General features: G+C 40.6%; 105 protein-coding genes, 6 tRNA genes, 3 rRNA genes and 3 pseudogenes (1 of these 117 running past the window's edge). 50 read left to right on the top strand and 67 right to left on the bottom strand.

The features are described 5' to 3' along the window. Positions 1–57 precede the first annotated feature (57 nt). From C9E88_RS03830 to acnD, 7 genes are all read right to left on the bottom strand, one after another. Positions 58–315 (bottom strand): hypothetical protein, encoded by a 258-nt coding sequence (locus C9E88_RS03830; protein WP_106986546.1) that lies wholly within the window; start codon positions 313–315, stop codon positions 58–60. Positions 316–678: 363 nt separating this feature from the next. After that, positions 679–882, bottom strand: coding sequence for a hypothetical protein (locus C9E88_RS03825; RefSeq protein WP_106986545.1), 204 nt, complete (start codon positions 880–882; stop codon positions 679–681). A gap of 187 nt (positions 883–1069) precedes the next feature. Continuing rightward, positions 1070–1645, bottom strand: coding sequence for a DUF4126 domain-containing protein (locus C9E88_RS03820; RefSeq protein WP_106986544.1), 576 nt, complete (start codon positions 1643–1645; stop codon positions 1070–1072). A gap of 122 nt (positions 1646–1767) precedes the next feature. Beyond that, the gene (locus C9E88_RS03815) at positions 1768–1911 is read right to left on the bottom strand and encodes a zinc ribbon-containing protein (protein ID WP_120375839.1); all 144 of its coding nucleotides are present in this window, start codon (positions 1909–1911) and stop codon (positions 1768–1770) included. A 145-nt stretch (positions 1912–2056) separates the two neighbouring features. Next, complete coding sequence (locus tag C9E88_RS03810; protein ID WP_106986542.1) at positions 2057–3907, bottom strand: NACHT domain-containing protein; 1851 nt, start codon at positions 3905–3907, stop codon at positions 2057–2059. A gap of 211 nt (positions 3908–4118) precedes the next feature. Then, complete coding sequence (locus C9E88_RS03805; RefSeq protein ID WP_106986541.1) at positions 4119–4670, bottom strand: hypothetical protein; 552 nt, start codon at positions 4668–4670, stop codon at positions 4119–4121. 74 nt (positions 4671–4744) lie between these two features. Continuing rightward, positions 4745–7363, bottom strand: coding sequence for a Fe/S-dependent 2-methylisocitrate dehydratase AcnD (gene acnD / locus C9E88_RS03800; RefSeq protein WP_106986540.1), 2619 nt, complete (start codon positions 7361–7363; stop codon positions 4745–4747). Between the two features lie 620 nt (positions 7364–7983). Between acnD and ygfZ the strand changes: the two genes are divergently transcribed. Further along, the gene (gene ygfZ, locus C9E88_RS03795) at positions 7984–8718 is read left to right on the top strand and encodes a CAF17-like 4Fe-4S cluster assembly/insertion protein YgfZ (RefSeq protein WP_106986539.1); all 735 of its coding nucleotides are present in this window, start codon (positions 7984–7986) and stop codon (positions 8716–8718) included. A gap of 502 nt (positions 8719–9220) precedes the next feature. Here the strand turns inward: ygfZ and C9E88_RS03790 are convergent. The 3 genes from C9E88_RS03790 to C9E88_RS03780 form a co-directional block, all read right to left on the bottom strand. Next, a protein-coding gene (locus C9E88_RS03790; protein WP_223155595.1) for an IS3-like element ISAba14 family transposase occupies positions 9221–10353 on the bottom strand; the annotation gives its coding sequence in 2 pieces (ribosomal slippage) (positions 9221–10101 and positions 10101–10353; 1134 coding nt in all). 361 nt (positions 10354–10714) lie between these two features. Next, positions 10715–11896 (bottom strand): PQQ-dependent sugar dehydrogenase, encoded by a 1182-nt coding sequence (locus C9E88_RS03785; RefSeq protein WP_106985969.1) that lies wholly within the window; start codon positions 11894–11896, stop codon positions 10715–10717. A gap of 208 nt (positions 11897–12104) precedes the next feature. Further along, positions 12105–12350, bottom strand: a complete 246-nt coding sequence (locus C9E88_RS03780; protein ID WP_106985968.1) for a hypothetical protein — start codon at positions 12348–12350, stop codon at positions 12105–12107. A gap of 232 nt (positions 12351–12582) precedes the next feature. Between C9E88_RS03780 and C9E88_RS03775 the strand changes: the two genes are divergently transcribed. Then, positions 12583–13392: a tetratricopeptide repeat protein gene (locus tag C9E88_RS03775; RefSeq protein WP_106985975.1), complete on the top strand. Its 810-nt coding sequence runs from the start codon at positions 12583–12585 to the stop codon at positions 13390–13392. A 162-nt stretch (positions 13393–13554) separates the two neighbouring features. On the opposite strand, the pseudogene C9E88_RS03770 reads toward C9E88_RS03775, so the two are convergent. The 3 genes and pseudogenes from C9E88_RS03770 to C9E88_RS03760 form a co-directional block, all read right to left on the bottom strand. After that, positions 13555–14480, bottom strand: a pseudogene (locus C9E88_RS03770) (AEC family transporter). Between the two features lie 131 nt (positions 14481–14611). Continuing rightward, a complete protein-coding gene (locus C9E88_RS03765) occupies positions 14612–15733 on the bottom strand; it encodes an NADH:flavin oxidoreductase/NADH oxidase (protein WP_106985974.1) in 1122 nt (373 codons plus the stop codon). Between the two features lie 432 nt (positions 15734–16165). Continuing rightward, positions 16166–17428: a carbohydrate porin gene (locus C9E88_RS03760; protein ID WP_106985967.1), complete on the bottom strand. Its 1263-nt coding sequence runs from the start codon at positions 17426–17428 to the stop codon at positions 16166–16168. A 452-nt stretch (positions 17429–17880) separates the two neighbouring features. Between C9E88_RS03760 and mutM the strand changes: the two genes are divergently transcribed. From mutM to C9E88_RS03740, 4 genes are all read left to right on the top strand, one after another. Then, complete coding sequence (gene mutM, locus C9E88_RS03755) at positions 17881–18720, top strand: bifunctional DNA-formamidopyrimidine glycosylase/DNA-(apurinic or apyrimidinic site) lyase (RefSeq protein ID WP_106985966.1); 840 nt, start codon at positions 17881–17883, stop codon at positions 18718–18720. Next, positions 18717–19001, top strand: a complete 285-nt coding sequence (locus C9E88_RS03750) for a peptidylprolyl isomerase (RefSeq protein WP_106985965.1) — start codon at positions 18717–18719, stop codon at positions 18999–19001. The genes mutM and C9E88_RS03750 overlap by 4 nt, the downstream gene beginning before the upstream one ends. Before the next feature lie 349 nt (positions 19002–19350). Continuing rightward, the gene (gene metG, locus C9E88_RS03745; protein WP_106985964.1) at positions 19351–21408 is read left to right on the top strand and encodes a methionine--tRNA ligase; all 2058 of its coding nucleotides are present in this window, start codon (positions 19351–19353) and stop codon (positions 21406–21408) included. Between the two features lie 331 nt (positions 21409–21739). After that, positions 21740–22480, top strand: a complete 741-nt coding sequence (locus C9E88_RS03740) for a DUF4145 domain-containing protein (RefSeq protein ID WP_106985963.1) — start codon at positions 21740–21742, stop codon at positions 22478–22480. Positions 22481–22820: 340 nt separating this feature from the next. On the opposite strand, the gene C9E88_RS03735 is transcribed toward C9E88_RS03740, so the two are convergent. The 7 genes from C9E88_RS03735 to C9E88_RS03710 form a co-directional block, all read right to left on the bottom strand. After that, positions 22821–23501: a DUF799 domain-containing protein gene (locus tag C9E88_RS03735; RefSeq protein ID WP_106985962.1), complete on the bottom strand. Its 681-nt coding sequence runs from the start codon at positions 23499–23501 to the stop codon at positions 22821–22823. Beyond that, positions 23498–23854, bottom strand: a complete 357-nt coding sequence (locus C9E88_RS03730) for a DUF4810 domain-containing protein (protein WP_171356289.1) — start codon at positions 23852–23854, stop codon at positions 23498–23500. Before C9E88_RS03730 ends, C9E88_RS03735 begins: the two co-directional genes overlap by 4 nt. Positions 23855–23887: 33 nt before the next feature. Then, positions 23888–24562: a CsgG/HfaB family protein gene (locus tag C9E88_RS03725; RefSeq protein ID WP_171356280.1), complete on the bottom strand. Its 675-nt coding sequence runs from the start codon at positions 24560–24562 to the stop codon at positions 23888–23890. Between the two features lie 285 nt (positions 24563–24847). Continuing rightward, positions 24848–24961 carry a hypothetical protein gene (locus C9E88_RS17965; protein WP_372658793.1) on the bottom strand — a complete coding sequence of 38 codons (114 nt, stop codon included), beginning with the start codon at positions 24959–24961 and terminating at the stop codon, positions 24848–24850. Positions 24962–25141: 180 nt separating this feature from the next. Next, the gene (locus C9E88_RS03720) at positions 25142–26236 is read right to left on the bottom strand and encodes a DUF6670 family protein (protein WP_106985959.1); all 1095 of its coding nucleotides are present in this window, start codon (positions 26234–26236) and stop codon (positions 25142–25144) included. Positions 26237–26374: 138 nt separating this feature from the next. Continuing rightward, positions 26375–26998, bottom strand: a complete 624-nt coding sequence (locus C9E88_RS03715) for a LysE family translocator (RefSeq protein ID WP_106985958.1) — start codon at positions 26996–26998, stop codon at positions 26375–26377. 244 nt (positions 26999–27242) lie between these two features. After that, positions 27243–27470 (bottom strand): NF038215 family lipoprotein, encoded by a 228-nt coding sequence (locus tag C9E88_RS03710; protein WP_227865858.1) that lies wholly within the window; start codon positions 27468–27470, stop codon positions 27243–27245. A gap of 392 nt (positions 27471–27862) precedes the next feature. Between C9E88_RS03710 and C9E88_RS03705 the strand changes: the two genes are divergently transcribed. From C9E88_RS03705 to C9E88_RS03685, 5 genes are all read left to right on the top strand, one after another. Next, positions 27863–28411, top strand: coding sequence for a TetR/AcrR family transcriptional regulator (locus C9E88_RS03705; RefSeq protein ID WP_106985957.1), 549 nt, complete (start codon positions 27863–27865; stop codon positions 28409–28411). A gap of 11 nt (positions 28412–28422) precedes the next feature. After that, the gene (locus tag C9E88_RS03700; protein WP_106985956.1) at positions 28423–30081 is read left to right on the top strand and encodes an MFS transporter; all 1659 of its coding nucleotides are present in this window, start codon (positions 28423–28425) and stop codon (positions 30079–30081) included. A 72-nt stretch (positions 30082–30153) separates the two neighbouring features. Beyond that, positions 30154–31275, top strand: a complete 1122-nt coding sequence (locus C9E88_RS03695) for an HlyD family secretion protein (protein WP_106985955.1) — start codon at positions 30154–30156, stop codon at positions 31273–31275. A gap of 83 nt (positions 31276–31358) precedes the next feature. Next, complete coding sequence (locus C9E88_RS03690; protein WP_106985972.1) at positions 31359–32249, top strand: 1-aminocyclopropane-1-carboxylate deaminase/D-cysteine desulfhydrase; 891 nt, start codon at positions 31359–31361, stop codon at positions 32247–32249. A gap of 235 nt (positions 32250–32484) precedes the next feature. After that, entirely contained in the window at positions 32485–33684 is a 1200-nt protein-coding gene (locus tag C9E88_RS03685; RefSeq protein WP_106985971.1) for a BaiN/RdsA family NAD(P)/FAD-dependent oxidoreductase, read from the top strand. An 89-nt stretch (positions 33685–33773) separates the two neighbouring features. Here C9E88_RS03685 and C9E88_RS03680 read toward each other — a convergent pair whose 3' ends face one another. The 6 genes and pseudogenes from C9E88_RS03680 to eat all read right to left on the bottom strand — a co-directional run bounded on the left by C9E88_RS03680 (position 33774) and on the right by eat (position 40338). Next, positions 33774–33923, bottom strand: coding sequence for a hypothetical protein (locus C9E88_RS03680; RefSeq protein WP_155687855.1), 150 nt, complete (start codon positions 33921–33923; stop codon positions 33774–33776). 149 nt (positions 33924–34072) lie between these two features. Further along, positions 34073–34240 carry a hypothetical protein gene (locus C9E88_RS17580; RefSeq protein ID WP_167514207.1) on the bottom strand — a complete coding sequence of 56 codons (168 nt, stop codon included), beginning with the start codon at positions 34238–34240 and terminating at the stop codon, positions 34073–34075. A gap of 106 nt (positions 34241–34346) precedes the next feature. Continuing rightward, positions 34347–35888: pseudogene (locus tag C9E88_RS03675) on the bottom strand (mechanosensitive ion channel); the annotation flags it as partial. Between the two features lie 765 nt (positions 35889–36653). Next, positions 36654–37472 carry an ethanolamine ammonia-lyase subunit EutC gene (eutC, locus tag C9E88_RS03670; protein WP_106985953.1) on the bottom strand — a complete coding sequence of 273 codons (819 nt, stop codon included), beginning with the start codon at positions 37470–37472 and terminating at the stop codon, positions 36654–36656. A 15-nt stretch (positions 37473–37487) separates the two neighbouring features. Next, the gene (locus C9E88_RS03665) at positions 37488–38873 is read right to left on the bottom strand and encodes an ethanolamine ammonia-lyase subunit EutB (RefSeq protein ID WP_106985952.1); all 1386 of its coding nucleotides are present in this window, start codon (positions 38871–38873) and stop codon (positions 37488–37490) included. A 25-nt stretch (positions 38874–38898) separates the two neighbouring features. Next, the gene (gene eat, locus C9E88_RS03660; RefSeq protein ID WP_106985951.1) at positions 38899–40338 is read right to left on the bottom strand and encodes an ethanolamine permease; all 1440 of its coding nucleotides are present in this window, start codon (positions 40336–40338) and stop codon (positions 38899–38901) included. Between the two features lie 222 nt (positions 40339–40560). Here eat and C9E88_RS03655 point away from each other — a divergent pair, with 222 nt between their 5' ends. Next, positions 40561–40983, top strand: a complete 423-nt coding sequence (locus C9E88_RS03655) for a hypothetical protein (RefSeq protein ID WP_106985950.1) — start codon at positions 40561–40563, stop codon at positions 40981–40983. Positions 40984–41079: 96 nt separating this feature from the next. Here the strand turns inward: C9E88_RS03655 and mscL are convergent, their stop codons facing one another. Continuing rightward, entirely contained in the window at positions 41080–41508 is a 429-nt protein-coding gene (mscL, locus tag C9E88_RS03650; protein WP_106985949.1) for a large conductance mechanosensitive channel protein MscL, read from the bottom strand. A gap of 273 nt (positions 41509–41781) precedes the next feature. Further along, positions 41782–43611, bottom strand: coding sequence for a translational GTPase TypA (typA, locus tag C9E88_RS03645; RefSeq protein ID WP_106985948.1), 1830 nt, complete (start codon positions 43609–43611; stop codon positions 41782–41784). 173 nt (positions 43612–43784) lie between these two features. On the opposite strand from typA, the gene C9E88_RS03640 reads away from it, so the two are divergent. From C9E88_RS03640 to C9E88_RS03630, 3 genes are all read left to right on the top strand, one after another. After that, positions 43785–45155, top strand: coding sequence for a uracil-xanthine permease family protein (locus C9E88_RS03640; protein WP_106985947.1), 1371 nt, complete (start codon positions 43785–43787; stop codon positions 45153–45155). Between the two features lie 64 nt (positions 45156–45219). Beyond that, positions 45220–46245, top strand: a complete 1026-nt coding sequence (locus C9E88_RS03635; protein ID WP_106985946.1) for a methyltransferase — start codon at positions 45220–45222, stop codon at positions 46243–46245. A 9-nt stretch (positions 46246–46254) separates the two neighbouring features. Beyond that, entirely contained in the window at positions 46255–47721 is a 1467-nt protein-coding gene (locus C9E88_RS03630; protein WP_106985945.1) for an amino acid permease, read from the top strand. A gap of 142 nt (positions 47722–47863) precedes the next feature. On the opposite strand, the gene C9E88_RS03625 is transcribed toward C9E88_RS03630, so the two are convergent. Together C9E88_RS03625 and omp38 are read right to left on the bottom strand one after the other, a co-directional pair. Beyond that, the gene (locus tag C9E88_RS03625; protein WP_106985944.1) at positions 47864–48394 is read right to left on the bottom strand and encodes a cysteine peptidase family C39 domain-containing protein; all 531 of its coding nucleotides are present in this window, start codon (positions 48392–48394) and stop codon (positions 47864–47866) included. A gap of 136 nt (positions 48395–48530) precedes the next feature. Further along, positions 48531–49544 (bottom strand): outer membrane protein Omp38, encoded by a 1014-nt coding sequence (gene omp38 / locus C9E88_RS03620; RefSeq protein ID WP_106985943.1) that lies wholly within the window; start codon positions 49542–49544, stop codon positions 48531–48533. 376 nt (positions 49545–49920) lie between these two features. Here omp38 and C9E88_RS03615 point away from each other — a divergent pair, with 376 nt between their 5' ends. The 3 genes from C9E88_RS03615 to C9E88_RS03605 all read left to right on the top strand — a co-directional run bounded on the left by C9E88_RS03615 (position 49921) and on the right by C9E88_RS03605 (position 52469). After that, positions 49921–50442 carry a GspH/FimT family pseudopilin gene (locus C9E88_RS03615; RefSeq protein WP_106985942.1) on the top strand — a complete coding sequence of 174 codons (522 nt, stop codon included), beginning with the start codon at positions 49921–49923 and terminating at the stop codon, positions 50440–50442. A 109-nt stretch (positions 50443–50551) separates the two neighbouring features. Continuing rightward, entirely contained in the window at positions 50552–51727 is a 1176-nt protein-coding gene (locus tag C9E88_RS03610) for a thiolase family protein (protein ID WP_106985941.1), read from the top strand. Between the two features lie 289 nt (positions 51728–52016). Further along, a complete protein-coding gene (locus C9E88_RS03605; RefSeq protein ID WP_106985940.1) occupies positions 52017–52469 on the top strand; it encodes a VOC family protein in 453 nt (150 codons plus the stop codon). 82 nt (positions 52470–52551) lie between these two features. Here C9E88_RS03605 and ygiD read toward each other — a convergent pair whose 3' ends face one another. The 4 genes from ygiD to C9E88_RS03585 all read right to left on the bottom strand — a co-directional run bounded on the left by ygiD (position 52552) and on the right by C9E88_RS03585 (position 57187). Continuing rightward, entirely contained in the window at positions 52552–53406 is an 855-nt protein-coding gene (ygiD, locus tag C9E88_RS03600; protein WP_106985939.1) for a 4,5-DOPA-extradiol-dioxygenase, read from the bottom strand. Positions 53407–53638: 232 nt separating this feature from the next. Next, entirely contained in the window at positions 53639–54124 is a 486-nt protein-coding gene (locus tag C9E88_RS03595; RefSeq protein ID WP_106985938.1) for a DUF934 domain-containing protein, read from the bottom strand. After that, positions 54117–55760, bottom strand: a complete 1644-nt coding sequence (locus C9E88_RS03590; RefSeq protein ID WP_106985937.1) for a nitrite/sulfite reductase — start codon at positions 55758–55760, stop codon at positions 54117–54119. The genes C9E88_RS03595 and C9E88_RS03590 overlap by 8 nt, the downstream gene beginning before the upstream one ends. 287 nt (positions 55761–56047) lie before the next feature. After that, positions 56048–57187, bottom strand: coding sequence for a CaiB/BaiF CoA transferase family protein (locus C9E88_RS03585; RefSeq protein WP_106985936.1), 1140 nt, complete (start codon positions 57185–57187; stop codon positions 56048–56050). A 210-nt stretch (positions 57188–57397) separates the two neighbouring features. On the opposite strand from C9E88_RS03585, the gene C9E88_RS03580 reads away from it, so the two are divergent. Next, complete coding sequence (locus tag C9E88_RS03580) at positions 57398–58408, top strand: AraC family transcriptional regulator (RefSeq protein ID WP_106985970.1); 1011 nt, start codon at positions 57398–57400, stop codon at positions 58406–58408. 117 nt (positions 58409–58525) lie between these two features. Here the strand turns inward: C9E88_RS03580 and C9E88_RS03575 are convergent, their stop codons facing one another. Beyond that, complete coding sequence (locus tag C9E88_RS03575) at positions 58526–58957, bottom strand: NUDIX hydrolase (RefSeq protein ID WP_106985935.1); 432 nt, start codon at positions 58955–58957, stop codon at positions 58526–58528. A 218-nt stretch (positions 58958–59175) separates the two neighbouring features. On the opposite strand from C9E88_RS03575, the gene C9E88_RS03570 reads away from it, so the two are divergent. The 4 genes from C9E88_RS03570 to C9E88_RS03555 all read left to right on the top strand — a co-directional run bounded on the left by C9E88_RS03570 (position 59176) and on the right by C9E88_RS03555 (position 64590). Beyond that, on the top strand, positions 59176–60381 hold the full coding sequence (locus C9E88_RS03570) for an acetyl-CoA C-acetyltransferase (protein ID WP_106985934.1): 1206 nt from the start codon (positions 59176–59178) through the stop codon (positions 60379–60381). 320 nt (positions 60382–60701) lie between these two features. Next, positions 60702–62834 carry a 3-hydroxyacyl-CoA dehydrogenase NAD-binding domain-containing protein gene (locus C9E88_RS03565; protein ID WP_106985933.1) on the top strand — a complete coding sequence of 711 codons (2133 nt, stop codon included), beginning with the start codon at positions 60702–60704 and terminating at the stop codon, positions 62832–62834. A gap of 322 nt (positions 62835–63156) precedes the next feature. After that, entirely contained in the window at positions 63157–63498 is a 342-nt protein-coding gene (locus C9E88_RS03560; protein WP_106985932.1) for a hypothetical protein, read from the top strand. Between the two features lie 144 nt (positions 63499–63642). Continuing rightward, entirely contained in the window at positions 63643–64590 is a 948-nt protein-coding gene (locus tag C9E88_RS03555) for an IS30 family transposase (RefSeq protein ID WP_162368824.1), read from the top strand. 14 nt (positions 64591–64604) lie between these two features. Here C9E88_RS03555 and C9E88_RS03550 read toward each other — a convergent pair whose 3' ends face one another. The 3 genes from C9E88_RS03550 to C9E88_RS03540 are packed head-to-tail and all read right to left on the bottom strand — an operon-like array spanning position 64605 to position 66982. Continuing rightward, the gene (locus tag C9E88_RS03550; protein WP_106986589.1) at positions 64605–65324 is read right to left on the bottom strand and encodes an endonuclease/exonuclease/phosphatase family protein; all 720 of its coding nucleotides are present in this window, start codon (positions 65322–65324) and stop codon (positions 64605–64607) included. A gap of 2 nt (positions 65325–65326) precedes the next feature. Continuing rightward, positions 65327–65752 (bottom strand): GNAT family N-acetyltransferase, encoded by a 426-nt coding sequence (locus tag C9E88_RS03545; protein WP_106986588.1) that lies wholly within the window; start codon positions 65750–65752, stop codon positions 65327–65329. Positions 65753–65761: 9 nt separating this feature from the next. Then, positions 65762–66982 carry a class I SAM-dependent methyltransferase gene (locus C9E88_RS03540; RefSeq protein WP_106986587.1) on the bottom strand — a complete coding sequence of 407 codons (1221 nt, stop codon included), beginning with the start codon at positions 66980–66982 and terminating at the stop codon, positions 65762–65764. Positions 66983–67090: 108 nt separating this feature from the next. Between C9E88_RS03540 and trhA the strand changes: the two genes are divergently transcribed. After that, a complete protein-coding gene (gene trhA / locus C9E88_RS03535; protein WP_171356287.1) occupies positions 67091–67735 on the top strand; it encodes a PAQR family membrane homeostasis protein TrhA in 645 nt (214 codons plus the stop codon). Between the two features lie 143 nt (positions 67736–67878). Further along, positions 67879–69189, top strand: a complete 1311-nt coding sequence (locus C9E88_RS03530; RefSeq protein ID WP_106986585.1) for an MFS transporter — start codon at positions 67879–67881, stop codon at positions 69187–69189. Positions 69190–69282: 93 nt separating this feature from the next. Here C9E88_RS03530 and C9E88_RS03525 read toward each other — a convergent pair whose 3' ends face one another. Beyond that, positions 69283–69636, bottom strand: a complete 354-nt coding sequence (locus C9E88_RS03525) for a hypothetical protein (protein WP_106986584.1) — start codon at positions 69634–69636, stop codon at positions 69283–69285. A 158-nt stretch (positions 69637–69794) separates the two neighbouring features. Then, complete coding sequence (locus C9E88_RS03520) at positions 69795–70805, bottom strand: metallophosphoesterase (protein ID WP_106986583.1); 1011 nt, start codon at positions 70803–70805, stop codon at positions 69795–69797. Positions 70806–70908: 103 nt separating this feature from the next. On the opposite strand from C9E88_RS03520, the gene C9E88_RS03515 reads away from it, so the two are divergent. Continuing rightward, positions 70909–72540: a phospholipase D-like domain-containing protein gene (locus C9E88_RS03515; RefSeq protein WP_106986582.1), complete on the top strand. Its 1632-nt coding sequence runs from the start codon at positions 70909–70911 to the stop codon at positions 72538–72540. Positions 72541–72567: 27 nt separating this feature from the next. Here C9E88_RS03515 and C9E88_RS03510 read toward each other — a convergent pair whose 3' ends face one another. Next, a complete protein-coding gene (locus C9E88_RS03510; protein ID WP_106986581.1) occupies positions 72568–73386 on the bottom strand; it encodes a lysophospholipid acyltransferase family protein in 819 nt (272 codons plus the stop codon). A 445-nt stretch (positions 73387–73831) separates the two neighbouring features. Here C9E88_RS03510 and hflX point away from each other — a divergent pair, with 445 nt between their 5' ends. From hflX to C9E88_RS03475, 7 genes are all read left to right on the top strand, one after another. Continuing rightward, positions 73832–75109 (top strand): ribosome rescue GTPase HflX, encoded by a 1278-nt coding sequence (gene hflX / locus C9E88_RS03505; RefSeq protein ID WP_264766854.1) that lies wholly within the window; start codon positions 73832–73834, stop codon positions 75107–75109. A gap of 35 nt (positions 75110–75144) precedes the next feature. Beyond that, on the top strand, positions 75145–75516 hold the full coding sequence (locus C9E88_RS03500; protein WP_106986579.1) for a hypothetical protein: 372 nt from the start codon (positions 75145–75147) through the stop codon (positions 75514–75516). A gap of 9 nt (positions 75517–75525) precedes the next feature. Beyond that, positions 75526–76200 (top strand): LrgB family protein, encoded by a 675-nt coding sequence (locus C9E88_RS03495; RefSeq protein ID WP_106986578.1) that lies wholly within the window; start codon positions 75526–75528, stop codon positions 76198–76200. Between the two features lie 94 nt (positions 76201–76294). Further along, the gene (locus tag C9E88_RS03490) at positions 76295–76735 is read left to right on the top strand and encodes a DUF2147 domain-containing protein (protein WP_106986577.1); all 441 of its coding nucleotides are present in this window, start codon (positions 76295–76297) and stop codon (positions 76733–76735) included. 160 nt (positions 76736–76895) lie between these two features. Next, on the top strand, positions 76896–77345 hold the full coding sequence (locus C9E88_RS03485) for a DUF2147 domain-containing protein (protein WP_106986576.1): 450 nt from the start codon (positions 76896–76898) through the stop codon (positions 77343–77345). Between the two features lie 48 nt (positions 77346–77393). Then, on the top strand, positions 77394–77846 hold the full coding sequence (locus C9E88_RS03480; protein ID WP_410159315.1) for a DUF2147 domain-containing protein: 453 nt from the start codon (positions 77394–77396) through the stop codon (positions 77844–77846). A gap of 143 nt (positions 77847–77989) precedes the next feature. Next, positions 77990–78436, top strand: coding sequence for a DUF2147 domain-containing protein (locus C9E88_RS03475; RefSeq protein ID WP_106986574.1), 447 nt, complete (start codon positions 77990–77992; stop codon positions 78434–78436). A gap of 55 nt (positions 78437–78491) precedes the next feature. Here the strand turns inward: C9E88_RS03475 and C9E88_RS03470 are convergent, their stop codons facing one another. From C9E88_RS03470 to pdxA, 3 genes are read right to left on the bottom strand one after another with little or no spacing between them, the layout of a single operon-like run. After that, positions 78492–79340 carry a symmetrical bis(5'-nucleosyl)-tetraphosphatase gene (locus tag C9E88_RS03470; protein ID WP_106986573.1) on the bottom strand — a complete coding sequence of 283 codons (849 nt, stop codon included), beginning with the start codon at positions 79338–79340 and terminating at the stop codon, positions 78492–78494. A 4-nt stretch (positions 79341–79344) separates the two neighbouring features. Then, on the bottom strand, positions 79345–80154 hold the full coding sequence (gene rsmA, locus C9E88_RS03465; RefSeq protein ID WP_106986572.1) for a 16S rRNA (adenine(1518)-N(6)/adenine(1519)-N(6))-dimethyltransferase RsmA: 810 nt from the start codon (positions 80152–80154) through the stop codon (positions 79345–79347). 30 nt (positions 80155–80184) lie between these two features. After that, complete coding sequence (pdxA, locus tag C9E88_RS03460; protein ID WP_106986571.1) at positions 80185–81153, bottom strand: 4-hydroxythreonine-4-phosphate dehydrogenase PdxA; 969 nt, start codon at positions 81151–81153, stop codon at positions 80185–80187. Positions 81154–81685: 532 nt separating this feature from the next. Here pdxA and rplM point away from each other — a divergent pair. Together rplM and rpsI are read left to right on the top strand one after the other, a co-directional pair. Then, positions 81686–82114: a 50S ribosomal protein L13 gene (gene rplM, locus C9E88_RS03455; protein ID WP_002117832.1), complete on the top strand. Its 429-nt coding sequence runs from the start codon at positions 81686–81688 to the stop codon at positions 82112–82114. Between the two features lie 12 nt (positions 82115–82126). Then, positions 82127–82513, top strand: coding sequence for a 30S ribosomal protein S9 (gene rpsI, locus C9E88_RS03450; RefSeq protein ID WP_106986570.1), 387 nt, complete (start codon positions 82127–82129; stop codon positions 82511–82513). A 68-nt stretch (positions 82514–82581) separates the two neighbouring features. On the opposite strand, the gene C9E88_RS03445 is transcribed toward rpsI, so the two are convergent. Next, a complete protein-coding gene (locus C9E88_RS03445) occupies positions 82582–82791 on the bottom strand; it encodes a hypothetical protein (RefSeq protein WP_106986569.1) in 210 nt (69 codons plus the stop codon). 85 nt (positions 82792–82876) lie between these two features. Further along, a complete protein-coding gene (locus C9E88_RS03440; protein WP_106986568.1) occupies positions 82877–83113 on the bottom strand; it encodes a hypothetical protein in 237 nt (78 codons plus the stop codon). A gap of 101 nt (positions 83114–83214) precedes the next feature. Between C9E88_RS03440 and C9E88_RS03435 the strand changes: the two genes are divergently transcribed. The 7 genes from C9E88_RS03435 (at position 83215) to C9E88_RS03405 (ending at position 88110) form a co-directional block, all read left to right on the top strand. Beyond that, complete coding sequence (locus C9E88_RS03435; protein ID WP_106986567.1) at positions 83215–83868, top strand: glutathione S-transferase N-terminal domain-containing protein; 654 nt, start codon at positions 83215–83217, stop codon at positions 83866–83868. Between the two features lie 8 nt (positions 83869–83876). Further along, positions 83877–84305 carry a ClpXP protease specificity-enhancing factor gene (locus C9E88_RS03430; protein WP_106986566.1) on the top strand — a complete coding sequence of 143 codons (429 nt, stop codon included), beginning with the start codon at positions 83877–83879 and terminating at the stop codon, positions 84303–84305. 19 nt (positions 84306–84324) lie between these two features. Then, entirely contained in the window at positions 84325–84975 is a 651-nt protein-coding gene (locus C9E88_RS03425) for a hypothetical protein (protein ID WP_106986565.1), read from the top strand. 693 nt (positions 84976–85668) lie between these two features. Then, positions 85669–86028: a roadblock/LC7 domain-containing protein gene (locus C9E88_RS03420; protein ID WP_106986564.1), complete on the top strand. Its 360-nt coding sequence runs from the start codon at positions 85669–85671 to the stop codon at positions 86026–86028. Positions 86029–86123: 95 nt separating this feature from the next. Beyond that, entirely contained in the window at positions 86124–87113 is a 990-nt protein-coding gene (locus C9E88_RS03415) for a helix-turn-helix domain-containing protein (RefSeq protein ID WP_106986563.1), read from the top strand. Positions 87114–87129: 16 nt separating this feature from the next. Then, positions 87130–87675: a GTP-binding protein gene (locus C9E88_RS03410; RefSeq protein WP_106986562.1), complete on the top strand. Its 546-nt coding sequence runs from the start codon at positions 87130–87132 to the stop codon at positions 87673–87675. Between the two features lie 9 nt (positions 87676–87684). Then, positions 87685–88110: a roadblock/LC7 domain-containing protein gene (locus C9E88_RS03405; protein WP_106986561.1), complete on the top strand. Its 426-nt coding sequence runs from the start codon at positions 87685–87687 to the stop codon at positions 88108–88110. 227 nt (positions 88111–88337) lie between these two features. Here the strand turns inward: C9E88_RS03405 and rrf are convergent. The 5 genes from rrf to C9E88_RS03380 all read right to left on the bottom strand — a co-directional run bounded on the left by rrf (position 88338) and on the right by C9E88_RS03380 (position 93817). Beyond that, a 5S ribosomal RNA gene (gene rrf, locus C9E88_RS03400) occupies positions 88338–88452 on the bottom strand. 196 nt (positions 88453–88648) lie between these two features. After that, positions 88649–91541 (bottom strand): 23S ribosomal RNA (locus C9E88_RS03395). A 449-nt stretch (positions 91542–91990) separates the two neighbouring features. Further along, positions 91991–92066 (bottom strand) — tRNA-Ala (locus C9E88_RS03390). A 75-nt stretch (positions 92067–92141) separates the two neighbouring features. Then, positions 92142–92218, bottom strand: a tRNA-Ile gene (locus C9E88_RS03385). A 61-nt stretch (positions 92219–92279) separates the two neighbouring features. Beyond that, a 16S ribosomal RNA gene (locus C9E88_RS03380) occupies positions 92280–93817 on the bottom strand. The 16S, 23S and 5S rRNA genes sit together here with 2 tRNA genes alongside, the layout of an rRNA operon. A 581-nt stretch (positions 93818–94398) precedes the next feature. On the opposite strand from C9E88_RS03380, the gene yfiR reads away from it, so the two are divergent. From yfiR to yfiB, 3 genes are read left to right on the top strand one after another with little or no spacing between them, the layout of a single operon-like run. Continuing rightward, positions 94399–94854, top strand: a complete 456-nt coding sequence (yfiR, locus tag C9E88_RS03375) for a regulatory sequestration protein YfiR (protein ID WP_227865856.1) — start codon at positions 94399–94401, stop codon at positions 94852–94854. Next, positions 94851–96080 (top strand): diguanylate cyclase DgcN/YfiN, encoded by a 1230-nt coding sequence (gene dgcN, locus C9E88_RS03370; protein ID WP_106986242.1) that lies wholly within the window; start codon positions 94851–94853, stop codon positions 96078–96080. The genes yfiR and dgcN overlap by 4 nt, the downstream gene beginning before the upstream one ends. Positions 96081–96082: 2 nt before the next feature. Then, positions 96083–96562, top strand: coding sequence for an outer membrane lipoprotein YfiB (gene yfiB / locus C9E88_RS03365; protein WP_106986243.1), 480 nt, complete (start codon positions 96083–96085; stop codon positions 96560–96562). 120 nt (positions 96563–96682) lie between these two features. On the opposite strand, the gene C9E88_RS03360 is transcribed toward yfiB, so the two are convergent. The 8 genes from C9E88_RS03360 to secA all read right to left on the bottom strand — a co-directional run bounded on the left by C9E88_RS03360 (position 96683) and on the right by secA (position 103052). Next, positions 96683–96759, bottom strand: a tRNA-Pro gene (locus C9E88_RS03360). 17 nt (positions 96760–96776) lie between these two features. Continuing rightward, a tRNA-His gene (locus C9E88_RS03355) sits at positions 96777–96852 on the bottom strand. A 39-nt stretch (positions 96853–96891) separates the two neighbouring features. Further along, positions 96892–96968 (bottom strand) — tRNA-Arg (locus C9E88_RS03350). Positions 96969–97002: 34 nt separating this feature from the next. Further along, positions 97003–97079: transfer RNA gene (locus C9E88_RS03345), tRNA-Pro, on the bottom strand. Positions 97080–97246: 167 nt separating this feature from the next. Next, positions 97247–98314 carry a quinolinate synthase NadA gene (gene nadA / locus C9E88_RS03340; protein ID WP_106986273.1) on the bottom strand — a complete coding sequence of 356 codons (1068 nt, stop codon included), beginning with the start codon at positions 98312–98314 and terminating at the stop codon, positions 97247–97249. 146 nt (positions 98315–98460) lie between these two features. Continuing rightward, positions 98461–99681: a bifunctional glutamate N-acetyltransferase/amino-acid acetyltransferase ArgJ gene (gene argJ, locus C9E88_RS03335; RefSeq protein ID WP_106986244.1), complete on the bottom strand. Its 1221-nt coding sequence runs from the start codon at positions 99679–99681 to the stop codon at positions 98461–98463. A 151-nt stretch (positions 99682–99832) separates the two neighbouring features. Further along, positions 99833–100189: a hypothetical protein gene (locus C9E88_RS03330; protein ID WP_106986245.1), complete on the bottom strand. Its 357-nt coding sequence runs from the start codon at positions 100187–100189 to the stop codon at positions 99833–99835. 139 nt (positions 100190–100328) lie between these two features. Then, the gene (secA, locus tag C9E88_RS03325; RefSeq protein WP_106986246.1) at positions 100329–103052 is read right to left on the bottom strand and encodes a preprotein translocase subunit SecA; all 2724 of its coding nucleotides are present in this window, start codon (positions 103050–103052) and stop codon (positions 100329–100331) included. Between the two features lie 337 nt (positions 103053–103389). On the opposite strand from secA, the gene C9E88_RS03320 reads away from it, so the two are divergent. The 3 genes from C9E88_RS03320 to C9E88_RS03310 all read left to right on the top strand — a co-directional run bounded on the left by C9E88_RS03320 (position 103390) and on the right by C9E88_RS03310 (position 105628). Continuing rightward, positions 103390–104025 (top strand): peroxiredoxin, encoded by a 636-nt coding sequence (locus C9E88_RS03320; RefSeq protein ID WP_106986247.1) that lies wholly within the window; start codon positions 103390–103392, stop codon positions 104023–104025. A gap of 203 nt (positions 104026–104228) precedes the next feature. Beyond that, positions 104229–105047: an MBL fold metallo-hydrolase gene (locus C9E88_RS03315; protein ID WP_106986248.1), complete on the top strand. Its 819-nt coding sequence runs from the start codon at positions 104229–104231 to the stop codon at positions 105045–105047. After that, entirely contained in the window at positions 105044–105628 is a 585-nt protein-coding gene (locus C9E88_RS03310) for a dual specificity protein phosphatase family protein (RefSeq protein WP_106986249.1), read from the top strand. The genes C9E88_RS03315 and C9E88_RS03310 overlap by 4 nt, the downstream gene beginning before the upstream one ends. A gap of 62 nt (positions 105629–105690) precedes the next feature. On the opposite strand, the gene C9E88_RS03305 is transcribed toward C9E88_RS03310, so the two are convergent. The 4 genes from C9E88_RS03305 to trpA are packed head-to-tail and all read right to left on the bottom strand — an operon-like array spanning position 105691 to position 109671. Further along, on the bottom strand, positions 105691–106695 hold the full coding sequence (locus tag C9E88_RS03305) for an SPOR domain-containing protein (RefSeq protein ID WP_106986250.1): 1005 nt from the start codon (positions 106693–106695) through the stop codon (positions 105691–105693). Beyond that, on the bottom strand, positions 106692–107978 hold the full coding sequence (gene folC, locus C9E88_RS03300; protein ID WP_106986251.1) for a bifunctional tetrahydrofolate synthase/dihydrofolate synthase: 1287 nt from the start codon (positions 107976–107978) through the stop codon (positions 106692–106694). Before folC ends, C9E88_RS03305 begins: the two co-directional genes overlap by 4 nt. Next, positions 107975–108871, bottom strand: coding sequence for an acetyl-CoA carboxylase, carboxyltransferase subunit beta (gene accD, locus C9E88_RS03295; protein WP_106986252.1), 897 nt, complete (start codon positions 108869–108871; stop codon positions 107975–107977). The genes folC and accD overlap by 4 nt, the downstream gene beginning before the upstream one ends. Continuing rightward, positions 108868–109671 carry a tryptophan synthase subunit alpha gene (gene trpA / locus C9E88_RS03290; RefSeq protein ID WP_106986253.1) on the bottom strand — a complete coding sequence of 268 codons (804 nt, stop codon included), beginning with the start codon at positions 109669–109671 and terminating at the stop codon, positions 108868–108870. Before trpA ends, accD begins: the two co-directional genes overlap by 4 nt. Before the next feature lie 359 nt (positions 109672–110030). Here trpA and C9E88_RS03285 point away from each other — a divergent pair, with 359 nt between their 5' ends. Next, a complete protein-coding gene (locus tag C9E88_RS03285) occupies positions 110031–111377 on the top strand; it encodes a Na+/H+ antiporter NhaC family protein (protein WP_106986254.1) in 1347 nt (448 codons plus the stop codon). Between the two features lie 42 nt (positions 111378–111419). Here the strand turns inward: C9E88_RS03285 and C9E88_RS03280 are convergent, their stop codons facing one another. Further along, complete coding sequence (locus C9E88_RS03280; protein WP_106986255.1) at positions 111420–112460, bottom strand: AraC family transcriptional regulator; 1041 nt, start codon at positions 112458–112460, stop codon at positions 111420–111422. A 149-nt stretch (positions 112461–112609) separates the two neighbouring features. On the opposite strand from C9E88_RS03280, the gene C9E88_RS03275 reads away from it, so the two are divergent. After that, entirely contained in the window at positions 112610–113479 is an 870-nt protein-coding gene (locus tag C9E88_RS03275; protein ID WP_106986274.1) for a metal-dependent hydrolase, read from the top strand. Positions 113480–113568: 89 nt separating this feature from the next. Here C9E88_RS03275 and C9E88_RS03270 read toward each other — a convergent pair whose 3' ends face one another. The 3 genes and pseudogenes from C9E88_RS03270 to C9E88_RS03260 form a co-directional block, all read right to left on the bottom strand. Beyond that, the gene (locus tag C9E88_RS03270) at positions 113569–114561 is read right to left on the bottom strand and encodes a DUF2804 domain-containing protein (protein WP_106986256.1); all 993 of its coding nucleotides are present in this window, start codon (positions 114559–114561) and stop codon (positions 113569–113571) included. 166 nt (positions 114562–114727) lie between these two features. Continuing rightward, positions 114728–115240 (bottom strand): DUF1543 domain-containing protein, encoded by a 513-nt coding sequence (locus C9E88_RS03265; RefSeq protein ID WP_106986275.1) that lies wholly within the window; start codon positions 115238–115240, stop codon positions 114728–114730. A 17-nt stretch (positions 115241–115257) separates the two neighbouring features. Further along, positions 115258–115343: pseudogene (locus tag C9E88_RS03260) on the bottom strand (CPBP family intramembrane glutamic endopeptidase); it runs 640 nt beyond the window's last position.

Raw genomic sequence — 115343 nt, 5'->3', positions numbered from 1 at the left:
GAGCGAAGAGTTTTCACAATCCAGCCCCCGCGATATAATTGTTAAAAGAGATCATATTTAAAAATAGCTTTGTACCCACTGTGCTGTAAACCACCACGCACTTAATGCCGACATGCCACAGAGCAAATTGGCTAAGATTTTATTTAATTTACTTAACTCAGATCCATATACTTTAATGTTGATTACATAAGCCAAAGCGCCATATAGCAAGCCAATTGCCCCACCAAATATAATGAGGACCAAAGGCCACGCCGCATACGCATGCGCTTTTTTAGGTAGTTTATGGCCAACATCTGTTGCTGCTAGAGTATGCATGCACGCTTTCCTTACATTGAATGGGTTGATATGAAAATTTTGCATGGTGATTGTGCATTTATGGCAAGCACAGTATCTGCATTGCATCATTCATGTGATGCTCAGGTTGATTTAGCAATATTTAGGCCATGTACATAGATGTTTGCGTACGCTCCAACGTTTAACACCATTTACACTACTGCATAATGATAATCACAAGCCTTTTACGCCCCTACTTTGGCTGATCTGCGCCTCACTTGATCATCCAAACTCAAATTACTTTTTAGGCGCGAAAAAAAACTCCACCCGAAGGTAGAGTTTTATATTTAGGCTGCGCAGTGTGGCAACATACACGCGATGAAACAGCCAAAAAGCTTTGATCGGTTAAGGCTTACAGCAGGCACAGCCTTCTACTTTTTCTCTGGGCCAGTTCATTCTGGCACGTTTATAAGCCAGCTCAAAATCGGCAAAATAGCCGATTAATATTTGGTCATCGTATTTTGGTAATGCCTCACAGCCAATATCCCCATTATGTATTAAGTGCACACCTTTTTCTGTAGGTTGCTCATCTACAATAAATTTTATCATTCACAGCTCCCCCTTCATTTTGTTTTAATCGTTCAAGCTCGAATAAAACCATAAAAACTTTATGGTTTTAATTCCATAATAAAATTATGCCTTTTATGGGTAAAAATCAATCGTTTTTAAATGATAAAAATCAATTAAGTTGCTAGATTTAAACTCTACTTTTATTTTTAAGGCTGATGCACAACAGTTAAACCATGTCGGATCTCACTGCATTTTTTTTGGCTTTAATCCAACGTACAAACCAAATCATAGCCACAATGCCCAATACCACCACCAATACAGGCACTAAAAAGGCCAAGATCGACAGTACAAATGCGCCTATCCACTCACCTGTAGATAATACTGGGTTGGCTATACCACCTGTGGTGGCTGTGGATACGCCCCGTGCGGCAACTGTACTCATCTGCACGGCTGTGGCTGTACCGCCTCCAACAATAATGGCTGCTGCCCAGCTGGCAAATTGGGACATTTCACCTGAGCTGACTGCCATTGTGGTAAGTGTGCCTGCGACCATGGCTGCTGGTGTGGCAATGGTGTCGAGCATGTTGTCTACCCACGGAATGTAATACGCACCTATTTCACAGAGTGTGGCAAAACCCAAGGCAATACATACCGATGGCATGGCCAGCCATTCGAAGCCTTTCATGGGCTCAAACCAGCCCATAATGGCAGCTAGGCTCATGACCAGTAATGGTACAAATACGCGAAATCCGCAGGCTGCGCTAAGTCCTATGCCTATGCAAAGGCCGAGTAGTGTTTCCATGCTGTGTGTCCTGTTTTGGCGGTCTGTTTTTTATTTTTACTTTTTTTGAGCGAACAAAAAAGCCCTATGCTGTAATAGGGCTTTTATTTTAAAACAGGATTGGCTGTTTTAATGTGCTGTGCTTAGGCAACCTTATCGTTGTATTCGGTGCCCAGACATTTGGTACAAGGTGGTAGACGATCAGTACCAATTTCTAAGTAGGTGCGGTGGCCGCATTGAACACAAAAATAGAAGCCAGTTCCTGGTTTAGAGCCTGCAATTACCATTTTTGTTCTCCATGTGTTTTTAGAAATGGTGAACAAAGTATAGTCTTTTTTTTGGCGATGTCTATTGTCTATTTTTAAAAATAATGGTGTCATTTTTGCAAGAAATACCAATTATAAAACATTACATACATCATCCTATACGTAACTAAGAGAATAGATCATCAATATTAATATCTTGAAATTTCATAATTTTATTACTCCATTCTTCTAGACGTAAAATATATATTTTTAATGCTTTCTCAATACTTTCAGATCGTTGTGAATAATTTTCAGTGATTGCCTTAAACTCTTCATTTTTTATTCTATTTAAAATTTCTTTTCTAGTCGTTGCGGTTGTTGTTTCTGGTATATTATCCAACCTTTCATGTAAAAAATAATTTTCACTCTGCTCAATTTCATCTATATTTCCAGAAGATTTTCGTCTTGGTGTCCAAAAAAATTGATAATTAGTTTTTTTTCCTCTTTTAAATCTCTTTTTAATATCTTCCCGCATTGATGGTTTAATAAATTCTTTAAAATCAAATGCAATATAAGTATGAATATTTGTATCAAACAAGGTTAAAACCCTTACAACATTACCACTTCTTTTATTTTTATCATAAAACTTTGATGATATATAAATATTATCTAAAACTTTTTTAGATTTAAAATAATCTATATTATCATCCAATAAAGGTTTTAAGAAATTTAATAAAAATAATTTTTCATCAATAACCTCCATATAATCCACTAGATTAATATAATCTTGATAATTATTAATAACCTCATCCATCAAGCCTGATAAATTAATATTTCTTACGATAAATTTTGCACCAAAAAATTCTGGAATACTCGTATGCAAAAATGCATACGTTTGCCCCTCTCTACAAATGAAACATATCCCTGTAGTTAAATCTCGAATTAAATCATTCACAGAACATTTTAATTTTTCAAATTTAATTGCTTTTTCAACAGTTTCTCTAAAATTATATTCACTAAAAAAGAAAGTTTTTTGTTTACAACTTAAAAAACAAATACACTCAAAAACAGATTGTAATTCATTTGGCTTTAATCCTGTTACATAGTCTCTATTGTATATTAACTTAGTGCCATCATGTTTTCTTAATGTTAAATCAAACAATTGATTGTAAAATAAGGTAATGTCTGTACCAGTTATTTGTTCAGTTTTGTATAAATAAAAATAAAAATTAACCATTAAAGGTGTAACTAATACCCCTTGGATATCCTTGTTAGATTTCTTCAAATTAGTTATTAAATTTATTTTTAAAAAATCTTCATTGGTAAGCTTTTCAATTATCTTAACCTGCCCTTCAAGAGTAAGCTTATTAATCATAAATTTACTAAATATTGTACTTTTATCAATTGTTTCTTCAGGTCTTGAGGACACTATAAAATCTAATTTTGGAAATTTCTTCTCAAGTCTTTCAAATTCTTTAACAATCCTTCCCATTTCATTTGTCTTAACTTCATCAAATCCATCAAAAAATAAAATAACCTTACCATTATTAAGTAAATAATTATAAAGTTTATGATTATCCAATCCGATTATATAACTTATATTATTATGTACGAATTTTTCTAAGTTTTCATTTTCTTGTAAATCTCTTAATTCTATAAATATAGGGAATTTTTCACCTTTAAAAGATTCTTGTATCGCCAAATTTCTCATCAGAATGGATTTACCTTGCCCTACAATCCCAGAAATCAATACCTTTTTGGGACTAGCAAAGTCACTTAATTCATCAACCATAAACACATTATTTGATTCTAAATCAGTGACTTGAGGTGGAACATAAAAATCATATAAAGAAACAGATTTATCAAATTCATTAATAGTTCGGACTTGAGCTAAATCAGCCAGCTTATTATGAGCCTCTAAAGATAATGACTGAAAGTTAACCTTATCTAATTGATACTCTGCAAATTGCTTTAATGGATTAAAAATTTTTTCAAAAATATTGATTGCAGGCTCTGCTAAAACTATAGGATCGACCATAAAATTACATATGTTATTAATTATATTAGGTATATTTTATCAATATTTTAAAAACATGTGAAGACAAAGCCCTATTCTAAATAGAGTCTTTTATCAAAATTAAATTCTATAAAACTTAAGCTACATTTATTCCCACATAAGAAATTCTGTGCAAAGCATTGCGATGCCACTTATTTATACATATATATTTAATAAACCATAACAAAATGAACTACAGAATAGTAAAACTAAAATTAGTTCTCTTTATTCGCCTACACAAGAGATGCTTTTGATTAAATTCATATCCTATTTTATGTTCATTTATAATCTTTAAACATTTTTCTTTTTCTATTGCATGATGTACGCCTACACACCAAAATGTACGAATATAATTGTGCTCACTTGGCTTCAAAGAATGAAATTTATTTAAATCTTTCATCATTGCAGTAATACAGCTTTTTGCTGATTTAGCTTGCTTTAGCTCTATTGCTATCATTGTTTCAGTTGATTTATTTCTTTCTTTTAACCAAAAATCAATTATGCCTTTATCTTTTAATTTCTCTACTCGCTTATCTATTGAACAAGGTATTTCCCTAACCCACTCCATCACATTTTCTTGTTTATTAAGAAAAAAAGACAGCTCTATTTGTAGCCATACTTCCCAACCAGTAATGTTTGTTTTTTCAATTAAATTTAAGCGATCTCGGATAATCTTTTGTGTAAAAAACTTATCAAATAAATTAGATAAAAATTCAAAATCACCATTTATAATTCTATTACTCATTTTTTTCTCGAATAAAAACCCCACATAAATGTAGGGTCTTTTTTCAACAAAATCAATTATTTCAGCTCAAAATCTTAAGCCACATTTCCTTCTAAAAAGTCCTGTGCAAAGCGTTGCAACACACCACCCGCTTCATACACAGATACTTCTTCTTCAGTATCCAAACGGCAAGTTACAGGCACTTTAACAATCTCTTCTTTACCATCAGCCGTTGAACGCTCAACCACCAATGTTAAAGTCGAACGAGGCGCAATATTACCAATCACGCTATACAACTCAGTACCATCTAACTTCAAAGTTTTACGGTCTGTACCCGCTTTAAACTCAAGTGGCAGCACGCCCATACCCACAAGGTTAGTACGGTGAATACGCTCAAAACCTTCCGCTACAATCACTTCCACACCTGCAAGGCGCACACCTTTAGCAGCCCAGTCACGGCTAGAACCCTGACCATAGTCTTTACCTGCAATAATGATCAGCGGTTGCTTACGATTCATATAAGTTTCAATCGCTTCCCACATACGCATCACTTCGCCTTCAGGCTCTACACGCGCCTTAGAACCCTGCTTGATCGTACCGTCAGAGCGAACCACCATTTCATTAAACAATTTAGGGTTGGCAAAAGTTGCGCGCTGTGTGGTTAAGTGGTCACCGCGGTGCGTTGCGTATGAGTTAAAGTCTTCCTCAGGTACGCCCATTTTCTTCAAGTATTCACCTGAAGCCGAATCTAGAACGATCGCATTCGATGGAGATAAATGGTCTGTGGTGATGTTATCACCCAAGATTGCAAGCGGACGCATATTCGCTAATGTACGCGGTGCAGCCAGTGCCCCTTCCCAATACGGCGGACGGCGGATATAGGTACTTTGCGGACGCCAGTCATATAACGGGCTAGCTGCTTTCTCATTCACACCCAAATCAAACATTGGAATGTAGATTTTTTTGAACTGCTCAGGCTTAACAGCTTCTTTTACCAATGCATCAATTTCAGCATCTGACGGCCAAATGTCTTTTAAGTAAATTGGGTTACCGTCTTTGTCATTGCCCAATGAATCGGTTTCAATATCAAAACGGATTGTACCTGCAATGGCATACGCCACGACTAAAGGAGGTGAAGCCAAGAACGCTTGTTTTGCGTATGGATGGATACGACCATCGAAATTACGGTTACCTGAGAGTACCGCAGTGGCGTACAAGTCACGGTCAATGATTTCTTGCTGAATCACAGGGTCTAAAGCACCTGACATACCGTTACACGTAGTACATGCATAGGCTACGATACCAAAACCGAGTTTTTCTAAATCACCCAATACACCCGCTTCTTCAAGGTATAAAGCCGCTGCTTTAGAACCCGGTGCGAAAGATGATTTCACCCAAGGTTTACGTACTAGGCCCAGTTCATTCGCCTTACGTGCAAGCAAGCCTGCTGCAACGGTATTACGTGGGTTAGAAGTATTGGTACATGAAGTAATGGCTGCAATAATCACGGCGCCATCTGGAATTAAACCTTCCGCTTCTTGCGCACGCGCTGCTTCTAAGTTGCCTGCAATGCCTTTTGCTTTCAAATCACTTGTTGATACACGTGCATGTGGGTTTGATGGGCCTGCAATATTACGCGTTACAGTTGAAAGGTCGAAACGCAGTACACGCGGGTATTCCGCTTGAGTCATATCAGATGCCCAAAGACCAATTTCTTTGGCATATTTTTCCACAAGTTGAACTTGCTCTGCTTCACGGCCTGTCAGCGTTAAATAATCAATGGTGTTTTGGTCGATATAGAACATGGCAGCCGTTGCGCCATATTCAGGTGTCATGTTCGAGATCGTCGCACGATCGCCTACAGACATGCTGTCCGCGCCTTCACCGAAGAATTCTAAATACGCACCAACTACACGTTCTTTACGTAAGAACTCAGTTAAAGCCAATACGATATCAGTTGCTGTAATACCAGCTTGACGCTGACCGACAAACTCAACACCAATGATGTCTGGCAGACGCATCCAAGATGCACGGCCGAGCATTACGTTTTCAGCTTCTAAACCGCCCACACCAATCGAAATTACGCCAAGCGCATCGGTATGTGGTGTATGTGAATCTGTACCTACGCAAGTATCAGGGAAAGCCAAGCCACCACGGTTTTGAATCACTGGAGACATTTTCTCCAAGTTGATTTGGTGCATGATGCCGTTACCCGCAGGGATCACATCCACATTTTCAAAAGCTGTTTTGGTCCATTCAATAAAGTGGAAACGGTCTTCGTTACGACGGTCTTCAATCGCACGGTTTTTTTCAAACGCGTCTGGGTCAAAACCGCCAAACTCTACAGCTAAAGAGTGATCGACAATCAGCTGTGTTGGCACAACTGGGTTCACTTTAGATGGGTCGCCGCCTTGGTCAGCAATGGCATCACGTAAGCCTGCAAGGTCAACCAGTGCCGTTTGACCTAAAATGTCATGACACACCACACGTGCTGGATACCAAGGAAAATCATGGTCTTGTTTACGGAAAATTAATTCTTTTAAAGACTGCTCTAAAATCGCAGGATCACATTTACGTACCAGCTGCTCTGCCAGTACCTTTGATGTATATGGTAATTTTGCGTATGCGCCTGGCTGAATGTCTTCCACGGCTTGACGCACATCGAAGTATTCTAGCTGGGTACCTTGCAGCGGTTTACGGTAGTTGTTGTTCATGCCTTCCTGCCCTCATACATTTTTTTGCAGCTTATTTTTTGACGTTTTCGTCTTATGTCGCTAGGCATACTACACTGTCAAAACCCCATTTCCCAAATCTTATATTTTTCATAAACTTAACATAAAAAACAGGTGTTTTAGAAACATTTGGTTACATTTGTTTTTGTATATTTACTCTAAATCATGTTTTTGCCCAAAAATCAGGCAATTTCAAACCCCTTCTTTAGTCTTATATCTAGGCGAAAGCAGACGTTCATACTTCAATTTTACTGGAAATATCCATTTTTAATGACCAACTCCAGTTGCTTAGGTTGACTTTTTTTCGCCTAACCTCCTTATTTAGGGATTAAGCCATCGCAGAAAGCGACTTAAACTGCTGAATATTCTCCTCTCCCTTTAGGTATCTTGCTTTTTCCGCCCAATACCAATTGCAACACTACAGTTCAATCCACCATTTTGATGTCGGCCTTGCTCGCTTTGCCATCACACGCTGCCACAGTTTTGAGGTGGCGTTTTCTTCTTTTACTGCATGCATTTTCCCTAGCTGAGGCCATCAGCTCGGTCTGACTATGTGCTATATTTCAGTCCATATATTTTTAGTATTTTGCATAGGCGATCTTATGACTGGCGCTTCCCTCAGCTTCCAAAAATTCACCTTAAATGGTGTAGATGCACAAAAATTTTTACAAGGCCAAGTTACCTTACACGTCGAACGTCTCGAAGAAAATCAAACACGTTATACCGCTATTTGTGACCTAAAAGGCCGTATTCATTTTGGTTTGTGGCTCACTAAATTGAATGCTGAAAGTTTTGAGATTGTGACTACTGCCGATCAAGCAGAAGAATTTGCCAAACATATTAAAAAATTCGGTGCTTTTTCTAAAATGAAACTGGAAGAAGTTAGTGCCGTTTTCCCAACTTTAACTGAAAACACAACCACCTTCGCAACTGAAGCAACAGATATTAGCGCTTGGGAAATTCAAGCCATTCAAGCGGGTCAGGCCTATATAGATCAAGCGATTGAGCATGTTTTTCAACCTCAAGAGCTACGTTTACATCAGCGTGAAGGCGTACACTACGACAAAGGCTGTTATTTGGGCCAAGAAGTGATCGCGCGACTTTGGTTTAAAGCGAAACCAAAAGCTTGGTTACATGCAATTCAAGGTACAGGAACTGTGCCTGCACAAGCTGAACAGCTCCATGCACAAGTACAAGTGGTGAATAGCGCTGCGACTGAAAATGGCTATGTGGCTTTGGTTGTGGCACGTCCAGACGCACTGGCTGAATTAGCTATAACCGTTTTAGATTTGCCTGAAGCTTTAAATGGCGATGTGGCACGTCCGCAGTCAGCTTAAATAAATTCAGAAGATAGCTACATTTAGCTATCTTCTTTTATAATAAATCTAAGTTTTAAATTTTAAAATTCATCATGTTAATTTGACTATTTTTAAACTAAAATGCACTCCGAATTTTAACAATAAACTATATAACGATGCATCAGACACAATTTCAAGACCCAAAGCATAAGTTAATCGCACTCTACTATGGTGGTTTTTCAATATTAGCAGTTTTAATGATATTTTATTTTATTGGTTTTCTTAATCTTTTCTCAATTAACAATATTATTTATCTACTGTTCCTTCTTCAACTTATCATTACAATTTCTGGCAGTTATCTTTACTGGAAACAAAACATTAAAGGTTTAATAACCCTAAAATGGATAAGTTTTAGTTTGATCTTCCTTATATGTACGCCTTATTTTTTATATATTCCAAATATTGCACTTATTTTTGGTTAGAGGTGGTCCCACTTGTTTGAACAACTAAAAGCGTATTTATAAGTGATATTCCGCTCTAGTTAAGCCACCTTGTTTTGTTGGGGTAGCTGATCATAGTAAAACTCATTTGGTGTCATTTTGTCTAGACTCGAATGAGGTCGTTTCAAATTATAAAACTCAAAATATGCACTTAATTGCTTTTTCGCATCTGTGACACTGCTATAAGCTTTGAGATACACCTCTTCATATTTAACGCTCCGCCATAATCGTTCAACCATCACATTATCTACCCATCGACCTTTACCATCCATACTGATTTGAATGCCATTTGATTTCAATACATCAATAAATGCATCACTGGTAAACTGGCTGCCTTGGTCTGTATTAAATATTTCAGGTCGACCATATTTTTCAATCGCTTCATTTAAAGCCGAAATACAAAAATCCACCTCCATACTAATCGATACTCTATGCGCAAGTACCTTGCGGCTATGCCAATCAATCACAGCACATAAATAAACAAAGCCTTTTGCCATAGGGATATACGTTATATCCGTAGACCACACTTGATTACTGCGCTGAATAGCCAATCCTTTGAGCAGATATGGATATTTACGGTGAGCTTGATTAGCCTGGCTTAAATTTGGTTTGCAATATAACGCCTGAATACCCATTTTCTTCATTAAAGTACGTGTATGACGTCGTCCTATATGATGTCCTTGACGATTCAACAAATCACGCATCATACGACTGCCTGCAAAAGGATATTGCATATGTAATTCATCAATACATCGCATCAGCTTCAGATCTGATGCACTCACAGGTTTTGGGCGATAGTAATAACAACCACGGGAGACTTTCAGCAGCTTAGCTTGCTTAGATACTGAAATCTGAAGTGAGTCGTCGATTAACTTTTGTGGTTGAAGCGGCCCAGTTTCTTCAACACACCTTCTAAAAAATCAATTTCTAATGCCTGCTCACCGATTTTTGCATGTAGTTTTTTTAGATCGATGGGTGGTTCTGTTGGAGCTTTTGATTGATCGAAAGCTTGCGAGGAAGCTGAGATCAATTGATTTTTCCAGTCAATAATTTGGTTTTGATGAACATCAAACTCAGCACTCAATTCAGCAAGTGTTTTTTCTGCTTTAATCGCAGCAAGTGCTACCTTAGCTTTAAAATCATTTGAATGATTTCTTCTTGGTCTACGTGCCATAAAATACTCCATATATTGATGTTTATAACATCATTTGAGGAGCAGAATATCACTTATAGGAGTTGTTCAAATTTACGGATCCATCTCTGTTTTTACATAGAAGCAACTCCTGATTCTTTTTTCTATCTACTAAAAGCACATATAGGCTACAACACGTCAATAAAATTCAATACAGCTGGAACATTGCCTTGGGGCTTTGGTTTAAATTTTATTGAGTTAATTATGTTCTTACTTTTTAGAAAAATTTTAAAAGAAATTCTACAGCAAACATAGAAATAGAAGAGTTAGAAACTTCTCTCATTAATGATCATATTTTATAACATCAAACCCACAGCCAAAGCCTAAAGACGTTGGCTTTTTATCACTCATTTTTTTCCCTCACATAATAAATCACCCCTGCCCGATCATCTGAAAAATAAAATGATTTTCCATCGATCTTATAAATATCAGCAGGTCGCCCATACAACTTTTTACCGACTAAAAAACCATCCATAAAGGTTTCAAGTTTTTGTCCTTTACGCATCATTGCAATTTGATAGCCATGACCAATCGCCTCGTCGGTAGAGCCATGCAGGGCCACTAAAAACGCATTTTTAATAGTGGCATCGGCATGAGGGTCATCAAAATAATCAAAACCCAATGCAGAGGAATGTGAAGGGAAATAAGCATAGGGCGATGGAACATTTTTACAGCCAGATGCACGTTTAAATTTAGAATCCGCCAAGACTTTGCCCTGCCATGAATAACATGCAGGCCAGCCATAATCGACATCTCGTTTTAACGCATAAAAAGTTTCATCTGGCTTTTTACTTCCCAAATGATCGGAACCTTGATTGGTTGCAAATAGAAATTTTCCGATCCATTTTAATCCAACTGCGTTACGTAAACCTGTCGCATACATCCGTTGCTCTGAACCATCAGGATTCATCTCGATGACTGAGGCTCGCACTTTTTCTTTTTCTACACAGGCGTTACAACTCGAGCCAACCGACACATAAATTTTTCCATTTCTACCAACTGCAATCGTCCGTGTCAGATGCCAACCACCGTATTTATAACTCAAACCATAATCGGGAAATGTCGCTAAAACTTCAGCCTTATTCGATGGCTGAGTCTCTCCTCTGCTGAATTTTTGCCGGGTCAGTTGGTGCGTTTCCGCCAAATAAAGCCAATCCTGTCCTTGAGCATCGGTATAAAACTGAACTGAATTTGGATTTCTCAACCCCGTCAAATAAGGAATGATTTTGCCAAATTTACCCGTTTCAGCATTCCAATCATCCAATATATACACAGTGCCTTTTTTATTATCTGTTAAATCATACATATCCGTGACAAACATTCTGTGATCAGGTGCTTGTGCAAAAAAGCGTCCCCGTTTGAGACCTTCCGCTGCTGGAATAATTTCATACTGTGCAGGCAAATTTAATGAAAACTGCTTGCCATTTTTTAAATGGATTGGATAAGGTACAAGCTTGGGTTGTTGAGCCCAACTGGTCATTGAACAGACGAAACTTAGGATCAAGATGGCGCTTATTTTTATCATATTTAAATACATCTCAATGAATTATGTATATCTATATTCATCATAGATAGCATATCTCTAATTTATTCAGTTTATATTTTTATAAAATATTATTATTTTGAAATTTAAGGTTTTTTAAACCATATACGCTGTTAAATCACACAACAGTCAAAAAACAAGGAGGAACTTTATCCCCCTAATTTCTTCGTTGTTATAATCATGTTTTTAATTAAAAACCATGAAACAACTTATTCATATCTTTACAAAGATAATCTTTAAAGGAAAAATCACGTGCATGTTTAGCATCAAACTTAACTCTAAGTTCCCCTTTTTCAAAGATATAAACCCGATCTTCTTGACTCACTAAAAACTCAGCGCCAAGCTTCATTAGTAGCGCATCTATTTTATCTTCATGTGCAATGCTTTCATCTTGATTCACTTTGTCATAATTTCGCTTAATGCTTTTAATAAACATTTAAGAACTCACTCGTATATTACAAAAGCGATTAAAACAAACTGAGTAACAAATGCAAAAGATATTTTAAGTTTGTCGATGCAATATAAAGTAACTGAGATATTTTTAAACGCTTAAAATATTTCACAGAAGCACTCTTTACTTTCAAATATTTCTATTTATGATGAATCTGTTAATCTTATTCCTATACACATAGATGGAATTATGTGACTGTTTTTTAAAAGGTTTAAAAATGAAAAAACTACTCTTAGCAGGCCTTATTGCACTTTCTTCTCAATTTGCGGCGGCAGAAACAAATACTCAAAGCATTGATCCTGAGTTTGCAAAAATTGAAAGCATGGTGAAAGCCAACAATATGACAGGTGCTTATCAAGCATTAGATAAATTGGCAAAACAAGGCAATGCTCAGGCGCTGTATAATCTTGCTTATTTAACTCAAACTGGCCAAGGTACGGCCAAGAATGAGAAAAAAGCGATCGAGCTTTATCAACAATCTGCTGATAAAGGCTACCCTGTGGCCAACTATGTGTTGGGTAAAAACTACATCACTGGCTCTTTGGGCTTACCAACAGACATCAACAAAGCCAAACAATACCTAGGTAAAGCATCATCTCAAGGCTTTGACGATGCGTCTATCGATTTAGCGGTGTTGTTATTTTCAGAAAACAAACCTGAATCTGACAAAGCTGGCCTCGCAAAACTTGATCCACTAATCAAAAAAGGCAACTACCAAGCGATTCATGCCAAAGCCTTGTATGACATTAGTTTAGGCTTTAAAAACAAAGACGAAAAATCTGTACAAACTGGCCTAACCAGCATTCAGGATCTTGCGAAAAAAGGCTATATCCCAGCGCTGATGGCTGTAGGTAATATGTTTGTGAATGGCAACATCATTCCGCAAAACTTACCTGAAGCGAAAAAAATCTTTGCAGCTTTAGCCAAAGAGAATATTCCACAAGCAAAAGAATCTTTAGCTGTTGTAGATAAACTTATGGCTGAACAAGCCAAAGGTGGAAGCAAAGCACCAACGAAAAAGAGCTAAACTGCTTGCTATGCATGTGATAAAAAAGCCCTGACTCTTCAGGGCTTTTTTTTGCATTATGAGATGCTATTGCAAGGTGTCGATATATTTCAGACTATAGTTTTAAAACTTAAAAACATAGCTACTCAGCATTAACGTCATTTGCGAGGATCGCTTACATCCTTAGCCATACCACAGCGCAATTAAACAGCTCACCCCAGCAAAGCCAACAATAGTGCTCATGAGTAATGGTGTAAGCGCTTCATCCTTTAAGCCATTCAATTGGCCCAATATGGCAAAAATGGTTGGCATGGGTAGGGCTGCAATAATAGTTCCAGCATAGACCATTTCTTGGCTGGCATTTACACCATAACGTAAACCCGCATATACCAATACAGGCATTAAAATATTATTGCTCAAGACCAAATAAATGGTTTGCAGGTTCATATATTTCAAACTCATACCCACAATACCCCCACCAATCGCAAACAAAGCCAATGGTGATGCGGTATGCCCCAACATATCCAATACAGCATTCAACTGCGTTGGCATTGGTATATGCAATACCGCAAATACAATACCCGCAATGACGCTAACAAAAAGCGGATTTTTAAAAAGCATCAAAAAGGTGTTTCGAAAAACAGCAACCACGCTCGCGCCCTTTTGACTGCCCAATTCTATTAAAATTAACACCGTTGGAATGAGCAACACACTTTCAAAAATTAAAATTGGCATAATGTAGGTCATGGCTTTACTACCCAGCAAAAGACTGAGCACCGCAGTCCCCAGTAGGCCTGTATTAGACATACTAGCGCCTAAGGCCAAGATAGAAGCCTGGCTCATACGCTGTTTAAAATGCCGAATACTAAGATAAAACCCTAAGCCATAACAGAAATAGGCCGCGACTGCGAACACCAAAAAAAATCTGGAAGCCAAATTTCGGAAAAGTCTTTACTGGCCAAGGACTGAAACATCAGTACAGGCAAAGCGATTTTGATGACAAAACTACCAATCACTTCGACCTGAGCTTTAGCCAGCACATTCAATTTGACAGCTAAATACCCCAAAGCCAATAGTATAAATATGGGAATAATGACTTCAAAAACCATTCCTTACACTCCTGTTTTCGATTGTGCACTGAGCAAAAAAACCGCGCACAAAAATAAACTGCAACCGAAGTTGCAGTTTAAAAATTCTTAACTCAATAGCTTCATTTTAGCGTAATGCTCTGCACTTAAACTCAATTCTTGAGTGAAAAGGGTTCAAATTGACTGTTTAAAGCATGTGGCTGACAGCGTAAATACTGCGGTGCAATGGCAATCACTTCACCCAATTCCACAGCTGCATGCCAAGGCCAACGTGGGTCATAAAGTACGGCACGTGCAATGGCAATCGCATCGGCCTGTTCATACTGTAAAATTCCTTCGGCCTGCATGGCTTCAGTAATCAAACCCACGGCAATCACAGGAATGTTTACAGCTTGCTTTACAGCTGCCGCAAAAGGAACTTGATAATTGGCATGTATATCAATTTGTTGCGCCTGATGTAAACCTGCCGAAGATACATGAATATAGGCCGCGCCAAGCTGTTCTAAAGATTGCGCCAATTCTACACTCTGTTCAAGTGTCCAACTGTCTACATGATCCATCCAATCACTGGCAGAAATACGTACGCCAATCGGATAGCCTTCAGGTACAGCATCCTTCATGGCTTGCAATACTTCTAAAGTTAAACGAATACGATTGGCAAAACTGCCTCCATATTCATCCTCTCGGTGATTCGACAGTGGCGACATAAATTGATGCAACAAATAGCCATGTGCTGCGTGTAATTCAATCAGCTCAAAGCCCGCATCGACCGCACGCTTAGCAGAAGCTGCAAAGTCCGCAATGATCTGCTGAATTTCGACTTGGCTTAAAGCATGCGGTGCATGATCTTGTTCCGTAAAAGGAATGCTACTTGCAGAAACCGTTTGCCAGCCCTGCGCATGCGCTGGTGCCATTTGACCTCGGCCCTGCCACGGTTTATCCGTCGAAGCTTTACGCCCTGCATGCGCCAACTGTATTGCAAATGGCATAGGTGACAGTGTTTTCACTTTCGTCAGCAATGCTTTCATCTGTGCTGCTTGCTGCTCATTCCACAGACCTAAATCTGCATAGCTAATTCGGCCTTCAGGCTGTACTGCTGTTGCTTCAACAATACACAGACCCGCCCCAGACAACGCATAATTTGCCCACTGCTGTTCATGCCAAAAACTGAGCTCCCCTTGCTCATTGGCAGAATATTGGCACATGGGTGCAATCAAAATTCGATTTGACAGCGTTAACTGTCCGAACTGCAAAGGCTTAAACAATAAAGTCACGTTCATCCTCGGTTTTATTTTTCAATGATTGTTTATACTTTCACCAGCAGTCTAGTTTAAACCTTTGGCCACTTCAAAATAGCGTTCATCAGGCGGATTGACAACCATAATATTTGTATATTTTTCATCAATTTTAAAGGAATAATGATTGCTTTGATGCATACTTTTTTTTGCAAATCATTCCCTATCACCATGACTTTTTCAGGATGGCTGTTTTCGTTTCGTACGCGTATACATTCATAGCTTAAACGTCAATCATGGCCACACTTTTATCTTCCCCATCAGAGGTCTAACAACAAATTTCCATAAACTACATTCTCAATTACACTTCTAAACTTAAGTGTCTATACCCAAGTCTGAGCAATGCTCGTGCATAAAAAAACAGGCTTTAAGTCGCCTGTTTTTTTATATGCTATACAAGATGTAAAGTGCTTAGAAAGTCACTTTTGAACTTAAGCCAAGTACCAATGCATTATCAACACGGTTGGTAGAACCTGGGTTAATGACATATTGTAAGTTTGGACGTAGCGTTAACCATTTGGTTGGGTTATGGCTATAGTTCAGCTCGATATTATATTCTGCACTTGCATCGTAAGTGGTTTGTGAAAGACGGTCATTCACGTGCACGCGGTTTAAGCCTAAACCAATCATGTCGTTAGGTAAGCGATCTGCCAATCCAATATATTTCAAGCCGACTTGCTGTGAGTTATCTACTTTATTGGTCACACGATCATGCCATGTAAAATTTGCAAAGCTATGTAAACCGCGCTTGCCTTCACCTGTTGAAGTGAGCTGTTGTTCTATCGCCAACCAGCCTGCAAAAGTACGGTTTTTCGCATCTGTGGTATTGGCAATATCTTTTTGGTTTTTCACTTCATTGGCAGTGTTATACAAAGCCCCTAAGCGGTAACTACCAGCCAAGCCATTCACCAATGTTTTTGGTGTCCAAATCACTTCTGCAGGAATGGTGACACCATCTGCATTGTCTGTATCTAAATTCCAACCATGACGTTCTAATGCATTTTCAGGGTTAAATTCATATACACCAACTTGTACTGCCCACTCAGGATTCAACTGCTGTTTTACACGTGCACCCCATTGAGAAACAGGCGTGTTCATCCACATATTGCCCTGCCATTTACCCATTTGCGCAGCACAAAATGCAGTACTTTGGAAATCACAAGCCATCACGTTAAAGTCCATGCCTAAACCTAAACGGCCAGCTTTAATACTTAAACCTTGCTCTTTAAATTTCTTTTCAATCGAAAGCTCAGACAAACGCGTCTTTTGGTTACCACGGCCAAAGTTTGCTTGTACATTGGCCAGTTGTGGTGCACTGCGGTCTTGTAAGTCATCTAATGTTGTACTTTGGCCTTGGCGAGCTGTAACCACAGCACGAACTGTAACCCCATCCCAACCCGCAAGTTTTTCCATATCTAAAGCTGTTCCCAACCAAAGTTGGCTGGCTACTGTAGCAGCGTGATCTTCATTGCGCCCACCGTCAGCCAAATAAGCCACATCGGCTGCAATATTGGCTTCAAATTTCACACCTTGTTGAGCCAATTCGGTACGCTTACCATTCCAATCACCCAGCATATATTGACCTTTGCTATCAAATGCCTGTTCAGCAGCAAAGACATTGCTCATACTCGCCATAAGACAAAGGGGTATGATCGCTAGAGTAAAATTTTTCATCGGAAAAACCTAAATTTTGAGAGAGTTACAAGATGCCCCCACACAAAGGGTTACACCATTTGGTGTAAAAGTTACATAATATTTACAATTAAATCTCAGCATTATTTTTATTATTTAACAAACTTTAATTTATGAAATATTTATTGTTATATAAATTTATTTAAAAACATTTAACTAAGTAGTGATTTATTCATTTTAATGCCTGCACATAGGCTCAAATTTAGACTCCAATATCATGATTTCAATATCTTATAATTAAATACCAACACCAAATCCTGTACGACATTCAGATGACTTCAACCTAAGGACAATCAATCCGAGTTGTTCTGCTTAGGTTGGGCTATTACACAGTACATGGCATGTTTATTCTGTTCGAAGCTTTATACGCTATGCCTTGTAAACCATCGTAAACATCCCAATATTAGCCTCAACTCCAAAGTACACCTGACACAATGCCTGAATTACCAGAAGTTGAAACCACCAAGACCAGTCTTTTACCGTTGCTCGGTCAACGTGTGCAATCCGTTGAAGTCCGTCAAAGTAGCCTGCGCTGGCCTATTCCAAATGACCTAAACAAACTGGTTGGCCAATGCTTGCAGCAACTTTCGCGCCGTTCAAAATATATTTTGGCCAGCTTTGAACAAGACAGCATGCTGTGGCATTTGGGCATGTCAGGCAGTTTTCGGATCTGTGAATCACATGAAGAATACCGCAAGCATGATCATCTGATTATTCAATTTGAAGATATGCAACTGCGCTACCACGACCCGCGTCGTTTTGGCTGTATTTTATGGCTAAATGAAGACTCACAAACCAAGCTCATTGACACCTTAGGGCCTGAACCTTTAAGTGATCACTTTGATGCGCCCTATTTGGCCGACAAGCTTAAAAATAAAAATACCGCCATTAAAGTGGCCATTATGGACAACCATGTGGTCGTAGGTGTGGGCAATATTTACGCCACGGAAAGTTTATTTAATTTGGGGATTCATCCTGCACAACCTGCAAAGGATTTAAGCCAGCAACAGGTTGAAAAATTAGTTATTGAAATCAAACGCATCTTAAAGCAAGCCATTGATCTAGGCGGTTCGACATTACGTGACTACACCAATGCCATGGGCGAAAATGGCTATTTCCAGCAAACCCTATTGGCTTATGGCCGTGCGGGTGAAATGTGCATTAACTGTGAAACGACTTTGGAAAATATTAAACTAGGTCAACGCGCATCCGTGTTTTGTCCAGAATGCCAACCCTTTAAGCAAGTAAAAACAGTTCAACGAGGTAAAAAATGAAATCTGCCATTGTCCGCCACATTTTAGTGAAAGATAAAGAACTTGCTGAACAGCTTAAAAAGAAAATTAAAGACGGCGCAGACTTTGCCAAAATTGCAAAGCAAGATTCGACTTGCCCTTCAAGCAAAAAAGGCGGTGAACTCGGCGACATTAAAAAAGGTCAGCTGGTTGGCCCAATCGACAAAGCGGTGTTTACTTTGCCAGAACGTGAATTACATGGCCCAATCAAAAGCCAATTTGGCTGGCATTTATTAGAAATTAAATTCCGTATGGATTTTTAATATCAGCAGATAGCCACTGTTGCATTTGAATTAGCCATCTAGCACTGCGCAATACCAAGGATCGATGATGTAAAGTATGATCGATCCTTTTTTATTCGCTCGCTTAAAATTCCCATACATTTTCTAATCTAACTTTCTTCAGCACATCCGCCTTCAGTACAGTCCGATCAAAGCATGAGCACAAAAGCCTATTCATTTTATAGATAACTCTTGCGATGCTCACCCTTTCGATATGCGTCTACACGGTCTGCGTGACCGACATTCAGATAAAGCTTTGCTTTGTATTCCTTCTTTGATCAGGTAAAATTATTGCCCATTGCATAATGAATACGACTGAGAGAGTTAATCCGTGCGTAATATTTTAGTTACTAATGCCCTTCCATACGCGAATGGCCCAATTCACATGGGTCATTTACTCGGTTATATCCAAGCAGATATTTGGGTTCGTGCCATGCGTGCAATGGGTCATAACGTGACTTATGTATGTGCGGACGATGCTCACGGCACAGCAATCATGCTACGTGCAGAAGCCAACGGCATTACACCTGAACAGCAAATTGCCAATGTACAAAAAGAACATGAGCGTGACTTTGCTGGCTTTAAAGTTGATTTTGACCATTACGACTCAACCAACAGTGCTGAAAACCAAGCACGTGCTTCTGAGATTTATATTAAAAACCGCGAAGCAAACAACATTGCAGTACGTCCTGTAACGCAATTGTTTGATCCTGAAAAAGCAATGTTCTTGTCGGACCGTTTCATTAAAGGCACATGCCCGAAATGTAAAGCAGAAGACCAATACGGCGATTCATGTGAAGTTTGCGGTACAACATACAACGCAACTGAATTGTTGAATCCAAAATCGACGTTAAGCGGTGCGACACCTGTAGAAAAATCTTCAGATCACTACTTCTTTAAACTGCCGAACTTTGGTGAATACCTACAAAAATGGACACGTGATGAAGGTCGTCTACCTGTGTCGATTGCCAACAAGTTGGATGAATGGTTTGAAGCAGGTTTATCTGATTGGGATATTTCTCGTGATGCGCCTTACTTCGGTTTTGAAATTCCAGATGCGCCAAACAAATATTTCTACGTTTGGGTAGATGCGCCAATCGGCTATATGTCGAGCTTTGAAAACTACATCAAAACTAAACGTCCTGACCTAAGCTTTGACGACTACTGGAAAAAAGATTCGAAAAATGAAGTTTATCACTTCATTGGTAAAGACATCGTTTACTTCCATGCGTTGTTCTGGCCTGCAATGCTTGAAGGTGCAAACTACCGTACCCCAACAAGCTTATTCGTAAACGGTTTCTTGACTGTAAACGGTCAGAAGATGTCTAAATCTCGCGGTACGTTCATTAAAGCGGAAACGTATCTTGAGCATTTAAACCCTGAATACTTACGTTACTACTTCGCGTCTAAACTTTCTGACAAAGTTGAAGATTCTGATTTGAACCTTGATGATTTCGTTCAGAAAGTGAATTCAGACCTTGTTGGTAAAGTGGTCAACATCGCAAGCCGTTGTGCGAAATTCATTAATACAAAATTTGATAACAAACTTTCTGCGACTTGTGCAGAGCCTGAATTGGTTCAAAGCTTTATTGATGCAGGTGCGTCAATCGCTGCTCAATACGAAGCGCGTGAATTCTCTGCGGCAATCCGTGAAATCATGGCGCTTGCTGACAAAGCCAACCAATATATCGACGAGAAAAAGCCTTGGGCTTTAGCGAAAATTGAAGGCGAAGAACAACAAGTTCATGATGTATGTTCTGTCGGTATTAACTTATTCCGTCAATTGGCGGTGTATCTTGCACCTGTATTGCCTACATTGGCAGCAGAAGTTCAGAGCTTCTTAAAATTAGAATCTTTCGACTTTGCTTCTGTACAAACGATTTTGGTTGATCATGAAATTGCTCAATTCCAACCATTGATGCAACGTGTAGACCCGAAAGCAGTTGCTGCGATGGTCGATGCATCTAAAGATTCTTTAGCTGCCCCTGCGGAAGTGCCAAAAGCGGAAAAGAAAAAAGAGAAGAAAGCTGAAAAGAAACCAGAGCCTAAAGTCGGTGAAGCTGAAATTATTGGCATCGAAGACTTTATGAAAGTTGACCTACGTGTAGCTGAAGTTTTAGAAGCTGCAACGGTTGAAGGTTCTGACAAGCTACTTCAATTGACGTTAAATGTCGGTGAAGCTGAGCCACGTAATGTATTTAGCGGTATTCGTGAGTTCTACCAACCTGAGGACCTTAAAGGCAAATTGGTGGTGATGGTGGCTAACCTTGCACCGCGTAAGATGCGTTTTGGTATTTCTAACGGTATGGTACTCGCTGCGGGTAATGGCGAAGGTGTTTGGGTGATTTCACCTGAAACTGGTGCTAAAGCTGGTGATAAAGTGTCTTAAGATTTAAAGTCTTAGATAAAAAGCCTCTACGATGTAGGGGCTTTTTTTATGCCTTTAAGTTCCCTCTCTTTTTAGGAGAGGGTTAGGGAGAGGATTTATTGAATCACTCCCCCATGTTGGCTTTATGAAAAATTAATTGCTTTGCGTAGGCAGTACCTTACTTTTGAAAGATCAAAAGTAACAAAAATCTTTTGTCCACTTGATGATACGTCCATGTACCACAAGTGAACGGCGACATCCATGTCGCTTCCTGATCATTCGATTTCTTCTAGATTAAAGAATAATTCAGTGTATTATTTCTATGATTAAAATCTGTATAAACTGATAAAAAATGAAGTATTTCCTCGTTCATAATTGTAATTTTTGCGGATCTAACAATATTCGCTTTGATGTATTTATTACAACTATTCATAAAAATAGCTATTATCAGCACCAAATCCATTGGGAAGCTTTTTCTCAATGTAGTCATTGTAAAAAAGGATGTATTTTAATCATTCAAAAAGGAAACAACTTTAGAGATCTTTACCCGAACGAATATTCTTCTTTTGACTCGAACCTATGTCTAAATGAAAAAACAAATATAAATGACCATTTTGAAGTTAATAGACTACTTATTCCACCAACTAAAAATCAGAGGTTGTGCCCTCATTCTGTACCGGAAACTATCAAAGATATTTTTGATGAAGCTACAAAATGTCTTTCGATGAGTTGTTTTGTTGCGAGTGGCTCTATGTTTAGATTATGCCTCGACCTTGTCACAAAAGATTTATTAAACAAATTTTTAGAAGAAAATCAAACCTCTGAGCACCAACTAAATAAAGACCAAAGAAATAAATTAGCTAATCGAATTGATTTCCTAATTGAAAAACAAAAAATACCTAAACGATTAGAGGAGCTTGCTCATTGTATTCGTCATGATGGCAATGATTCGGCACATGATGGAAATACTGGTGAGAATGAAGCGTTAGATTGTTTAGATTTCACAGAAGCACTATTAACTGAAATTTATACAGTGCCTGAACAAATTAAAGAATCAAGTAGAAGAAGATTGGAACGTCGAGCAAAATCTTAGAATTCACTATAAATCTAATAACGTGACTAGCGACATGGATGTCGCCCGTTCGTTAGGAGCATACGGACGCACCCTCTAACGAACAAAGGATTTTTGTTACTTTTGATCCGTCAAAAGTAAGGCTCGTATTCCCAATTATTAAAACACCCTCACCCCAACCCTCTCCCATAGGGAGAGGGAGAAACTATTACTATAAATAATTTCGTTATATTTCCTTTCCGTTTAGAAGCAAAGAATCGCAACGTAGTTACGGAACTAAATTTTTAGAAATCTATGAAAACTCAAAAAATATCTGAGAAAATATAAAAACTAAAAAGCCCCTAACTAGAGGGGCTTTTAATTATTTCTGAGGACTTAATCCATTCTGTGCAAAGTTCGGCGAACGAGGCCCATACAACAAGCCCTTCTGCTCACTTAAACGAGGTGAATAAAGTAAATGACTCACCGTACCCGACAACACATAAGCTTTATCGCTTAAATGATTCGAAATTTGATCAACCAAAGCACCCACAAGCATACCCACTAAACCAGCATTATTATTGCTGTTAGACATTACTTGCTTTTCCGTTCCTTCCCAAAGTAGCTCACCCGTTTTAAGGTCAACCAACTTCGCTTCAACAGCAACCGTTGCAACAGTTTGAATAACTTGATACTTAGAACCGTATTCTTTCACTTTCACATAAAGCGCAGCATCGGCACCAAAAATTTCTTGAAGTTTTTGAGGACTAATCGTTGCTGCATCCGCGCCGTTATACACACCGTTTTCTTTAAACATGGTGTCAACAACACTAATTGGATAAACATAATAGCCCGCTTCTGCAACAGGTACGGTCACAGTCGACCAATAACTATTGCTTGCACGCGTATCAGGTGACTCATTCACAGGCGGCATCACCAAAATAGATTTTGGCATATTCGCAGTATAAGTACTTAAATCACGTGTATTTTTAGGTGCAGTTGCACAACCTGTTAATAAGCCAACAACAGCAGTAACTGTAAATAAAGTTTTTAAATTCTTCATTTTTTTGCTCCTGCTGAAGTTTGACCCGTCATTTTTTTCAATAAACGATCCATTAACACAGTCGACTCAGGATAAATCTGACGCTCAAGCTCAAAATATTGAATCGCACGCGGCGCATCATTCATATTTAGGTATTGCAGTCCCAAATGTGCATATAGTCCAGGTGGAACAGCTAAATTTTTCGCCTTAGCTTTTTCAACGTCTTTTTCAAGTTTTAATACTTGATCTTGTGGCATCGCTTTCTCAGGCAAACTTAAAGATAAATAAGTTTGCTGCGGAAATTCACCCCAGCTGTACAATGACTTTGGCGCTGTTGCGCACCCAACTAAACTTAGCGAAATAAGACCGCTCATCAATAAAAAAATATGTCGCACGGAAACATCCTATTACTTGTTAGACCACTTGCCAGTCTGTAAATCAAGCACAAGATTATTCACTGCTTCACGTACGGCTAAATCTAAAACTTTACCATTTAAAGTTGAGTCATAAGATGCAGTAGAACCAAAGCCAAGGACTTCTCTCTCACTTAATGCATACTCACCTGCACCTTGTACAGAGTGCACAATTTCAGCCGTTTTTACATCAACGACATTTAAGTTAACTTTTGCATAAGCAATTTGAGTTTTCCCTCGACCGAGCACACCAAAGAGTTGGTGATCACCAACTTCTTTACGACCAAACTCAGACACGTCACCAGTTAATACAAATCGCGCCCCCTTAATTGATTGCGCTGATTTGCTAAAACCTGATTCTTGCTGAAGTTCAGATAAGTTATCGCGGTTTAAAACAGAGAAATAACCTGTTTGCTGAAGATGCGTTTCTAAAATCGTTTTTGCTTGACCACCTAAACGGTCAACATTGTCTGAAAAGATACCACGCATATAGCTCGAACGGTTATCAAATTTACCAATAGATACTGGTGTTTTAACACCTGTATATTTTACCGTTGCCGTAGCTGCAGTTACTTGTGGTGCTTGAAGCGTTCTTGATGTTTCAGTGGTCGAACATGCACTTAATGTTAAACCCATGAAAACTATGCTTGCTAAAAACTTATATGACATTATATCCCTCTGATTTTTTTATAAAACGCGAATAGATCATAGCAATATTACGTAAAAATAACAGTATTTCTGTATTTCTGCAGATGACTTAAGCTGTACTGTTCATTACCTAAAATGTTGTTGTTTTTCTGAGTGTTGATTTATTTCATTGAGCAAAACAGCCATAAAATTGGATATGTCATTTAAATTTTTGTTTGTATTTGCGCTTCTTGTTTTTTAAAAATGCGGTTGTATGAAGCAATAAAAAGCCCCTATCACTAGAGGCTTTAAAACAACACAACATACTTAGTTCAGAATTACATCCCAAATAATATAACCTAGACCAAAGCCAAGCAGTGAATACGTCACCAGAATAAAAAACACAAAACTTGCGTTATTTTTCTTTCTCCAAAAGCTCATACCATCATCCAAAGCTATACAGATACACACCATCATAAAGGCAATAGCAACAAATTGGAAATATATGTAAGATATTAATTTATAAAACTTTATTAAAAAATAAATTTCAGTTTAATGCCCAAAAATCAATATACAGATTTGCAATATTTTATATATACAGATGAGTCATAAGTGGCAATCTTAACGCCGATCAATAAACTCAACATAGCCACGCCCCTGCGCTTTTAACTGTTGGAACTCTCCCGTCCACTGATAAGAACTCACATACCCCGCCGCCAAGCCATAACACATAGGCGTATCCATAACCGCCACAATATCCAACACTTTTACACCTTCATGATGTGCCGTCCAGCAGAAAGACTGAGGTACTTCCATCGCATGGCCATCGGGTGTAATCATAGGCTCTGTTTTAGATGCAATTACTTCAAAATACGCATGATCATATTGAATAGAAGTTCCGTCGATATGACGGTAATTCACCGAAGTATACGCAGGCTGACCAGCAAATCCGACAAAGGCCAAGACTAACTGTTCTTCGGCATTTAAGTTAATCACCTGATAAGAAAACGACGTTAAAGGCAAACTTATATCCTGTAAGCCTAAAGCCTTGGGCAACATCGAAACCGATGCCGATTTAAAATGTTCTAAGGTGCATAAACCACTGACTTCCACGCTATGTCGCTGTTGGCTAATCGTGCCGTCATAGCGCATAAGCAAACTAAAATGTTGATACCAACGACTATGTGCAAACCATGTCAACGCTGTTGTAGGCGTTAAGCTTAAATCCACTTTTAAATCATCTAAGGCCGACACCAAACGGTAAATGCCCGCCTCTTCATAAAGTGATGCATCCTTAGCAAAATCAACTCGAAATGGAGATTGCTGAAATTTTAAATCTTGTGAAACTGAATACATTCGAAATGCTTCAGCTTGAGTCGAAAGCGCTGTGCTATGTACCAACGTCGCTGTGTCTGTAGGCGAATAGGCCGACAATTTGGCTGAGGCTTGCGTGATCTGCGCACCTGGCTCAGCAATAATCGAGGCAAAGGAAAGATAACGATATGGTTCAGGCAAGTCAGGAATCATCACGCCATAATGACTACTGCCAAACTGAGCATGAAATAAATGTGCATCAAAATTAAAGTCACGCGGGAGGCTTGCTTGCTGTGCAGGACGGACAGCACCTAAAATTGGTGTGAGGCCTTGCCCAAGCTGATAATTGAATAACTGACGGAGCGTATTTTGTTGCGGTTTACTTTTTAATAATGAAAGCATATATCGCTCTAGGGAGAATAAGATGCTTCCAAATTACGGGCTAAATATAGACTTGTTCATAGCCAATAAGGCCTGACAAATGTGTTTTGAGGTCACACAGCATAAATTGTCAGACAATTTTTTAGAGTAAAAATAGCCTTATTTCATACCAAAAATTAGCTTTAAACCAAGTACAGTCATCACCGCACCAGCTGCGCGGTCAAAGCCTGCTTTAAATTTCAGATAGATACGGCGTGGCTTTTCTGCAGAAAGCGCAACTGCCACCAAAGAGCACCAACCTGCATCAATAAAAAAGCACAGCAGAGGCAACACAAAATAAAAATAGGTTGGGATTTCTTTGGGTAAAAGTGCTGTAAAAATACTGGCCAAAACAATAGCAATTTTAGGGTTTGACAGCTGGGTAATTAAGCCCGTGGTAAAAGCTCTGCGCAAAGACATTTGTGCCGTAACATCTTGCCCTGCATCAATCGGTTCTTTGGCATGTTTAATAATTTTAAATGCCATCCAAAGCAAATATAAACCACCACAAATTTTTAAGGCCAAATATGCAGACGGCACTGCCAATAAAAAGGCTTGTAAACCAAGCACGGCCAATAAAGCAAAAATAGCAGCGCCTAGTCCTGTGCCAAGTGCTGTAAATAAGCCATGCTGACGTGAAATCGCAATTGAGTTTTTAGCCACATAGATCGAAGTTGGCCCTGGGCTCATTGCTCCTAATAATAAAGCAGCAGCAATTGAACCTAAAATCCACAATGATTCCACAGCACTTCTCGTCTAAAAAATTCGTCCTAATTTTAGCGGGATCATCACTGAATTTCTCACTATTTATTTCGCTACATACGCAAATTGACCGTATAAATCACTAGAAGATGAAAAAAACAGCGAATCATTCATCAGTTTTAAGCCTTCAGTAGATGGATTAAACGGCACATATAAAAAAAAGCCCTACGTTGATGTATGGCTTTTTTTAATTGCTTATTCTGCTTTGTCGTGTTTGAACATCTATTTAATAACGATCATCATCTTGTGCACTTGCTTCATTTAACGCGAGTTCATCTTTTGGACTTCTATAATCACGTTCATTGACAGGAACTCCGCCAATAATCATGGTTCGCGCTTCAGTTTGAGGTTTACTCAAATCCTCTTTGGACTCGCAGGCAGTGAGGTTCATCACTATGCCGACCAGTATGACTGTGCTGAATTTCTGGCACATCGCCACGGATAATTTTGTCATGTTATCCCCTCTATCATTATTGTTGTTATTTTCAGCATAGCATTATTATTCAAAGATGCATCCCCTTTTTATCGTATATATTTAGGCTGTTTTGAGGAGATCAATGTACTTAGAGCATCTGAGAACTACACGCGACAATCCAATCCCATGCTGAATGAATACAATAAAATAATTTACCTTAAATATATAATTTTATTTATGTTTTATAAAAAATTACTCGCTAAACAACACGTTCCTTAAAAATTTTCATCTGGTTATACGCAGTACACAGCCGATCTTTCGCTGTGGCCACATGATTTACTCTTACAATTTGCAACAATTTAGAATATTTACAACGGACATTTTTGTCCGTTAAATAGCGCTATAAATATACATTTACTTTAGAACTTATTATGTCTTTACGCCAAGAACGCGCCACCCAAAACCGTGAAGAGCTTTTGGCAGCAGCCATTCGTATTTTTCGTATGCATGGCATCAATGCTCCATTACAACTGATCATTGATGATGCTCAAGTAGGACGGGCAACGTTTTATCGTAATTTTGCAGATCGTCGTGAGTTGGTCTTGGCATTGATGGAGCAAGCCCTCAATCGTTTAGAGTATCGAGCGCGTCAGCATGCGCAATATCATGATGGCTTTATTCGGCTCATTTACGACCATATTCATAATATTCCTTATCTTACCGCGCTAATGGAATACTGGCGTGTCATCGACCGCCATGACCCAGCAATGGTACAAATTTACCAACGTCGTGACAGTATTTTACAACCGCTGATTGATACAGCAATTCAACATGGACTTTGTCGTGCTGACTTTAGTCCCCAAGATTATGCCATGGTAACGTCGATTCTTCGCTCTGCACTACAAGGCTACACCCATGCCGAACAAGAACAATTAGCCACCCGTGCAGTTGAATTATTACTCAATGGTATACGTGCTTAGGTCACTTCACTATGAGCCAGCCACCACGTCTTTTAGAACCTGCTCCCGATTGGACTGCCGAAGAGAAACCCACTTTACCTGGGTCTCCCGCAGCCATTGCGCACCCCACTTATAAGCGCTATTTATACTTCTGCATTGGGCTTTTTGTTGCTCTTTCGGGCAGCTTAAGTAATGGTTTTATTACCGCGAATTTACCTCTAATCCAAGGTGAATATGGCCTAACACCTTCTGAAGTGGCATGGATTCCCGCAGCCTATGTCATGGCCAATGTCAGCTCAAACCTGATTTTATTTAAAGCCCGCCAACAATACGGACTAAGGCTATTTTCGGAAATTGGTCTGGTGGCCTTTATTGCAGTTTTAATTTTACACTTGTTTGTTCATACCTTTGAAATGGCAGTATTTGTACGCATTGTCAGTGGTTTGGTGGCAGCCCCGCTTAGCTCATTAGGCATGTATTACATTATGCAGGCCTTTTCGCGAGTCAATTTTGGTCGTGGTCTGTATTTAGCGCTTGGCTTTCAGCAATTGGGCATCCCTTTGGCATGGATCATGTCGCCTTATTTGGTCGATGTAAATGATTGGGCGCTGTTATATACCTTCGAGTTGGGCTTAGCACTGTGCTGTTTGGCCATGGTCGTTTCGCTCAAACTCCCACGTAGCCTACGTATTGCCGTCTTTGAATTTCAAGACATCTTTACCTTTGTGCTTTTGGCAACTGGCTTTGCATGCTTATGTGTCGTGCTAACCCAAGGGCCTATTTTGTGGTGGCAAAATACCGAATGGCTGGCCTATTTACTCATCGCTGCCTTGGTGCTGATCTGTGTCGGCTTGTGCTATGAACATTATCGCGTTAACCCTCTGATTATTACGCGCTGGCTGAGTACCTCGGCTACAGTGCGTTTTATTATTGGCGCATTTGCCATTCGTTTTTTAATGTCAGAACAAAGCTATGCTGCTGTTAATTTCTTAAAAACGATGGGCATGGGCCCAGACCAATTTGTGACTTTTTATGCCGTCATTATGGCGGGCATTGTATTGGGTACCTTATTTAGCGCCCTTACCTTTTCTCGTGAAAAAATGGTGCTCCATTTATTGGCTGCTGTATTGCTCATTCTAATTGCCAGTGCTTTAGACCATCATTTAACCGTAGATGTCCGTCCAGAAAATTTTTACCGTAGTCAGTTTTTGGTCGGTTTTGCCAGCGGCATGTTTATTGGTCCCTTATTGCTCACAGGCATTATTAGTGCTTTGCAAAAAGGCCCTAGCCACATGGTGACCTTTATTGTTTTGTTTTCTGCCAGTCAAACTTTTGGTGGCTTGGTTGGATCGTCATTTTATTCTAGCTATCAGCAAATGCGTACACAGCATTATCAAGCGGAAATTATGAATGATTTACCCCTCACCAGCCCACAAGTTGAACAACGGCTAGAAACTTATAATCGTAGTGCACATATTTACACCCTTGACCCGCAATTACAGCAAAATCAAGCCTTACGTACGCTTAATCAAGCGGTCACCAAGGAAGCCCAAGTACGTGCTTATAATGATGTCATTTTTCTCAATCAAATTTTTGCAGTGATGCTGTTTTTTTGGGGGCTATACGCGATTGGCATCAACCGTTACCGTAATTATCGTGCCCTTAAACATGTGCAAAACAATACCAGCTAAGACAGAGCAAATACGTACCCTCATTAAAACATCACGATACAGATTGAAATTTAGCGCATATAGAGAATTTTCATGTCAGAACAAGAAAAGCCGACTACACCTACTCCAACGACCACACCTGCACCTGTGGCTACACCCAGTAGTAAATTAATACCAACCGATAAACGTGTGTTGGTGCTGATGTTTTTTGTATTGTTAGTCGGGATTAGCTTAATTTTATGGGCATGGAAGCTTGGACCTTTTCATAGCAGTATCGAATCGACTGAAAATAGCTATGTCAAAGGTAAAACCACAGTGCTCTCTTCACAGATTAATGGTTATGTGAAAGATGTATTAGTCACTGACTTTGAAGTGGTCAAAAAGGGCCAACCTTTAATGCATATTGATGCCACAACCTATAATCAAAAAGTCACTCAAGCACAATCAGGCATTGATCAGGCCGAAAATAGTTTGGCCAATCAAAGCCAAGCCATTCAACAACGTAAGGCGGATATTATCGCCGCACAAGCCAAAGCAGATCAGGCTGAAGCCAGCTATATGCTGTCACTCAACCAATTAAAACGCTATCAACAATTAGGTGACTCAGGTGCCACCTCTAAAACAGAACAAGACAAAGCCAATGCCGATGTCAAAAATAACCTGGCGCTACTGCATCAAGCTGAAGCCAATGTATTGGTTGCAGAAGAAGCCCTAAAAACGGCACAAGTTGCGCAAACAGGTTTAAAAGCCCAAGTGAGCAGTGCTCAAGCGCAGTTTGATCAAGCCGTGACCACCAAAGACTACAGCATCATTTCTGCCCCAATGGATGGTCAGCTCGGTGAAGTCAGCCCACGTGTTGGCCAATATGTTGCTGCAGGCACACAGTTGATGTATCTCATTCCTGAGCAGCGCTGGGTTACGGCTAACTTTAAAGAAACACAAATTGCGCACATGAAAATTGGTCAAAAGGCTTGGTTTAGCGTCGATGCACTGAATCATCAACAATTCACAGGCAAAGTCTCACGCATTTCACCGGCAACAGGTTCTGAATTTAGCGTACTAAAACCTGACAATACCACGGGCAATTTTACCAAGGTGGTCAAACGGATTGCGGTGCGTATTGAAATTGATCCCAATCAAACAGACTTCGCCCGTTTACGCCCAGGTATGTCGGTTGTCACCTCTGTCGACACCGCATCTGAAGGCACTCATTAAGAGGTGCGTACCGATGTTAGCAATCGTCGGACTACACAGAATCTATTACAATAGTCATGATTTTTGTTCAGTCCACCTTTGCTATGTTTGATGCCATTGCCCATACCATCCAAGATCAAGTGCTGAATTTGCATGGCGTACAAGTCAGCTTAAGACGATTAGATTTGGTACATCCACAAATCTCAGGCAATAAGTTTTTTAAACTCAAATACAATTTTCTAGAAGCACAGCAGCAAGGCTATCGCAAAATTTTGACCTTTGGTGGCGCCTATTCCAACCATATTGCAGCCACGAGCTATGCTGCCCAGCAATTTGGCTTCCAAAGTATTGGCATCATTCGGGGGGAAGAGCTTAAAACCAAAGCGCTTAATCCTACCTTAGCGAGTGCTACACAGTTTGGTATGCAATTACATTTTGTCAGTCGTGAAGACTATCGACGTAAACAAAACCCAAACTATTTGGCACAGCTACAACAACAATTTCCAGACTGTTATATCATCCCCGAAGGAGGCACAAATGATTTGGCCATTCGGGGCTGCACAGAGATATTAAAACCAAGAGATCAACAGTTTGACCTGATCTGCTGTGCTGTGGGTACAGGTGGCACGATGACAGGGCTCATTGAAGCCAGCCTTCCACAGCAGCAGATTTTGGGCTTTTCAGCCTTAAAAGGCCTGTTTTTAAATGATGATGTCGCCCAACTTACCCATAAACGAAATTGGAAGATTATCGACACCTACTGCTGTGGTGGTTATGCCAAAACTACGCCTGAACTCTTGCAATTTATGCAAGACTTTGAAGCCATGCACGACATTCCTTTAGAACAGGTCTATACAGCGAAAATGATGCTGGGTATAGAGCACATGATTTTGCAAGGCGAAATTAGCCCTGAGCAACGGGTTCTTGCGCTCCATACAGGTGGCTTACAGGGAAAAATCAAAACAGATTCAGGCAAGACATCTGTGGCACCTTAATAAGGCGATCCTTCTATCCTGCCATGCAATGCAAAATTTGCGATTCAAAATTTTCTAGATAGATCCGATGGTCTTGGACTGTCCAATATCTACTAAATTTAAATCACTTAGCCACCTTCTGCTTTAGCATGTTGCATTGCAGCCATTTGAATCTGCCCTTAAAACGCTAAACAACATTCGGCTTCTGCCTAAAATTGTCTATAATGCTGTGCTTTTCTGTTCCATTGAGTTTGCCATGTCTTCAAATCACTATGATGTTTTAGTTTTAGGTGCAGGTGCATCGGGTTTAATGACAGCATATATGGCAGCTCAACGTGGCCGTAAAGTGGTGGTGGTCGAAAAAGCCAATAAAGTCGGCAAAAAAATTCTCATGTCGGGCGGTGGTAAATGTAACTTTACCAACCTGTATGTCGAGCCTGAAAACTTTATTTCACACAATCCACATTTTGTGATTTCTGCTTTAACGCGTTATACCAATTGGGACTTCATTGGCATGGTGTGCGAATACGGCATCGAATATGAAGAGCGCAAACATGGCCAGCTTTTTACCTTAAATGGCGCTAAAGAAATTTTGGCAATGCTATTGGCAGAATGCGAAAAAACAGGCTTGGTCGACATTAAAACCAACTGTGAAGTAAAAGCAGTCAACGCTTTAGAATCACAGGGCTTCCAAGTTGCAACTTCACTGGGCTACTTTGAAGTCGAATCTGTGGTAGTGGCCTCTGGTGGTTTGTCTATTCCTACCCTCGGCGGTTCAGGTATTGGTTATGATATTGCCAAGCAATTTGGTCATCATGTTTATCCTACACGCGCAGGCTTGGTTCCGTTTATGTTTTCGGACAGCTTTAAAGAAGTCACCACGCGCTTAAGTGGTAATGCCGTTGAAGCAACGTTGTCTAACGATTTAAATAGCTTTACTGAAGCCCTGCTCTTTACCCATCGCGGTTTGAGTGGACCAAGCTCGCTACAACTGTCAAATTATTGGGATGCAGGTCAAAGCTTTAAAATCGATTTTTTACCTAGCCTAGATTTACTTGATTTTTTAAAGTCGAAAAAGCAAAACCAAGCCAAAGTTCTACTGCGTACTTTATTGGTTGAGCATTTACCTAAAAGCGTGGTGACTGAATTACAAAACTTAATTTGGTTAGAACAAGCAGACACGGCAATTGGCAATATCAGTGATGATAAGCTAGAACAAATCGCACAGCGCTTATCTGCATTTGAGGTAAAACCATCAGGAACTGAGGGCTACCGCACTGCAGAGGTAACACTAGGTGGTGTAGATACCACTGAAGTTTCATCCAAAACCATGGAAAGTAAAAAACAAAAAGGTCTGTATTTTGTTGGTGAAATTTTAGATGTTACTGGTCACTTGGGTGGCTTTAATTTCCAATGGGCATGGTCATCAGCACATGCAGCCTCAGAGTATGTTTAATGCTCAGCTCATTTCAAGCTTAGAATAAAAAAGAGGCTGTTGATATCAACAGCCTCTTTTTATATATGCATTTTAAATATTGCGAGTACTTATTCTAAGTAATCCGTTTTAAACAATTGTACATGTTGACTGTTGCCCATACGATCAATCGTACGATCCATTTTAGCCACAGCATGTTGAATATGACTTGGTGTTGCAACTGTGTTTGACGTGATGAAATTAAATACTTTATGCATCATTTGGAATACCCCCATTATTTTAACTCCGTTTATATAATTGAAAGCATAATTCATGCCTGTTTCAATCCGATGAAAACCACGGCCTATGTTTTATTATTTATGCTTCAATTCATTTACTAAAATATCAAAATAAGATTAAATTTCAACCATCATTTTTGAACTTCTTGTTCATTTTCAATCTGATCTACCATTGGCTGTTGTTTTTCATTGCGCTTTTTTTGTGCAAATATAAATTGATATGCACTAGCAAGAAAACCAATAGTAATGCCAGCAATCACAATAGGCGCAAAAAATTTATTCGGGGCTTTCTTAGACATTTTTTTACCTTTTTTCGTATATAAATTTAACTTGAGTTCATGAAAATAACCACTCTAAAGTGGTTATTTTCAGTCTGTTTGTACAGGTTATTTTAGGTCATTCAGGTGTATCCGTTGGAGGTGGCGTAATAATTGGCTTTTGTGGTGCGACTAATTGCGCTTTCACATCCGTCGGCTTTTCAGCTTCTTTTTTCGCTTTATCTAACAAATCAGACAATAAGCGCTCTGCAGGTTGACGACCGCCTAAACCAAAGGCCAAAGCAAATGCAACGGCAACGGCGCCCAATGTTAGGCCAAAAGCCAAATTCACAATCGAATCTGCAATGCCCATCGCACGTAGACCCATCGCGACAACCAAGCCCATAATCAATACACGGACTAGATTAGCTAACCAGCGCGAACTATTGTACTCCCCACGTTGTACGACATTTGCCACAACATTTGCCAGCCAAAAACCAATCACTAAGATTACAGCACCGAGCAAGATATTGGCACCAAAGTGAATAAACATGGCAATTAAGTCACTGATTTGTGCAAAGCCCAAACGGTTAGCCGCTTCGGATACTGCAAACAGCATGGTAAAGAATACAATCAGATAACCTACAATATCAGATAGTTTCGTGCTTCCTAAAAAGCGCTGTAAGTCCACTTTTGCTGGTACGTTATCTACACCTGTACCCGCTAGAACTTCAGAAACTAAACGTGCCACCAAACGTGATACGACATAAGCCAAAATTAAAATTAGGCCTGCGGCAATAATATTGGGAATGGCATACATCACTTCGTGCAACATTGCAGTCGCTGGTTGCGAAATCGCATCAATGCCTAAAGCTTCAAATGCCACAATTAATGCAGTGAAGATAATAATGGCAAATACAAATGAGCCCAGTAACCGTGCAACATTGCCATTTTTAAACAAGCCCAGTTTTTCAGCTTGTTGTTGTATGCTCAAACTGCTGACCAGACCTTCGACAATTCCACGCACAATTTTTGCCAAGATGTAACCTACGAAGATAATCACGCCGGCAATAAACAGATTTGGTAAATATGAAACGGCTTCATTCACCATGTTTTGCACAGGATACAGCAAGCCATTCAGACCTAAAATCGACAGCACAATCGGTAAAAATAGCAATAAAATCAGCCAGTATACGATATTACTGATATTTTCACTCAGTGGGCTCACACCAACATCGGAGCTAAGTTTTTCATCCAGTTGTGTTTTATCTAATAGTTTTTGAGAACTGACTTTGACCAAATTGGCCACAATCCAGCCAATAAATCCAACAGCCAATGCCGCTAAAAGCTGAGGAACAAAAAGCAGGAACTGCTGAATCATATTACTAAATGGACCACTAATACTGTTCAAATTCAGCACATTTAATGCACCAATGACAGCAATTACCAAGATAATCCAAAATACAATCCGAGACACAATACTTTCGATATTTGAGCGATGACCTGTTGCATTGGACAATTTGTCATTGGTGCCAATTTTTTGCAAAAGCTTTTTAATTGCCCCTGCAACCAATAAAGCAACAATCCAACCAATTAATAAAATAGCCACTGCACTTAAAATTGGATGGAACTGATCCCAGTAATACATTGCATCGAACTGCCCATTTGGGCGATTAAGATATTGATTCATTTTGTTTGGCCCTCTTTATTGCTAAAAATCATGTCGTAACACGCTTTAATACTTGTTGTACGAGGTCTTTATATCTGTGACACAGTTATCTTTTTATATAACCTTTAAACATTAAGATTTGTTCACTTTCTAAACAATAGTTAAATGCATAACTACAACAAAAGAGCACAGAGCATTGCAAAAGACCCAGCACATGGGCTGGGTCTTGGATTTAAAAATTATGTATATTAGAGACTTAAATCATATACTCATAACATGAGTGATCAGGTTTTATTGAAGTGGATCACGTTGTAATCCACCTTAAACACAGATGCTCAACTTCACTGTAGAAACCTATACTTTTTGATTGCTTCTCACCTAATTCAAGTAATAAAGCTTAAGCAAACTGAATCAAATGGTTTATTTAATATTTAATTTCAACATTTTAAATATTGAAAACATACTGAGGATCGAACGCTTTTTAGCTAGGGTTTCATCCCAGCAAACATATACAATAATAAAGCAAGTAAGAAAAATCCCACTAACATCAAAATATAGACAGGCAATTTTTCTTTATGTTGTATGTCTGCTCGACTCAAACTAAAAGGTGGTTTTTTAAAATCATGCATCATAATCTTTACACCTTGTGTCCTTTGACTCTTTTATTTTAACAAGCCAAACACTACACACTGTATAAATGCATTAACATCTAGTGAAAACCTGTAAAGCATAAATGTATCCGTCGAGCCTAGTCGAATAGACTCAAGGTGATACTTTATCTGAACATTAAAATAAGCGTTTAGGGCGTGTTGTATCTTGTGTATCTATGGTCATTTCATGTTCATCTTTTAAGTGCACACCCGATAAGCCCAGTTGTTTAGATTTGTTCATCAGCCCCAATAAGCGCTGTATGGCAAGCTGTGTAGATAAACCTGCAGGGCGCACATTAGAAATACAATTACGCATCGCATCATGACAGCCACGCCGTGCTTGCCAAGTATAGTAAATCCCCATGCTGTCAGGTGAACTCAGCCCTGGCCGTTCTCCAATTAACATGACCAACATATCTGCTTGTAAAATTTCGGCAATTTCATCGCCCAATGCAACACGACTGCCAGTCGCAATGACAAAAGGTGCTACACGCCATTGCGCCTGCTGACAACTTGCATAAAACTGCTGCATAAAATACGGCGCGTTATCTTCTATGGCTCGTGCAGACAGACCATCTCCCGCCACAATCACCACATCATAAGTATTGGGGTTTGACTGCACATAATCTTTGAGTAACTGACGTGAAGCCTCTGATAGTTCCCGCCCTAAATCAGGCCGTTTTAGGTAAAGATCTTTATCCTGTGCGCAGCTTTCGACTTGCAAAACCTCATTATTCACCACAGTGAGTTGCAATCGTAACCCCTCTATATCTAGGGGTTTTAACACAGCATCCTTTGCTTGGGCATGTGCCAACTGAAATGCTAAAGAAGGCTGTGTAGGTAAACTCCCTCCCACACGTCCTAATGCAATACGTGCATCAGTAAACTGTTTTAGGCGTTCCCACGCGTTGGCCTCAACACGTGTTTGAAACTGAAGATCTGCTGATAATTTCATTCGCTTCAACTCCCTTTAAGAGCGCAACAGTCGTGCAAATTGATCGGGCATTTGGCTTGGCCAATGCAATTGCTGTGCTTGTTGCTTCAATATACCTTGTTGCTCTAACCAGACTGCAAATTCTGGTGCGGGCTCTAAGCCCAACAGCTGTCGAATGTATAAAGCATCATGAAATGATGTGGTTTGATAATTCAGCATTACATCATCTGAACCAGGAATACCCATCATAAAATTAAGGCCTGCATTGGCCAGTAAAGTCAGCAACACATCCATATCATCTTGATCAGCATCGGCATGGTTGGTATAACAAATATCACAGCCCATCGGCACACCCAGTAATTTTCCGCAAAAATGGTCTTCTAAGCCTGCACGTATAATCTGTTTACCATTGTACAAATACTCAGGCCCTATAAAGCCCACCACAGTATTAACCAAAAAGGGTTTGTACTTTCTTGCCACGGCATAAGCACGTGCTTCTAAAGTTTGTTGATCCACCCCAAAATGGTTGTTGCTTGATAAGGCACTGCCTTGCCCAGTTTCAAAATACATTACGTTCTGCCCAACGGTGCCACGTTTCAGGCTCAGTGCCGCCTCATAACCTTCTTGTAACATGGCAAGATCAATACCAAAGCCTGTATTGGCACTTTGCGTCCCTGCAATGGACTGAAACATTAAATCCACAGGTACATTTTGGTTCGCCAGCTGTATGCCTGAGCTTACATGCGTGAGTACGCAAGACTGGGTCGGAATGTCATATTCTTGGATAATATAATCCATCAGCTTGAGTAGCTCTGACAGGTTCTGCACATTATCTGTTGCTGGGTTAATGCCAATAACGGCATCGCCATTGCCATACATCAGCCCATCTAAAATACTGGCAGAAATCCCCAATACATCATCTGTGGGGTGATTGGGTTGTAAGCGCGTCGATAAATGTCCTTCTAAACCGATCGTATTACGAAATTTTGTGATCACTCGGCATTTTTTGGCAACCAAAATAAGATCTTGATTACGCATGATCTTACTGACCGCTGCCACCATCTCAGGAGTCAACCCGTGTTGTAGCGCCTGTAGTTTTTCTGTTGTGGCATCTGCACTTAATAACCAATCGCGAAAATCCCCAACAGTAAAATGTGAAATAGGATAAAACGCGACAGCATCATGCTCATCCATAATTAAACGTGTCACTTCATCACGGTCATAATCGACCAACGCCTCATTTAAAAACTGCTTTAATGGCACATCGGCTAAACACATTTGTGCAGCCACTCGCTCTGTGGCATCCACTGCAGCTATACCCGCCAACTGATCGCCCGAACGTTCTGGCGTCGCCTTAGCCATTAAGGTTTTTAAATCAGCAAAAACATAATGATGATGTGCCACATTCATTTGGTAGAGCATGTTTCCCTCCTAATTACCTTTATCGCTATTTCAGCTCTTGTTCTGCTTGTTGAATATTTGCGAACTCTTCTTCAGGTGTACCTGCAACCAAGTGATGACGGCTATACAGCAAGAAATACAAGATAAATAATACGTAAATGGCAGCCGCCATCAACCAAACTTTAGGGTCTACGACGAAACCAGCCACTACAGCAATAGCCGCCAACACCAAGGCAATACTTGCAGTCACCACACCGCCAGGTGCTTTATAAGGGCGCACCAAGTCAGCTTTTGAAGTTTTTAATTTAATATAAGACAGCATCATCAGCACATAAGAAATGGTTGCACCAAACACAGCCATCAAGATAAGTAAATCACCTTCACCTGACAATGACATACAAAAACCAATCACACCCGGCACTATAATTGCCCAATGGGGTGCATGGTTTTTATTGGTCAAAGACAATTTTTTAGGGAGATAACCTGCACGAGACAAGGCAAAGATCTGACGTGAATAAGCGTAGATAATTGAGAAGAAACTTGCGATTAAACCCGCCAAGCCCACAAAGTTAACAAAACCTGCCAACCAAGTATTGGCGCCATAAACTGCTTTTAATGCATCGACCAACGGTGCGCCAGAGGCTTTTAATGCATCAGCACCGGCGGCACCAGGCCCTAAAAATAAAATACTAAGTGCAAAAAAAGCCAAAATCAGCATTGAGCCAATTAAGCCTCGAGGCAATGATTTTTCAGGCTCTTTGGCTTCTTCTGCTGCCAATGGCACACCTTCAACAGCCAAGAAGAACCAAATGGCATAAGGCACTGCTGCCCAAATCCCTAAATAGCCTAGTGGCAAGAAAGCACTTGCACCTGTAGCCTCTGTATGTACAGCAATATCAAATAAATTCGCGCTGTTAAATGCTGGCAACATAGCGAAAATAAATACCATAAGTGCGACAGCAGCCACTGCTGTAATCACAAACATGATCTTAAGTGCCTCACCCGCGCCCTTTAAATGAATCCCCATAAACAGTAGATAACAGAGCAAATAAATAATCCAACCACCAATACCAAATAAGGATTCGCAATAAGCACCAATAAAGCAGGCAATAGCTGCTGGTGCGATTGCGTATTCAATCAGAATCGCAGTGCCCGTAAGATAGCCCCCCATCGGGCCAAATGCAGTTCGGGCAAAACTATAACCACCACCTGCAGTTGGAAGCATGGTCGACATTTCCGACATACATAAGCACATACACAAATACATCAGCGCAACCACAACTGTGGCTATAAACATGCCACCCCAGCCACCTTGAGCAAGGCCGAAGTTCCATCCTGCAAAATCACCTGAAATGACGTAGGCCACCCCTAAGCCAACTAAAAGCAACCAGCCCACAGCCCCTTTTTTGAGTTGTCGTTGTGCAAAATAATCGGCTGTTTCTGCATGTGCTGTCGATGGTGCAACAGCAGATTTTAATTCAGACATAGGCACCTCTGATCTTATGTTTATTTTTCACTCAGTGATAAGCACAAGCTATACCAATTTTGAATTTTTAGTCAAATTTGCCTTGTTCTAATTTGTTATCTTATTCAAATTTATTGAGTTTTAAGTATTTTAGTACGCCCATCTGTCCATCAGGGAAAGTCTGCATTTCCAAAAGGAAATGAGCTATAATTATGCACTTCATTTTTTATGCACTGATTATTTATGGCGTATAGTCAACAAAGTGTAACGCTTGATCTTGACACTGACGTCACTCATCACTGTACATTACACTACACCCGTGATCAGCATCTGATTGGGATCATGGAATTTAATAAACCGAGCTTTCTGCTGAAATGGGGCGATTTAGAATATTTTCGTCGTCGTACAGAAGAGTTCTCGGTGATGCCTTTTCCGGAATGCATCAATGCGATGGTGATTGATATTCGCAATGTCTCAGCCTTCTTAGACAACGAGGTGCCGATCATTCCTTGGCGTTTATTAGAAGAAGAATGCCCCGTTCGCTTGGTTGTACCGCAAGACCGCTTAGACCATTATGCAGGTTTTTTTGAACCAACTTGGCTAACCACTGATGTGGAAACAGCTATTCAAGAAATTCGCGAATTTATGGATATGTTTGTGCATTAATACCTTGGCCATTTAAGCCTGTATTACATGTCTATAGCTCTTGATTCAAAATCAAAAACGGCGCTCAAAGCGCCGTTTTTATATGTATCATCATGATTAACGTTTTTTCAATTCATCACGAATTTCACGCAACAATTCAATATCTTCTGGTGTTGCTGCTGGAGCTGGCTCTTCCACTTTTTGACGACGAACTTTGTTCATCAATTTCACTAACCAGAACACAACCCATGCAAGCAATAGGAAGTTAATCAAAATGGTGAGGAAGTTACCATAAGCTAAAACATTTAAGCCTGCATCTTGCGCTGCTTTTAAAGTTGTCAGGTTATTTGGATTATCACCCAGTACAACGAACCAGTTTGAATAATCCACGTCACCACCAAGGATCCATGAAATCAATGGCATCACAATGTCTTTTACCATGGAATCGATAATTTTACCGAAAGCACCACCGATAATGACACCGACAGCCAAGTCCATCACGTTGCCTTTCACGGCAAATTCTTTAAATTCTTGAATAATACTCATGTCATCTCCAGAAATTTTTTCACTTTAATTATGTGATGAAGTATACATTAATTTATGTATTTCGATTTCCGCCTAATTTACTTGGTTTTTGTTCATTTCTAAATGCCAAGTATAAAAATACACACAATATTTTTGACCTTATGTGCTATTCGAGCAACTGATCTGGCGCACTTTTATTTTAAATCAGCCTCAAACAAAAGTTAAACGACATCTTTGTACATAAAAAAACCGCTGATTTGCATCAGCGGTTTTTTATCCGAAGATAAGAATAACTTATTTGTTACGCTTACGTTCGTTTTCAGTCAACCAACGCTTACGGATACGGATTGACTTAGGTGTTACTTCAACTAGCTCGTCATCTTCAATGAACTCAAGCGCTTGTTCAAGTGTGTATTCAACTGCAGGAACAAGAGTTAACGCATCGTCAGTACCTGAAGCACGTACGTTTGTTAACTGTTTCGCTTTAGTTGGGTTAACAACCATGTCGTCAGAACGTGAGTTAATACCCACGATCATGCCTTCGTATACTTCAAGCTGTGGTTTAGCAAATAGACGACCACGGTCTTGTAAGCTGAACAATGCATAGCCAAGGCAAGTACCTTGAACCATAGAAATCAACACACCGTTTTGACGCTTCGCAACAGTACCTTGTTTCATTGGACCGTAGTGAGAGAAGCTAGACGTCATGATCCCTGTACCAGAAGTCATCGTCAGGAATTCAGAACGGAAACCGATTAAGCCACGTGAAGGAACAGTTGCTTCAATACGGATACGGCCTTTACCGTCAACTTCCATATTGGTCATTTCGCCTTTACGGTGACCCATTTGTTCCATTACAGCGCCTTGGTGCTGCTCTTCAACGTCAAACGTTACGTTTTCGTAAGGTTCTTGTTTTTCACCGTCGATTTCTTTCAAGATTACTTGTGGACGAGATACGCCCATTTCGAAACCTTCACGACGCATGTTTTCAATAAGTACTGAAAGGTGAAGTTCACCACGACCAGACACTTTGAAACGGTCAGGACTGTCAGTATCTTCAACACGTAATGCTACGTTGTGAATCAATTCGCGGTCTAGACGTTCACGGATGTTACGTGAAGTTACGAATTTACCTTCTTTACCAGCAAACGGTGAGTTGTTTACTTGGAAAGTCATAGACACTGTAGGTTCATCTACAGAAAGCGCTGGAAGTGCTTCAACTGCTTTTGGATCACAGATTGTGTCAGAGATATGAAGTTCATCGATACCAGTTACACAAACGATGTCGCCTGCTTGAGCAGATTCAACGTCGATACGTTCAAGACCATGGTAACCCATGATTTTTAAGATACGACCGTTACGTGTTTTACCGTCTTTGTCGATTACAGTTACAGGTGTATTTAACTTAACAGAACCACGTTGAATACGACCAACACCGATTACACCAACGAAGCTGTTGTAATCAAGTGAAGAGATTTGCATTTGGAATGGACCATCAACGTCAACTGCTGGTGGCTCAACGATGTCTACAATTGTTTCGAACAATGGAGTCATGTCTTCAGCAAGTTCTTCTGGAGAAGGACCCGCTACACCGCGAAGACCAGAAGCATAAACAACTGGGAAGTCTAACTGTTCGTCAGTACCACCAAGGTTGTCAAACAAATCAAATACTTGGTCAATTACCCAATCCGGACGCGCGCTTGGCTTGTCCACTTTGTTAATAATTACGATTGGTTTCAAACCACGTGCGAACGCTTTAGACGTTACGAAACGAGTTTGTGGCATTGGACCTTCTTGTGAGTCTACAAGAAGAAGTACGCAGTCAACCATCGACATTACACGTTCAACTTCACCACCGAAGTCGGCGTGTCCCGGGGTGTCCACGATGTTGATACGGTATTCAGTATCAGTACGTTTGTCTAACCATTTGATTGCAGTGTTTTTTGCAAGAATGGTAATACCACGTTCAGACTCAATAGCGCCAGAATCCATTACACGTTCGATCTCGCCTGCGCGATCGCCAAGAGCACCTGATTGCTGTAAAAGTTTGTCTACAAGAGTCGTTTTACCATGGTCGACGTGCGCGATAATGGCAATGTTACGGAGAGTTTTAATATCTGACATGTGTATTCGATACGCCTAAAGTTTGAGGGCAAATTATACAGAAAAAATATAGATTTTAGTAGTGACAGTTTATTGACATGATCAATTTTTTTCGCCATACGGCCCCTTTTAATTTTGTAAAGGGATGTAAACAGATTAGAATAGCGCCACCTAGCCTTAATTTGCTGTACCTTATGTCTGATTTGAACCAATCTCCTGACCCTAAAGATCAACTCGATTTAGTCTATGGACTCGAAGATCGACCGAAACCATTCGTCGCTTTTTTAGCGGCCTTCCAACATTTATTGGCCATTATTGTCCCTATCGTGACGCCTGGCCTGTTAATTTGTTTGGCTTTAGGTGTCTCTAAAGAAGACACGAATATGATTTTATCGATGTCTCTAGTCATTTCAGGCATCGCAACTTTCCTACAATGTAAAAAAGTTGGCCCTTTTGGTGCTGGTCTTTTAATTGTTCAAGGTACAAGCTTTAACTTTATTGGCCCAATTATTGGTATTGGTTCAGCAATGGTGGCTGCGGGCACGCCTGTAGAAGCAGTGATGGCTTCTATTTTTGGTGTGGTGATTGCAGGTGCATTCATTGAAATGGGCGTATCACAAATTTTACCGTGGATTAAAAAACTAATCACGCCACTGGTTACAGGTATTGTGGTTTTGCTTATTGGCTTGACCTTAATCAAAGAAGGTTTAATTTCAATGGGTGGTGGTTATCAAGCCATGGGCGATAAAACCTTTGCCAATGCAGATAATCTCATCATGTCATGCACGGTATTGGCTTTAATTATTTTACTCAACCGTGTACGTATTACATGGGTAAAAAGCTCAGCGATTTTAATCGCACTTCTGGTGGGTTACATCCTTGCAGGCTTTATGGGGCACTTAAACTTTGATGGTTTAAAAGATGCACCACTGGTACAAATTCCAACACCAATGCACTTTGGCTTAAGCTTCTCTTGGAGCTTATTTATTCCAATGGCATTTATTTACCTTGTAACTTCGTTAGAAGCCATTGGTGATATTACCGCAACTTCAAAATTATCAAACCAACCTGTAAATGGCCCACAGTGGATGCAGCGCATTAAAGGCGGTGTCCTCGTTAACGGTGCTAACTCATTCCTTGCAGGTATTTTCAACACTTTCCCAAGCTCTGTGTTTGCGCAAAATAATGGTGTCATTCAATTGACAGGTGTTGCAAGTCGCTATGTAGGTATTTGGATTGCTGCTTTATTGGTGATTTTAGGCCTACTTCCTGCTGTTGCAGGCGTAATCCAAGCTGTCCCACAGGCCGTACTCGGTGGTGCAGTTATGGTGATGTTTGGTGCTGTTGCTGCTTCAGGGATTAATATCCTCTCTGGGATTCAGTTAGATCGTCGTGCATTATTAATCATCGCGATTTCTTTAGCGCTCGGCTTAGGTGTTGCTCAAGTACCACAAATTCTTGAACACTTGCCTGAACTCATTCGCAACATTTTTAGTTCTGGTGTTGCAACTGGCGGTATTGCTGCCCTTGTATTGAATATTATTCTTCCTGAAGTGAAGAAATAATTCATTTTGCTCAAGCACCGTCAAGCGTTATCCCTTGGCGGTGCTTTTGTTATGGAGAAATAAAATGGTTCCTCAAAGTGAAGTTGTAATTCGTCAGGAAGCGTTTCTTGATGGTCGCGTATTGTTCGTAAATGCACCAACAGATGACTTGCTCAGTAATTTAGCTTCAAACATCAATGCCAGTGTTTGGACTTGGAATTTTAACGATTTTCAATATTTTCAAGCCCGTCAAGCAACTGTACATTTTGGTGTTGAACTCCCTCAAGGCGCGTTTGATCAAGCCATCGTTTTTGTTCCTAAATCTAAAGAATTACTCAATTATATTCTGCATAACCTTGCGAGTCGTTTAAGCCTAGGTGCTTCGATCTTCTTAGTGGGTGAGAAAAAAGGTGGCGTTGAACGTGCATCTAAACAGCTTCTTCCTTATGGTAAAACCCTTAAGCTAGACAGCGCACGCCATTGCCAAATGTGGCAAACGGTACTAGAAAAAAATACCACTGCCAAAGCATTGGAAGATTGGGCACAACGCTATACCGTACCAACACCACAAGGCGATTTAAACATTTGTGCATTACCCGGTGTATTTAGTCAAAATCGTTTAGATGTGGGTACAGCAGTATTCTTACCTTACCTATCTAAAGTAAGCTCTGGCAAAATTGCAGACTTCGGCTGTGGCGCAGGTGTAATTAGCGCTTATTTGGCCAAATTAAATCCAAAAAATCGTATCTTTGCGATGGATGTCGACGCCTTTGCTCTTGCTTCGACTAAAATGACTTTTGAAGAAAATTCTCTTGTTCCAGAACAACTTGAGATCAAGGCGGTTAGTGGCATAGAAGATGCACCACTGTTTTTACACGCAATCGTCAGTAATCCACCCTTTCATCAAGGGATTCAAACCGACTACAATGCCAGTGAAAATTTATGCAAAACTGCACGACGTCATCTCAAGTCGGATGGCGAACTGTGGATTGTTGCCAACCGTTTTTTAAATTATCCCGTTTTAATTGAACAAAGTTTTGGTCAGTGTATTACCAAGGCTGATCAACAAGGCTTTAAAGTGCTCTTCGCTAGCACTCAAAAAAAATCTTAAGGAATAACGATGAGCGAAACGAATCAACAGGCGCAACTCAAGCGTAAGCTTGGCGCCCGCCATCTAAATATGATTGCCATTGGTGGCTCTATTGGTACAGGTTTATTCCTTGCTTCTGGTGCAACCATTGCGAATGCTGGTCCAGGTGGTGCACTACTGGCCTATTGCTTAATTGGGGTAATGATTTATTTCCTCATGACCAGCTTAGGTGAGCTTGCAACACATAACCCAACTTCAGGTGCTTTCTTCACATACGGCACCAAGTATGTAGAAAGTGGTTTCGGCTTTGCTTTGGGCTGGAACTACTGGTACAACTGGGCAATTACCGTTGCATTCGAACTCGTTGCAGTTCAATTCATTATGAAATTTTGGTTCCCAGATATACCAGGATTTTATTGGAGTGCGCTCTTCCTAGCGATCGTCTTCGGTATTAATGCCCTTACAGTCAAAGGTTTTGGTGAGTCTGAGTTTTTCTTCTCCTTAATTAAAGTGCTAGCGATTGTTGTGTTTATCATCATTGGTATTTTCATGATTGGTAAAATCATGTTAACCCCTGGTGTAGAAACATTTGCCAACTGGACTAAAGGTGAAGCACCGTTTGTGGGTGGTTTGTCTGCCCTTATTGGTGTTGCCATGATTGCCGGATTCTCCTTCCAAGGTACAGAAATGGTCGGAGTTGCAGCAGGTGAATCTAAAGATCCAAAGAAAACAATTCCAGTAGCAATCAAGCAAATTTTCTGGCGTATCTTATTGTTTTATGTGGTGTGTATTTTCATTATTGGCACGCTCGTTTCATACGATGACCCATTGCTTTTACAAGCAGCATCTAGTGAAAATATTGCACTTTCACCATTTACGTTGTTGTATGAAAAAGCAGGCTTTGCTTTTGCAGCCTCTGTAATGAATGCTGTGATTTTAACTGCAATCTTATCTGCAGGTAACTCTGGCATGTATTCATCAACACGTATGCTGTTTGATATGGCAAAAAATGGCAGTGCGCCAAAAGCCTTCTCAAAATTGGACCGCCGTGGTGTACCAATGAATGCGCTTTATGCAACCACTGCAATTGCTGCTCTATGCTTCTTGACCACATTTATTGGTGAGCAAGCTGTGTTCAACTGGCTTTTAAATATGTCTGGTATGTGTGGCTTTATTGTCTGGTTAGGCATTGCGATTTCACACTACCGCTTCCGCAAAGGGTACGTACACCAAGGCTATAAGCTTGAAGATCTAGCTTACCGCGCTAAATTCTTCCCGTTTGCACCATGGTTTGCTTTCATTTTGTGTGCAATTGTCGTTCTCGGTCAAAACTACCAAGCAGTACTTGACGGTGACATCTTAGCAGTCATTTCAACGTATATTGGTATTTTCTTATTCCTAGCAATTTGGCTGGGCTATAAGTGGAAATACAAAGCAAAAATGGTTTCATATCAAGACATGGATGTACGTCCAATGAATGTTGATAAAGACGCCTAAAAGTTAACCCCAAAAAAAGCTACACTCCGGTGTAGCTTTTTTTATTTGTAATCACAATCAAAAAGAAAACTGCGGTCCCTACTTATTAAGTATTCCGACACCAAAATCAGTACATTCATGGTTTCGCCAATATACAAGCAACTTAACTCAATTTAATATCAGCTAATTTTGAACCATCAATCACAATCGCCTGACGACAAATTCCTTCTGCTTTACGTCTTTTTTCAAAAGTTCGTGCAGATAAAGTCGTAAAATTATCAAAAAAACAAATTTCACGGCTATTCATTGAATACACCAAAGAATGGTGTCCCACCCCTTCAACAGTATCGTAATACACAATTACAAAGTAACCCTGATCGATCTTTTCTTTAATTTGCTCATAGCTTAAAGCAGCTTGAATTGGAATATTGAGTTGCTTGGCTTCTTGATAGTATTCAATTTCTTTAGGTTGCTTATCTGGATCTGGTGCCGTATGAAAACTGGTTTTACAACCTAACTTTTGCAATGCCAATGCTAAACCGATACTAAATGCCCCTTCGCCATCATAGCCAGTAATTTTAACCAACCGCTGTATGTCTGCCTGTATCCCATAGTGCTGTAGCACCATCCACACAGCATAAACTCCACTATTAGATTTTAGCTTTAATAAAGCCTCTGGTATCTTCAAGCCCATAACAACTCGCAGTCAATTGATTTCTTTATCTTCATACAGGCTTATTCTAACAAACTCAGCAAAATTCGCCCCCATAAAAAAAGCAGCCTTTCGGCTGCTTTTTTTTAAACTCAATTCAATAAATAATTATTGAATCTTATTTAGCTACAACAGTACGGCTACCAGAAATCGTAGCGAATACGCGACGGTTCATAGCACGGCCTTCTTTAGTTTTGTTGTCAGCAATCGGTTGATCCCAAGCGAAACCTTGAGTAGACAAGCGAGCTGCATCTACGTTGTATTCGTTAACAAGTGCTGTTTTAACAGAGTTAGCACGAGCTAAAGAAAGACGTTCGTTAAGTGCACGTGGACCAGTGTTGTCTGTGTGACCTTCGATACGAGCAGTAGCGTTTGGATACTCAGAAAGTTTCTCAGCTACTTTAGCGATTTCTGGTTTGTATTGATCTTTGATGTTTGATTTGTTTGTATCAAAGAACACACGAAGTTCCATGTTAAGGTCTTCAGTCAACTCTTGTGGAGCTGGTTGAACTGGAGCTACAGGAGCTACAGGAGCAACTTCAACTACAGGAGCAGCTGGTTTCAAGTGACCACCAAGAACTACGTTAAGACCAGCTAAAGCTGTGTAGTTCCAGAAATCTTCGTCGATGTTGTAAGTTGCACGAGCTTCTGTACGAAGAGATAGAACGTCATTTAAGCGCCAGAAAGCACCAACACCTGCGTTACCCAAAGTACCTTCGTCTTTAAGACCAGCACCAGTGTATTTGTAGTGACCAGCACCTAACAATACGTATGGCTTAACTTTGCTATCGTAGTCTTTAGTGATCAAATCAGAAGTAGCATAGAAGTTACCGTTGATTTGAGTTTGCTTGTATTCTGCACCAGCAGCAACACCAGCACCTTCAACGTCGCCTTTAACTTGGTTGTATTCAGCTTCGAAACCTAACCATGGAGTCAATTCAACACCAAGCGCTGCACCAACGAACAAATCGTCTTGAAGTTCAGGACCAGAAGTTAAATGGTCTTTACCGTTGTTGTGCTGAGTGTCTTGGAATGTGTAACCAAGCATTAATGGAGTAACAGTTACGCCTGCGTTTGCAGCTGCTAAAGGAGCAGCTACGAGCATTGCTAAAGCAATACGACTCATTTTCATGGATTTATCCTCCAGAGATAACAATTGTTGTTCAAGCCTAAAAATACCGGCATCCTGAGATAGGCTTTCTAATACCCCAGTTTTATTTTTTAAGCTATTCACGCCGAATCATACAAACACTTCAATGGTTTTCCAAGTGCTTGATTAGTCTAATCAAGTAAATTATTGACAAAATTACTTACAATTTCCGTTGTAATTCGGTAATTTTTTACTCAATTTATTCTTGTGAATCGCTTATTTTTCACTTGCTAAATATTTTAGCAGTTTTATTAAAACTTGAGTAATAAAAAATTTTGCTCAACTCAAAAATGTGTCGAAGCACATTATTAATAACATGAATTAATAAAAATAAATACCAAATACAAGGTTCAATCCAATGTTTTTTATAGTAAAAAATGGTTTCACACTATTAGAACTCATCGTGTGCGTGGCAATTATTTGTATCATTTCAAGCTATGCATTACCTGCTTTTCATCGGTATCAGGCGAAGCAAGAAATGCAACTTACAGCAAAAAAAATACAAACCTTTAGTCGTCAAGCTAAAAATTTAGCCACCATTCAAAATTCCAATATTGTGATCTGTCCGAGTGAAAATTTCACTCAATGTCAGCCAAGCAAATGGAGCGCTGGCTTTGTAATGTTTGTCGACAACAATAAAAATCGACAAATTGATAGTACCGAAAGCATTCTGCATCAGGAAAAACTCAACCTTAAATACAGCACTCTCGATTGGCGTGGCACGCTCAGCATTCCGAGCCTAACCTTTCAGGCCACAACAGGAATGCCTATTGGTTCTAACGGAAGTTTTTTTCATTGTTCACTGATCGATTTGCCTCATCAAAAAATCATCATGAGTAAAATGGGCCATGTACGGCTAGAAAATATCAACAGTTGTTAGAACTGGTGGGTCTAAAGTTCTGGCACAAAGGTCATTTTCTCCACGGCTTTTTTTTATATACTGCTGTGGGTTTAACTATTTTAATAAAACAGATTCGGAGAAAATCACAATGACTGACATCGTAATTGTTAATGGTGCACGTACCGCAATGGGTGGCTTTCAAGGAAGCTTAGCAAGTGTAACAGCACCCATTTTAGGTGCAGCTTCAATTAAAGAAGCAATTGCTCGCTCAGGCTTACAAGCAACGGACATCGAAGAAGTCATTATGGGCTGTGTGCTTCCTGCTGGCTTAAAACAAGGCCCTGCGCGTCAAGCGATGCGTTTAGCAGGTTTGCCTGATTCAACAGGCGCAGTCACCATTAATAAATTGTGTGGTTCTGGCATGAAAGCTGTGATGCAAGCAGCAGACATGATTAAAGCTGGTTCTGCACAGTTTGTAGTTGCTGGTGGTATGGAATCCATGACCAATGCACCTTATGTATTGCCTAAAGCTCGTGCTGGCTTCCGTATGGGTCATGGCGAAATCAAAGATCACATGTTCCTTGATGGTCTTGAAGATGCTGAGACTGGTCGTTTAATGGGTTCATTTGCACAAGACATGGCCAACAGCAAAGGCTATACACGTGAACAGATGGATAACTTTGCCATTCGTTCTTTAAAGCGTGCGCAAACAGCGATTACTGAAGGCTATTTTGCAGATGAAATTGTGCCTGTAACTGTGAGTACGCGTAAAGGCGATGTAGTTATTGATAAAGATGAACAACCATTCAATGCCAATATCGACAAAATTCCAACATTACGCCCTGCTTTTGCTAAAGATGGCACCATTACTGCTGCCAATGCGAGCTCTATCTCTGACGGTGCTTCAGCATTAGTTTTAACCTCTGCAGAACAAGCTGTGGCAAAGGGCTTAAACCCTTTAGCTAAAATTGTTGCGTATGCTTCAAATTCACAGCATCCATCTGAATTTACCATTGCTCCTGTGGGCGCGATTCAAAAGGTATTAAATGCTACAGGTTGGGACGCTCAAGACGTTGACCTTTGGGAAATTAATGAAGCCTTTGCTATGGTGACGATGTGCCCAATGGATGAGTTCAAACTGGATGCAGAAAAAGTGAATATTAATGGTGGTGCATGTGCACTTGGCCACCCTGTGGGTTCTACAGGCTCACGCATTATTTTAACTTTAATACATGCCCTTAAGCGTACTGGCGGTAAACGCGGTATTGCTGCGCTGTGTATTGGTGGCGGTGAAGCAACTGCTGTCGCGATTGAAGTACTTTAAGACTTTAAGGCACTCCTTTTAAAAGAATTTAGGTAGATGAATAACATCGCTTTAGTTCCTTATTAATGGATAACTTAAAGTCCTATATCAATCTTCACTCACAAAAAATCTGTATAAAATCCTCCGTAATGGGGGATTTTTTAATCCGATCTTCAAATCAAAATTTCTTATCGTCATTTTAATAAAGCTTGCATGCTAGCAATTACAATTTTGAACACAGCAATCACATTGGCTTAAGAATTTAAGCTTAATCTTAAGTGACCACAACAACAAAAAACGCGGTGCTCACATGCAACTCAATCATTATTTAAACTTTAAAGGTAATACTGAGGCGGCATTTAATTTTTATAAGTCTGTCTTTGGTGGCGAGTTTTTATTTGTTATGCGTTATAGCGATGTGCCCACACAAGAAGGTCAATCCCCTTTATCTGAGGCAGACCGTCAAAAAATTATGCATATTTCTCTTCCGATTAATGAACATACCGTTTTAATGGCCTCAGATATTAGCGAACAATTTTGTGCTCAAACCAATAAAGCATTTAGCATCGGCACCAATCATTATATTTCGATTAATTTAGATGCCAGTGAACAAGATGAGGCAAAACGACTGTTTGATGCACTTGCCGTCAATGGCACAATTGAAATGGCTTTGAGTCCAACATTCTGGGGGGCTTTATATGGTGCACTCACCGATCAATTTGGCATTCAATGGATGATCAATTGCCAATTAGAAACTGCGTAATTGAGGTCAACATCTCAGCTCATTCGACACAAAAAAGCGACCCAATGAAAGGTCGCTTTTTTTGTACGGTGACCATGTCATTTTATGCAGATTGATCTAACCGAAAAGATGTCATTGTCAGTGATCCACCCACTGCTTTGGCATTAAATAAACTCAACTCGTCTTTGTCTTCTTGTAAAGCCAGTGCATAGATCATTGGATAATAATGATCAGGTGTTGGAATGGCGAGTTTAAAAGCCGTGCCTTGTTTATCCCAATCAATGAGTACTTGGTGATTACGCGCTAACAAAAAATTCTGCATTTTTTGGTCTGCTTCGAGCGCCCAATCAAAACCATATTCATGGTTGATTTTATCAAAGGCAACTCGACCCAAGTTATGAACCAAATTACCACTCGCAACAATCAACACCCCTTTACGGCGCAGACCCGCAAGCTGTTTTGCCAAATCATAATGATATTGTGCACCTTGGCTATAATCGATGCTCAACTGCACCACAGGAATATTGGCGTCAGGAAAAACGTGACATAACACAGCCCAAGTCCCGTGATCTAAACCCCACTCATGGTCATGATGAATATCAATGCTTTGGATTGCATCGACAGTTGCATCGACCAAAGCTTGATTACCTGACGCGGGGTATTGCATATCAAATAAAGCTTGTGGAAAGCCACCAAAATCATGAATGGTACGTGGCATTTGCATCGCAGTGACCGCTGTACCACCTTGAGTCAACCAATGCGCTGAAATACATAATATGGCCGTTGGTGGGGTTTCTAAAGTCGCCCCTACTTTATTCCATTCACGCGTGAATTCATTGTCTTGAATGGCATTCATGGGTGAACCATGCCCTAGAAACAAAACAGGCATAGGTGCAGTGTGTGGAAGTGTTGCATTCCAATTTTTGAGAAGAGATAAATCGCCTGTTTGCATGTGCATGATATTCACCTATGTGATGGATATTTTTATTATGCAAAGTTCATACATGTCCCGATAGTCTGTTTACGTCACTACAACATTGCAAAAATGGAACGCTGAGGCTAAATAAGGCAAATTGATCATATAGCGAAGTGCTGAGATTCACCCATCCATTAGCAACATTTCTATTTGCATTTAATTTGGCAAAAAAAAAGCTGAACCTCAGTCCAGCTTTTTCAGTTACTTAATTGTATTAAGCACCTGTTTGATAATGTGCTTGCGGTACAGCCGTTGAAGCTTGGTAAGGATTGGTAAAGTCACCCAAACCAGCAGCTGCTTCATGAATATCTTTGCCTTCTTTGATCACAAAAGTGTCAAAGCCTGCACGCTTCATGTAATTTAATACATCTTTAAATACATCACCTGTGGCACGAAGTTCACCTTGGTAGCCTTGGCGACGTAACAATGCAGCAAATGAATAACCACGACCATCATTAAAGCCTGCAAAATCAATAAAAATTGCATCAAGTTGATCTAGCGGAAATTCATTGCTTTCAGGAGAAGCATCCACCGTTAAGAGCAATGCTTTTTTGCCCGTTACATTTGCAATCTGATCTAACTGCTCAACAGTCAATAGCACATCACCTTGTGGTAATACGCCATCTTCTGCAATGATTTGATAGCTGTTGTCTGCAATTGTGCCATCTTTAGAGAGCACTTGTAGTGCGGTATTAAGCATAAGCACGCTCCTTAAATGGTTGAATGCCAACACGGCGATAGGTATCAATAAAGTCTTCACCTTCCGTACGAAGATCAAGATAGGTATTTAAAATTTCTTCGACAACATCAGGTACGCGATCCGCTGCAAATGATGGCCCTAAGATGTCACCAATCGATGCATCATGATCAGCATTACCGCCAAGCGTGATTTGGTAGAATTCAGCGCCTTTTTTGTCTACACCTAAAATACCAATATTACCCACGTGGTGATGACCACATGCATTCATACAACCTGAAATATTCAGATCAAGCTTGCCAAGGTTATAAATCGTATCTAGATCATCAAAACGACGAGAGATCGCTTCAGAAATTGGAATTGATTTCGCATTGGCCAATGAACAGAAGTCACCGCCTGGGCAGCAGATAATGTCAGTAATAAAACCAATATGCGCACGCGCTAAATCTTTTGCATCTAGCACTTGCCAAAGTTCAAACAAATCTTTTTGTGGAACGTCTACCAACGCAATATTTTGTTCATGCGTTGTACGTAACTCACCAAATGTGTACTTGTCTGCAAGATCTGCAATCAAGTTCATTTCTTCAGTGGTCACATCACCTGGTGCAATACCTGCACGTTTAAGTGAAATCGTTACGATGCGGTAACCTTTTACTTTATGTGCATTGGTGTTGATGTTGAACCATTGTTTGAATTTTGGATATTCAGCAAATTTTGCAGTGAAATCTTCATCTGCATAATCTTGGTAATTAAATGGCGTAAAGTTCGCATCCATTTTTGCCAAAGTGGCAGCATCAATTTTTAATGTTTTGATGGTATGTGCAAATTCAGCTTCAACTTTTTCTGCAAATACTTCTGGCGTTAATGCTTTTACCAAAATTTTGATACGTGCTTTGTACTTGTTATCACGGCGACCGTGTAAGTTGTAAACACGTAGTACAGCTTCTAAGTACGCAATTAAATCTTCACGAGGTAAGAAGTCACGAATAAAGCTACCAATAATTGGGGTACGACCTAAACCACCGCCCACTTTAATTTTATAGCCCATCTCGCCTGCTTCATTACGCACGATGTAAACACCGATGTCATGAAAAGCTGTTGCAGCACGGTCAATTTCTTCAAGTGCAGATACTGCAATTTTGAACTTACGTGGTAAGAAAGCAAATTCTGGGTGGAAGGTTGACCATTGACGAATCAATTCACACGTTGCACGTGGATCTTCGATTTCGCCTGCAACCACACCTGCATATTGGTCTGTTGTCGTGTTACGAATACAGTTACCAGAGGTTTGAATGGCATGCATTTGTACTGATGCCAACTCTTCTAACATATCTGGCACATTTTCAAGCGCTGGCCAGTTAAATTGGAAGTTTTGACGTGTTGAAACGTGTGCATAACCACGGTCATACGCTGTTGCAAGTGAAGCAATTTTACGCAGTTGCGTCGAGTTCATTAAACCATAAGGCACAGCAACACGGAGCATGGGTGCATAGCGCTGCACATATAAACCATTTTGCAGACGAAGCGGACGATATTCGTCTTCTGTCAATTTACCTGCTAAATAACGTTCCGTTTGGTCACGGAACTGTGCAACACGTTCATTAATCAGTTGCTGATCAAAATCAGTATATAAATACATGGCGTACAGCTAGTAGTTTCTATTATAACGATGCACAGAATAACGAGATTTGATCTATCAAGAAAATGCGTTTTTTACATATTTAATAGCGATTTTATTGATAAGACTATCTCAATATCATTGATATAGGCACTTTCAGGTCATTTGTAATTGCTTTTTTTAATATTGATTATTTTATTTAATCTTTAGCATTTTTTATCATAAAGAAAAGCCCACGATGTAGGCTTTTAATTAAAGAGGATGTTAATTGCAATCAACCACAGCATGCATTCATCTATGATCATTCACTAATCGTCAGCTGTAGACTTAAACCAAGTGCCAGCATCAAGTGCTTGTCCAATATATTGATAACTGGCCTGAGAACGTGAAAATTTAATTGGACAGGCCAACTGTGACTCGGTTTCTACGGCCTCAGCATTTAAGGGAACATTAACCACCCAATTCCGCGCAGCTGCCAAAGGTGAATTTAAAGCCTCTTGCAAAGATAATACGGGTTCTACACATACATCCAAGTTTTGAAACAATGCTTGCCACACTGCAAATGGCTCAGATGCAAATTTGTCGCGTAGCGCTTGTTTCACTTCTGCTCGGTCAGCCTGATCAAATGATGCTCCCTTCTGTAAAAGCACGGGTAGTTCGAGCGCCTGCCCTAAAGCCAGCATAAATTGGGGCTCTAAACTACCCACTGCAAAATAGCGCCCGTCTTGCGTTGGGTAATAGTCATAAAATGTTGCTCCATTCAAATGCGTTTGCTCGGCTTCGGCATGCTCACCACCAGCCAAACTACTGGCTGCCGCCATATTGTTTAATGCCACAGCACAATCAGTCATAGAAATATCAATATACTGTCCTATACCGCTTTGATAGCGCTCAATGACTGCAGCCAATATTCCCATAACAGCATGCATAGAACCGCCTGCAACATCGGCAACTTGTATGCCGAGTGGCGGTGGCCCACTCTGCTGACGGCCACTGTATCCCGCGATTCCAGACAAGGCTAAATAATTAATATCATGACCAGCTTTATCTTTATAAAGTCCGGTTTGCCCATAGCCTGTAATTGAGCAGTAAATCAATTTAGGATTAATCTGTGCCAAAGTTGCATAGTCCAAACCTAAGCGTTGCATAACGCCTGGGCGGAATTGCTCAACCACAATATCGACCTCTAATATTTTTTGATACAGCAATGCAATACTGTTTGGGTCTTTTAAATCGAGTGCGATCGATTGCTTGTTTCTGTTTAAATAACTATGTGCTACAGCCTGCCCATTTGCATAAGGTGGCATCAAACGAACTAAGTCTGGACGCGTAGGTGATTCAATATGCACAACCTTTGCGCCCAGATCGGCCAAATACAAAGTGGCGAATGGACCAGGTAGAAGTGTGGAAAAATCAAGAACTTTCAAGCCTTTTAGTGGTGCTGACATTGGAGTTTTTACTCTATTTATGTTGATTTTTTATGCATATTAGAAATATAAATGATACAAAACAATGTCATGTTCAGCCATTTACCTTGATAGTTTCGGCAATTTACCATGTAAAAATGGTATTTTCGCTGTTGTAAATTGCCATATTTAATTTTTTAAGTGTCAGTTAGGTCAAAATTTGTGAACATTAAAGAGCCTGAAGGAATCAACATGAGCCGCGATACGATCAGTATCCATTTCGTCAATGCTGCTTTGTCTGGTGTAAAACGCTTAGGCATGGATGTCGAAACTTTATTGTCTCACGTCGGAATTGAAGCCGAACTACTGCGCCAACCCAAAGCGCGTATTTCTCCAGAACAGTACACGCGTTTTATCAAAATGTTGTGGATGGTGACGCAAGACGAACACGTCGGTTTTGATATTCAGCCACGTCGTTTAGGTACTTTTGCCATCATGTGTCAGCTGATTATTCATGCCAAAACATTGGGTGATGCATTAGAGCTGTCTTCTCAGTTTTATAAATTATTTGGTGATGAATGGTCGGTAACCTTAGAACGCGATAAGCACGAAGCGCGTTTGGTGCCACTCATCCCAAAATCTATGGACCCTGATCATTTTATTACTGAAAGTATGCTCATGATTTGGCATGGCTTGGCGTCTTGGTTGATTGAGCGTCGTCTGCCTTTAGAGCGTGTACATTTCGGCTATAGCCGCCCAGAACATGCGGATGAATATGATGCGCTTTTCTTTGCGCCCGTAATGCAGTTTGATGCGCCACGTACTGAAATCACCTTTGCTGCGGATTATTTAGATCTTCCAATTCGTCAAAACGAAGAATCTTTAGAAGAATTCTTAAAAGCTGCCCCTGCACAACTGCTGGTGAAATTTAAAAATACCAACTCACTTACTTCACGTATTCGTGAAGTGCTGAAGAGCCAAATTGGCGAAGAAATGCCAACATTGAACGATGTTGCCTCAATGTTATATCTTTCACCTCAAACATTGCGTCGCCGCCTAGCAGCCGAAGGTAAAAGCTATCAAGGTGTAAAAGATGCACTGCGCCGTGATGCCGCGATTCACCTATTGCTAAACCCTGCTTTAACTTTAGAAGATGTTGCACAGCAAGTTGGCTTTAGTGAAACCAGTACTTTCCACCGTGCATTTAAGAAATGGACAGGTGTAACACCAGGTCTTTACCGTCAACTGCATGGTTATCACTAAGTTGAAATGAGACTTTTTGACTAATTTACTGTCTTATACTTCTCTGTGATTCATTTAGCCCAAGCACTCTGCTTGGGCTTTTGCATTGTATTAAAACAAACTCAACGATACTTTAAGCTAGGACTGAAATAAAAGTGCCTCTATGCCAAGAGGATAAATCGGTAAGTTCAATTGAGTAAGTTGTGCCTGCGTGTACCACGTCGCTTGATACTCATAGCCATTCGACTCTATACCTTTAATCATTGCCTGAGCATACATACGCTGATCTATAAATACGGCAGAATATACAAACACAATTTCATGACCTGCTTTTCCATCAAACGTAAAAATATTTTCGAGTACATCGAGATATTTCAGCTGGGTAATTTCTTGCTGAATTTCTTCCTGCACTTCTCTGCGGATGCTATCAGCAGCGCGTTCTCCGAACTCAATTCCGCCGCCGATGGGCATTAAATAATGCTCGTTCTTAGTTGGATCATAGGCTTGAGCTAAAAGAACCTGCTCTTGATGTCTAAATAAACAAATCACTTTTGCACGTATGTGGCTCATTGATCACTCCTACAGAAGGCGCAATATCTTAATACAGACAAATCAAAAATTTAAAATTAATTCAGGCGCACATTTGCATACTTGTTTTAGCTACAAGAGACAAAATCAAACTGGCAAAAAATCACATCTGACCTGACCCGTTCTTGTCATTGCACTCGTCCAAATTATCCGTACACTCAAAAAACCAATAAAAATTTATACATCAAAGGGACAGGATTATGAGCGAGGCTTACATCATTGATGCCATTCGCACACCGCGCGGAAAAGGTAAAAAAGATGGTTCACTGCATGCCGTTAAACCGATTAGCCTGCTGACCGGTTTATTAAACGAATTACAAAACCGCCATCAGTTTGACACTGCTGCAGTTGACGACATTGTATTGGGCTGTGTGACCCCAATTGGTGACCAAGGCGCAGACATTGCCAAAACCGCAGCCATTGCAGCAGGTTGGGATAATGATGTGGCAGGCGTTCAAATCAACCGTTTTTGTGCCTCAGGTTTAGAAGCAGTCAATATGGCTGCGCAAAAGGTGCGTTCTGGCTGGGAAGACCTTGTGGTAGCTGGTGGTGTAGAGTCGATGTCTCGTGTGCCGATGGGCAGTGACGGCGGTCCTTGGGCGCTCGACCCTGAAACCAATATGGCTTGTGATTTTATTCCGCAAGGCATTGGAGCCGATTTAATTGCCACCATTGACGGCTATAGCCGTGCAGATGTGGATGCCTTTGCGGCCAACTCTCAGCAAAAAGCAGCGGCAGCACAAGCCAAGGGTTATTTTGACAAGTCTGTCGTTCCGGTTAAAGACAAAGCAGGCGTCACTGTTTTAGCTAAAGATGAATTTATTAAACCAACGACCACAGCAGAAGGCTTAGGCAAGCTCAACCCAAGTTTTGCCATGATGGGTCAAATGGGCTTTGATGCGATTGCATTGCAAAAATACCCTGAAGTTGGCGCGGTCAACCATGTACACCATGCAGGAAACTCATCGGGCATTGTCGATGGTGCTGCCGTAGTGTTGCTTGCCTCTGAAAAAGCGGTCAAAGAACAAGGCCTAAAACCGCGTGCCAAAGTGCTTGCAACTGCATTAGTGGGCGCAGACCCAACCATTATGCTGACTGGCCCTGCACCTGCTGCACGTAAAGCCTTAGCCAAAGCTGGCTTAACCATTGATGATATTGATCTGTTTGAAGTGAATGAAGCTTTTGCTGCAGTGGTGATGCGTTTTATTACCGAACTCAAGGTAGACCCTGCCAAAGTCAATGTGAATGGCGGTGCAATTGCATTAGGACATCCACTAGGTGCAACAGGCGCCATGATTTTAGGCACCCTGATGGATGAACTAGAACGCCAAGGTAAAAAGCGCGGTTTAGCGACCTTGTGTGTCGGCGGCGGTATGGGCATCGCAATGATTATTGAGCTAGTTTAATTAACCGAACCGTACGTAGCATTTGATACTTGGTATGTGTCATCCACAACCTGACCAAAAATTGAAAATAATGTTTCTGCGAACTTTTAGAAAAAAGACATTAGTTGACAGGTTTTGTGGATAACAAATGGTTTTGCCTACTTTTGCCGAATGAGAAATATATTTCGCAAGGTAGGTCGAACCTGAATGAAGCTAAAGCACCGCTTTAGCTGAAATGAAATAACAGTAATGAATAAATTTGGAAAGACTCCGTAGTGACGATGAATAATTTAAATCTCAAAAATCACTAGCAAAGTCATAAAAATATTTGGATAAAATTTATGAGCGCAATTCAATTTGAAAAAAATGCCGACAATATCGTCATTTTAACTTTAGATTCTCCAAACCAATCTGCCAACACCATGAATGCAGATTTCCGTGCTGCACTGGCTGAAACAGTAGACAAACTGCAAGCTGACGAAAACATCGCAGGGATCATTTTCCGCTCGAACAAAAAAACCTTCTTCGCCGGCGGTGATTTAGATGAACTGATTCAAGCTACACCTGAGCATGCAACTGAATTCTTCAATATGATTGAAGAGATGAAAGCCAAACTTCGTTATATCGAAACCCGTGGCATTCCAGTTGTGGCCGCTTTAAATGGCACAGCGCTTGGCGGTGGCTGGGAGTTAGCTCTTGGCTGTCATTATCGTATTGCACTCAATGATGCTAAGGCAAAGTTTGGCTTGCCTGAAGTGACCTTAGGCTTACTGCCGGGCGGTGGCGGTATTGTACGCATGGTACGTTTATTGGGTTTGCAAAATGCATTTCCACTCTTAATGGAAGGCAAACAAATTGGTGTCGAAAAAGCCAAATCATTGGGGCTCATTCAAGACACTGCAGATAGCCTTGAAGACTTGATGGACAAAGCTATTACTTGGGTCAAAGCCAATCCAAAATCACAACAGCCTTATGATGTAAAAGGCTATAAAATTCCGGGCGGTACGCCATCCACACCTGCTGTGGCGCAAATGCTCGCCATTGCCCCTGCTATGCTGCGTGACAAAACCAAGGGCTGTTACCCTGCGCCTGAAGCCATTATGTCGGCTGCTGTTGAAGGCGCTCAGGTGGATGTCGATACGGCGCTCACCATTGAATCACGTTACTTTACTTACCTTGCAACCGGCCAAATTTCTAAAAATATGATCGGCACCTTCTGGCATGGTCTCAACGCCATCAAGTCAGGTGCAAGCCGTCCAAAAGACGTCGTGAAATGGCAAGCCACCAAAGTCGGCATTTTAGGCGCAGGCATGATGGGTGCAGGCATTGCTTATGCCACAGCATCAAAAGGCATTGCTGTTGTACTCAAGGATGTTTCTGTAGAAGCTGCTGAAAAAGGCAAAGCCTATAGCCAAAAACTGCTGGATAAAAAAGTATCTCAAGGCCGTTTAAGTGCAGAAAAACGTGATCAAGTTTTAGGACTGATTCATGCCACTGCAGATGCTACCGACCTACAAGGCTGTGACTTAATCATTGAAGCGGTATTTGAAAATGTCGAACTCAAAGCCAAAGTGACACAAGAAGCCGAAGCCTATCTGGCAGATAGCGGCATTTTTGCATCAAATACCTCTACTTTGCCAATTTCAGGCTTGGCACAGGCATCCCAAGATCAAGCTAAATTTATCGGTCTGCATTTCTTTAGTCCTGTCGACAAAATGCAATTGGTCGAAATTATTAAAGGTAAAAACACCTCGGCTGAAACCTTAGCCAAAGCCTATGACTATGTACAGCAAATTGGCAAAACACCAATTGTAGTCAATGACAGTCGCGGGTTCTTTACCAGCCGTGTCTTTGGCACTTTTGTACAAGAAGGTTTACGTCTGCTGTCTGAAGGTGTGCACCCTGCCCGCATTGAAATGGCTGCGCTGAAAGCCGGCATGCCTGTAGGTCCATTGGCCATTCAAGATGAAGTGTCTTTAACGTTATCTGAGCATGTTGCAAATGAAACACGTAAAGCCTTACAAGCTGAAGGCAAAGACTTGCCTCGCTCAGGTGCGGATGACGTTATTCAAACGATGATTCATGAGTTCGGACGTAAAGGTAAAGCAGCTGGTGCAGGTTTTTATGAATATCCTGAAGGCGGTAAAAAGCATCTCTGGGATGGCTTAAGCAAATGGCAAAAGGATAGCAATATTTCTGAACAGGAAATGATTGACCGCTTCCTGTTTGTACAATCCCTCGATACCTTACGCTGCCTAGAAGAAGGCGTGCTTGAGTCAACAATTGATGGCAATGTCGGATCAATTTTCGGTATCGGCTTTGCCCCTTGGACAGGTGGCGCTTTGCAATTCTTAAATCAATATGGATTGGAAAAAGCGCTATTACGTGCCAATACACTAGAAGCAAAATACGGCGAACGCTTTAAAGCGCCACAATTGCTGAAGGATAAAGTAGCAAAGGGTGAATTGATCTAAGCCATCCGTTTCATATTTAAAAAAGGAGCCAAGTGCTCCTTTTTTATTTTATGTCACCACACTAAAGCATGTTAAAGGCTGAATGGATTGAAATTGCAGAGGAAAAAATTGGATCTTGTGAGGACGATAGATCATAGATGAAGCATATTGAATGAAAACAAATGCATAAAAAGGTCTAAATCTACTGCTTCAACAGCTCGCTCATTTTGGATAAATAAAAACCTTAAAATAATCATGACTTTCCTAGATAATCATCCCTAATTCAGCCATTCCATGTTATAAGATAACATCTCGTTGATTATTTGATTATTGGAATCCAATCATGACCGATTCTACATCTCCTGAAAAATCACCTTGGGGTTGGAAAGCACTCATTATTTCCTGTATTTTGGGTGCCTTGTTCATGGGCTTTTTCTGGCTTGCTGTCAGCAATGAACCAGATTACATGCCAAGCCAGCAAAAGAAAGACAATACCCAGCAGCATGCTTTTAAAAATGCGCCTGCGATGTCTCAGGAACAAATGGCTGAAGCACAGCAGCAAAAACAAGCACGTGAAGCTGCGCGCAATCAAACTGCTGAAGATATGAATATGAGCGAAAGTGAGCATGCAAATATGAACGGCATGTCGCATGGAGCATCTTCAGAAACCGCTCACGGCCATTGATCTCCTGTATTTAAAAAAGCGCTGATATCAGCGCTTTTTTTATTTCTTAGATTCTCAAATGAAGTGCAACAGAGATTAATGTATTGGAAGAAAGCAAGATGAGTTAGCATTATGCTTCCGACCGACCAAAGTCAAAGTTGCATCATGAACTATACTCATCTTACTCAAGAAGAAAGATATCAGATTTATACCTTGTTACGTGAAGGTTTTTCCAAACGTTATATCGCTTTGCGTTTAAATCGCTCTCCCTCAACAATTTCTAGGGAAATTCTGCGTAATAAAGCGAGAAATGGCTATTTCGCTCAACATGCCCATAAATTGGCTCGACGACGGCATTGTTCAAACCCTAAAACAATTCCTAATGAGCTTTGGATGCGTGTCATCTCTTATCTTGATATTCAATGGAGTCCCGAGCAAATCGCTTCTCATGTTTCAGTTAGTCTGCATTCCATCTACCGCTTCATACAACAGGATAAAAGCAAGGGTGGGACACTCTTTCACAACCTGCGTTTCAGAAATCAAAGAAAGAGAAAATATGGCTCTCCTGAAACCCGTGGTCAGCTGATCAATCGTAAAAGCATTCATTATCGACCTATAGAGATAGAGCTTCGGACTCGCTTTGGTGATCTGGAAATAGATACGATTGTAGGCAAGAACCATCAGCAATCATTGGTCTCGATTGTAGACAGGAAGACGGGTTATCTTTGGCTGAAAAAGTGTAGTTCACGCAAGGCAGAGGAAGTTTGCCAAGCCACAATCAGCTTATTGAATCCAGTTAAAGATCAGCTAAAAACAATGACAGCAGATAATGGCAAGGAGTTCAGCTTGCATGAGCATACTGCTAGAGAATTAGGGATAGAGTGGTATTTCGCTGATCCTTACAGTGCTTGGCAACGTGGTACAAATGAAAATACCAATGGTTTAATCAGGCAATATATTAGAAAAGGCAGTGATTTAAATGACTATACGGATGAATATATTTCAGAAATCACTCAACGCTTGAATCATCGGCCAAGAAAAAGACTCGGCTTTAAAAGTCCGAGTCAGGTATTATGGCAACAACATGGTGTTGCACTTCAAATGCTAATCTAAGTTTTAAAAGATGTTCACAAGCATGTTTTGGTAAATGGATTGATATCACAACACAGAGGCAAATGATCACTTTGGCTCAGCCAATCTTGGGCATCACCTATCCTCAACTTTACATTTTTTAAATTCCAATATTGATCGGATGCAAAAATATAATCGATATGATAAGCCTTAAGTGGATTGCGCTGAAGAAAGAAGGTCGGCTGACTTTCATGGCCTTGTTGTTCGGCCAAGGCGCGATGATAAATACTAAAGATATTTTGTTTTTCCAGCATGCTGACCACATCTGAATGATTCCACCAGCGGTCCCAAACATCCCATTTTGAATTGCTATTGAAATCCCCGCAGATCAGTACCGTCTCATCGAGTTGCGCCAAGTTAAGCTGCAAATACTTCCAAATCTGGCCAATATATTGAAAGGTCGGAGAATTGGCTTGTTTCGCCCAAACTGCAAGTAACTGTACTTTATCATTGAGTAACACAGGCAAAAAAAGCTCAAGATTTTCATCAGGTAAATGCAGTGCTTTAAGCTTTATACCTGCGCGAACAAAGATCCCTAGTCCTTTATTTTTATTTTCACCTTTCCAAAGAAAATCTGAAAAATAACGCTGATACAAGCCATTCGCCTGTTCAGGACTTTCACATTCTTGAATGACATAAATATCTGCTTGAAATTGCAAAATAGCCTCAACCTTTTTACGAAAAGCGCCATTGCAATTCCAAGTGATGATTTTCATCTTTATTCCAGTTCGAGTCGCATGTCTATATGCGGAATACCGCAATCGAGATATTCCTCACCTTGTACCTTAAAGCCAAGCCCTACATAAAACTCAATCGCATGAACTTGAGATGACAACTTAACAAAAGGTCTGCCCTGTTTTTTTGCAACCTCAATCACAGCAAGCATCAACAATTTGCCTATGCCTTTGCCACGAGATGAAGACAGCACTGCTACACGGCCAATACTGTGATTTTCCAGTAATCGCGCAGTCGCAATACACGCTTCACCATCCATGACTGCAAAATGCAGACTTACCAAGTCTTGTGCATCCCACTCATCAGCTGGAGCAATCTGTTGTTCTCGAATAAAAACTGCTTCACGCACAGGCCCCACTGCGGATTGCAATTCACTCCATCCACCAGACAAAATTTTGAAGTTAGACATCACGTTTTCTCAGCATTTACAGCCAATATCTTGCTGGTCCCACTGATCATTCAAGAGCAATTCTAATGAATGCTTTTGAATCCCATACATCTCTTTCAATGCTTGTATTTGTGCTAATACAGCCTGATCTGGCTCACTATAATCTTGACGCTTAACCGCCAAAATCATTTTGTTCTTACTGGTATGCTCCAAGGCCACAAACTCAAACACTTTAGTTTCATAACCATAGGCTTTCAACAATAAAGCCCGAATCGTATCGGTCAGCATTTCCGCCTGTTGCCCTGCATGAATACCAAACTGTAACATCGGTGAAAGTACTTTTGGCGCAGTCAGTTGTGGACGCAATTCTTTATGACAACACGGCGCGCACATAATCATCTGCGCATTTAAACGAATGCCCGTATGAATCGCAAAATCCGTCGCGACATCACACGCATGTAAGGCAATCATCACATCCAAGCGTTCTGGCTCGTATGTACGTACATCACCTTGGAAAAAACCGAGCTGCTCAAAACCTGCCTGAGCAGATACATTTTGACAAAACTCAACCATTTTCGGATTCAGTTCAACACCTGTCACAAAAGGCGTTTGCTGATGCTTTGCCAAATAGTCATACAGCGCAAAGGTTAAATAACCTTTACCTGAACCAAAGTCGACAATATGCAAAGGCCGATCAGGCTGCTGAATTTGTTCTACTGCCCCCGCACAGATCTCAACAAACTTATTAATCTGTTTCCATTTGCGAGCCATGCTTGGAACGATTTGCGCTTTGGCATCTGTAATGCCCAGCGGTTGCAAAAATAAACTGTCCTGATCAACATAACGGTGCTTAACACGGTCATGGCCTTGCTGTTCAGCCCTAGACTTAGCGACAACCTTATGCTGAGTGACGGTGAGCATGGCTTTTTTCTTGTTTTTCTTCAGCTGTAATTCTTCAGTGGCAGTAAATAAATTGGCCTGCTTACAACACAGTAATAACTCACGCACAATATCCAAAGCTTCACTTAAAGGATAATTTTTAGTGACATCTTGAGTTTTATATCGGTATAAAATACTCAGCATAGGTTGCTGCTGTAGTGAAATGACTCTTAAGGTCAATTTTTCAAGCTGCTCAAGTTCACCCTTGTATTGACTCAGGATCAAGCGCTCAAATTGATGCTTATCAATCGCTTGCTGAAATACATCAAGGAGTTGCTGTTCCTGTGAAAAGAGAGAAGCCGAAGCGGACATACTTTAAACCTAAAAATAATTGCAGCTAAAGTTTAAATCTTCTTACGACAAATGCAAATTTCAATTATTATACATCTGTATATTTTAAATATTGGGCGACATTAAATGATAAACAACGCTCCACTGATTCCAGATTATGACCCGCTTGAAGAACGAATTAATTATCTCAGCCATGGTGTAGGTGCAGTTTTAGCCCTTATTGCTGGTATTTTATTGGTCATTAAAGGGGCCTATTTGCCTGCATGGCAATGGTTCGGACTATGCGTTTATGCCTTGAGCATGGTGTTATTATTTTCTGCGTCTATGCTTTATCACATGTCGACCACTGCCGATCGACGCTATTTTTATAAAAAACTCGACCATACGGCTATTTATTATTTAATCGCAGGAACCTATACCCCATTTTTAGCCATTGCTATTCCCACCACTAAAGCACACTACTTATTAATTGCTCTGTGGGTCATCGCTATAGTAGGTACACTATTCAAGTTAATATTCATTAACTCTTTCCAAAAAGTCTCACTCTTTGCTTATTTGGCTATGGGCTGGCTGGCTTTATTGGTCATTGATGATATGAAACACTTTTTAAGCGCTCAAGCTTTAACCTTTTTAATCATTGGTGGGCTTTCTTACACCGTAGGCGCATTGTTTTATGCATTAAAAAGAGTAAGATATACCCACGCTATCTGGCATATTTTTGTATTGTTAGGTGCAGGATCACACTTCCTGTCCATCTACCTGTACGTGATTTAATCATCTCTTTCTTCATTTCAGCGACCCTGAGCGAGTTGAACAGAGAAGATTGCTGTTGTTTTTTTAAGAAATTACGCCTTTTTTAAAAAGATTACGCTTTTAAAACTAAGTTTTTTTTATTTTTAGTAAGTGTAAGGTCTATCATGGCGTCAACAAATTCTGCTGCGCAAGCGCCAGCAACCAATTCAAAATTTCGTGTACTTACAGCCAGCCTTGTAGGTACCACAATCGAATTTTTTGATTTCTATATCTACGCAACGGCTGCCGTTATTATTTTCCCGCATTTGTTCTTCCCTGCAAGTACAGATCCGATGACGGCGACGATTCAGTCTTTGGCTACGTTTGCAATTGCCTTCATTGCTCGCCCGATTGGCGCAGCACTCTTTGGCCATTTAGGCGACCGAATTGGTCGTAAGGCCACCTTGGTCGCAGCCTTGCTGACCATGGGGCTTTCCACCGTTTGTATTGGCTTACTCCCAACCTATGCACAAATTGGTATTTTTGCGCCGTTGTTATTGGCACTGTGCCGTTTAGGTCAAGGTTTAGGTTTAGGTGGCGAATGGTCTGGTGCAGTCCTTCTAGCAACAGAAAATGCACCTGAAGGCAAACGAGCTTGGTATGGTATGTTCCCTCAACTCGGAGCTCCTATCGGCTTTATTCTTGCAACAGGTTCATTCCTCACATTAGGTCACTTCATGTCTGAAGCCGACTTCATGCAATGGGGCTGGCGTATTCCATTTATCTCTAGCGCATTGCTAGTGATTATGGGTCTTTGGATTCGTTTAAAACTTCATGAAACGCCTGCGTTCCAAAATGTTTTAAACAAACAAAAAGAAGTTAATATTCCGTTTAAAGAAGTGATAACCAAGCATTGGGGCATGCTCATTTTAGGTACAATTGCAGCCATCTGTACTTTCGTTGTGTTCTACCTAACTACAGTATTTGCTTTGCAATGGGGAACAACTCAACTCGGTTATACACGTGAAGAGTTCCTTAAACTCCAATTGGTTGCAACGCTTTGCTTTGCGGCATTCATTCCATTGTCAGCAGTTTTTGCCGAAAAATTCGGTCGAAAAACCACTTCAATTGCTGTATGTGTAGTTTCAGCAATCTTTGGCCTCATGTTCTCTAGCTTACTTGAGTCTGGTAGCACAGCTATTGTGTTCTTATTCTTGTGTATTGGTTTAGCCATTATGGGCTTAACTTACGGCCCAATTGGTACAGTATTGTCTGAAATATTCCCGACTTCAGTACGTTATACTGGTTCTGCACTTACTTTTAACTTGGCAGGTATTTTTGGTGCATCTTTCGCGCCATTAATCGCAACTAAACTTGCGACAGGTTATGGTTTATATGCTGTAGGTTACTACCTTACTGCCGCGTCTATTCTTTCATTGATCGCATTCTTGCTGATCCGTGAAACGAAAAATGATGACGTAAACAACCAAATCTAAGTCTTGTCATGCATATAAAAACGCCAGCAATGATGCTGGCGTTTTTATTTCACTCTAGCGCTGTGCAAACCAAGCAATTATTCAATATCAAGATTAATCTTCCAGCTCTTGCTGCAAGTCATCCATCATCAGTTGGTAAGTATCCGCAAACTGCTCTGGATCACCACCCGAATTATAATAACTCGGCACAATATAGGTCACGACCTGCTGGTGCACATCATTAAAATACAGCACATTCACCAAAGCTTCGATCTCATCTTCTTGAATACCACTGGTCAATGCTAATTGCTCAAATTTTTGGTAAAACTGTGCAGAAAACGCCTGATCACTCACTTCAGACGCACGATTAAACTCTTGTGCAAGTTGTACCAATCCTAGATTTAAATGCTCAGCTTGTTGCTCATCCAAGCCAAATAAGGTACCCACTTCTTTATAAAATTCTGACATATAATTATTCTCAAGTAATTAAAATGATCTTGTGCCAAAACTACATTTGCACTATTCGCATCACAATGTGTTTTCAATCATAATGATATTGCTTTTATCATTTTTAGCCAGCACTGCTCTAATATAAAGAATCTACGAATCTCTTCACAAGAGCTGTATTAAATCAACTCAATAATATCGATGGTTGGTGGCACACGAAAACGAAATGGCACCCCCACCATCCCTGTGCCTACGGTCACAAACACATCTGCATGTTCATGCTGATATAAGCCTTTTTTATGGCCTAATATCGAAACTTTTTTCATCACATAATCGGTCAGCCATGGCAATTCCACTTGGCCACCATGTGTATGCCCCGACAGCATTAATGGACGTGTTGGAAGTTCAGGTACCATATCTACCGTATCTGGATTATGCGATAAAATAATCCACGGTTTATCTTGCGGTAACTGTGGCATAAAGCGCATATCGGCTTTACCTGCCCATAAATCACCAATGCCAATTAAACGAAATTCATTAAACTCAACCACCTGCCCTTCAATATCCATTACGTTGTTTTGGCTTAAGGCACGATTTAGCAATTCTTGTATCGGTGGTCCAGGATATTGCTCATCATGATTACCATTGACTGAATAAACAGGTGCATCAATTTGCTGTAGCACAGCCAATTCTTCAGCCAATTTATTTTCAGGCTCATAAGTCCAATCGCCTGCAACCACCACTAAATCGGGCTTTTGTTCATTTAATTTTTCAACAATTTGCTTTAACTGACGTTCATGGCCCGAAAACAACCCAATATGTAAATCTGCAATGAGTGCAATTTTGACAGGCTTCAGCATTTTACGGTCTTCGTGAAGCTGATATTTAAGGGTTTTTACCTGTATACAATGTGGCTCAATAAAACGTGCATAGCATAATAGCCCCGTAATGAAGGCAATAAAAATAGCTTCATGTACGGCGTAATAACCACTCCATCCCGCATAAAAGCTAAAGAAAAACAGCGGAATTAATAAATAGGAGCAATAAAAAGCCAATAGGTGAACAAAGGCCTTAAAAGGATGTATGGTTTCCGTTCGTGATTGGCTCAGCCATGCCTGAGAGATGGCCCAAATAGCCAAGAGTCCCATTGCTATATAAAAATAAATCACCACGGAATTCATATCCCACATATATCTGCTCTATCAGTTAATCGATCAGTTTTCTTAGTCACTATATTTATCTTTTCATAGCTCGCCACTATACTCAAATCTAATTTTGAAATTAGCTTACTATATGACGAATGCCCAGCCCAAAGCTCAGCACTTAGCCCCCACTCAAACATCGCGTCCAACAAAAAAAACAGCGGTCTTACTCAGTGTGAGCTTATGTTTAGGTATTCCTGCATGTACAACATTACCCAAGCAAGTCCAGCAACCTGTTGAGTACGGTTTTAGTACACCCACAGAACAAACTACCTTAGGCAAAATTATTACCCCATTACGCGATGCTAAGCCGGGTTTAACGGGTTATCACGTCTTATATGACCCGCTTGAAGCACTTGCAGCCCGATTAGAGCTCATCAATAAAGCCGAAAAAACGCTCGATCTACAATATTACATTTGGGACAATGACAAAATTGGCTCAATGGCCCTGCATTCGATTATTCAAGCGGCAGATCGTGGGGTAAAAGTTCGTTTATTAATTGACGATAATAATGCCAAGAAAATGGAAGGCATTTATCTTGCGCTTGATCAGCACACCAATATTGACGTCAAATTGTATAACCCCTATCGCTTTCGACATTATCGCGCAATGGATATGTTGCTCGATTTAAAACGCATCAACCGTCGTATGCACAACAAAAGCTTTATTGCAGATAACCAAATCGCTTTAATTGGTGGCCGTAATATGAGTAATCAATATTACAATGTCAGTGATAACTATCAATTTTCTGATGTAGATGTGATGTTGGTGGGTTCTGCATCTGATGAAATTGTGCATTCTTTTGATGAATACTGGAACGACGATTACGCTTTCCCGGTAAAGCAATTGGTCAATCCACGCCATTACACTTTACGCTTTCCTGAACTGAAACAACAATTAGAAAAGCATGATCAAGAAGTAACAGTACAAAACTATTTAAACTTGGCCAATCGCTCCCATGCCTTTGACAATTGGCTCAACAACAGTATTCAACTGGACTGGGTTAAAGCCGAAGTAGTCAAAGACTCACCGAGTAAAATTAAAGCCAAAGCAAAAAAAGAAGAACATCTAAACTTTCAATTGCTGAATCATTTAGATCATCCAAATGAAAGCATTGATATTGTTTCTGCATATTTTGTCCCTGAAAAAAAAGGCGCAAAACAACTCGCAGATTTTGCATCACATGGTACAAAAGTACGGATTCTCACCAACTCATTTAAGGCCAATGACGTTCCTGTTGTACATGCATTTTATGCCAAATATCGCGAAGACTTGCTCAAAAATGATGTGCAATTGTATGAATTTTTAGCCAATCCAAATATTGAAAACTTAAATGCCAATACTGATGAATTGGCCAAGAAAGCCAAAGTCAGCATTAAAGGTCTGAGTCGTTCAAGTTTACATGCCAAACTGATGGCACTAGATGAAAAACAAGTCTTTATTGGTTCATTTAACTTCGACCCGCGTTCGGCTTATCTCAATACCGAAATTGGCGTCTTGCTGTATAGCCCACAATTGGCCAAAGCAGTACACAAAACCATGGATGAAAACTTAAGTAAATTTGCCTATAAATTAGTCTTAGATGCCAACCAAAATATTAACTGGAAAATTAAGCTGGCCAACGAGCAAACTCGAACCTATAAAAAAGAACCGCGCATGAAATGGTGGCAACGTGCAGGCATGAAAATGATTGCATGGTTACCCATCGAAGGCTTTATGTAAGCTTTCTTGGCAAGAACATCAGTATTCTTAAGCGATGACAACAGGTTTACGAAGAACTTTGGCTTGTAACTCGATCAATCCTTCGTTCATCTTCTGTTGTACTTCAGCTGTTAAGCTATCTACTGTATGCCCTGTCGAATCAATGGCAGGCAAACTCATCAGATGTGCTGTAACTTCTGGCATTTCAAGCACATTTTGTACATGCTGTGCAAAGGTCATATCATCAATAAATGGTGCCACCATATCCAGCTCACCTTTCTGATTGACATAGCAAATTAAGCAAATTTGTACAGGTTTTTTGGCCTCAATGGCTGCACCTAATAAGCGACCATGTACCTTTTTAATTCGAGTACCATCTGTTGTGGTGGCTTCTGGAAAAAATAATACGGGACTGTCTTGTTTTAAGAAATCAGTCATTTGCTCACGAATTCGCATGGAATCACCTGAGCCACGTTTAATAAATAAAGTCCCACCACCCTTCGCTAACTTGCCCAATAAAGGCCAAGACTCAATTTCTGCTTTGGCCAAAAAGAACACCCGTGCACCTGATCCCAAAACAGCAATATCTAGCCAAGAAATATGATTACTCACCCACAGTGCAGGTTCACGCGGTATTTCACCATGTACCTTCACATCAATGTTAAACACCTTACACAGTTTGCGACAAAAGTACTGCACATAACGGGTATTTTTAGGATTGTTCGGATCTTTATATAAACGGTGACGAAACACCAAATAAAACCCTGCACTTACAGCAACGACCATGGCCACGACTTTTCGAACATAAAGCACAAATCGGGAGACGCCTTTAGAGTTTGTTTGTGGATGTACTACAGGTTGAGTCATAAAATGATCGCTGTTAAAAATATTGTATTTCGTGACATAAAATGCCTTTCACGCATCATACTATACTGCGTGTTGAAATTTTACATTGATCATAAAAACCGAAAACTGTGATTTCTTTTTCCCATTTTCATCGAATAAACAATTCAATTAATAAAATACTATTGAACTAATAGATCCAAATTCTCATGCACAAGCTCGACCTTCAATCAGAACAACTGTCAAAACACACCGCTTTAGCGATGATTGGTGGCCTTTCATTGCTCTATATTGGTTTTATGCTGAGCTTTGCCTTACTTTTTTCGTGGGTATTTTAAAGTAGTACTTTGCTCGGCACCTGAGTTTTCGCCTAAAATAGCTGTTTAATCTATAAATTATTGGCTGGGTGAATCATTTGAATAAACAGCACAGTGGCGATCGCGTTATTTTGGTCAGTGTAGCAGTACAAATGCTGGATGATCTCGATGCTGAAGAGTTTCATCTACTTGCGCAATCGGCTGGTGCCGAGATTCTGCAACATATTCATGCCTCACGTATTAAGCCAGATGCCAAGCTGTTTATTGGTTCAGGTAAAGCCGAAGAAATTGCCGAAGTAGTTCAAGCACTTGAGGCAGATCTAGTCATTTTTGACCATGCGCTCACGCCTGCCCAAGCACGTAATCTTGAAAAAATCATGCATTGCCGTGTCGTAGATCGGACTGAACTGATCCTAGACATTTTTGCACAACGCGCACGTACCTATGAAGGTAAGTTACAGGTCGAATTGGCGCAGTTACAACACATGGCTTCACGCCTAATCCGCAGTCGTGGCAATTTAGACAACCAAAAAGGCGGTATTGGTCTAAGAGGCCCAGGCGAAACTGTACTTGAAACAGACCGCCGTTTGCTTCGAATCCGTATGGGTCAACTCAAAGAGCGCATTGAAAAAGTCCGCCAAACCCGTATACAAGGTCGTATTGCGCGTAAAAAAGCCGCTGTACCAACGGTATCTTTAGTGGGTTATACCAACGCAGGAAAATCCACACTGTTTAATATCTTAGCAGGCAGTGATGTCTACGCAGCTGACCAGCTATTTGCCACACTCGACCCAACCTTACGCCGTTTAACCTGGGACGGAATTGGTAACTTAGTCTTGGCAGATACGGTTGGTTTTGTACGTAACTTATCGCATTCATTGGTTGAATCATTTAAGGCAACGCTTGAGGAAACAGTCGAAGCCAGTTTATTACTGCACGTCATCGACTCGAGTAACCCAGATATGCTTGAGCAAATTGAAGCAGTAGAAAAAGTCCTCCGTGAAATTGGTGCAGATGTGCCTGTATTACGCGTTTACAATAAAATTGATCAATCAGGTGAACAAGCGAAAATTGTTTATCACCGTCCACACCAACCTGAGCGTGTCTATGTATCTGCGCATACCTCGCAAGGACTCAATTATTTACGCCAAGCTGTGCATGAATGCTTAATGGGAAATATGCAAAGCTTTGAGCTCTCGCTAAAACCAGCCTATGGCAAATTACGCACGCAGTTTTATGCCCTCAATGTCATTCAATCCGAACATTATGATGATCATGGCAACTTAAAATTACATGTCATTATGGCGCCACATAAACTTGAACAATTGATTAAACAAGCGCATTTACCGCTTGAAGAAATCTTAGGTGAACGTGCTCAGCAGTTTCAACGTCCCCTAGAAGAATTTGAAATCGATGATCAAATCAGTTAAAACAAAAGAAATCAAATTTTAATGAAAGATCAAGAATGGATTGGATTAAAACACTCGATTGGAAAGCATGGGTCGGCACTGTTGCACTGATTATTATTTTTCGTGAAGGTGCGGTCTGGCTCATGGGGCAATTTAACCATCCAGAACTTGGAAACTTAGTAGGTCTGCTGAGCTTACTGGCCGTGCTGTTATTATGGCGTAAGTTCAAGCATCTGCCAGCACGCATGATTGATACCAACAATAAAATCATGAAAGAAAGCGCCTTTGCTTTCTTACCCATTAGTGCAGGTTCTTTGCTCATGCTCATGCACATGGGCAAAGAAATTCCGCTATTTTTAACCGTATTAGTTGTTAGCACGCTCATCCCGCTTTGGGTGTATGCCAAAATCTCTAAAACGTGGCTATAGGAGAAATTTATGCTGACCATCCTCCTTGCCTTCGTATTAACCTTTATTGCTTATATCTGCGCGAAACCCATCAATAAAGTCCTACCACAAATTCCTGTGATTGTGATTGCAATGTGTTTTGTCATTGTGCTTCTTGCTGTATTTGGCATTCCTTATGAGCAATATATGGCACAAGTAAACCCGTTGTTTAATCATTTACTGGGCTATGTAACTGTTGCATTGGCGATACCACTGGCTGCCATGCGCTATGATGACCTCCCACTAAAGGGAATTGTCAGCATTCTTATTTTTGCCAGTATTAGTGCTGTCGCCCTGCCAATGGGACTTGCCTATCTCTTGCACTTATCCGATGCCACCATCATGGCCTTTGCAACACGAGCAGTGACGACCCCTATTGCTATCAATATTGCAACCTTGCTTCAAGCGCCAGTCAGTTTAGCTATTTTAATTGTCATTTTATCTGGTGTGATTGGTGCTGCATTTTCACCATTTATCCTCAGGCACATTAACGATGAACGCGCCTCTGGCCTTGCACTTGGGCTAGCTGCCCATGCCATTGGAACAGCGCAGGCATGGCAACGAGGAAGCATTGCTGGTCGCTATGCAGCCTTTGGTATGGCTGTTAATGCAGTATTCACTGCAATTTGGCTGCCATCTTTCATTTTAATGCTACAAAAAATATGACTGAGTGATCATTTTTCCCTCATTGTTCCATTCGTTTATTCCACTTATAATTAAATAAGTGAATGAATTAATAGATAAATAGGAGCTTTTATTCATGCGTAAATTGATGTCAGCACTAGTCCTTAGCTCACTCTCTAGCCTTGCCTTTGCCAACGATTTAACTGGTCTGTGGCAAAATATTGATGATAAAACAGGTTCACCTAAAGCACTTTTAGAAATCCGTAAAGCCAATAACGGGACGTACACAGCCAAAGTTATTCGTATCACACCACGTGCAGGCTATACCCCAAAAGAAACGTGTGTAGGTTGCCCTGCGCCTTATACCAATAAACCTATTTTGGGTTTAGATGTCCTCACAGGCTTACGTGAGAGTACAGACAATAACTTTGATCGTGGCCAAATTTTAGATCCGCTTTCAGGAAAAATTTATAGCACCAAGGCAAAATTAAGCCCAAATGGTAAACGTTTAACACTACGTGGCTATGTTGGGGTCTCTGCATTAGGTCGCAGTCAAACATGGATTCGCCAAGACTAACAATTAGTCAAAATAAAATATGAATTTCGTCACATTTTTCTTGGCAAAATTCATTTTTTATGAAGTTTTTTATCAAAAGCTAGTTGCACGTCAAGAGATTCTTACCTAACATGAAACTAAGTTCAAAGATTGAACAGTTTAATAACTAGGAAGAAGAACGATGCATAAAAATACCAAATGGGCATCTCTCATCGGTTTACTCTTTTTAAGTACATCGGGTTTTGCTCAGGACCTCACTGGGGTTTGGAAACAAATTGACGATAAAACAGGTTCACCTAAAGCACTCATTGAAATTAAAAAAGATACAAACGGGTCTTTTAGTGGAAAGATTATCAAGATCACACCTCGACCAGGTTATACGCCACGAGAAAAATGTGTAAATTGCCCACAACCCTATACAGACCAACCTATTTTAGGCTTAGAAGTATTTAAAGGCCTCAAATTGGTGGACGAAAACAACTACGATGAAGGAAAAATTCTTGATCCTTTATCCGGGAAAATGTACAGCCTAAAAGGCAAGTTAATGTCAAATGGCAAACGCTTGCACTTACGTGGCTATATTGGAATATCAGCAATTGGCCGTACACAAATGTGGATTCGCCAAGAATAATTGCTTAGTTTCTTTGCTCTATAAGCTCAAAATCATAAAAAGGATAGCATGATGAAAAAGCTCAAACTTACAACACTTTTGATGGGTGTGTTCATGGCAGGCTCTGTTGCTGCTCAAGACTTATCTGGCCTTTGGCAACAAATTGATGATAAGTCAGGTTCCCCAAAAGCATTGATTGAAATTCGCAAAGAAAACAATGGTACGTTTACAGGTAAAATTATTAAGGTGACCCCACGCCCAGGTTATACTCCTCAAAAAACCTGTAATAACTGTCCTGCACCCTATACGAATCAACCTATTTTAGGCATGGATATCCTAACTGGGTTAAAGCATGTAGATGGTACAGAAAACTATGAAAAAGGTCGCGTGATCGACCCACTTTCAGGCAAAGTTTATGATGCAAAAGTCCGTATTAATGGCAATGGTAAACGCCTAACGCTTCGTGGCTATATGGGTGTTTCAGCCCTAGGCCGTAGCCAAACATGGCTTCGTCAAGACTAGTTTTTCAGACCTATCAAAAACCGCCACAAGGCGGTTTTTCTACTTTATATTGATCATTTTTTAAAAAATAAAGTTGACTATTCTAGTAAACTTTATAACATAGGCCCGCATATTGAAAAGCTTTTTTAGGGGTTTGGACGATCATGTTGAAAAGTATTTTGCTTGCTGTTAGTACCTTGTGTTTTGCAGGACATTCCTTTGCAGAAGATATCTCTGGTATTTGGCAACAAATTGATGATAAATCAGGGGCTGCAAAGGCAATTATCTCAATTCAACAAGATGACAATAATAGTTACACGGGTAAAATTATTAAAGTTACACCACGCCCAGGCTATACACCGCAAAAAACCTGCAACAAATGCCCTGCCCCATATACGAATCAGCCAATTTTAGGTATGGAAATCATTAAAGGTTTAAAGCATATTAAAGGCACCAATAATTATGAAAAAGGCCGTATTATTGACCCACTTTCTGGAAAAATGTACGACGCTAAAATTCGCTTAAATAGCACTGGTAAACGCTTAACCATCCGCGCAAGTATTGGCGTATCGGTCTTAGGCCGTAACCAAACTTGGATTCGTTTAGATTAATCCAGCATAAAAAAGCCCCTATTTATAGGGGCTTTTTTATGCTTATTTTGAGTATCTACAGTTGCACTGGATTATCCACCGAAAACAGCTTTTGATCTTCTAGACGGTAAGCGATCAACTGATTCCCCCAAACACATCCACCATCAACATTTTGAATCTGTGTCGAAATGGTTTTGCCTTGTAGTGCCGCCCAATGTCCAAAAATTACCTGATGGGTCTGAGCCGCCTGTGATTCAAATTCAAACCATGGCTTGAATCCTTCTGGCATTGGATCATCGAGTGAGTCTTTAAAACTAAACTCTAAGCGACCTTCTGCATCGGTTAAGCGCATACGAGTCAAATAATTGGTAATACAACGCAAACGCTCATGACCCGTTAAATCGTCAGACCAAAGCGTTGGCTTCTTGCCATACATATTTGCTAAAAAATCATCCAATACCGCAAAGTCTTCATCTGAAAGTACAGCTTCTACTTCTTTGGCTAAACGAGCGGTTTGCTCTACGCTCCAATTGCATGGAATACCGGCATGCGTAATCACGGTATGTTCATTCGGAAATAAACACAGTGGTTGCTGACGAAGCCATTGAATCAAGTCATCACTTTCTAAGGCATGAATAACATCTTCAGTCTTGTCCTGTGGCTTAATCTCTTTAATACCACGCGCAACTGCCAATAAATTTAAATCATGATTGCCGAGCACAGTTGCAGCTACGCCATTATCAACTAACTTCTTGATAAAGCGAATTGCGCCCAAAGAGTTTTCTCCACGAGCAACCAAATCACCCGCAAACCACAAAAAATCCTGATCTGCATCAAACTTAATTTCTTTGAGTAATGCTTTTAAAGCTTCAAAACAGCCCTGCACATCACCAATTACATAATTATATCGAACTGCGCGTGTCATCTTGTTAAACCATTTGATCAGCTAAAGCAACGAATTGAGCCAATGTTAAGGTCTCTGGACGAGCCATCGGATCCACCCCAGCATTTTCAAATCCATCTTCAACCAACATTCCTTTTAAGCTATTACGCAAGGTTTTACGACGCTGGGTAAACACATGTGAAACTAACCGCGCTAAAGCTTTTTCATCTTTCGCGACAATTGGTTTATCTGCATAAGGCTCTAAACGAAACACAGCAGAAGTCACTTTTGGTGGCGGATTAAACGAACCTGGTGGTACTTCAAACAAAAATGTTGGTTTACAGAAGTATTGAATCATCACCGATAAACGACCATATTCTTTGGTGTTTGGCGATGCTGTAATGCGATCTACCACTTCTTTTTGTAGCATGAAGTGCATGTCTTTAACTTTGTCACCAAACTCCAAGAGATGGAATAACAAAGGTGTAGAAATATTATACGGCAAGTTGCCGACTACGCGCAGAGGACGCCCCTCAGCAAACAATTCGGTAAAATCGTATTTTAATGCGTCGGTTTCTACAATGGTTAAACGCTCAGGATATGGCACACGACCTGGCAATCCTGCAGCTAAGTCACGGTCAAGTTCAACCACGGTTAAAGCATCACATTCACCAATTAAAGGTGATGTAAGTGCAGCAAGACCTGGACCAATTTCGACAATATTGTCACCAGTACGCGGGTTTACCGACCGTACAATTTTAGCAATGACACGTTGGTCATGTAAGAAGTTTTGCCCAAAACGCTTACGCGTGTGATGCCCTTCGTCTTTTGGGTTTAGGGCATTAATTTGATACATAGACATTTCCAACGTGTAAATAAGACAAAATCATGAATGCGCTAAATCAAGCGCCAAATCCACAGCAGCATGCAAGCTGGAGCATTTTGCTAAACCAGTGCCTGCGAGGGAGAGTGCTGTGCCATGATCAACAGAAGTACGAACAAAGGGTAAGCCCAAAGTAATATTGATAGCTTCACCAAATCCTTGAGATTTTAACACAGGTAAACCCTGATCGTGATACATCGCCAAAACTGCATCTGCATCTTTTAAGTTTTCAGGGGTAAATAAAGTATCTGCAGGTAAACTGAGACTCATATTGATTCCCTGGGCACGATAGCGCTCAAGCACAGGATTAATCACTTCAATCTCCTCCATGCCCAAATAGCCATCTTCACCTGCATGCGGATTTAAGCCACACACCAAAATATGCGGATGATCTTTTTTAAATTTGGTTTTTAAATCATGAATTAAAATATCAATCACTTGATGCAAACGTTCTTGAGTAATCGCATCTGCCACTTCACGTAAAGGCAAATGTGTTGTTGCCAACGCCACACGTAAAGTTTTAGTTGCCAGCATCATCACTACGCATTCTACACCAGCAAATTCCTGATAATACTCAGTATGTCCACTAAAATGAATTCCTGCTTCATTGATCACTGACTTCTGCACAGGCGCTGTCGCAACCCCCACACTTTTGCCAGACATCGCATAATCAGCAGAACGTCGTAATTGCTCTAAAACATAAGCTGCATTTTTCGGATTTAACACACCCAACACAACATCTTCATATAAAGGCACATGCTCGACATACAGTTGCCCTTGGGCAGCGGGTTCTTCTTGCCCTTTATATTCAATAATCTGAATATTGATATTTAACATTTTGGCACGATCGCGCAACATATCTATGTCAGCCAAAACGACAATTAGTCGCTCATCAACACGTGCTGCCAAACTCAAGCTAATATCAGGCCCAATGCCAGCAGGCTCACCACTGGTAATATATAAAGGACGCATGTGTTTATCCTGTATGTGTAATCCTCTTATTATACTGTGCGATACGCATGAGGGGCCGAATTAAATTGACTAAAAATGAATGGTCAAAATATGTGAGCCTAAATACTCATCAACCACGATAATCTTTCTTCCAACAACAATCCAATCTATAGATCAATGGAAAAATGACACTAGAAACCTGAAGTCAACATCTAAAAAAGATCATTGCGCCATCAACACCCTGTAAACAAATCCAATATATAAATACTAAAAATAACGTGCTCCATCCCCCTACGAAAACGCAACCCAGATCATAAAAATAAAGATCCAAATGAGCGGATTTAGCAGATTAGAATCTGACATCATTTATTTTCATCTGCTTTTTTAATATTTTCTGAATTCTCTGCTGTTTATTGCTGAAGAAATGTACTAGAATACAGCGCTTGAAATTTATATTTTCATTTGTGATTCTTCACGTTTTCGTTTAGAATCGCGTCTCCTTTTGTTTGGACAGCTTCCATAGTCCAAACCAACTATAATAGGTAGTGGTTTAATGAAAACTCTCAGCGCTAAGCCAGCTGAAGTTCAACACGACTGGTACGTTGTTGATGCTTCTGGCAAAACTTTAGGTCGCCTTGCGACTGAAATCGCTCGTCGTTTACGCGGTAAGCACAAAACTTCTTATACTCCTCACGTTGACACTGGTGACTACATCGTTGTTATCAATGCTGAGCAAGTACAAGTGACTGGTAAAAAATCACTTGATAAGAAATACTATCGCCACACTGGTTTCCCTGGTGGTATCCGCGAAACTAACTTTGAAAAGTTAATCGCTCACAAACCAGAAGCAGTTCTTGAAAAAGCTGTTAAAGGTATGTTGCCAAAAGGTCCTCTTGGTTATGCAATGATCAAGAAGATGAAAGTGTATGCAGGTACTGAGCATCCACACGCTGCTCAACAGCCACAAGTTTTGGACATCTAAGGGATACAGCACATGGCTACTAATTATGGTACAGGTCGCCGTAAGACCGCAACTGCACGTGTTTTCTTGTCAGCTGGTACAGGCAAACTCGTAATTAACAACCGTTCTTTAGAACAATACTTCGGTCGTGAGACTGCTCGTATGGTTGTTAACCAACCTCTAGAGCTTCTTGAAGCTACGACTAAATATGACCTTTACATCACTGTTGCTGGTGGTGGTATCGGTGGTCAAGCTGGCGCTATCCGTCACGGTATTACTCGTGCGTTGATCGCTTCTGACGAAACTCTTAAACCTGCTCTTCGTCAAGCTGGTTTCGTTACTCGTGATGCTCGTGAAGTTGAACGTAAGAAACTTGGTTTACGTAAAGCACGTAAACGTCCTCAATTCTCTAAACGTTAATTCGTTTTCCGAATTCGGACAAAAAAGCCTTGGATTTTCCAAGGCTTTTTTTATTTATTAAGCCATATTTAAATCTTTTTAAATTTGGTAACTAAATACCCCCAAATAATCAGATTAAACTCAGAGAGATCATTTTTTACCCAATAATTCTTTCCACAATCTTCTGGATATTCCTCATCAAAATCAGCATGAGATTTATATGCCACAGCCAAGGCAATATAAAAATCCATTCCCATAAAAATTATGGCAATTAAAAATAGTAACTTAGACAACATCATAAAGTGCATTTGCTATTTTCACTTAGATGCAACTAATTTTTCTTAAATGCATCATCAATTTTTTACTTTGTTTTAAATTTATCCTCTAGTAAAGATACCAATATACACAACCTAGGATCCCCGAAACGATAAAACTCACAATACAAGTTTTATAGGCAATATTTCCATACCTTAACCAGCGCTCAACTTCTTCATCAAAATCATCTTCATCTAACCAAAGCTCCTCGCTTCGCCAAAAAGCTTGGTTAAAATATCCATTTGCAGTACCTATAGAGATTATACCGATCAAAATAAATGTATAAATCAACGCCTGTATTATCATTATTAAAGTTCTCTATTTTTAGAATAAATAAAATTGTTTCCGTGATTTTAATCCCCAATTTTAGTATTCTATATTATTCAATTCACCAAAACTTGGGAAATATGTCAGTCGAAAATGCGCCTTTACAAGGGATTACACTGTATAGCCATGCGGATGACTTTCGCTCACATTGGATTCGATATGTCCTTGCCGAGAAACAAATAAAATATAATTTAATTATTGTTGATGAAGAAGATGAGGATCTGGCGAGCCTAAATCCTTATAACCAATTACCAATGATGATTGAAAATGAGTTAAAACTTTTTAATACTGCAATCATTTCAGAATATTTAGACGATCGCTATCGACAAAACAAACTGTATGCCGATGCACCAATGCCTCGCGCAGAACAACGCCAATATATCTGGCGCTTTGAACAAGATTGGATGAAATTAGCGGATATTATGCTTCGCCATCCAGATACACTGAATGAAGAGAATCGAGTTAAAGCACAAAAGCAACTACGCGATACCCTTATTTCACTCACACCCTTGTTTCAGCATTTCCCATATTTTATGTCTGAACAATTAAGTATTTTAGATTGCATGCTAGCCCCTATATTTCTACGTTTAAAAAGCATGGGGATCGAACTACCTGCACAACACTGTCGCCCAATTCATTTATATTGCCAACGAATTTTTAGTCGTCCTGCATTTATCAAATCTATGACATTGCAAGAAAAAAATCGTTATGGCATGTCATTAGCTAAAGCATAGGTTTTATTATGTCTGAACAAGAATTAAATATCACACCCACACGTCCATATTTAGCGCGTGCTATTTATGAATGGGTTTGTGACAATCAACTCACCCCTTACCTTCTTGTCGATGCAACACAACCTCACACCAGCGTACCAGAACAATTCATTCAAGATGGTCAAATTACGCTAAACCTTGCACCACATGCCGTACACGCACTTCTTATTAGCAATGAAGCTATTAGCTTTTCTGCACGCTTTGGTGGCGTATCACGTGATTTATATATCCCAATGTATGCAGTAATTGGTCTATATGCCCGTGAAAATGGTCAAGGTTTATTCTTTGATCCAAGTGAATATGAACATATCAATACAGATCAAAATGCTTTAAAATCAAGCAATGAAGAACAAACCGAGCAACCAAAGAAAAAACCAAGTTTAAGGTTGCTAGATTAAAAATTAACGGAGCACATGAATGGCTTTTGATTTAGTACAATATTTTTCAGAACAAATTGACACTCAAAAGCCAGCGCTTTTAAGTCAACTTAACCGCCAAGAACGTCGAGAGCATATTCAAGAAATTAATGCACTTACACTCGGCGAGTTAATTCAACAATGGCGTGAAAACGAAACCAAAGTCTATCAAGAGATTAATGCTCTTGATCCACTGTATATTCAAGAAGTTGCTCGACATCTCACCACCTCTGCACACAACGAATCAATTCTTGCTAAAGCAGAACTAGAAACTCTCACCAGTGAAATATTTTCTCTTCAGCTACATGAGCTTAAACAACTCCATGATACGGGTAGTCATACACAAAACAGTATTCGAGAACTACTGATTGGTCAAATTGAACATCTTTCTGGACAAGCAAATGACTGGGTTTGGTCAACAAACAACCTAACAGAACTTATTGGCTCTAAACCAATCCCTCAGGACGATATATCATTAGATGCATCTATGAAGGAGTTTAATCAAATGGTTAGCCAACAACACACACAAGACGATCAAGCACAAACTGAAACTGTTGTGAGCATCCCAACATGGTCTAAAATTTTAGAACCGATTGTTGCACTCGCAGTTTTATGGGTTTTGGCTTCAGCAGCCTGCAATATTTTTGCTTAATATGAAATCAAAGTGTTTCAGCAATATTGTATTGCACACTTAAATACAAGCCCAGCACTTAAAACTGGGCTTTTTTTACACCCCATTACTTGCCCAAAAAACATCGATCAACAGTTTTTAAGCCAATTACAAATGAATTACTTAACGGTTATTCTAATAATATAAGCAATAATAATAACATCATGCAAAATCGCATGATTTTTTAGAAGTATTAAAAACTCATTTAAACACTAAGTGTTTAATTTATTTCATTTTAATATATGAATTCTTTATATAAGAATAAGATTTTTAAGTAATAAAATATGGCTTATTATTTTTTAAGAGCTAAAAATCATACGCTTAATTATTTATATTTTTGTATACTTTTGTAACCAAACCCGCAAAACCTGTAAAATTTCATGTTTTTTCGTACAAATTACATTTTGTAACATTGAAATAATTTTACCAAAACTTAGCAATTTAGTCTGATTTAAACAAAATTTTAAATCATAAATGCAAACTAACGCACATTATTCATTCGCCATTTTTCACAATCTCGATCTAAAAAATTATGCATTTATAACGTATAAAAATAATTTCGTTGAAAAGATATATTGCTTTGCTAATAATAAATTTAAGTAATTAACCTCTGAAATTAATTACCTTAACAAACAATAAATAAACAACATGTATAACCGAAAGAGAGAAATAACTATGGCTAAAGTATCATTAGATTCACTCACAAGTATTGATGGTTTTCATGCTGCAGCACTTGTAGACGGAGAAAGTGGCCTTGCACTAGCGACTCAAGGTGGTGGGGATATTGACTTAGAATTAGCAGCTGCTGGTAATACCGAAGTTGTTCGTGCTAAACGCCGTGTAGCACAGTCATTAAACCTAAACGATAGTATCGTTGATATTCTAATTACTTTAGGCAAACAATATCACTTGATCCGCCCATTAGAAAAAAATGAAAATGTTTTCCTATACTTAGTACTTGATCGTGCAAAAGCTAACTTAGCAATGGCACGCCATGAGTTAAAAGCATACGAAAAAAATCTTGATTTCACCTGATTCAAAAAAAACCCCTTATATATTTATTATATAAGGGGTTTTTATTCCCCCGCTATTTCTAAATCACATTCCGTTCAGTTGATAGAGAGATAATAATGAATAAGCAATATATTAATATTGCAATTTCTGGTTTAAGTATTCACGATGCTGAAGAGCTTAAAGGCCAGCTAAGCAATATAATAGACAATAAATTTAACATTCAATGGAAAACTGCAACCGACATTAATTTAGACTGCTTATTTATTCATGAAAATTTCTTTGATACCGAAGGGATTCAACGCATTTTAAATAATAAAAGTTTTCCTTGGCTAAAAGTAGCCAAAGACAATAACCTATCAGGTAAATTAGAAAATAATACGCTCTATCTACCTATACAAAGTACACAAGATTTAAATCAATGGATTGATCAACATATTATCCATAATGATTTTACACCTCCGCTTGATGAGCCAGTAATCCCAGTAAAAAGAGCCTCTCAAGCTACTCTCAAAGAGAATCATCCATATACTGAAAGCTATTTCAAAACAATGTATGACACCGATGAAGGTCACCATAAGCTCTATATTTCAGATGCACAAGGTGCCTTAGGTGTGATTGATATTAAGCAAAATTTAGTGTTCTGTAATTCTGAACGTAAAGATTTCGAAACAGATTTTAGTTTTAATTATGAATTTGCCTCGACTTCACATCTTATTAAAGCTTCAAGAAAAGACTGTTATATCTTACAAGATTGGATATGGAATCTTTTTTGGTTCTCTCCAAACTTTTATCAAATTGCACCCGAAGATGGCCATTATCGAATACATTTTTGGCCAAAACCGCAAGATCGTGAAAATCGTAAACAAATCTTCCAAATGTCAGCTTGCTTTATTCAAGGCGCCAAAATTTCAAAAATTTCGGAACAACATAATATCCCTATACAAACGGTACGCCGTTTTATTGCAGCAAATATGGCTTCAGGTAACTTAAGTAAAATTAATATTTGGGATAACCATTACAACCCACCAGAAACTCTTGAAGAAAAACCCGAAGAAAGTCTAATCAAAAGTTTTTTTGGAAAAATTCGCAGAAAATTTGGTTTCTGATATAGGGAGAATATCTATGATTCTACAGCAATACAAAATTGTATTTGCAGGTTCTATGGGTGCAGGAAAAACTGAAGCAATTCGTTCGCTTTCTGATGTACCCGTACTATTAACAGAAGCCTTCAATACCGACCAAGACAGCCATGAAAAAATGGAAACAACAGTAGGTATTGATTATGGTGAAGTAACTTTAGAAGACGGTGTAAAAATCGGATTATATGGTACCCCTGGGCAAAGTCGTTTTGATTTTATTTGGCCTGTGATTTGTAAAGGTGCAATCGGTGCTATTATCCTTATTGATCATAATTCAGAAGAACCTTTACAAGAGCTTGAAAGCTATCTAGAAACCTTTCAAAACTACACAGATAATATCGCCATTGGTATTACACACGTGGATGATAATACAAGTACCAATTCTTTGAGTATGTATAAAGAATGGCTTATTAGCCAAGACTTATTTTCACCTCTGTTTTTTATAGATGCGCGTAAAAAAGACGATGCTCTTTTGCTGTTAGAAGCATTAATCACATCTGTTGAAGTTAACCACAATATCAGCGCCTAAGGAGCACTTATGTTTAAGATCAAAGAAAAACGTGCTGCTTCACCTGAACTCATTCATGTTGCGAAACAAGAATTACAAAATATTATGTCCAATGTACGTGGCGTAAATTTTGCAATGGTTTGTTCAACTGATGGTTTTGAACTAGCAACATTACACAAAAGAGATATCTACAATAATGGAAAATTGGCTGCTGTCAGTAGCTCAATTCTCGCAATGGTCACAGCATTTACACAAGAAATTCACTTAATTGGTTGCCAATCTATTACGCTTGATGCGGAAAATGGTAAAGCGATATTAAGCTCAGTTCAAGCAAAACAACATCCAATGATTCTTGTTGTACTTGCGGATAAGGATGTGTTGCTTGGTCAGTTACTATACGCTTTAAAAAACTCAAGTAATGTGATTAAAAATGCTGATCAAGATTTTGATGATTAAAATACATTACATGATTCTTAAATTCTAGAACACTCAAATCATCTTGCTTTGAGTGTTTTTTTATCTCTTTTCTTCGTAAAGTAACCTCCCCCCCTTAGACCCTAATATCCTCCAAGCCCTCTTTCTGTATATTCTTTATTTATAACATTCCAATTTTTCTAATTTCTAAAATATTTCACACATAAAAAAACACCCCCTGCACTAGTCAGGGGGTGTTTCGAATAATGAGCTGGCGATGACTTACTCTCACATGGGTAACCCCACACTACCATCAGCGCTAAGAGGTTTCACTTCTGAGTTCGGGAAGGGATCAGGTGGTTCACTCTTGCTATTGTCGCCAGCACAACTTGGATGCTTACTCGTTTGGTCTTACTTGGATGCCGAACTTTCGTCAAATGAGTTATTAACAGATCATATCTGAGTCGAATTGTATGTTCTAGCGTTAGCTGAATCAAGTATTTCAAGACCGTTTGGTCTTTAATGAATCAATCTCTGCTCACTGCTTGCGCAGTTCGTACAACAACTGTTTGGGTGTTGTATAGTCAAGCCTCACGAGCAATTAGTATTGGTCAGCTTCATGCGTCACCGCACTTCCACATCCAACCTATCAACGTCGTAGTCTTCAACGGCTCTTTAGAGGAATAAATTCCTAGGGAAATCTTATCTTGAGGTAGGCTTCCCGCTTAGATGCTTTCAGCGGTTATCCCTTCCGAACATAGCTACCCGGCGATGCGACTGGCGTCACAACCGGTACACCAGAGGTTCGTCCACTCTGGTCCTCTCGTACTAGGAGCAGATCCTCTCAAATTTCCAGCGCCCACGGTAGATAGGGACCGAACTGTCTCACGACGTTCTAAACCCAGCTCGCGTACCTCTTTAAATGGCGAACAGCCATACCCTTGGGACCTGCTTCAGCCCCAGGATGAGATGAGCCGACATCGAGGTGCCAAACACCGCCGTCGATATGAACTCTTGGGCGGTATCAGCCTGTTATCCCCAGAGTACCTTTTATCCGTTGAGCGATGGCCCTTCCATACAGAACCACCGGATCACTAAGACCTACTTTCGTACCTGCTCGACTTGTGGGTCTCGCAGTTAAGCGCGCTTTTGCCTTTATACTCTACGCGTGATTTCCGACCACGCTGAGCGCACCTTCGTACTCCTCCGTTACTCTTTAGGAGGAGACCGCCCCAGTCAAACTACCCACCAGACATGGTCCTCGCTCCAGATAATGGAGCAGAGTTAGAACCTCAATATTACCAGGGTGGTATTTCAAGATTGGCTCCACAGCAACTAGCGTCGCTGCTTCAAAGCCTCCCACCTATCCTACACAAGTAAGATCAAAGTTCAATGTCAAGCTGCAGTAAAGGTTCACGGGGTCTTTCCGTCTAGCCGCGGGTACACCGCATCTTCACGGCGATTTCGATTTCACTGAGCCTCTGCTGGAGACAGCGCCCCCATCATTATGCCATTCGTGCAGGTCGGAACTTACCCGACAAGGAATTTCGCTACCTTAGGACCGTTATAGTTACGGCCGCCGTTTACTGGGGCTTCGATCAAGAGCTTCGCTTACGCTAACCCCATCAATTAACCTTCCAGCACCGGGCAGGCATCACACCCTATACGTCCACTTTCGTGTTTGCAGAGTGCTATGTTTTTAATAAACAGTTGCAGGGGCCTGGTTTCTGTGGCTGCCGATAGCTCAGGAAGCAAGTTCCATCACCGTCAGCAGCGTACCTTCTCCCGAAGTTACGGTACCATTTTGCCTAGTTCCTTCAGCAGAGTTCTCTCAAGCGCTTTGGTCTACTCGACCTGACCACCTGTGTCGGTTTCGGGTACGATTCCTGTGTAACTGAAGCTTAGAGACTTTTCCTGGAAGCATAGTATCAGCCACTTCACTGTACAAGTACAGCTTGCTATCAGATCTCAGCATAGAGTACCCCGGATTTGCCTAAGATACATGCCTACATCCTTTCACCTGGACAACCAACGCCAGGCTGACTTAACTTACTCCGTCCTCTCATCGCATTACACAGAAGTATTGGAATATTAACCAATTTCCCATCGACTACGCCTCTCGGCCTCGCCTTAGGGGTCGACTCACCCAGCCCCGATTAACGTTGGACTGGAACCCTTGGTCTTTCAGCGAACGGGTTTTTCACCCGTTTTGTCGTTACTCACGTCAGCATTCGCACTTCTGATACCTCCAGCAGACTTCTCAATCCACCTTCATCGGCTTACAGAACGCTCCCCTACCACTTGCAATAAATTGCAAATCCGCAGCTTCGGCATATAGTTTTAGCCCCGTTACATCTTCCGCGCAGGCCGACTCGACTAGTGAGCTATTACGCTTTCTTTAAAGGGTGGCTGCTTCTAAGCCAACCTCCTAGCTGTCTATGCCTTCCCACATCGTTTCCCACTTAACTATAATTTAGGGGCCTTAGCTGGCGGTCTGGATTGTTTTCCTCTTGACTACGGACGTTAGCACCCGCAGTCTGTCTCCCGGATAGTACTCATTGGTATTCGGAGTTTGCATCGGTTTGGTAAGTCGGGATGACCCCCTAGCCGAAACAGTGCTCTACCCCCAATGGTATTCGTCCGAGGCGCTACCTAAATAGCTTTCGGGGAGAACCAGCTATCACCAAGTTTGATTAGCCTTTCACCCCTATCCACAAGTCATCCCCTGGCTTTTCAACGACAGTGGGTTCGGTCCTCCAGTTAGTGTTACCCAACCTTCAACCTGCTCATGGATAGATCACCTGGTTTCGGGTCTACACCCAGCAACTAAACGCCCTATTAAGACTCGGTTTCCCTACGGCTCCCCTATACGGTTAACCTTGCTACTGAATGTAAGTCGCTGACCCATTATACAAAAGGTACGCAGTCACCGAACAAGTCGGCTCCCACTGCTTGTATGCATGCGGTTTCAGGATCTATTTCACTCCCCTCACAGGGGTTCTTTTCGCCTTTCCCTCACGGTACTGGTTCACTATCGGTCAGTCAGGAGTATTTAGCCTTGGAGGATGGTCCCCCCATATTCAGACAAGGTTTCACGTGCCTCGCCCTACTCGACATCATCATATAAGCCCTTTCGTGTACAGGACTATCACCCACTATGGTTGCACTTCCCAGAGCATTCCACTAGAACTTATATGACTTAATGGGCTGTTCCCCGTTCGCTCGCCGCTACTGAGGGAATCTCAATTGATTTCTTTTCCTAAGGGTACTGAGATGTTTCACTTCCCCTCGTTTGCCTCGCAACACTATGTATTCATGTTGCGATACCTACCTTACGATAGGTGGGTTTCCCCATTCAGAAATCTCCGGATCATAGGATATTTGCCGCCTCCCCGAAGCTTATCGCAGGCTATTACGTCTTTCATCGCCTCTGACTGCCAAGGCATCCACCACATGCACTTAATTACTTGACTATACAACCCCAAACAGTCGTTTATCCTTACAAGTAGGATAAGCAACAGAGTTTGTCTTACGACTTACTCATACAGTTGGCGTCTTGTGCATTTAAGCACTGTACAGCTTCAATTAGATTCATATACCAAAACGCTTGATTCAGTTAATTTCGCTAGTAACTCATAGCTTCTATCTTCACATCACAGTAATAAATCACTGTTAGTGTTAATGTCAGTTATGAGTATGAACAAATTATTTCAACTCAAATATATTCTGTTAATGATTTAACATGCCTTCGTCAGGTCATGTTGCTGTGATAAATCACAGAGCTTAATAACAATGAAGCGCATTCTACGCTAGTTTGTTGCTAAGCTCTATAACCTAAGCACTTGATCGCTTAAAGACTAAACTAACAGTCAGCTGACTGTTCATTTATTAACTTGTCTTTTATACATCGCTTTGCGATGTATGGTGGAGACTAGGAGAGTCGAACTCCTGACCTCCTGCGTGCAAAGCAGGCGCTCTACCAACTAAGCTAAGTCCCCAGCTTATCAATTAAGTCAATGTCTCTGTTTTCTGTTTGCTCTCATATTTTATTCAAATATTTCGTTAGTCAGATTTGGTGGGTCTGACAAGACTTGAACTTGTGACCCCACGCTTATCAAGCGTGTGCTCTAACCAACTGAGCTACAGACCCTCAGATACATCGTCATGAAGAACAACTTGTTGTGGATTCTTACCAGTCGCCAATCTTTCGTTAAGGAGGTGATCCAGCCGCAGGTTCCCCTACGGCTACCTTGTTACGACTTCACCCCAGTCGTCGGCCACACCGTGGTAAGCGTCCTCCTTACGGTTAGACTACCTACTTCTGGTGCAACAAACTCCCATGGTGTGACGGGCGGTGTGTACAAGGCCCGGGAACGTATTCACCGCGGCATTCTGATCCGCGATTACTAGCGATTCCGACTTCATGGAGTCGAGTTGCAGACTCCAATCCGGACTACGATCGGCTTTTTGAGATTAGCATCCTCTCGCGAGGTAGCAACCCTTTGTACCGACCATTGTAGCACGTGTGTAGCCCTGGTCGTAAGGGCCATGATGACTTGACGTCGTCCCCGCCTTCCTCCAGTTTGTCACTGGCAGTATCCTTAAAGTTCCCGGCCGAACCGCTGGCAAATAAGGAAAAGGGTTGCGCTCGTTGCGGGACTTAACCCAACATCTCACGACACGAGCTGACGACAGCCATGCAGCACCTGTATGTAAGTTCCCGAAGGCACCAATCCATCTCTGGAAAGTTCTTACTATGTCAAGACCAGGTAAGGTTCTTCGCGTTGCATCGAATTAAACCACATGCTCCACCGCTTGTGCGGGCCCCCGTCAATTCATTTGAGTTTTAGTCTTGCGACCGTACTCCCCAGGCGGTCTACTTATCGCGTTAGCTGCGCCACTAAAGCCTCAAAGGCCCCAACGGCTAGTAGACATCGTTTACGGCATGGACTACCAGGGTATCTAATCCTGTTTGCTCCCCATGCTTTCGTACCTCAGCGTCAGTATTAGGCCAGATGGCTGCCTTCGCCATCGGTATTCCTCCAGATCTCTACGCATTTCACCGCTACACCTGGAATTCTACCATCCTCTCCCATACTCTAGCTTCCCAGTATCGAATGCAATTCCTAAGTTAAGCTCAGGGATTTCACATCCGACTTAAAAAGCCGCCTACGTACGCTTTACGCCCAGTAAATCCGATTAACGCTCGCACCCTCTGTATTACCGCGGCTGCTGGCACAGAGTTAGCCGGTGCTTATTCTGCGAGTAACGTCCACTATCCCTAGGTATTAACTAGAGTAGCCTCCTCCTCGCTTAAAGTGCTTTACAACCAAAAGGCCTTCTTCACACACGCGGCATGGCTGGATCAGGGTTCCCCCCATTGTCCAATATTCCCCACTGCTGCCTCCCGTAGGAGTCTGGGCCGTGTCTCAGTCCCAGTGTGGCGGATCATCCTCTCAGACCCGCTACAGATCGTCGCCTTGGTAGGCCTTTACCCCACCAACTAGCTAATCTGACTTAGGCTCATCTATTAGCGCAAGGTCCGAAGATCCCCTGCTTTCCCCCGTAGGGCGTATGCGGTATTAGCATCCCTTTCGAAATGTTGTCCCCCACTAATAGGCAGATTCCTAAGCATTACTCACCCGTCCGCCGCTAGAAATCGGTAGCAAGCTACCTATTCCCGCTCGACTTGCATGTGTTAAGCCTGCCGCCAGCGTTCAATCTGAGCCATGATCAAACTCTTCAGTTTAAAATCAATAGTACCTTTAAAGGGTACCAATCTTGGCTCATCAATTACTGACAAATATTTGCTCAAATAAACTTCGAGAAATTTCTACCAATTATCAATGAAAATATATTCGATTGATCAACCAGTAAAAATCCACACAAGTTGTTCTTCATAATCTCTTAATGATCTTCTTGTTGGTTCGTCACCAGCAAGCTAGGTCGGCTATATTACACTAAATTTATTTAGTGTCAACAAGTAATTCAAATTATTTTAAACTTTTTTTCTAAAACCAAACTTAATCTTTTCAATCAAGTCCTTGTTTTATCAGAAGTTTTAATCTTCATCACCGCCGATGGATGTGCATTCTACAGCATTTCACATCCGTTGCAACCCTATTTTTTATTTTTTTCCATTTATTTTTAAAAAATCCTACCAGGTGTCTTCTTTTTAAACACATTTAGCATTTTCTGTATTATTATTAGACGTATTACACAGTTTTTTATTTGTTTAAGAATAAATCGCCATTTATATAAACTCTCAAAAATATACACAATATGGTTTTTAGCAGAAATAAAACAGGATTTTTGATCTGCGGTCTTTTATTGAGTAGCTCACTATATGCCGCACCTGTATCAGATATCTACCACACATCTTTAGCCATTTTAAGCTACGCCAAGTGGCCTACAAACACGCCTGAAATTTGTGTGGTCAACAATAACCCCTTTGCGCAACAGCTGAAAAACAACCTACCAGCCGATAGCCCATATAAAGTGAGCAATAAACACAGCTCAGAATTACGCTCATCCAATTGCACAGTATTATTTTTTAGCAATCTCAGTGACAAAGAAGAGCAAAATATTTTAAATACAGCAGTAAACTACCCAGCCCTCTCGATTAGTAGTAATAATTTAAACTGTGAAACGGGTAGTGCTTTTTGTCTTTATAAGAAAAATCAAAGCTATGCATTTAAAGTTAATATGGAAAGCTTAACGCAATCCAAAATTCATATTGACCCGCGGGTATTAATGCTCGCAAAACCAGCGGAGTCAAACCCATGAAACAACTGTATAATCCAATTACATTACATCAGCTGTTTACACGCTCTCAGCTGACTATTTTTATTTTAACTTTTGGTATTTGCTCAGCTATTTTACTGGCAATTTCTACTTACACCATGAATGCCTATGCCAAAAATAGTTTAAGCATTTTATCAAATGCCATTAATGAGCGCGTCCAACCCGCTGTGGTCTTTCAAGACCAAAGTACAATGGGGCAAATTTTACAAGAGTACACTCAGCAATACCCGATTCGTTCTATTGATATATTTTCTACGCAAAAAAAAATTTTAGCGCATACAGAGCAGCAACCGATTAGCGCTTGGTCAAGCCAAAACTTACTTGACCTGCTGTTTTATCACGACCCCATTACCCTCCCTATTCGACACAACAACAAAACTTATGGCCAATTATTGGTGTACGGAAACTCTGCAGACTTGGTGAGTTTCTTTCACAAAATACTGCTCGGGCTATTTCTTGGTTTTTTAATTTTATTGGCTGCTGTTTTTTGGTCTGTCAGCTCTGTCTATCAATACCTTATGCATTCCATTCGTGACATTGTGGAATCATCGCAAACCATTAGTCTTAAAAAGAATTATACCATGCGTGTTTCAAATTCTGACATTCAAGAACTGCAAGCCCTCAGCACGGCATTTAATGGTTTACTCTGTGAAATAGAGCAATCCAATCAAAGTTTAATGTCTGAAAATAATAAACTATTACACCAATCTCGACACGATCCACTCACACAACTTCCAAATCGGCATTTTTTTTATGAAACACTCTTTCAATATTATGAAGATAATAGTGTGCGCAATGCAGCCGTACTGTTTATAGATTTAAATGACTTTAAACAGGTGAATGATCAATTTGGCCATTTAGCAGGCGATGCTGTGCTTCGCGCCTCATCATATTGTGTACGTAAAGTTTTGCCAGAAAATGCTTTTTTCTCTCGACTTGGTGGCGATGAATTTGCTGTCATTATCCCAGACATTATAGACAGTGACGAAATACAACAACTTTGCCAAAAAATACATGCTTGCTACACAGCAACCTATATGTTCGAGCAACAGCATATATTTTTAGATGCCAGTATTGGCGTTGCGCTCACCCAACTCTCTAAATCACCAGAAGATTTAATCAGCGACGCAGATCAAGCCATGTACGATGCAAAAAATTTTGCTGAGAAATGGCATATCTCCCTTCAATCCAAAAGTAAACAGGCCTAAATATGTACAAAAAAATTTTCAGCGCCCTACTCATAATTATTTTTAGCACAACCCTTACTGCCTGCATGAATTTAGGTCACCTAAATTACAAACAAGCCCGCATGTTAAAAAAAGAAGGTTTTGTATTAAATGATGAAGGCTGGACTCTTGCGCTTCCTGAACGCCTCTTATTTAATTTTGATGATTACCGTATTCAGAATCATCAAAAAGAAAAACTGACCGAGCTCTCACATCAATTACAAAAATATGATTTAGAAAAGCTCAAATTCACTGGTCATACGGATAATGTTGGTCAGGCCAACTATAATTATCAACTCTCTCAAAAAAGAGCCCAAAGTGTTGCGGATGTATTTTTTGCAGAGGGCTTTAAACCACAAAATGTGCAAATTATTGGTCGTGGCTCAGATCAACCGATTGCAAGCAATGACAGTGAAGAAAATCGTGCCAAAAACCGTCGCGTAAATGTCATTATCATTCCATAAACCTGAAACAAAAAAAGCCTCAAAATATTGAGGCTTTTTATTTCACTAAAATTCACTAAATTTTAGGCATAAAAAAACCGCTTAACGCGGTATCTTTATTTCGACCACTTATTTTAAAAGTGGTCGGAGCAGTAGGATTCGAACCTACGACCCCCTGGTCCCAAACCAGGTGCACTACCAGGCTGTGCTATGCTCCGATTTCAACTACTAGAGTTGGGGTGAATGACGGGATTCGAACCCGCGACAACTGGAATCACAATCCAGGGCTCTACCAACTGAGCTACATCCACCATTACAACATTTGGTTCTTAATACATCAAGCGACCAAATGGCGCGCCTGACAGGATTCGAACCTGTGACCATCCGCTTAGAAGGCGGATGCTCTATCCAACTGAGCTACAAGCGCTTAACTGATGTAAACATCATTTGCCTTGAGGAATTGGTCGGAGCAGTAGGATTCGAACCTACGACCCCCTGGTCCCAAACCAGGTGCACTACCAGGCTGTGCTATGCTCCGATTCATCTCAGCTTTCGAACCGTTCAACTTATCTTTCGATGTATCGTTCGGTACGGTGTGCATTCTAGGCTTGACGCCCGAAGACGTCAACACCTATCTTCAAAAAAATACCAAAAAATGCTTCAAGCGTTTATTTATCAAGCATAATTGATATTTTTTAAGCATTTTTAGCGTTTTAGTGATGCACTAAAGTTCAACATTCGATCAAGGGGTAATTTCGCTCGTTCAGCCAAAGCAGCATCGACGAATATTTCTTGATCATTTTTTTCTAAAACTTGCAAAATACCATCTAATTCGTTCATTGCCATCCATGGACAATGTGCACAAGAGCGACAAGTCGCCCCCTCTCCAGCCGTTGGTGCTTCAATTAAGGTCTTATTTGGCACTGCTTGTTGCATTTTGTAGAAGATACCGCGATCTGTTGCCACAATTAATTGTTCATTTGGCAATGTTTGCGCCGCTTTAATCAATTGTGAAGTACTTCCTACAGCATCAGCAATATCTACAACTGATTCTGGCGACTCTGGATGTACCAAAACTGCGGCATTTGGGTAGAGTGCTTTCATGTTTGCTATGCCACGCGAGCGGAACTCTTCATGCACAATACATGCGCCATCCCACAGCAACATTTCTGCGCCTGTTTTCTTTTGAATATAGCGCCCTAAATGCTGATCTGGTGCCCAAATGATTTTCTCACCCAAACTGTCGAGATGTTCAATAATTTCTACGGCACAGCTTGAAGTTACCACCCAGTCAGCACGCGCTTTAACAGCAGCCGAGGTGTTGGCATACACCACCACCGTATGATCGGGGTGTGCATCGCAGAATTGGCTAAACTCATCTACAGGGCAACCCAAATCGAGGGAGCAAGTGGCTTCCAGTGTTGGCATGAGCACGGTTTTTTCTGGCGAAAGAATTTTTGCAGTTTCCCCCATAAATTTAACACCAGCCACAACCAAGGTAGATGCCTCATGATCACGTCCAAAACGCGCCATTTCTAATGAGTCAGAAACACAACCACCCGTAAGCTCTGCAAGCTCTTGTACTTCAGGATCGCAATAATAATGTGCCACCAGTACAGCATCACGCTTTTTAAGCGCCTCTTTAATCTGCTCGAACTTTGCTAATTTGGCTTGCTCTGACAGTACGTGTTCTTTTGGCTCACCCAAACGGTCTAAATGCGCTTGCACAATCGATTTTGCTTCGTTGGCAATTAAATTTGTCGCATCATTCATCATAAGGTCTACTCTATCCATAATGCTCATTTAACAATGAGCTCACCTATATGGCTGTTCAAATGGCTGTATGTGCTTTTTGACCAGTCATTAAAAACTTAGCTTTATAAAAAAGCCTCCAATGGAGGCTTTTTAAAATCACTATTTTAAGAACGATAATCTGCGTTGATCTTCACATAGTCATACGACAGATCACAGGTATATACCGTGTCCTTCGCATCACCACGGCCTAAATCAACACGGATGGTAATTTCTGTTTTTTGCATTTCAGTGGCACCAGCTTCTTCTGTGTAATCTGCAGCTGCACCGCCATCTTTACAAATCTGAACATCGCCCAACCAAACTTGAATATTTTCAACATTTAAGTTTGGTACGCCTGCATAACCAATGGCTGCCAAAATACGCCCCCAGTTTGGATCTGAGGCAAAGATTGCTGTTTTCACTAATGGTGAATGCGCAATGCTATAAGCTACATCACAGCATTCTTGTGTATTGGCACCACCTTCGACAGCAACCGTAATAAATTTAGTTGCACCTTCACCATCACGAATAATGAGCTGTGCAAGACGTTTCATAACGCGTGTAAGCACATCTGCAACCGCTGTATAACGTGGATCAGTTGTAGCGCTAATTTCTTGACCACCCGCCTGCCCTGTTGCTACAAAAATACATGAGTCATTGGTCGAGGTATCACCATCTACCGTAATACGGTTAAAGGATACATTGACAGCTTCTGATAATAATTGTTGTACCAATTTACGGCTGATCGGTGCATCTGTTGCTACATAGCCTAGCATTGTCGCCATATTGGGACGAATCATGCCAGCACCTTTAGAAATACCTGTCATGGTATAGGTGATGCCATCCAATACGAACTGCTCAGAAGCACCTTTAGGCGTGGTATCTGTGGTCATAATGCCTGTAGCCGCATCTAACCATGCATCTTCTTCCAAGCTATCTAACGCAGGCTGTAAACCTTCGACCAAACGTTCAATTGGCAGTTGCTCACCAATGACACCCGTAGAAAAAGGCAGAACCTCTGCTGCTGAAACACCCGCCAATGACGCAAGTTTTGCACACGTTGCTTCTGCATTGGCCATACCTGTTGGGCCTGTGCCAGCATTAGCATTACCTGTATTAATTACCAAGTAGCGTGGATTTCCCACCTTTAAGTGAGCTTTAGAGATATGTACTGGCGCCGCACAGAATGCATTTTGTGTAAATACACCCGCCACATTTGAACCTTCGGCAAATTCAAAAATAACCAGGTCACGTCGGTTCTGATAGCGGACATACGCTTCAGCTGAACCAATTTTTACACCTTTCACCACATGCATCTGTGGCATAGATACGTCACCAACTGCCATTTTTAAACGCCTAATTCAATTTATGAAAAAAGACAGCTTAGAACAAAATTGAGTAAAAATCGAGTAGATGCCTAGTTTTAGGCTATTTTTATTCTGTAGTGATAGACAATAAAAAACCAGCCGATTGGCTGGTTCTTAAAATGATCGAAAATCAATTACGTGCAAGCTGTGCTGCTTCATTTAATAATGATTTTTTTGCATTTTGCTGACTTGCTGAAGACAGTGCAGGATTCTCTGCCACAATACGATCCGCATTTGCTGCATTGGCTGCTGTTACAGCTGCTGTTTGCATTACGATCGGACGATTTGGATTATCGAATGTATAACGAATACCTGTACGTGGGCTAGTTACTGTCACTTTACCATCTGTACCCACTTGTACTTCTGCCGTTGTCGCGCCAAGTGCTTGTTGAACTTTTGCAGGCGTTGTCGTTTGAACTGAATCTGCATACGCAAATGCTGGAACTGCCAAAATAGCAATCATGAGAGGCTGTAATAATTTTTTCATTGTCTGTTCCACAATTTCTTAAGGGACTGTGCAACTAAATACCATCTAATGGCTTAGGCTGCAAACACTATTCATCAACTCTAAATCTATACTACAAAAATAATCAGAACCCGTAGGTTCTGATTATTTTATGTATCACTTAAATTTTACCGTGACACTGTTTGTATTTTAGACCTGAGCCACATGGACAAGGTGAATTGCGGCTTTCTGGTGCTACAACCTCATCACCAACAGGTGTGAATTGCGCATCTACGACATCAGTGCTTACACCGTCATCCAACAAGCTATCAAACTCAGCATGAGATAGATTCAATTGCATTGCTTCAGCTTGTGCTTGCTTTTGAGCCTCCATTTCTGCAAGTTCTTCTGCAGTTGGAACATGTACGCGAGATAGATCTGTCACAACATCAGATTTAATTACCGCTAGCATGTTTACAAATAAGTTAAAGGCTTCTTTTTTGTATTCTTGCTCAGGGTTCTTTTGTGCATAACCACGTAAATGAATACCTTGACGTAGGTAGTCCATGGCAGCCAAATGCTCTTTCCAGTGACGGTCTAAAGCATTCAACACAAAATGACGCTCCAACATCGCTGCTGATTCTTCACCCATTTGCGCACGACGTGTTTTATAACGTGACAAAACTTCGTCGGTAATACGTCGCGCTAAGCCTTCTTCGTCTAAGCGACGATCATCTTCAAGCCATTGGGTAATTGGCAAATCGATACCAAGGTCTTCACGCAATGCGCTTTCAAGGCCTTGAATGTCCCACTGATCGTGAATTGATTCAGGTGGTACATAAATTTCAATCACACCTTTCATCACATCAGAAATCATCCCTTCGATGTTTTCTTCTAATGATGCTTCAGTTAAAACTTCATCACGTTGAGTGTAAATAATTTTACGTTGTTCGTTATTTACATCATCGTATTTCAATAAGTTTTTACGAATGTCAAAGTTACGTGCTTCTACTTTGCGCTGTGCATTTTCAATCGAACGTGACACCATTTTATGTTCAATGGCTTCATCTTCTTTCAAGCCCATTGCACGCATCATCCCCACTACACGATCACCTGCGAAAATACGCATAAGGTCATCCTCAAGGGATAGATAGAAACGCGACACACCTGGGTCACCTTGACGGCCAGCACGACCACGAAGCTGGTTATCAATACGGCGTGATTCATGACGCTCTGAACCAATAATGTGTAAACCACCAGATGCTAAAACAGCATCATGGTTTGCTTCCCACTCGCCTTTTAAGCGTTTTTCATCTTCAGCAGTTGGCTCTTCAATTTTTGCAAGTAAAGCTTTCCAGTTACCCCCCAACAGAATGTCTGTACCACGACCTGCCATGTTGGTTGCAATCGTTACTGCACGTGGTGAGCCTGCTTGCGCAATAATATCTGCTTCACGCTCATGCTGTTTTGCATTAAGTACTTCGTGGGCAATACCTGCTTCACGCAGTTTGTCAGATAAAATTTCAGAGGCTTCAATTGTTGCGGTACCAATCAAAATTGGCGCTACGCCTGCTTCATGAATTCGTTGAATTTCTTGAATAATCGCGCTGTATTTACCGTTACGATTTAAATAAATTAAATCGTTTTCATCTTTACGCACCATAGGACGATGCGTTGGAATAAGCACTACGTCTAGGCCATAAATTTCTTTCATTTCGGCAGCTTCGGTATCTGCAGTACCGGTCATACCTGAAAGTTTTTTATACAGACGGAAATAGTTTTGGAAAGTGGTGGTTGCCAAGGTTTGGTTTTCTGGTTGGATTTCCAAGCCTTCTTTGGCTTCAACGGCTTGGTGTAAACCTTCTGACCAACGGCGACCAGGCATTGTACGACCTGTGTTTTCATCCACAATGATAATTTCACCATCATGAATAATATATTGCACATTTCGTTGATATAAATAATGCGCACGGATAGCCGCCGATACATGATGAACCAAGTTCAAATTCGCAGATGAATATAGACTTTCACCTTCGGCCAATAAGCCCATTTGAATTAATTCTTGCTCAACTGTTTCATAACCAACTTCTGTCATTTCAACAGTACGTTGCTTTTCATCAATCCAGAAGTGACCACCATCTGCGACCTTTTCTTCTTTTTGCGCATGTAACTTCGGTGGAATGCTGTTAATCGCGGCATAAAGCTGTGAAGAGTCTTCACTTTGACCAGAAATAATTAATGGCGTACGCGCCTCATCAATTAAGATCGAATCGACCTCATCGATAATGGCATAAGTTAGGCCACGTTGTTTTTTCTCAGGCAGTGAAAACACCATATTGTCACGAAGATAGTCGAAACCAAATTCGTTGTTTGTACCATAGGTAATGTCTGCACGATATGCCAAGCCCTTTTCTGTTGGGTCTTGCATTGAATAAATAATGCCAATACTTAGGCCTAAAAACTCAAATAATGGACGGTTTAGCTCAGCATCACGTTGTGCCAAATAATCATTCACTGTAATCACGTGAACGCCTTCACCACTTAAAGCATTCAGATAACAAGCTAGCGTACCCATGAGGGTTTTACCCTCACCCGTACGCATTTCAGCAATTTTACCTTCGTGAAGGGTAATACCACCAATTATCTGTACATCATAGTGACGCATGCCCATTACACGCTTTGCCGCTTCACGACAAACTGCAAATGCTTCTGGCATTAATTTATCTAGGCTTTCACCATTTTTATAACGTTGTTTGAATTCTTCAGTTTTTGCAGATAAGTCCGCATCGCTAAGGGCTGATATCGTCGGCTCGAGCGCGTTAACTTTTTCTACGATCTTGCGCATGCGTTTGAGTTCACGCTCATTTTTGGTACCGAAGATTCCTCCGATCAGACTTGCCAACATGAATAGACTCTCTAAATCTTGCTTGTCAAATGAATAAGTTTTCTTAGTCGTTATTATGGTGCTAGAAATTTGAAGTACAAGGGCTTTGCACAAAAACCTCATAAAATTTCTATGAACCTAATGTGGCCCAATAAAGCTTAGATTTGCTAATGTAACAAATTTTAAACAGGCTAAAAAGTACGTGCATACAGAGATTTATTCAAATCGGCCAAATACAGCATGCATTCTTTATCTTTTAATTTCATAAAGAAATAAAAAAACACTATTTTTCATTATAAAAAAAATCGCTCATAGTCGTTCCCAGACACCAATATAAATAATCATTCGAGGCACGACCATGAGTTTACGTTTAGGCGATATCGCTCCTGACTTCACACAAGATTCAAGCGAAGGTCAGATTAATTTTTATAATTTTCTTGGGTATAGCTGGGGGATTCTTTTTTCACACCCAGCAGATTACACACCCGTATGTACAACTGAGTTAGGTTTTACGGCAAAGTTAAAAGATGAATTTAGCAAACGTGGTGTAAAAGCTATTGCCTTATCGGTGGATGATGTTGAATCACACAAAGGCTGGATTAATGATATTAATGAAACTCAAAATACCTCGGTGAATTTTCCGATTATTGCCGATCAAGACCGCAAGGTCTCAACGCTATATGATTTCATTCATCCAAATGCCAGCGAAACCTTAACGGTACGCTCATTGGTGATTATCGATCCAAATAAAAAAGTCCGCTTAATTATTACTTATCCTGCATCTACAGGCCGTAATTTCCATGAGATTTTACGTGTTGTCGACTCATTACAATTGACTGACAATCATAAAGTAGCAACACCTGCAAACTGGCAACATGGTGAAGATGTGGTGATTGTACCGTCATTAAAAGATGAAGCAGAAATCAAGCAACGTTTCCCTAAAGGCTATAAAGCAGTAACACCTTATTTACGTTTAACTCCACAACCAGAGTAAATGTACCCCCCCACAATTTATATTCCCAACTATAGCTTTACATTTTTACGAGCCATGTAGCGCTAGAATCAACAGCCTATCTTCGGATGGGCTTTTTTTATATTTAGAGATTGATTAAGTTTGCACAACAACTACGCCCAAGTGGCAAGCTTATGTGTAAAATCAGCATCAATAAATCAGCATAATCTAAATATAAAATCGCCATGATCCATAATATTCATCATTTACACTGTGGCACAATGTGCCCAGTCTGCGGCCCACTTTTTGGCCAGTCCAGCCTATTAGCGCATGTGGTCTGCCATTGCCTATTACTGGAAACAGACCAAGGCCTTGTTTTGGTCGATACAGGCTTAGGTATTCAAGATTATTTACATCCAAAGCAACGACTCGGTCGTATAACCACACACATTGGGCGTATTGAAACAAATTTAGAACTCTCTGCCATCGCACAAGTGCAAAAGTTGGGCTTTAAACCCAGCGATGTAAAACATATCTTGGTATCTCATTTAGATTTTGACCATGCTGGTGGTATTTCAGACTTCCCTGCTGCAACCGTTCATGTGCTTTCGAGTGAATACAATGCCACGCAAAATTTAAAAGACTTTAAAAATCGCGCACGCTATAAACCACAGCAATTTAAGCAACATCGCTATTGGAATTTTATTGAGCCATTAAATGGTGAAGCTTGGTTTAATTTAAATCGCGTACAGGGTTTCAACTTATTTCAAGATGAAATTTTACTCATTCCACTGCCAGGGCATAGTGCCGGACATTGTGGAATTGCTATTCGCCATAAGGATGGCTGGTTATTCTTCTGTGGTGATGCTTACTACTCACACCTTGAACTCGATGGCCAGCACAAGCTCCACACCCTGAATCAATTAGAACGTGTATTTGCGTATGACAACGTACAACGCATACATAACCTCAAAAACATCCAACACCTTGCGCAACATGAAAACAGTATTGAGCTCATTTGTGCACATGACCCAATTGAGTTAGCAAGGTATATCGCTGTATGAAAAAATACAGCCGTACAATCCTTATGCTCACACTGTCAATAAGCTTTACAGGATGCATGAGTTCCCCTAGCTGGACTGAACAACAGCGCCCAAAACAATGGGCAACTGTCATTGATCGGAAGATAAATTTATATCAAGTCAGCCCTTGGCTGTATCGTAGTGAACAACCGTCTAGTGCTCTCCTTACTGCACTTCAACGCAATCAAATTCACACCATTATTAATTTAAGAGCGCGCGATGCAGATACGCAGCCGTTTGCACAGCAAAATCTGGCATTGGTGCACATCCCTATTCATACATGGTCAATTTCTAGAAATGACTTACTTCAAGTGATGAAACAACTACAAGCTGCTCAAGCACGGCATCAAAATGTACTGATTCATTGCTATCACGGTTCAGACCGCACAGGTGCGAGCATTGCAATGTATCGGATTATTTTTGAAGGATGGTCTGAAGCAGATGCCTTAGCAGAAATGAAACATGGCGGTTTTGGCTTCCATCCTATTTGGATCAATATCGAGGCTTTATTTAGACCTGAAAATATAAAATGGATTCGTGAGCAACTCGCGAATCCATCTTAAATTTGTGGGTCATTTCCTGTGATTTGGCCGATTCAATGGGCCGAAGACAGTCAATGCAAAGCTTAACGTTTGTCGAGTGGCACCCACTCAATCACCCAAGCAGACTTCATGCCCAAGCTGGCATCAGAAGTAATTTTTTTACGTGCAGCATCAGCTGAATCACGGTCTTTGGCTGGGCCAACCATAATCCGCACACCCTTAGAGGTTGGACTTTTAGTCACTCTAAAACCTTTAGCTTTCAGTTTTGCCGCAAGAGCATCTGCATTGGCTTCATTGGCAGCCAAAGCCACTTGTACCATCCATTGCTTATCGCCATTTTCCAGCAAATCACGGGCTTTTTCAGCTTCAGCCTTTTTCTTTGCCTCTGCTTCTTTACGCTTGGCTTCAGCTTCTTTTTTCTCAGCATCAGCCTTACGCTTTGCATCAGCCTCTTTCTTTTCTGCATCAGCTTTATGCTTAGCTTCGGCTTCTTTCTTCTCTGCTTCGGCTTTACGTTTAGCTTCAGCTTCTTTTTTCGCAGTTTCTGCTTTGTGCTTTTCAGCAGCTTGGCGCTTTTCTTCAGCAGCTTTTTGGGTCGCAGTTGCTTTGGCTTGATCAGCCTGCTGTTGTGACTTCTGCTGATCTAGCTTTTTTTGCGCTGCCAACTTTTCCTCAGCTAAACGCTTTTGTTTAGCTTGATCATCTTCAACCAACTCAGGTGGAATATTATCTGAGCTTTGTTGTGCTGTGCGACGTGCATTTAAAGCTGCATATTCTTCTGCAGCTTTACGCGCCGCATCAGCTTCGGCCTGTTGTTGCATTGCTAAAAATTCAGCCGCGCGTGCTTCTTGCTCTGCAACTGATTTTTCACGTGCTCGTTTTTGCTCTTCTAGCAGACGCTTTTCTGTCGCAACATCGACGGTTAAGCCCGCATCATTGCTGGTTTTATTTTGTTCAGCGCTAGCAGTTTCAGGTGCAACGTTACGATTTTGATGTATTTCGTCCTGCCCTTTTAGCAGTAGAGCAGCCAGCAATACGCCGCCCCCTAATAAAACAGCGCCACCCATCCAGCGTTGTTTGTTATTCATTGACATTCTTCCAAATACTCCCAGACCGCTTCCAAGGTATGAAAAGAACCACATACCATAATCAGCTGATTATTTTTTGTTTCATCCAGCGCTGATTGAAAAGCTGTTTTTATGCTGTCGAAATGCTGTACATCTAATCCCTGCAACGCATCGTCTAGCTGTTCGATGTCTGCTGCACGAGCTACAGTTAATGGTGCAATCTTCCACATTAAAACAGAGTTTTTCAATAGGTTAGCGACAGATTTTATATCTTTATCCGCTAACATTGAAAAAACACTGATGACTTCAGTGTACTGTTTATTGTATTGCATGAATTTTCGCAATTGATTTAACAAAAATTCAACGCCGTGTGGATTATGTCCCGCATCAAAAATGACAGTTTTACCTGCAATTTCACGAACTTCAAATCGTCCCTGTAATTGCGCATTTTGTATGCCCGTGGCCAAAGCTTCTTGAGTGACATTTAAACCACTTAACAAAACTGCAGCCACCGCAGTTGAAATATTTTCTAAGGCCAAACGACCTACAGGTAAATTTAAAGTGGTACCTGCGGAAGCAAAAGACCACGTTTGACCATCTAAATTATCTTGATAGAAATAATCACGATTCACTGCATATAGCGACGCTTGACAGTGCTCGGCTTTATCTTGAATGGCTTGTGGGAGTTGTTGTTGGCCACCAAAAATTACTGGAATATTTGGACGAATAATGCCTGCTTTTTCAAATGCAATTTTTTCAATCGTATCGCCTAGCCAATCAGTATGATCTAGGCCAATGTTGGTAATAACAGCAACATCAGGTTCAATGACATTAACGACATCAAGACGACCACCTAAGCCGACCTCAAGTACCCATACATCACAACTTTGAGCTTTAAAAATAACAAAAGCGGCCAGTGTCGTCGCTTCAAAAAAAGATAAAGTTAAATCACATGCACGACGTGCTTGATCGACGGCAACAAAAGCATCAATCAGGGACTGATCATCAACCTCTTTGCCTTGAAGCTTAATGCGTTCATTAAAACGGTAAATATGAGGTGATTGGTAAAGACCAACTTTATACCCTTGCGCATTTAAAATGGCCGCTAGAGTTGTCGTGGTTGAGCCTTTACCGTTGGTTCCTGCAACGGTTAATACTTTTGCATTGGGGCGGGTAACACCCAAATACTCAGCTACAGGAATGACCCGCTCTAGGCCTAAATCAATCCCTGTAACATGAACATGGCCCCAATAATCGAGCCATGTGTTTAAAGAATCTGTTGCAAGAGGTGCTGGTGTGTTCAAGGCAAATTCATCAGTTTCGCGACAATACGGTAAACTGTATCACGTAATGCGTGACGGTGAACAATTTGATCGATTACACCATGATCAAGCAAGTATTCTGCACGTTGGAACGGTTCTTCCAATTTTTCACGGACTGTTTGCTCAATCACGCGCTTACCAGCAAAGCCAATCATGGCTTTTGGTTCAGCCAAGTGAACATCGCCGAGCATCGCTAAAGATGCAGTTACACCACCGTAAACTGGATGTGTTAATACCACTAAGTATGGCAAACCAGCATCTTTCATTTTTTGGATGGCTGCAGAGGTACGCGCCATTTGCATAAGCGACAACATGCCTTCTTGCATACGCGCACCGCCAGAAGCCGCGAAGCAGACTAAGGGTTGATTCAACTCAATAGCACGTTCTGCCGCTTGCACAAAACGATCACCAACCACTGTACCCATTGAACCGCCCATAAAGTCGAATTCAAAAGCACATGCCAACAATGGAATACCTTTAAGTAAACCTTGCATGACAACCAACGCTTCTGTTTCGCCAGTTTTTTTCTGAGCTTCTGCCATACGCTCTGGATATGGCTTACTGTCTACAAAACCAAGTGGGTCTTTTGCCGCAAATTCTTGGCCTAATTCTGCTTGTACTTGATCAAAAAACCAGTTCAAACGATCACGTGCTTTCATGCGCAAATGTTCATCACATTGCGGACAAACATAAGCATTAAATGACATTGCAGTACGTGTTACTAAGGCATGACACTCAGGACATTCGATCGTTGGCTCAGTAAAAGTCGCTTTTAATGTCTGTTGCTCATCTGGCACATGAATGCCAGGTACACCACGATCTGTCCACGGCGTAGCCGGGCTTAACGTTTTCCCTGTTTTGAGGTCTTGACTCATACTAACTCATCGAGCGCTGCTCGAAGCTCCTTCACTTTATTCACCGTTGCAATTACGGCTTGTTCTGGCGCTAAGCTGGCAAATTGCTTTACAAAAGCACTACCGACAATCACAGCATCAGCTACTGCACCCATGGCTTTCGCAGAGGTCGCATCACTAATACCGAAACCAACACCCACTGGTACATCAGTGGCAGCTTTGATTTTCTGAATACGGTTTGCAGCTTCAGACACATCTAAAGTTGCAGCACCTGTTACCCCTTTCAACGATACATAGTAAACAAAGCCACTGGCTTGTTTTACCACGTGCTGAATACGCTCATCAGTTGAAGTTGGTGCAAGCAAGAAAATTTGATCCATATCGTATTTTTTCAATACTTCGTCCAAATCTTTTGCTTCTTCTGGCGGCAAATCGACCAAAAGAATACCGTCCACACCACAGTCATGTGCATAAGCCACAAATTTTTCATAGCCAATCACTTCAACTGGATTTAAGTAGCCCATCAAAACTACAGGTGTTTCTGTATCATTTTGACGGAATTCTTTGACCATGTTGAGTGCATCAAGCGTATTTGTGCCACCTGCTAAAGCGCGCTCTGCAGCTAAAGCGATAACAGGGCCATCTGCCATAGGGTCAGAAAAAGGAAGTCCCAATTCAATCACATCTACGCCGGCATCGACCATTTGATGAAGCAACGGTACAGTTACATGCGGATGAGGATCACCTGCCATAACATAAGAAACCAAAGCTTTGCGCTGTTGAGATTTAAGCGCTCCGAATCGTGCAGCTAGACGTGACATAGAGATATACTTTCCTTGAATGGTTCAAAACTGTTTTGGCTTTGCAGAAATACAAGACTCCGCATTGTAACGCTATTTTTCACCCCTTGAATAGGGTGGCAAACGTTATGCTTGCATTTCTAACTTTCGCGCAAATATCCAGAAAAGCCTGAAAGCATCATTTACGGTTATTTCGTTTTTTTTCACAATGATCAAAGATGCCTAATTTTAGGAAATTAAAAAATCTTATGATTTTAGATAAACTTAATTTTATTGCTAAAAAAACGATATAAATAACAGGCTTAGCATTTACATTTAAATTTTCTGAAATTGCAAAACCTGCTCTATACTAGTTGCATTGTTTATTTTTTTTATCTCCTATGACCACCCTCTCCTCAGGAAAAGTGCAGGCCCGTGCCATTGCACTGCTTCCTCTTATTGTTTTTTTGACCGTATTTTTAGGAAGTGGTATTTACCACACACTCATTGGTACTGAGTTTGCTTTTTATCAAATCAAAGCGCCAGTTGCTGCATTTCCAGCAATTTTGGTGGCCATTTTACTCTACCGAGGCAAACTCAATGCCAGTATTGATGAATTTTTAAAAGGTGCCAGCCACCCCAACTTAATTTTGATGTTTATGGTGTTTATGTTGGCAGGGGCTTTTGCAAGCGTCAGCAGTAGCATTGGCAGTGTAGAAGCCTCAGTACAATTTGGTTTATCTATTATTCCACCAAGCTTCATCTTACCTATGCTGTTTGTGATTTCAGCATTTATTGCTACAGCGATGGGCACATCTATGGGCACGATTGCTGCCTGTGCACCAATTGCATTTGGTTTTACCCATGCAACTGACATTCCTATCGTTTACGCAATTGGTGCCGTGGTTGGTGGCGCCATGTTTGGTGACAATTTATCGATGATTTCGGACACAACGATTGCAGCAACCAGTAGCCAAAATGTACAGTTGCGTGACAAATTCCGTGTCAATGTTTGGATTGCTGTTCCTGCATCTATTGTCAGCCTAATCATTTATATGCTCTTAAGTGGTGGCGTTCAAACCATTAGCGTGAAAGCCTATAATCCTTGGTTAATGCTTCCGTATGTCGCCGTATTTATTTTGGCTTTTAGTCGTTTGCATGTATTGGCTGTATTAAGTATTGGCGTGATTTTATCGGGCGTGATGGGGCTGTTATTAAAATCAGATTTTAACTTTTTGGCTTTCAATAATGCCATTTATGATGGTTTTATTGGCATGTTTGAAGTGGCTTTGCTTTCTATGTTCTTGGGTGGTTTATCTGCCATTATGCAACGCGAAGGTGGTCTGGAGTGGCTCATTCAGCGCATTTACAGTATGACCCGTTTACTCAAAGTCGGACGACAACGCGCGGGCGAAATTGGGATTAGCTTCTTGGTGGTTTTTTCTAACTTCTTTGTGGCTAATAATACTGTTGCCATTATTCTTTCGGGAGATATGGCGCGTGAAGTTGCCAAAGAGTACGGCGTAGACCCCAAACGCGCTGCTGCCTTAATGGATATTTTCTCTTGTGTTGTACAAGGTCTTATTCCATACGGCGCTCAATTACTCCTTGCCTGCTCTATTGTAAAAATTTCACCGATTGAGTTAATCAGCTCAATTTACTACTGCTGGATATTGGCTATATTTGCCATTGTGGCAATCATCTGTCGTTATCCTCGACTTAAAGATGCCAAAACCCAAACATCATAAAACTTTAAAAAATATTTTCAGCGGTCTCTTAAAGGCCGCTTTTTATTGCTCATCAGCCTCTAACTTTAATGCTTTACGGCGTTGTAACAAGGTTTGGCCTGTATAACTTTTATAAGCACGTGCCAATGCAGACTGGTCTGAATAACCCAACTGTAAAGCAATATCCAATAAGCTTAAGGGCTGTAACAGCAGTTGTTCAATACGCTTCAAACGCTCTATTTCCAACACTTTTTTAAATGAACTCTCTTCCTCAGCAAGATGGCGTTGCAAGGTCCGTACTGAGGTATATAGCTCATCGGCCATCTGTTCTATTTTGGGTGCTTGTGCATATTGTTTTAAATGCTGCGCAATATGTTGATGTAACTGTTGCACAATATTTTCTAGCTTGGGTTTAGAGGCTATTGCTTCTTCAGCCTGCTTCAGCAGTAATTGCATCAGTGACGGGTCTGCAAGCTCTGACTTTAGATCCAAACTGGCCGTGTTTAATACAAAGGCATACTTAGGGTGTTCAAATTCAATTTTACAGGCAAAGAATTTTTCATAATGAAAACGAGCCATTTGCTGTGCATGCGCAAATTTCATACATTTTAGCACCAAAGAACTTGGAAATATTTGCTTGGCCAAATGTGCCATACAGGCCGTGGTCAGCTCGTTGACCAAAGCGTATTTAGCGTCATGCAGAGGCCAAGTTAAATAAAATTCATCTCCTATCGAAGACAATTGCATGGGTGTCACTTCTGCACCGTCAATCACCAAGCGACTAAATTTCATAATGTATTGCAAGGCTTCTGCCACGCTATTAGAACGGGTTGCCATATAGCCCAACACCCCAAAATGCTCAGGCCGTATGAGCTCCGCCATTTCAAAAACTAAATTTGGGCAGTTTAGTTCCTGCTGTGTTGCCTGCATGACCAAATTAAAAAAAGTGTATGGTGACTGAGAATCAATCGGCAGGCTTAATAAATGATCTAGCTGTGATACATACGGCATGATGCTTTGTAAGCAATGATAATCTAGCCCGCGTTTGAGCAAATACATATTCCATAACTGATAATAACCATTTGGTATGTGTAATTCATTCATGACATCACGCTCTATTTTTATTCTGTCTTTTTGACATTCTAAATTTTCACTTTGGCGTTAAATGTATAAAAATTGGCAAGTACTGTCAAAACTTTGTGCTTTTTATTCGACATACTGCAATCATCAAAGGCTATAACAGTAAAAAAAATATGAATGCGATAGTCCAAGTGCATCCAGTAGTACGCACAAAATTAAATTTTAAACTCGAGGAAATTCCACGCTTTTGGTTTGGTGGCGACCCCTTCCTCACCCGAATGTTTGATGCGCTTAGCCTAACCTTTCCAGATGGTGAGCGTTATTTTATTGAATCTGTGCGTTTGTTTCGCGATCAAATTCAAGACGAAGACTTAAAACTCCGTGTGGCTGATTTTATCCGTCAAGAAGCACAGCATGGCATGGCACATGACAAAATGAACCAGCTGATGAAACAGCAAGGCATGCCTGTTGATGCTTTCATTAAACGCTTAAATAAAATTTTTAAGTTTGAATTGAGCCAGCGCTCTGCCGAATACAATATTGCAATGACTGCTTCTGCGGAGCATTTGACAGCGCTCATGGCAGAAACTTTTTGTAGCCGAAAGGAAGTCCTACAAGAAGCACATCCTTATGTTCGAGCCTTGTTTATTTGGCATGCGATTGAAGAAATGGAACACCGTGATGTCGCATTTGATGTGATGAAAGATGTGGCAAATGTCGATGAAGGCTTGCGTAAGTTTACCTTAGTCTGGACCAGTGCCTTAATGACAGGTTTTACACTTTACCGTGCCAATGTGATGTTAAAACATGACGGCTTCAGCTTCACTGAGCGTCTGAAATTAAATGCCAAAGGTTTACCTTGGTTCTTTGGCAAAAAAGGCACATTAACGCGAATGAGCAAGCCTTATCGTGATTGGTTTAAGAAAGATTTTCACCCAAGCCAACATCCCATCGTCGATAACTACAATTTATGGCTTAAGACCTTTGAAGAAACTCAAGATCCTATTCAAGCTGCTGAAGTTTTTTGGCAAGCTGCTAAATAGCAATCACACGATCTAGGATCAAAAGTTAAAGCCGTATCATGCTCGCGATACGGCTTTTTTGTGCAGGCTTAAATATTTAATACAGCCTATTACCATTTGGCATAATGGCGCTCTAACAAGCCATATTCATTGAGCAAAATCACCTCTTGATCTTTATGCCGAATTGATCCGCTGATTTTGGCCTGCCACTGACTAAACTGGCTCCCCACCAAACGTAGATTGAGGTTTTCATAACGTCGCCAACTGGTATGTACCGTTAAATCTAAAGCACCATCTAAAGAGCGGATATGCCATAGGTCATCTGACTGTTGCTCAAATAAAATATCGCTGAGTTCGTACAGTACTCCATTGACCCACAAACAGTTTTCATTGCCAAAGCTTTCATTGACACCTGAAGCTAAATTCAGACCAATACGATTTTTCTCAGTATCCCAAAAATTACATGACAACCAAAACCATGCTGTTTCTGGTCTTAAAAATCCGCACGTATCGTCTAATGAGGCAAAGGTACGATCATTAAACTGTACCATTTGCCCACGCTTATTTTTAAAAAAACCTTCACAGCCTAAAGTGGTGAGTTTTTGTGTATAAGTCCAGCCATTAATACCTGTAGGCGTACATAAGCTAAGTGGATCTGTCCCTGCACAAAAAATACGTGCGCTTAATTGCAATTCACCATATTTACTTACACGGATGTAGCGCACACCATTGGCATGTTCAATATCCACTTGCATTTCAGATTTTATAAAATGACTTTGATTAAATAGCGGTTGCTCATCAACTTTGGTTTGCATTGACAAGATATTGATCGCATTCCAATCCATCACTTCATTATGGATATGATCATATACATACACAAAAGCATGCCCCGCCCAACCAATATCGGCGATAGTCAGACCAATCGTATAGTGCTGATGTTGAATGCTACAAAATTTAAATTTCTTATATTTAAGTTGCTTACGCCACCCGTTTAATACTTTTCCATACGGGGTTCGATATTCATAACGCTGAATATCAATTTGATTTGGCAAAGAACTAAAGCGCCCATAATGGGGCTGTCCATTGGCTTGTATTAAATCCATTTATGCCTATCCTTTGCATAATTGATTTGAAAAATCCTGTCCCTATTATGCGGATTAATCAGTCGCTGAACAGTCTATTCAGCAAAATACTGCATATCTTCACAAAAATAAATACCTGATGTGACAAGCCTATTCAGCACGCTATATTACAGGTCTAAGCTTAGACTCAATTTAGCTGGATATAGCAATTCTCCCACTCTTGCGAGGCAAAATCAGCTTTCATTAACTCGATATAACGCCCGTGTATGCAGTCCACCTTAATACAATCGTCTACCTCTAACACACGGTCCGTATGCTGTTTTTGCCAATGCGCTGCAAAATACTGTTTACCCTGTTGCTTCGCTTCGGTCTCAGTGATCGCTGGCACCAATACATAGCGGTGTAGCTCACCAAATTCTGCTGCATCATAACCACCCAAGTTAATCAACCAAAGCTTAAGTGAAGTCGCATGTGGCGCAGCATTAGTCAATTGAAGTTGATACGGTATGCCTTCTGACATCACACCACTGACTTTCATCCAAGCATCAATATGTAGACCCTTTTGTTCGCCAAACCATGCTTCGCGTAGCTGTGGATAGCAGTCTTCAAATTGATTGCCGATAGCAAAAACCACATCATGTACTTCTGTATTTGCACGTGCATGACGGCCACCCAACATCACCATAAATAAGCTCAACACAGCTTTCTCCATAAATTTTAAATAGAACCAAAAGCTTGTAGCATTTTAAATACAATCACCCCGCCCAAGGATAATACTGCATTATTCATAAAATGGATCAGTA

This window comes from Acinetobacter cumulans (assembly GCF_003024525.3).
In the GTDB taxonomy this organism is placed as follows: domain Bacteria; phylum Pseudomonadota; class Gammaproteobacteria; order Pseudomonadales; family Moraxellaceae; genus Acinetobacter; species Acinetobacter cumulans.
This window is presented reverse-complemented; position numbering and strand designations above follow the sequence as displayed.

Bases quoted from the DNA above. Each gene is read 5' to 3' on its own strand.
- C9E88_RS03830 (WP_106986546.1), bottom strand. From the start codon at position 315: ATGCATACTCTAGCAGCAACAGATGTTGGCCATAAACTACCTAAAAAA.
- C9E88_RS03825 (WP_106986545.1), bottom strand. From the start codon at position 882: ATGATAAAATTTATTGTAGATGAGCAACCTACAGAAAAAGGTGTGCAC.
- C9E88_RS03820 (WP_106986544.1), bottom strand. From the start codon at position 1,645: ATGGAAACACTACTCGGCCTTTGCATAGGCATAGGACTTAGCGCAGCC.
- C9E88_RS03815 (WP_120375839.1), bottom strand. From the start codon at position 1,911: ATGGTAATTGCAGGCTCTAAACCAGGAACTGGCTTCTATTTTTGTGTT.
- C9E88_RS03810 (WP_106986542.1), bottom strand. From the start codon at position 3,907: ATGGTCGATCCTATAGTTTTAGCAGAGCCTGCAATCAATATTTTTGAA.
- C9E88_RS03805 (WP_106986541.1), bottom strand. From the start codon at position 4,670: ATGAGTAATAGAATTATAAATGGTGATTTTGAATTTTTATCTAATTTA.
- acnD (WP_106986540.1), bottom strand. From the start codon at position 7,363: ATGAACAACAACTACCGTAAACCGCTGCAAGGTACCCAGCTAGAATAC.
- ygfZ (WP_106986539.1), top strand. From the start codon at position 7,984: ATGACTGGCGCTTCCCTCAGCTTCCAAAAATTCACCTTAAATGGTGTA.
- C9E88_RS03785 (WP_106985969.1), bottom strand. From the start codon at position 11,896: ATGATAAAAATAAGCGCCATCTTGATCCTAAGTTTCGTCTGTTCAATG.
- C9E88_RS03780 (WP_106985968.1), bottom strand. From the start codon at position 12,350: ATGTTTATTAAAAGCATTAAGCGAAATTATGACAAAGTGAATCAAGAT.
- C9E88_RS03775 (WP_106985975.1), top strand. From the start codon at position 12,583: ATGAAAAAACTACTCTTAGCAGGCCTTATTGCACTTTCTTCTCAATTT.
- C9E88_RS03760 (WP_106985967.1), bottom strand. From the start codon at position 17,428: ATGAAAAATTTTACTCTAGCGATCATACCCCTTTGTCTTATGGCGAGT.
- mutM (WP_106985966.1), top strand. From the start codon at position 17,881: ATGCCTGAATTACCAGAAGTTGAAACCACCAAGACCAGTCTTTTACCG.
- C9E88_RS03750 (WP_106985965.1), top strand. From the start codon at position 18,717: ATGAAATCTGCCATTGTCCGCCACATTTTAGTGAAAGATAAAGAACTT.
- C9E88_RS03740 (WP_106985963.1), top strand. From the start codon at position 21,740: ATGAAGTATTTCCTCGTTCATAATTGTAATTTTTGCGGATCTAACAAT.
- C9E88_RS03735 (WP_106985962.1), bottom strand. From the start codon at position 23,501: ATGAAGAATTTAAAAACTTTATTTACAGTTACTGCTGTTGTTGGCTTA.
- C9E88_RS03730 (WP_171356289.1), bottom strand. From the start codon at position 23,854: ATGAGCGGTCTTATTTCGCTAAGTTTAGTTGGGTGCGCAACAGCGCCA.
- C9E88_RS03725 (WP_171356280.1), bottom strand. From the start codon at position 24,562: ATGTCATATAAGTTTTTAGCAAGCATAGTTTTCATGGGTTTAACATTA.
- C9E88_RS17965 (WP_372658793.1), bottom strand. From the start codon at position 24,961: ATGAGCTTTTGGAGAAAGAAAAATAACGCAAGTTTTGTGTTTTTTATT.
- C9E88_RS03720 (WP_106985959.1), bottom strand. From the start codon at position 26,236: ATGCTTTCATTATTAAAAAGTAAACCGCAACAAAATACGCTCCGTCAG.
- C9E88_RS03710 (WP_227865858.1), bottom strand. From the start codon at position 27,470: ATGACAAAATTATCCGTGGCGATGTGCCAGAAATTCAGCACAGTCATA.
- C9E88_RS03705 (WP_106985957.1), top strand. From the start codon at position 27,863: ATGTCTTTACGCCAAGAACGCGCCACCCAAAACCGTGAAGAGCTTTTG.
- C9E88_RS03700 (WP_106985956.1), top strand. From the start codon at position 28,423: ATGAGCCAGCCACCACGTCTTTTAGAACCTGCTCCCGATTGGACTGCC.
- C9E88_RS03695 (WP_106985955.1), top strand. From the start codon at position 30,154: ATGTCAGAACAAGAAAAGCCGACTACACCTACTCCAACGACCACACCT.
- C9E88_RS03690 (WP_106985972.1), top strand. From the start codon at position 31,359: ATGTTTGATGCCATTGCCCATACCATCCAAGATCAAGTGCTGAATTTG.
- C9E88_RS03685 (WP_106985971.1), top strand. From the start codon at position 32,485: ATGTCTTCAAATCACTATGATGTTTTAGTTTTAGGTGCAGGTGCATCG.
- C9E88_RS03680 (WP_155687855.1), bottom strand. From the start codon at position 33,923: ATGATGCATAAAGTATTTAATTTCATCACGTCAAACACAGTTGCAACA.
- C9E88_RS17580 (WP_167514207.1), bottom strand. From the start codon at position 34,240: ATGTCTAAGAAAGCCCCGAATAAATTTTTTGCGCCTATTGTGATTGCT.
- eutC (WP_106985953.1), bottom strand. From the start codon at position 37,472: ATGAAATTATCAGCAGATCTTCAGTTTCAAACACGTGTTGAGGCCAAC.
- C9E88_RS03665 (WP_106985952.1), bottom strand. From the start codon at position 38,873: ATGCTCTACCAAATGAATGTGGCACATCATCATTATGTTTTTGCTGAT.
- eat (WP_106985951.1), bottom strand. From the start codon at position 40,338: ATGTCTGAATTAAAATCTGCTGTTGCACCATCGACAGCACATGCAGAA.
- C9E88_RS03655 (WP_106985950.1), top strand. From the start codon at position 40,561: ATGGCGTATAGTCAACAAAGTGTAACGCTTGATCTTGACACTGACGTC.
- mscL (WP_106985949.1), bottom strand. From the start codon at position 41,508: ATGAGTATTATTCAAGAATTTAAAGAATTTGCCGTGAAAGGCAACGTG.
- typA (WP_106985948.1), bottom strand. From the start codon at position 43,611: ATGTCAGATATTAAAACTCTCCGTAACATTGCCATTATCGCGCACGTC.
- C9E88_RS03640 (WP_106985947.1), top strand. From the start codon at position 43,785: ATGTCTGATTTGAACCAATCTCCTGACCCTAAAGATCAACTCGATTTA.
- C9E88_RS03635 (WP_106985946.1), top strand. From the start codon at position 45,220: ATGGTTCCTCAAAGTGAAGTTGTAATTCGTCAGGAAGCGTTTCTTGAT.
- C9E88_RS03630 (WP_106985945.1), top strand. From the start codon at position 46,255: ATGAGCGAAACGAATCAACAGGCGCAACTCAAGCGTAAGCTTGGCGCC.
- C9E88_RS03625 (WP_106985944.1), bottom strand. From the start codon at position 48,394: ATGGGCTTGAAGATACCAGAGGCTTTATTAAAGCTAAAATCTAATAGT.
- omp38 (WP_106985943.1), bottom strand. From the start codon at position 49,544: ATGAAAATGAGTCGTATTGCTTTAGCAATGCTCGTAGCTGCTCCTTTA.
- C9E88_RS03615 (WP_106985942.1), top strand. From the start codon at position 49,921: ATGTTTTTTATAGTAAAAAATGGTTTCACACTATTAGAACTCATCGTG.
- C9E88_RS03610 (WP_106985941.1), top strand. From the start codon at position 50,552: ATGACTGACATCGTAATTGTTAATGGTGCACGTACCGCAATGGGTGGC.
- C9E88_RS03605 (WP_106985940.1), top strand. From the start codon at position 52,017: ATGCAACTCAATCATTATTTAAACTTTAAAGGTAATACTGAGGCGGCA.
- ygiD (WP_106985939.1), bottom strand. From the start codon at position 53,406: ATGCACATGCAAACAGGCGATTTATCTCTTCTCAAAAATTGGAATGCA.
- C9E88_RS03595 (WP_106985938.1), bottom strand. From the start codon at position 54,124: ATGCTTAATACCGCACTACAAGTGCTCTCTAAAGATGGCACAATTGCA.
- C9E88_RS03590 (WP_106985937.1), bottom strand. From the start codon at position 55,760: ATGTATTTATATACTGATTTTGATCAGCAACTGATTAATGAACGTGTT.
- C9E88_RS03585 (WP_106985936.1), bottom strand. From the start codon at position 57,187: ATGTCAGCACCACTAAAAGGCTTGAAAGTTCTTGATTTTTCCACACTT.
- C9E88_RS03580 (WP_106985970.1), top strand. From the start codon at position 57,398: ATGAGCCGCGATACGATCAGTATCCATTTCGTCAATGCTGCTTTGTCT.
- C9E88_RS03575 (WP_106985935.1), bottom strand. From the start codon at position 58,957: ATGAGCCACATACGTGCAAAAGTGATTTGTTTATTTAGACATCAAGAG.
- C9E88_RS03570 (WP_106985934.1), top strand. From the start codon at position 59,176: ATGAGCGAGGCTTACATCATTGATGCCATTCGCACACCGCGCGGAAAA.
- C9E88_RS03565 (WP_106985933.1), top strand. From the start codon at position 60,702: ATGAGCGCAATTCAATTTGAAAAAAATGCCGACAATATCGTCATTTTA.
- C9E88_RS03560 (WP_106985932.1), top strand. From the start codon at position 63,157: ATGACCGATTCTACATCTCCTGAAAAATCACCTTGGGGTTGGAAAGCA.
- C9E88_RS03555 (WP_162368824.1), top strand. From the start codon at position 63,643: ATGAACTATACTCATCTTACTCAAGAAGAAAGATATCAGATTTATACC.
- C9E88_RS03550 (WP_106986589.1), bottom strand. From the start codon at position 65,324: ATGAAAATCATCACTTGGAATTGCAATGGCGCTTTTCGTAAAAAGGTT.
- C9E88_RS03545 (WP_106986588.1), bottom strand. From the start codon at position 65,752: ATGTCTAACTTCAAAATTTTGTCTGGTGGATGGAGTGAATTGCAATCC.
- C9E88_RS03540 (WP_106986587.1), bottom strand. From the start codon at position 66,982: ATGTCCGCTTCGGCTTCTCTCTTTTCACAGGAACAGCAACTCCTTGAT.
- C9E88_RS03530 (WP_106986585.1), top strand. From the start codon at position 67,879: ATGGCGTCAACAAATTCTGCTGCGCAAGCGCCAGCAACCAATTCAAAA.
- C9E88_RS03525 (WP_106986584.1), bottom strand. From the start codon at position 69,636: ATGTCAGAATTTTATAAAGAAGTGGGTACCTTATTTGGCTTGGATGAG.
- C9E88_RS03520 (WP_106986583.1), bottom strand. From the start codon at position 70,805: ATGTGGGATATGAATTCCGTGGTGATTTATTTTTATATAGCAATGGGA.
- C9E88_RS03515 (WP_106986582.1), top strand. From the start codon at position 70,909: ATGACGAATGCCCAGCCCAAAGCTCAGCACTTAGCCCCCACTCAAACA.
- C9E88_RS03510 (WP_106986581.1), bottom strand. From the start codon at position 73,386: ATGACTCAACCTGTAGTACATCCACAAACAAACTCTAAAGGCGTCTCC.
- hflX (WP_264766854.1), top strand. From the start codon at position 73,832: ATGCTGGATGATCTCGATGCTGAAGAGTTTCATCTACTTGCGCAATCG.
- C9E88_RS03500 (WP_106986579.1), top strand. From the start codon at position 75,145: ATGGATTGGATTAAAACACTCGATTGGAAAGCATGGGTCGGCACTGTT.
- C9E88_RS03495 (WP_106986578.1), top strand. From the start codon at position 75,526: ATGCTGACCATCCTCCTTGCCTTCGTATTAACCTTTATTGCTTATATC.
- C9E88_RS03490 (WP_106986577.1), top strand. From the start codon at position 76,295: ATGCGTAAATTGATGTCAGCACTAGTCCTTAGCTCACTCTCTAGCCTT.
- C9E88_RS03485 (WP_106986576.1), top strand. From the start codon at position 76,896: ATGCATAAAAATACCAAATGGGCATCTCTCATCGGTTTACTCTTTTTA.
- C9E88_RS03480 (WP_410159315.1), top strand. From the start codon at position 77,394: ATGATGAAAAAGCTCAAACTTACAACACTTTTGATGGGTGTGTTCATG.
- C9E88_RS03475 (WP_106986574.1), top strand. From the start codon at position 77,990: ATGTTGAAAAGTATTTTGCTTGCTGTTAGTACCTTGTGTTTTGCAGGA.
- C9E88_RS03470 (WP_106986573.1), bottom strand. From the start codon at position 79,340: ATGACACGCGCAGTTCGATATAATTATGTAATTGGTGATGTGCAGGGC.
- rsmA (WP_106986572.1), bottom strand. From the start codon at position 80,154: ATGTATCAAATTAATGCCCTAAACCCAAAAGACGAAGGGCATCACACG.
- pdxA (WP_106986571.1), bottom strand. From the start codon at position 81,153: ATGCGTCCTTTATATATTACCAGTGGTGAGCCTGCTGGCATTGGGCCT.
- rplM (WP_002117832.1), top strand. From the start codon at position 81,686: ATGAAAACTCTCAGCGCTAAGCCAGCTGAAGTTCAACACGACTGGTAC.
- rpsI (WP_106986570.1), top strand. From the start codon at position 82,127: ATGGCTACTAATTATGGTACAGGTCGCCGTAAGACCGCAACTGCACGT.
- C9E88_RS03445 (WP_106986569.1), bottom strand. From the start codon at position 82,791: ATGATGTTGTCTAAGTTACTATTTTTAATTGCCATAATTTTTATGGGA.
- C9E88_RS03440 (WP_106986568.1), bottom strand. From the start codon at position 83,113: ATGATAATACAGGCGTTGATTTATACATTTATTTTGATCGGTATAATC.
- C9E88_RS03435 (WP_106986567.1), top strand. From the start codon at position 83,215: ATGTCAGTCGAAAATGCGCCTTTACAAGGGATTACACTGTATAGCCAT.
- C9E88_RS03430 (WP_106986566.1), top strand. From the start codon at position 83,877: ATGTCTGAACAAGAATTAAATATCACACCCACACGTCCATATTTAGCG.
- C9E88_RS03425 (WP_106986565.1), top strand. From the start codon at position 84,325: ATGGCTTTTGATTTAGTACAATATTTTTCAGAACAAATTGACACTCAA.
- C9E88_RS03420 (WP_106986564.1), top strand. From the start codon at position 85,669: ATGGCTAAAGTATCATTAGATTCACTCACAAGTATTGATGGTTTTCAT.
- C9E88_RS03415 (WP_106986563.1), top strand. From the start codon at position 86,124: ATGAATAAGCAATATATTAATATTGCAATTTCTGGTTTAAGTATTCAC.
- C9E88_RS03410 (WP_106986562.1), top strand. From the start codon at position 87,130: ATGATTCTACAGCAATACAAAATTGTATTTGCAGGTTCTATGGGTGCA.
- C9E88_RS03405 (WP_106986561.1), top strand. From the start codon at position 87,685: ATGTTTAAGATCAAAGAAAAACGTGCTGCTTCACCTGAACTCATTCAT.
- dgcN (WP_106986242.1), top strand. From the start codon at position 94,851: ATGAAACAACTGTATAATCCAATTACATTACATCAGCTGTTTACACGC.
- yfiB (WP_106986243.1), top strand. From the start codon at position 96,083: ATGTACAAAAAAATTTTCAGCGCCCTACTCATAATTATTTTTAGCACA.
- nadA (WP_106986273.1), bottom strand. From the start codon at position 98,314: ATGAATGATGCGACAAATTTAATTGCCAACGAAGCAAAATCGATTGTG.
- argJ (WP_106986244.1), bottom strand. From the start codon at position 99,681: ATGGCAGTTGGTGACGTATCTATGCCACAGATGCATGTGGTGAAAGGT.
- C9E88_RS03330 (WP_106986245.1), bottom strand. From the start codon at position 100,189: ATGAAAAAATTATTACAGCCTCTCATGATTGCTATTTTGGCAGTTCCA.
- secA (WP_106986246.1), bottom strand. From the start codon at position 103,052: ATGTTGGCAAGTCTGATCGGAGGAATCTTCGGTACCAAAAATGAGCGT.
- C9E88_RS03320 (WP_106986247.1), top strand. From the start codon at position 103,390: ATGAGTTTACGTTTAGGCGATATCGCTCCTGACTTCACACAAGATTCA.
- C9E88_RS03315 (WP_106986248.1), top strand. From the start codon at position 104,229: ATGATCCATAATATTCATCATTTACACTGTGGCACAATGTGCCCAGTC.
- C9E88_RS03310 (WP_106986249.1), top strand. From the start codon at position 105,044: ATGAAAAAATACAGCCGTACAATCCTTATGCTCACACTGTCAATAAGC.
- C9E88_RS03305 (WP_106986250.1), bottom strand. From the start codon at position 106,695: ATGAATAACAAACAACGCTGGATGGGTGGCGCTGTTTTATTAGGGGGC.
- accD (WP_106986252.1), bottom strand. From the start codon at position 108,871: ATGAGTCAAGACCTCAAAACAGGGAAAACGTTAAGCCCGGCTACGCCG.
- trpA (WP_106986253.1), bottom strand. From the start codon at position 109,671: ATGTCACGTCTAGCTGCACGATTCGGAGCGCTTAAATCTCAACAGCGC.
- C9E88_RS03285 (WP_106986254.1), top strand. From the start codon at position 110,031: ATGACCACCCTCTCCTCAGGAAAAGTGCAGGCCCGTGCCATTGCACTG.
- C9E88_RS03280 (WP_106986255.1), bottom strand. From the start codon at position 112,460: ATGAATGAATTACACATACCAAATGGTTATTATCAGTTATGGAATATG.
- C9E88_RS03275 (WP_106986274.1), top strand. From the start codon at position 112,610: ATGAATGCGATAGTCCAAGTGCATCCAGTAGTACGCACAAAATTAAAT.
- C9E88_RS03270 (WP_106986256.1), bottom strand. From the start codon at position 114,561: ATGGATTTAATACAAGCCAATGGACAGCCCCATTATGGGCGCTTTAGT.